Origin of the sequence: Microbacterium sp. SY138 (assembly GCF_039729145.1) — a bacterium.
Taxonomy (GTDB): Bacteria; Actinomycetota; Actinomycetes; order Actinomycetales; family Microbacteriaceae; genus Microbacterium; species Microbacterium maritypicum_A.
Genome location: NZ_CP155793.1, coordinates 1,871,490 through 1,982,864, shown reverse-complemented (window position 1 = coordinate 1,982,864; position 111,375 = coordinate 1,871,490). Strand labels below are relative to the sequence as shown.

The following is a 111,375-nucleotide window of genomic DNA, read 5'->3' as shown; positions in this document are numbered from 1 at the left end:
GTGCGCATCGACGTCCTCTCCATCTTCCCGTCCTACTTCGACGGCCTGACGCTGTCCCTGCTCGGCAAGGCGCAGAGCACGGGTCTCATCGACCTGCGTGTGCGAGACCTGCGCGACTGGACCTCGGACCGTCACCGGACGGTGGACGACACGCCGTACGGCGGCGGCGCCGGCATGGTCATGAAGCCGGAGCCCTGGGGGCTCGCGCTCGACGAGATCGCCGGTTCCTCCGACACCGAGGACGGGCAGCGACCGACCATCATCTTCCCGTCGCCGGCGGGGGAGGTCTTCACCCAGAAGACCGCGCGTGAGTTGGCGACCCGTGAGCATCTCGTCTTCGGCTGTGGTCGTTACGAGGGCATCGACGAGCGCGTGTTCGAGTTCGCCGCCGATCTCGGCGAGGTCCGGTTGATCAGCCTCGGCGACTACGTCCTCAATGGGGGCGAGGTCGCGACCATGGCGATGATCGAGGCGATCGGCCGACTCATCCCCGGTGTCGTCGGCAACCCCGAGAGCCTCGTCGAGGAGTCGCACGAGGACGGACTGCTGGAGTATCCGTCCTACACGAAGCCCGCGTCATGGCGTGAGCGTGCCGTGCCGGACGTTCTGCTCAGCGGCAATCATGCCGCGATCGCCGCCTGGCGTCGCGAGCAGCAGTTCGTGCGGACCCGAACCCGTCGACCCGACCTGCTTGCGGAGGGCGAAGCCGCGTCCTCGTGATCGACGGGCAGATCTGAATCCCGTCGGGCCCGGCGTCAACGTCCGCCTCAGAGAATCCGCTCGGACCGGCGTTCGATATCGAAGACCACACCGTGCGGATGCCGCAGACCGAGCGCACTCGATGCGTCCAGTCCTCGCAACTCCGCGCGCAGCATGCGTCCGATCATCTCGTGGCTCACGAGCAGGGGGACGCCCTCGGCCGCCCACCCACAGTTGCTGAGCGCCTTCCGCGCCCGAGACCTGGCCTGCGCGTAGCTCTCCCCGCCCGGGAATGCCCAGCCATAGCGGTTGGCGGCACGTTCCTCTCTGGCGGTCGGGTAGACCTCGTCGATCTCTTCCCATGTCATCCCGGCGAGCTCACCGTGGTCGAGCTCTGCGAGCTCCGGCACCTCGATCAGTTCCGCTCCGATCCGATCGGCGATGATGATCGCCGTCCGCATCGCTCTGCCGAGAGGGCTGGTGCACACGGTGAGCACGTGAGCGCCCACGAGTCTGTCCGCGATCGCGTGGGCGTGGGCGACACCGGCCTCTGTCAGTGGAGAGTCGAGCTGGCCTTGGAGTCGGTGCTCGACGTTCCACACGGTCTGCCCGTGCCGAGCGAGGAGCACACGCTCCGGCACATGACGGTCCTGCGGAATCATGGATTCAGAATGGCATACGCCGCAGTTCCCGGACCCGCGGGGTGTGAGATGAGCCTTGGTAACGTCGAGTCATGCCTGAACATGCGCTCGCAAGGTCGTTCGAGATCATCGGTGACGACTACGACAGATACCGCCCCGGATTCCCGGAGGCAGCGGCGGCCATGATCGTTCCGACAACCGTCGACGTCGGGCTGGACCTGGGTGCCGGGACCGGCAAGTTCACCGAACTGCTCGTCGATCGTGCGCGGCGCACGGTGGCCGTGGAGCCGTCGGAGCGCATGCTGCAGATGCTGCGAGTCAAACTCCCCGACGTGGAAGCTCAGATCGGAGCAGCGGAGCGGATTCCGCTCGGGGATGCGTCAGTGGACGTCGTCACGGTTGCCCAGGCCTTCCACTGGTTCGATCGTGACGCGGCCTGCGACGAGATCGCTCGCGTGCTGGTCCCCCGAGGGGCGCTCGGGCTGCTCTGGAATCGCTCCGATCCGACGTGCACCTGGGACCGGGCTTGTCACCGCATCGCTCATCCGGCGGTGTCCGAGGCCGACGCGACGACCGACGGTGCGGCTGAGGTGCTTCCCCATTTCGAACTCGTCCGCCGGGAGGAGATCCATTGGGCCGAGCGCATCTCGCGCGACCACTATCTTCGTCGATGGGCGACGGTGAGCAGCCTGCTCGTCGCCGAGGAGTCGACGCGTGCGCGGATGCTGGGGGAGATCGGGGCGGTGCTCGACAGTTCAGCGGGCACGCGTGGAAGAGAGATGCTCGACCTTCCGCAGGTCACGGACGTCTACGTCTACCGCCGCGCCTGAGAGACCGGCCGCACTCGATCAGTCGACGCCGAGGAACGACCGGTCCGTGAGGATGAGGGGTCCGTCCTCGGTGATGGCGATCGTGTGCTCCGAGTGCGCGCCGCGGGAGCCGTCGACGCTGCGCAGAGTCCATCCATCCGGGTCCGTGACCAGTTCGTCGGTTGTCGCAAGGAACCAGGGCTCCAGTGCGAGTACCAGGCCCGCACGCAGGGGGAAGCCCCGTCCGGCGCGGCCGTCGTTCGGGACATGCGGATCCCCGTGCATCGTGCGCCCCACGCCGTGTCCGCCGAAGTCGGTGTTGATCGAGTAGCCGTCTCCGTGGGCAACGGCAGCGACAGCTGAGGAGATGTCGCCGATGCGGTTACCGACCGTCGCGGCGTCGATCGCTGCCACCAAGGCGCGCTCGGTGGTGTCGATGAGTCGTAGGTCTTCTTCGCGCGCGGTCCCGACGACGAACGAGACTGCGGAGTCCGCGACCCATCCGTCGACGGAGACGGCGAAGTCGAGGGTGACGAGGTCACCGTCGCGCAACGTGTAGTCGTGGGGGAGCCCGTGCAGGACGGCGTCGTTGACCGAGGTGCAGATGACCTTGCCGAACGGGCTCGCACCGAACGAGGGGTGGTAGTCGATGTAGCAGGACTCGGCTCCGGCTTTGCGGATCAGGTCGTGTGCGCGTCGATCGATCGAGAGGAGATTGGTCCCGACCTTCGTCTCGTCGCGCAGCGTCGCCAGGGTCTCAGCCACGAAGCGCCCTGCGGCGCGCATCTCATCGATCTCGGCGGGGGTGCGCAGTTCGATCATCGGGTGTCCTCTCGTCATCTCCATTCTCCCTGATCCCGCACCGGCGGATCCCCGACCGCTCTCAGCGAACACCGGGACACGCGGGGACGCAGCGACGTACGATCTGAGCATGTGGTTGCGACAGGCCTTCTTCCGCTGGCTCCTTCCGGCGGCGTTCCTGCTGCCGCTCTGGCTGCTGATCGGGTGGGGAGTCTTCCAAGGCGGCTGGTCGATCCTCTGGGTGCTGCTCATTGCGATGCCGTCCGTCTTCCTGGGCCAGCTCCTGCTGACGCTGCTCACGCGTTCACGGCCGTCCGTCCGCATCGAGCGTGCCGTCTCCTGGTGGGATGTGGCGGGGTTCACCGTGTGGAACGGGCTCACGATCGCCGTCGGATTCTTCATCGACGGGGCGTTCCCCTGGTTGCTCACCGGTGCGATCGTGGCGGGGATCGCCCTGATCTGGTTGCAGCTGTGGCAGCTGTGGAACGAGGCGAAGGGAAGCGGTACCCGACTGCGCGAGACCATCACGTGGTCCACGATCCCGACGGTCGATGAGCCGGCACCGCCGACGCGCGCGCACGAGGTCATCGTGGTGCGGGAGACCGATTCCCGCGACTGACGTCGTCGTTTTGGCCGGGCGCCGTATCCGTGGCAGAATGAATGTTTGTGCTGTGACCGGCTCTGCCACAGGGGAGCCCGCGGACGCGTCTGCTCCGTACAGCTCACTCCTTTTCTTGTTCCTTTGAATACATGCATGCGACCTGTGGCGGGTGCAGAGAGAGACGATCATGCAGATCCTCGACGCCGTCGACGCGGCTTCCCTCCGTTCGGACATCCCGGACTTCTTCCCCGGTGACACCGTCAAGGTGCACGTCAACATCACCGAGGGCAGCCGCTCTCGTATCCAGGTCTTCCAGGGCGTCGTCATCGGTCGCCAGGGCGACAGCGTGCGCGAGACCTTCACGGTCCGCAAGATCAGCTTCCAGGTCGGCGTCGAGCGTACCTTCCCGGTGCACTCCCCGGTGATCGACCACATCGAGGTCGTCACCCGCGGTGACGTGCGTCGCGCGAAGCTCTACTACCTCCGCCAGCTGCGCGGCAAGAAGGCGAAGATCAAGGAGAAGCGCGACCGCTGAGTCGCAGCATCTCCAAAGCACCCCGGGACACGATGTCCCGGGGTGCTTTGTTCTCCCACCGGTGTGCGAACCTAGATACCGTCGCCGCACGACGGTGCATGATCGTGAAGGAACCTGATGACCGAATCCCCGTCCGCGCCCACGTCCAGACGTCGTCGCGGGTTCCTCGTATTCCTTCGCGACGTCCTCGTGATCGTCGTGATCGCCGCGCTGGTCTCGTTCGTGGTGAAGACCTTCGTCGTGCGTTCGTTCTACATCCCCTCCGCATCGATGGAACGTACCCTGTTGATCAACGACCGCATCCTGGTCGATGAGCTCACGCCGCGATGGACCGACTACGAGCGAGGTGACGTGGTCGTCTTCAAGGATCCGGGCGGGTGGCTCGACGGTCAGCCGCAGACCCCTGCACAGCCGCCGCTGGTCGAGGCCGTCGACTGGGTGCTGAACTTCGTGGGCATCTCCGCGACGGACTCGCAGGACCACCTCGTCAAGCGCGTGATCGGTCTGCCGGGCGATCATGTGGTGTGCTGCAACGCGCTCGGCCAGATCACGATCAACGGCGCGCCCATCGACGAGCTCAGCTACCTCAATCTGCCTCCCGGGGACACGGCCGCGTCCAACGAGCCCTTCGATGTCGTGGTCCCGGAGGATTCCGTCTGGCTGCTCGGAGACAACCGCGATCGCTCGCGTGACGCCCGTGCGCACCAGGATCTCCCCAGTGGCGGATTCGTGCCGATGGAGAACATCGTGGGAAAGGCGTTCCTCACGACGTGGCCGTTGAACAGGCTGGGACCGATCGACGGGCACCACGAGATCTTCAACGGCGTCCCGGATCCGGAATGACCGTCGTCGCACCGAAACTCACTCTCGAGAGGCGCCTCCTCGGTGAGTGCGAGGTGATCATCTCGCTCGATGAGGTCGGCCGAGGGGCACTCGCGGGTCCTGTCGCCGTGGGCGCGGCCGCGATGAATGCCGCAGGCGCGCGTCGGCGCGTGCCGGAAGGCCTCCGCGACTCCAAGCTCGTGACGGAGAAGCGCAGACCTGAAGTCGCAGCACGCGCCGCCGCATGGGTGCAGGCGTCGGCCGTCGGATGGGCGAGTGCGGAGGAGGTCGACGAGGTCGGCATCATGCGGGCGCTCGGTCTTGCCGCGTCGCGTGCGGTGCAGGCCGTCGCGGATCAGGGGGTCGCGCTCGACGACGCTCTCGTCCTGCTCGACGGCAACCATGACTATGTGTCGAGGGCGCACCCGGTGCCGCTCCACGTGCGCCCGGTGATCAAAGCCGACCGAGACTGCGCCTCCGTCTCCGCGGCGTCCGTGATCGCGAAGGTCGCGCGGGACCAGCACATGGCGGAGCTCCACGAGACGTATCCCGCGTATCAGTGGAACCGCAACAAGGGCTATGCCAGCCTCGAGCATCGCGACGCGATCCGCGCCATCGGGCTCTCCCGCTACCACCGCGCGTCGTGGGCGATCGCCGACGTTCCCACCCTTTTCTGAGCCGACCGCGGCGCGCACGGCCGACCGCTGGATGACGCGCCCCGGTGTCCGCGACTCTAGGATGGACACATCATGGATGAGGAAGCCTTCGACGACTACGACCGCGAGCTCGAGCTGGCACTGTTCCGGGAGTACCGGGATGTGGTGTCGCAGTTCCAGTACGTCGTCGAGACCGAGCGGCGGTTCTACCTGGCGAACGAGGTCAACGTCGTCCGTCGTGACACCGAGCATGATTTCTATTTCGAGATCTCGATGACCGACGTCTGGGTGTGGGACATCTACCGAGCCGACCGCTTCGTGAAGGCCGTGCGCGTGCTGACGTTCAAGGACGTCAACGTCGAGGAACTGCAGCGTCGGGAGTTCGAGCTCCCCCAGGAGCTCTCGCTCGACGGCGAGTGACGGCGCCTCTCGACGAAGCATCTCGGGGAGCTCTCTCGGCGCGTTGCGGATCTCGGTGTTCCTGCACCCCGCGCTGCGAGTTCGAGTTCTCCCCGACCACCGGGGTTGTGCGCCGGCGCCGGCCACGTGCGATCCGCATGCGCGTGAAGCTGGCCGTATGGCAGCGAAGGACGAGCTCGGAAGAGCAGGGGAAGAGCGGGCCGCTCAGCATCTGAGGCGTCGCGGGTACACCGTGCTCGCCAGGAACTGGCGGTGCGCGCAGGGAGAGATCGATATCGTCGCCGTGCGCGACCACCACCTCGCGGTGGTTGAGGTCAAGACGAGACGGACCGCCGTTTACGGGCACCCGTTCGAGGCCATCGACGCTCGCAAGCGACGTCGGCTCTGGCAGCTCGCTCAGGCATGGGCGACGGAGAATCCGGAGGAGGCGCGAGGGCGCGTCCTCCGGCTCGAAGCGATCGGCATCATCGGGTCCGATCCGGCCTCCGGCTCGCTCGAGCACCTCGTGGACATCGCGTGACGACCTCGCGCACCTGGGCGGTCGCGCTCACCGGCGTCGATGGGCATCTCGTCGAGGTCGAAGCCGACATGTCGAACCAGACACCGGAGTTCCGGATCATCGGGCTCCCCGACAAGTCCCTCGGCGAAGCCGTCCAGCGCGTGCACAACGCCTGCAAGAACGCCGGGCTGGATCTTCCACGGCGACGGCTCACGGTGAATCTGTCGCCGGCGAGCCTCCCCAAGCACGGCGCCGGGTTCGACCTGGGGATTGCCATGGCCTGCCTCGCTGCAGGCGGTGTCATCTCACCGCGGTCGATCTCGGCGACGGTCCACATCGGCGAGCTGGGTCTCGACGGCAGGATCCGGCCGGTGCTCGGGGTTCTGCCGGCGGTGTTCGCAGCGGCACGCGCCGGATTCGAATCGGTGATCGTGCCACGGGGAAACGAAGCCGAGGCACGTCTGGTACCGGGTGTCGATGTGCGCGCAGCCGCTTCACTCGCAGAGGTCGCGGTCTGGCACGGTGCCGATGTCGAAGTGCCCGATGTGGAGGCGGTCGTGCTGGCATCGACTCAGAGCGGACCACGTGACACGCTCGACCTCGCCGATGTCGTCGGTCAGGAGGATGCCGTGGAAGCGTTGGTCGTCGCCGCTGCCGGCGGTCATCATCTGCTGTTGAGCGGACCTCCAGGCGCGGGTAAGACGATGCTCGCGCGCAGGCTTCCGGGCATCATGCCGTCCCTCACGGAGCAGGAGGCACTAGAGGTCGCGTCGGTGCGATCACTCAGCGGAGAGCCCGTCGCAGCGCTCGATGTGCTCCCGCCGATCGAGGCGCCGCATCACAGCGCGTCTGTCGCATCGCTGGTCGGAGGGGGCTCGCGCACGGCGCGACCGGGAGCGATCGCACGTGCCCACCGCGGTGTGCTGTTCCTGGACGAGGCTGCCGAGTTCTCCCGGGTCGCACTCGATGCGCTCCGACAGCCGCTCGAATCCGGGGCGATCGAGGTGCATCGGGCGGGATTCACCGCCACGTTTCCCGCGAGATTCCAGCTGCTGCTCGCGATGAATCCCTGTCCGTGCGGGAACCACGGTGTCCGCGGCGCGGAGTGCGTCTGCCCACCCATGTCGATCAGGCGATACTCCACGCGCTTGTCCGGACCGCTTCGCGACCGTCTCGACATCGATCTGCAGGTGAGTCGTGTCGCGGCATCGCGAGCGATGGGCGATCATTCTCCATCGATGACGACGGCGCAGGCTCGAGAACGCGTCGCTGCGGCCCGAGAGCGAGCTGCCCATCGGTGGATGAGTATGCGGTGGCGACGCAATGCAGAAGCGCCGGGGACCAGTCTGCGTCAGGGGGCACTCCGACTGGCTCCTGCGGTGCGCGCTCCACTCGATCGAGCCCTCGAGCGCGGCGCCCTCACGCTCCGTGGGTACGATCGCGTTCTGCGTGTGGCTTGGACGATGGCAGATCTGGCGGAGCTCGATCGTCCCGGGATCGATGAGGTCGGACGGGCGCTGCATCTCCGAAGGGGGCTCCCGCGATGATGGATGTCCTCCTCGCTGATTCCGAGATCCTCGCCCTCGCCCGCACCCTCCATCCCGGTGATGAGCTGGCCGATTGCGTCGCGCGTGTCGCCTGGTCTGTGATCGCCGAGCCCGGCGATGCAGTGGCCGGATCGTTGATCGAATCGCTCGGTGCAGCGGATGCGCTTTCTCTCGCTGTGGGAGATTCGTCGTCGCTTCTCCCTCCGGGCGGTGCCAGCGCTACGGCAACGCGCGCACTGGTCGACGGTCGAGCCCGCTGGCGCCCCCGCGCCGATCCTCGGGCGGTCATGGCCGCGCTGCGCGGAGGTGTCGCCGTGCGAGCGCAGCTCGTGATCCCGGGAGACGCCGCATGGCCCCGCGGTCTCACGGATCTCGGCCCACACGCCCCGAGCGCGCTGTGGGTGCGCGGCCGCGTGGAGTTGCTCGGCCGCGAGCCCCGAGTCTCGATCGTCGGGGCTCGAGCCTGCAGCGGGTACGGCGAGCACGTGGCGACCGAACTGGCGGGTGATCTCGCGGCCACCGGCGCCGTGATCGTCTCCGGTGGTGCGTACGGGATCGATGGGGCCGCGCATCGTGCCGCACTCGGCGTTCAGGGCGCCACGATCGCGATCCTCGCCGGCGGCGTGGACCGCGCATATCCTGCCGGCCATCAGAGTCTCCTGCGTCAGATCGCGGAACGAGGGGCTCTCGTGAGTGAGCCGCCGTGTGGGGCGGCGCCCACCAAGTGGCGATTCCTCGCTCGAAACCGTTTGATCGCGGCGCTCGGCCATGCGACGGTCGTCGTCGAGGCGGGGTGGAGAAGTGGATCGCTGAACACCGCGGGCCACGCGGCCTCGCTCGGTCGGCCACTCGGCGCCGTGCCCGGTGCAGTGACGTCTGCGTCGTCGGCGGGGTGTCATCGTCTGCTCCGCGAGTACGACGCACACTGTGTGACCTCCGCGCAGGAGGTGAGGGAGTTGTACGGCGCGATCGACGAAAGAGTCGAGGAAGACGGGTCAGAGCGGGACTCGAGCCACAGCCGCGTGCTCGATGCGTTGGGTACCCGGACGCGTCTGTCCATAGAAGAGGTGGCGCGTCGCTCCGGCCTGTCTCCTGATCGGGTTCGGGCCGTACTCGGGCTCCTTCATCTCGAGGGCGACGTCGCGCATGACGACGGAGGGTGGCATCGTCAGCGCCCCGCGAGAGCATCGGCTTCCCGTGCACGATGAACGGCGAGGCTGCCGCGGACAGGGCATGCGCGGGGCAAGCTGGACTCATGGATCTCGCTGCCGCGACGGAGGCGTTCGCCGAACACCTGGAGAAGGTGCGCCGGCTGTCCGCCGCGACCGTCAAGGCCTATCGCTCAGACCTGCGAGACCTCGACGCCGCGGCGGGTGGTGTTCCCCTCGAGTCCGTCGACCTCGAGGTGCTTCGGGACTGGCTGTGGCGCGCCACTCAGCGTGGCGACGCCAGATCGACCCTCGCGCGCCGCGCCGCCACGGCCCGCTCATTCTTCAATTGGGCTCAGGAGCAGGCGCTCATCACGCATGATCCGAGCCTGCGCCTGGTCGCCCCGAAGAGGGGAAGGACGTTGCCGACGGTCGCCTCGCGGGACGCGATGTCGACACTTCTGGATTCTCACCGCGACGCCGCCGAAGAGGGCGACCCGATCGCGTTGAGAGACCACGCCATCCTCGAGCTGCTGTACGGCTCCGGTATCCGTGTCTCCGAGCTCTGCGGACTGGACATCGACGATCTCGATCTCGACCGCGGTACGGCGCGAGTGCTCGGCAAGGGCGCGAAGGAACGCATCGTGCCCTACGGCACTCCGGCGCGCGACGCATTGTCGGCGTACCTGAGGCGCGGTAGGCCGGTACTCGTCGCGCGCGCCCGAACCTTCACCCCTGCCGTGATCCTGGGCAGCCGCGGTGGCAGGGTAGGGCCGCGGACCGTGTACGAACTCGTCGCGCGGGTTCTCGCGCCGATCGTGGGTGCCGAGACGATCGGTCCTCACGCTCTGCGGCACACCGCGGCCACTCATCTGCTCGACGGGGGAGCCGATCTGAGGGCGGTCCAGGAGATCCTCGGACACGCCAGCCTCGGTACGACGCAGATATACACCCACGTCTCCACCGAGCGTCTGACGGCGACCTATCGACTGGCCCATCCGCGCGCATGATCTCTCGCTAAGCCCCCGTCGCTCAGCGTGCTTCGCAGCAGGGGAGCAGGACGGCTCTCGGAACGCCGTCGAAGAGCAGCAGGGGATTGATGTAGTCGCCGTCCAGCCGCACGCCGAGGTGGAGGGAACCCGCGGCGGTGTGCCCGCCGATATCCAAGACTCCGAGCGCCTGCCCGGCCGTGACGACATCACCCGCGACGAGCGTCGACCGAACGGGTTCGAGAGTCGTCACGAGGCCGCCGGTGTGCTCGATGGTGAGGAGCGGCCGATCCACCACGGTGCCGCGGAAGGCGACCACACCGTCCGCGGGGGCGGACACCTCTGCTCCCACCACTGCGGCCAGATCGACGCCGCGATGGCCGGCACCGTACTCGTGCGCGGGCGCGCGAAACGGAGCCGCGACAGCGCGAGGCCCGGCCACCGGCCAGCTCCAGCGAGGCCATTCGGTTGTCGAGGGAGCTTCCGCCGCCGCCACGGGAGCCGGCGCGGTGAGAGCGAGCAGCAGAGCGACGACGAGAAGGGAAAGGGCTCGGGGGACTGTGCGCATGGTGCGAGTCTGGTCGGGTGCACTCCGTCGCGGGCACCGGAATGGTCGGCCGCCGCGGGACACCGGAACAAGACCGGCGTGCGGCGTGAGGTGCAGGGTGAGTGCCCGCGCGATCCTGTATGCTGGGGGAGCACCTCGAAATCGAGGTGACTACGCGTGCCCAAAGCGATTCACTTCGCGGCATCCACTCCCACAGGTCCTTCTCCTCGATAAGGCGGGCGTGAGCCGGGCACCAGGAAGTCCGATCATCCGATCGGCTTGCAACCTCAACGGCGCAGAACCGCGCCAGAACCAGGAGACGACCATGGCTGTGGTCACCATCCGCCAGCTGCTCGACAGCGGCGTGCACTTCGGACACCAGACCCGTCGGTGGAACCCGAAGGTCAAGCGCTTCATCCTCACCGAGCGCAGCGGTATCCACATCATCGACCTGCAGCAGTCGCTGGGTTACATCGACAAGGCCTACGACTTCGTCAAGGAGACCGTCGCCCACGGTGGCACGATCCTCTTCGTCGGCACCAAGAAGCAGGCGCAGGAGATCCTCGCCGAGCAGGCGACCCGTGTGGGTCAGCCCTTCGTCAACCAGCGCTGGCTCGGTGGACTCCTCACCAACTTCCAGACGATCTCCAAGCGTCTCGCTCGTATGAAGGAGCTCGAGGAGCTCGACTACGAGGTCCCCGCGAACAGCGGCTTCACCAAGAAGGAGCTCCTGCTCAAGAAGCGCGAGCTCGACAAGCTGCACAAGTCGCTGGGCGGTATCCGCAACCTCACCAAGACGCCCTCGGCCATCTGGGTCGTCGACGCCAAGCGTGAGCACCTCGCGATCGATGAGGCCAAGAAGCTCGGCATCCCCGTGATCGGCATCCTCGACACGAACGCCGACCCGGATGACTTCCAGTACCCGATCCCCGGCAACGACGACGCGATCCGCTCCGTCTCGCTGCTGACGCGCATCATCGCCGACGCCGCGGCCGAGGGCCTGCAGCAGAAGCACAACCCGGAGACCGGCGACGCCGAGCCGCTGGCCGACTGGGAGAAGGAGCTCCTCGAGACTCCCGCACAGGAGGTTCAGGAGTCCGCTGACGCCGCCGAGGTCGTCACGGCAGACGACGCCGCTGCCGTCGTCGAGACGCCCGCCGCCGACGAGACCGCTGCCGACGAGGCCGGTGCTGAGGCGCACGACGAGGCGATCGCCGCCGCTTCCGGTGAGGAGACCGCTGAGGTCGCCGCCGCCGAGGCTGCTGACGCCAAGTAATCCCTCGTACACACACCTAACGAAGCAAGGAGCCACCACACATGGCCAACTTCACCATCGCTGACCTCAAGGCGCTGCGTGAGCAGCTCGGCACCGGAATGGTCGACACCAAGAAGGCGCTCGAGGAGGCTGACGGAGACGTCGCGAAGGCCACCGAGATCCTGCGTCTCAAGGGTGCGAAGGGCAACGCGAAGCGCGCTGACCGTTCCACGAGCGAGGGACTGATCGTCGCTCGCGAACAGGACGGCGCCGTGACGCTCATCGAGCTCGCCTGCGAGACCGACTTCGTCGCGAAGAACGAGCGCTTCATCGCGCTGGCCGACAAGGTCGCCGACGCTGCAGCAGCGGTCAAGGCTGACTCGGTCGACGCCGCCCTCGCCGCCTCTGCCGGCGACAAGAGCGTCGAGCAGGTCATCTCCGAAGAAGCCGCGATCATCGGCGAGAAGGTCGAGCTGCGCCGCGTGCGCACGATCACCGGCGACAAGGTCGAGGTCTACCTGCACCGCACGAGCAAGGACCTTCCGCCGCAGATCGGCGTCGTCGTCGCCTACTCGGGTGACGATGCCGAGACCGCGCGCAGCATTGCGCAGCACATCTCGTTCGCCAACCCGTCCTACCTGTCGCGTGAAGACGTGCCGGCTGACGCGGTCGAGAAGGAGCGCGAGATCGTCACTGAGATCTCCCGCAACGAGGGCAAGCCGGAAGCGGCTCTCCCGAAGATCGTCGAAGGCCGCGTCTCTGCGTTCATCAAGCAGGTCGCCCTGCTCGAGCAGGACTATGCCAAGGACAACAAGCTGTCGGTCGCCCAGGTGGCGAAGGACGCCGGTATCACCGTGACGGACTTCGCGCGCTTCAAGGTCGGCGCGTAGCACCGTCGAAGGGGTTCGGATCGCCAAGATCCGAACCCCTTCTTCATGCCCACGAGGCACTATCTTGAATCGGGACGAGAGGACACCCACCCATGACTGAACGCACCGGACGCCGACGCGTCCTTCTCAAGCTCTCCGGAGAGGCATTCGGAGCGGGACAGCTGGGTGTCAGCCCCGACGTGGTCTCGCAGATCGCCCGTGACATCGCTGCTGCGGTGGACCGTGTCGAGGTCGCGATCGTCGTCGGCGGGGGCAACTTCTTCCGCGGCGCAGAACTGAGCCAGCGAGGCATGGACCGCGGTCGCGCCGACTACATGGGCATGCTCGGCACGGTCATGAACGCGCTCGCCCTGCAGGATTTCCTCGAGCAGGCCGGGGCCGCCACCCGTGTGCAGTCCGCCATCTCGATGACCCAGGTCGCCGAGCCGTACATTCCGCGTCGGGCTGAGCGTCATCTCGAGAAGGGGCGGGTCGTCATCTTCGGTGCCGGGGCCGGCCTCCCGTACTTCTCCACTGACACCGTCGCGGCACAGCGTGCGCTCGAGATCGGCGCGGACGAGGTCCTCGTCGCCAAGAACGGCGTCGACGCCATCTACACCGCCGACCCCAACAAGCATGCCGACGCGGAGCGCATCGAGCGCGTCACCTATCGCGATGCGCTCCAGCGTGGTCTCAAGGTCGTCGACTCGACCGCCTTCAGCCTGTGCATGGACAACAGCATGGACATGCGCGTGTTCGGCATGGAGCCCGCCGGGAACGTGACCCGTGCGCTCCTCGGCGAGCCGATCGGAACCCTCGTCACCGCCTGAGCGTGTGACACGGCGGAGACGACTTCGCCCGATAGAATTTGCAGAACACCCCGACGATAGGAGTCACCGTGATCGCGGACGTCCTCGCTGAAACCACCACTCGCATGAACCGGGCGGTCGAAGCTGCCAAGGAGGACTTCTCCACGGTGCGCACCGGTCGTGCGAACCCGCAGATGTTCCAGAAGGTCCTCGTGGACTACTACGGCACTCCCACGCCGATCGCCCAGCTCGCCTCCCTGGCGAACCAGGAAGCTCGCACGCTCATCATCACGCCGTACGACAAGTCGGCGCTGAAGGCGATCGAACAGGCGATCCGTGACATGCCCAACCTCGGAGCCAACCCGACGAACGACGGCAACCTCGTTCGCGTGACGATGCCGGAGCTCACGGCCGAGCGCCGCAAGGAGTACGTCAAGCTCGTCAAGACCAAGGCCGAGGACGCGAAGGTCCACGTCCGTGGTATCCGTCGCAAGGCCAAGGACGAGCTTGATGCCCTCAAGAGCGAGCTCGGTGAGGACGAGATCGCGCGCGGAGAGAAGGAGCTCGACGTCCTGACACGTCAGCACGTCGAGCTCATCGATGACGCGCTGAAGCGCAAAGAGGCAGAACTCCTCGAGGTGTAGTCGGGATGTCTGACGAAACGCGAGATGCCGACGACGATGGGCCGTTCACGCGTCACGGCGGGAACGGGAAGACCCCATCCGACGGCGTCCCGCTCGTTGACGCCGCGTTCCCGTCTTTCGACGCGGCTGCCGTCCCTCCGCGCCCACCGCTTCCCGCAGCTTCGGAGGGCGCGCCCTCGGGCGGCGTCGGTCCGCTGGACACGGCGGATCACAACGCTATCCGGGAACAGTGGCGCGCGGCACGGGATGAACTCGGCAGCCATGTCTCCCATGCACGCGACCAGCTCGACCAGGCGAACGAACGTATCAAAGAGCGCACGGGTCGCGATCTCGTCCTCGCCATCCTGATCGGTCTCGCCTTCGGCGCCGCGCTCCTGGGATCGCTGCTCTTCCTCAAGGTGCTCTTCGTCCCGTTCGCTCTCGCGGCCGCCTTGCTCGGGGTCTACGAGCTCTCCCGAGCTCTGCGGAGCTCGGGTCGTCGCGTCGACGTGGTCCCCCAGCTGATCGCCGCCGCGTTCCTCGTGCTCTCGGCGTACTTCGCCGAGCCGTGGTTGTGCTGGGTGATGCTCTTCGTGTCCGTCGCGTTCGTCATCGTGTGGCGGCTCATCGCGCAGATGGTGGAGAAGGACGGCCGCACCTACGGGGACGTCCTCGCCGACGCCGTCACGAGCGGGTTCGTGCAGGTCTACGTCCCCTTCCTCGCGGGGATCGCGCTCATCCTCCTCAAGCAGGAGGGCGGTCAATGGTGGGTCCTCAGCTTCATCGCGATCGCCGTAGCGGCCGACACGGGCGCGTACGCCGCCGGTCTCGCCTTCGGCCGTCACCCGATGGCTCCGAAGATCAGCCCGAAGAAGACCTGGGAGGGTTTCGGCGGCGCCGTCATCGCCTCGCTCGCTGCGGGGGTGCTGCTCGCGATCTTCCTCCTGGAGCTGCCGTGGTGGTGCGGCGTGATCTTCGGCGCGTCGATCCTGCTCTCCGCGACACTGGGGGACCTTGGTGAATCGATGCTCAAGCGCGACCTCGGCATCAAGGACATGAGCTCCTGGCTCCCCGGGCACGGAGGGCTGCTCGATCGACTCGACAGCATTCTGCCCTCGACGATCCCGGCGCTCTGCCTGTATTTCCTCTTCTCTCCTTGGGTGGTTCTGTGATGAACGAAGATCAGCTCGACGAACAGGCGGAATCGACGCCGCCGGCATTCGCACTCACCTCAGGTCGGGTGCGTGGCTATCACCGGGCAGCCGTCGACACGTTCCTCGCATCTGCCCGCCGCGCGTTCGAGGCGGGCCGCGATGAACTCAGCGCGGACGATGTGCGGACGGCCTCCTTCCCGCTGGTGAAGAACGGATACGTCGTCGCGGATGTCGACGCGGCGCTCGGCCGTGTCGAAGACGCCTTCGCCGCTCGAGAACGCGAACGCGCGGTGCGATCCGCGGGAGCAGGTGCCTGGGTGGAGCAGGCCAGAGCAGACGCGCAGGTGATCCTGGATCACCTGGCGCGACCACGGCGCCACCGCTTCGCCCGTACCGGGGTGCTCACCTTCGGGTACCGTCTCGATGAGGTCGATCATGTGTCGACGCGTATCGTGCGGTATCTCCGTGACGGCGATGCGCTGACTGCCGAGCAGTTGCGCTCGGCGGCGTTTCGGATGCAGCGTGGGGGATACCGCGAGGAGCAGGTGGATGCCCTTCTGGACGCCACGATCGACGTGATTCTCGCCGTTCGCTGAGGTTCCTGATGGTCGATCCAGGCACTCTTGCGTAGACTGTCCCTCATCGTGAACTCCCGAAACGACATGAATCTCGAAAGAAACGACCTCTCGCCGGTGCCCGCGGTGAAGGCTCGTTTGGCGCGCACGGGCACACGACGCTGGTCTCGCAGCCGTGGTGTCGTCGGGGTCTTCAGTGCCCTCGCCGTCGTGGGTTTCGCCGGTGCATTGGTCGCACCGACCGGGGTGGCATTGGCCGCACCCGCCCCTGAGGAGTCGCCGGACTCCGCCTATTCGCTTGCGCTCGCGGACACTCAGAACCTCACCGTCACCGTCGAAGGTGCCGAGATCGCACCCGTCGTGCGCGGAGGATTCGAGGTCTATGTGAAGCCGAAGCCGGCTCCGGTCCCGACCGTGGCTGCAGCACCCCGTGGGGGATCCTCCGGAAAGTCTTCCGGAGGTAGCCTTCCTCCGTACACGGGAGGCGGTGCTCCTGCAGAGTGGATGGCGGCAGCCGGCATCGCGCAGAGCGACTGGCAGTACGTCGACTACGTCGTGTCCCGCGAGAGCGGTTGGAACCCGAACGCCACGAACAAGTCCTCCGGTGCCTGCGGTCTGGTGCAGGCGCTGCCATGCAGCAAGGTGCCCGGCAACGGCTACAACCCGGTCGACAACCTTCGCTGGGCGACCGGATACGCCACCGGCCGCTACGGCAGCTGGGCCGGTGCGTACAACTTCTGGGTCAACAACCACTGGTGGTGAGCAGGCAGTATGCCCCGCTCTCGCAGACGTCCTTCGGAGCGCCCTGACCCCGAGGACTCCTTCGATCGCCTCCTCGCGGGCTGGAAGCGTACCGAGACCCGCCGCGGCGGTGAGTGGACCGTGCAACCGGTTTCCGGGGCGCAGGCGCAGAAGGACTATCTCTGCCCGGGCTGCGGTCGATCGATCGTCGCCGGAACCGCTCATCTCGTCGCCTGGCGCGCGGACGGCGTGCTCGGCGACGCGGCTGACCTCGCCGCACGGCGACACTGGCACACACACTGTTGGAGGCTTGCATGAGCATCGAGATCCGAGGACCACTGGAGCTTCCGGCGCGACGCGAAGACATCGAGCTGAAGACCGCCGACGGTCTCACGTTGGTCGGAGAGCTCGCCGTGCCGGAGACCACGACTCCTGTCGCGACTCTCGTGACGCTTCATCCCCTGCCTACGGCCGGCGGGTTCATGGATTCGCACATCATCCGCAAAGCGGCTGCACGTCTGCCCGCTCTGGCGGATCTGGCCGTGCTGCGATTCAACACGAGGGGGACCGCATCACCTCGTGGGACCAGTGACGGATCTTTCGACGGCGGGGCGTCCGAACAGTTCGACGTCGCCGCGGCGATGGACTTCGTGCGTGAACGCGCTCTGCCTCGACCCTGGCTGCTGGGATGGTCCTTCGGCACGGAACTCGCGTTGAAGTACGGTCGGCAGCACGACATCGAGGGGATCATCCTCCTTTCGCCGCCCTTGCACCGCGCGACACCGGAAGAGGTCGCCGCGTGGGCGACGATCGACCGACGCGTGGTCGTCCTGGTACCGGAGCTGGATGACTACCTGCGCCCCGCCGAGGCCCGCGAGAGGTTCGCTGCGATCCCGCACGCACAACTGATCGCGGTGGACGGGGGTAAGCACCTCTGGGTGGGCGAGACCCAGACGCGACGCGTGCTGACGGAGATCGTGGCCGCGGTCAATCCTGCGGCACTGCCTCTCGCCACGCACTGGCCGACCGACGACTGACGCGCAGCGGGTTCAGAGCTCGTTCATCCGCGGGATGAGCACCTGCCGGTAGATGATCAGGATGCTCGCGGCGACCGGGATGGCGATCAGCGCGCCCAGCAGACCGAGAAGGCTTCCTCCGGCGAGTGCCGCGACCACGACGACCGCCCCCGGTACCGAGACCGCACGACTCATGATGCGCGGCGAGATGATGTAGGCCTCGATCTGCATGTAGATCAGGTAGTAGATCGCAGCGGCGATCGCGGTCGCCGGAGAGCCCAGTCCGGGGATGAGACACACCAGCACGATGATCGTGGAGCCGGTCAGGGTGCCGACGAGCGGGATCAGGGAGAAGAAGAACGCGATCACCGCGAGGACGGCGGGGAACGGCGCTTGGATGATCGACAGGAAGATCGCGCTGAGCACGCCGTTGATCACACCCTGCGTCACCTGCCCCATGACGTAATAGCCGACCGAATCCGTGATCTGTTCGGACAGGTCGATGAACCTGTCTCGTTTCGACGCCGGAGCCAACTGGTAGACCGCCCGTTTGAGGGACGGCGTGGAAGCCGTGAGATAGATCGTCAGGATGAGGACGATGAACGCACCGAACAGGCCGCTGAGCACGGCGCCACTCGCCACGAGGAACCCTTGGCCGATGGAGCCGCCGATCTCGGTCAGGTTCGTGGTGAGCCAGTCCTCGACGTAGGTGAAGACATCATCGACCCTCAGGTTGGGGAACGCGTCCGTCATCCACTGCTTGAGGTCGTCGATCGCGGTACCGCGTTGCACGATCGCCGTGATCTGGGCGATCAGCTGGGAGATCTGGTCGACCAGCACGGGAAGGACGATGAGCACGATGCCGACGAAGATGCCGAGCACCGCGAGGATCGTGACGATGACAGCGAGCCATCGGGGGAGACGCCGGCGCTCCAGGAACGAGACGAGCGGATCGAGTCCGAGACTGAGGAAGAGAGCCGTGCCGAGATAGAGCAGAACCGTGGAGAGGTTCTGCACGCTGTTGATCAGCAGGATGCCCAATCCCACGCCGAGCGTCGCCACCAGGGCGGTGCGGAAGGGATTGTGGATCTTCATTCGGAGGCTCCTCGAGGACGGATGCAGCAAGGCTATCCAGAGCGTCCGGCTCGGCACCGACGACGTGCCGGTCCGGCCCGCACTGAACCTGCTCGTGGGCAACACACAGCTGATTTCGCTAGTCTGAAATGTCGAGTGTTGCGTCGCTGGCAAGTGCCGGCGATGCGTGAGGAGACTATTCGTGCGTTTCGTATGGGCCGTGGTGGCCTTCGTGCTGGCTGCCGTGCTGATCGGCGCGGGGATTGCTCAGCGCACCATCTTCATGGGGCCGGACACTCAGCAGACCCAGGTCGAGATCGATGAACCGGCACCCTTCGTCCTCATCGACGGCGACGTGCTTCGGGCGAATCCAGGCGCGCAGACGCTGATCGTCCGGGGGGAGGGCGAGATCTTCGGCAGCTATGGTCGCACCGCCGACATGGAGGCCTGGCTCGCCGACTCCGACTACAACCAGGTCACGCTGAAGAAGAACGGCGATCTGGCGGTCGAGCACGTCACGGCGCCCTCCGCTGACGGCGAGACCGATGCTCCGAGCGACGGCGCTGAGGGCGACTCCGCCGACGCGGAGTCCGCGGGGCGTGATCCGCGGGGATCCGATCTCTGGCTCGACTCGTTCGTCAAGGACAACCGTCTCACGGCCGAGAACATGCAGTTGCCCGAGGGCACGAGCATGCTCGTCGCCTACGACGGCACAGCCGATGCGCCGGATGACATCGTGGTCTCCTGGCCGCTGGACAACTCGACGCCGTGGGCGGGACCTCTCATGGTCGCCGGGGGAATCGTGCTGCTGCTCGGCCTCATCCTCTACGTGCTCGCGATCCGCCATCAGCGCCGCGGTCGCGGCCCCCGGCGCAAGGGCCCGGGTCCGCTCCCGGCGACCGAACCGATCGACGTCGCGGTTCTTCCGCCGTCTGAGCGCGCGGCGATCGAGGAGTCCGGCACTCCGCGCAGCGAACCCTCCGCAGGAACGGCGGCGCCGACCGACGGAGACGTCGAGGAGGCGGAGATCGTGGACGAGAGCAAGGACCCCGACGCGAAGACCTCCATGCGCGCAGCGACGCGGCCTCGCCGTCGTCGCATGCTCGCGCTTCCGGCTCTCGGGCTCACGGCGCTTCTTGCCGCCGGGTGCTCGTCGGACTCGTGGCCGCAGCTGGGCGACGCCTCGCCGACTCCGTCTCCGAGTCCGACGGTGATCGCGCCGGAGAACCAGAAGCCCCCTGCGGTGACCGAAGCGCAGGCCAAGCGCATCTTGAAGACGCTCGCCGGCACGGTGAGCGAAGCCGACGCGGCACTCGACCTCGACCTGCTCGCTACCCGCTTCGAGGGGCCCGCTCTCGCAGCGCGGACCACTGAGTATGCTCTGCGCTCGAAGCTCCCGGACACCGTTCCGCCCGCGGCGATCCCGACCGATCAGGTCGAGGTCGTGCTGCCGGAAGCGACAGATCAGTGGCCGCGCACAGTACTGATGCTGTCGAAGACAGGGGATGACACGGTGCCGCCGGTGGTCCTCACGATGACGCAGGCCGACCCCTGGTCGAACTACAAGGTCTCGAACATCGCCGAGATGTCTGCTGACGCGGTCTTTCCCGAGGTCGCCGCATCCTGGCTCGGGACCTCGCTCGTTCCGTCCGATTCCGCGTTCCTGACGATCCCACCGGCGAACCTCGCCTCGACCTTCGCCGATGTGGTGGACCAGGGGGAGCAGAGCGAGTTCTACGACATGTTCGACGATCTGGCGCTGACCTACGCCAAGTCGATCACCGACAGCCGTCAGGCCGTGATCCAGGCTCTCGCCGACAAGGGCGCCGCCGACACGTCGAAGGCCGCCTTCGACATGGCTCCGACGACGGATGCCCCCATCTCGATGACGACTCTGGACAGCGGCGCGATCGTCGCCGTCACCCTCACCGACACCGAGACGGTGACGCCGACGGGAGACGACGTCTCCATCCGTTTCGGCGACAATGCACAAGCAAAGGCCCTCACCGACGCGACCGAGTCCGCGAAGGGCGTCGAGACGACCTACGAGTTCCAGCTGTTCTTCTCGGTCCCGGCAAAGGGCTCGACGGAGCAGATCCGGCTCCTGGCAGCCCACCAGGACCTCCTGTCCGTGAAGGTGATCAAATGAGTGAGATCTCTCCTGCCGCCCTGCGCGGTGCCGTCGACCTGTCGAGTCTCCGCAACCGGCCCGCATCTCCCGCAGAGGGCGCCCCCGCCCCGGGACTGCCCGATGTCGTCGTGGATGCGACCGACGAGACGTTCGGGCAGATCCTCGAGCTCTCGCGCACCGTTCCCGTCGTCGTCGACCTCTGGGCGGAGTGGTGCGGGCCCTGCAAGCAACTGAGCCCGATCATCGAGAAGGTGACGCGCGAGCTCGGCGGACGCGTGCTGCTCGCCAAGGTCGATGTGGATGCGAATCCGCAGCTCGCGCAGAGCTTCCGTGCCCAGTCCATCCCGATGGTGGTGGCCCTGATCGCCGGTCAGCCGGTGCCGATGTTCACCGGGGCCGTGCCGGAGCAGCAGGTTCGCGACGTCTTCGCGCAGCTGCTGCAGGTGGCGGCGCAGAACGGTGTCACCGGATCGCTCTCGGTCGGCGAGGAGGGCGCGGACCCGGAACCTCCCGTGGAGCCGGAGCTCCCCCCGCTGCACGCTGAGGCGTTCGCGGCGATCGAGGTCGGCGACTACGCGGCAGCGATCACGGCGTACGAGAAGGCGCTCGCGGAGAACCCGCGGGACGCGGACGCGCTCGCGGGTCTCGGCCAGGTGCGGCTGCTCGACCGCGTTCAGGGCCTCGATCTGCAGGCGGCACGGGCCGCAGCGGCCGACGGCCCGCTCGACGTCCAGGCGCAGTTCGATGTGGCCGACCTCGACCTCGCCGGCGGGCATGTCGATGACGCCTTCGGTCGCCTGCTCGATCTGTTCGCGCAGCTCCCGTCCGACCAGCGCACGCCCGTTCGAGAGCGTCTGGTCGAGCTCTTCGGGCTCATCGGTGCGGAGGATCCGCGGGTCGTGTCGGCGCGCAATCGGCTTTCGTCGCTGCTGTTCTAGGGAGGCACGCGCCGAGTCCCCGGCGCGCTCAGCCGTGGTTGACCGTCGGCACGTGAGGGTCGGACTGGTAGCGCAGCCACAGCGTCGAGAGCGCGGGCAACGTCAGGGTCGCGAGCGGTGCTCCTCCTTCAGAGGGCTTCGCATAGACCAACCCGAGGTTGCCCGATCCTCGACCCCCGTAGTCCGCCGCGTCCGTGTTGAGCACCTCCTGCCACACTCCTTCTCGAGGAAGGGTGAGCTGATACCCGGTGCGTTCCACCCCGGCGAAGTTGCTCACGACGACCAGGCGTCCGCCGTGCGCGTCACGCCGCTCGAACGCGATCACCGTAGATTCCCAACTCGGTGCACCGAGGCGGCTGAACGACGAACCGTCGTTGTCGCGTTCCCAGAGAGGGGACTGCGCCCGGTAAGTACGGTTCATCTCGCCGATGAAGTCCTGCAGTTGGGCGTGCGAGGGCTGCTCGAGGAGCCACCAATCCAGCTCGCGCCCTTCCGACCACTCCGCGAGCTGGCCGAACTCCTGCCCCATGAACAGCAGCTTCTTGCCGGGGTGCCCCCACATGTAGGCGAGGTACGCACGCACGTTCGCCAGCTTGTGCCAATGGTCTCCCGGCATCTTTGCGACCAGGCTGCCCTTGCCGTGGACGACTTCGTCGTGGCTGATGGGAAGCAGATAGTTCTCACCGAAGGCGTAGACGAAGGAGAAGGTCATCTCGCCCTCGTGATGCCCGCGGTACATCGGGTCGCGTGAGATGTACTGCAGGGAGTCGTTCATCCAGCCCATGTTCCACTTGAACCCGAAACCCAGGCCTGCGTGGTCGGTGGGAGCGGTGACGCCGGGGAAGCTGGTGGACTCCTCCGCGATCATCAGGATCCCCGGGTGCAGCCGGTAGGCGGTGGCATTCACCTCCTGCAGGAAACGGATCGCCTCGAGGTTCTCGCGCCCGCCATGGATGTTCGGCTCCCATTCGCCCGGTTGACGGGAGTAGTCGAGGTAGAGCATCGAGGCGACGGCGTCGACACGGAGCCCATCGACATGGAACTCCTGGAGCCAGTACAGGGCGTTGGCGACCAGGAATCCGCGGACCTCCGGGCGGCCGTAATCGAAGATGAGTGTTCCCCAGTCCTGATGCTCTCCGCGTCGTGGGTCCGGGTGCTCGTAGAGAGGCTGACCGTCGAAGCGTGCGAGTGCGAAGGCATCCTTGGGGAAGTGGCCCGGAACCCAGTCCATGATCACGCCGATGCCGGCCTGGTGGAGACGGTCGATGAGGTAGCGCAAGTCGTCGGGCGTGCCGAACCTGCTCGTGGGGGCGTAGTATCCGCTGACCTGATAGCCCCACGATCCACCGAACGGATGCTCCGCCAGCGGCATGAACTCGACGTGGGAGAAGCCCGATTCCGTCACATGCTGGATCAGCGGGTCGGCGATCTCGCGGTATCCGAGGCCCGCCCGCCATGAGCCGACGTGGACCTCGTAGATCGACAACGGCTGCGCCACGGCGTGGGTGGCCGCCCGGCGCGTCATCCACGCGCCATCCGACCAGCTGTGCGTCGATGCCGTCACGATCGATGCCGTGTCGGGCGGAACCTCGGCAGCGAGCGCCATCGGGTCGGCCTTGAGGATCCACGCCCCCTCGCGGGTGCGGATCTGGTACTTGTATCTGGTGCCGATCGGCAGCCCTGGAACGAAGAGCTCCCAGACGCCGCTGACGCCCATCGAGCGCATGGCGTGGGGCTCGCCGTTCCAGTCGTTGTGGTCGCCGACCACCCGCACGGCAGTGGCGTTGGGCGCCCAGACCGCGAACGAGACGCCGATCTCTCCGTCGAACGTGCGCACATGAGCACCCAACGCCTCCCAGAGGCGTTCGTGACGCCCCTCGGCGATCAGGTGCAGGTCGAGGTCGCCGAGCGTCGGCGGATGCCGATACGGGTCGCCCGACACTGTCTCATCGTGATCTGCGTACCTCGTGGCGATGCGGTAAGGGACCGGGGGACCGCTGTGCTGGCCCTCCCAGATGCCGTGGGCGACGTGGGCGAGCTCCTGCCTGCTGCCGTCGTCGAAGACGGCTGCGACTGCTTCTGCGAGCGGGCGTCTGGCACGGATCACGGTGACGGTGCGATCGGCCGCATCCTTGTGGGCATGCGCGCCGAGAACGGAGTGAGGATCGTGGTACGTGGCTGATGAGACCGCCTCCCATTCGGTGGATGCGGCGACGTCTTCCGTGTAGCTCATGATCGCTCCCTCACCTTCAGGATGTGCACCGGCTCGGCGAAGGCGTCGAGCCGCACGTAGTTGTGATCGGTCCAGGTCCAGACGGCCCCCGTGAGGAGGTCCTCCACCTCGAAGGCCTCGCCCCGGGGGATGCCCCACTGGGTCGTGTCGAGGTGCACGGTGGTCTCCCGCACCGAGTGCGGGTCGACGTTGGCGACGACGATGACGGTGTCTCCGCGACCGGTGCCGGTGAACGGCGCCGCCAGATGCTTGCTGTAGACGAGCACCGCGTCGTCGTCGCTCCAGTGCGCGCGGAAGTTGCGGAGCTGCTGCAGCGCGGGATGAGCGCCCCGGATCTCGTTGAGTCGGCGCAGCAGGGGAGCGAGCGATTCGCCGCGGGCCTCGGCGCCGACCCAGTCTCGGAACTTGTACTCGTACTTCTCGTTGTCGATGTTCTCTTCGGACCCGGGACGGGCGACGTTCTCGAAGAGTTCGTAGCCCGCGTAAACGCCCCATACGGGACCTGCCGTCGCGGCGATGCAGGCGCGGATCCTATAGGCCGCTCTGCCACCGAACTGCAGGTACTCGGTGAGGATGTCGTGGGTGTTCACGAAGAGGTTGGGCCTCATGTAGTCGGAGGTCTCGTGGGATACCGAGCCGAGGAACTCCTCGAGCTCGGCCTTCGTGTTGCGCCAGGTGAAGTAGCTGTAGCTCTGCTGGAAACCGACCGCGGCGAGCGCGCGCATGACGGCCGGTCGGGTGAACGCCTCCGCGAGGAAGATCACGTCGGGGTCGACGGCGTTCACCTCTGCGATGAGCCATTCCCAGAACTGGAGCGGTTTCGTGTGCGGGTTGTCGACGCGGAAGATCTTCACGCCCTGCGCCACCCAGTGCTGCACGACCCGCAGCATCTCCGCGTAGATGCCGTCCGGATCGTTGTCGAAGTTCAGAGGGTAGATGTCCTGGTACTTCTTCGGCGGGTTCTCGGCGTAGGCGATCGTGCCGTCCGGGAGGGTCGTGAACCACTCCGGATGCTCGCGCACCCATGGATGGTCGGGCGAGGCCTGGAGTGCGAGGTCGAGCGCGACCTCGAGCCCTTCCCTCCGTGCCGCGCGCACGAACGCCCGGAAATCCTGCGAGGTGCCCAGTTCGGGATGGATCGCATCGTGCCCGCCTTCCGTGGCGCCGATCGCGTACGGCGAACCCGGGTCTCCGGCCTCGGCGGTGAGGGTGTTGTTGCGTCCCTTGCGATTGGTGGAACCGATCGGATGGATCGGCACCAGATACACCACGTCGAAACCCATCGCCGCGACGTCGGGCAGACGACGCGTCGCGGTGCGGAACGTGCCGCTCTTGACAGTTCCGTCCTTCAGACGCCGCGCGCCTTCGGAGCGGGGGAAGAACTCGTACCAGGCGCCGACACCTGCCGCGCGCCGGTCGGCATGCAGCGTGTGTGTCGGCGTCGCGGAGCGCAGAGTCGTCACGGGACGGTCGCGGAAGATCTGAACCAATCCCGCATCCGTCGCCAGCGCCATGGTTGTCGCGGCATCGCCGTCCTGCAGGGATACCGCGTCTGCGCCGAGCCGTTTCCGCTGCGGTGCCGGGCGGTCCTTCTCCGCGGCGGCCCGCGCCAGCAGATCTGCCCCCAGCGCTGCCATCACCGGGACGTCGACCCCGGCGGCGACCTTCAGCTCCGCGGCGTGCGCCCAGGTCGCGAAGTCATCGGAGAAGGCCTCGAACCGGAAGAGCCATTCGCCCTGTTCGTCGAGCGCGATCGGCGTCGACCAGGTGTCGGTGCCGTCGTCGCGGGGAGAGAGGCGATGCAGGGTCTCTTCTCCGGAAGGGGACGTGAGCCGGACGTGCACGCCGATGACGTCGTGGCCCTCGCGGAACGCGACCACGCTGAAGGGCACCACTTCGCCGACGAAGGCCTTCGGCCTGAAGCCACCGGGTACCGATGGCGACGGGTCGAGCAGCGGGATGCGGGTCGTCCGCAGTGCACCGGGAGAATCCGCAACGCCCAGGGCGCGCGTCGGGATCTGAGCGGGGCTCCGAAGAGCCGAGGACCGAGTACCAGCACGTGCAGCCACCTCCCGAATGTACCGCGCGGACGTGGCCACGGGTAGCGCGCCGGAGGGTGCGTCGTCGGCCGGCTTCATTCGATGCGGAACAGCCTCATCGACGTGCCCGAGACCGGCAGCACATCGCCAGGCGCGAAGACCTCTTCGTCATCGGAAGGGCGCTCCTGAGCACTCGACCACAGCGAGACGAAGCGGGTCGCGTCTTCGATCTCGACCGGCAGGCGTACATCGATGGGCGACTCGGTACCGTGCACGATCAGGAGGATGCGGTTGTAGGCCTCGGTGTCGGGAGTGGAGGCGGCGACGTACTGCAGCGTCCGGTTCCCTGGGTCGGCCCATTGGTCCTGCTCCATCGTCTCCCCGTTCTGGTCGTACCAGTCCATCACCGAGGCGTTGGGGATGTGCTCGCCGAGTCGCGCGTAGCGGCTCGGTCGCAAGGCGGGGTTCTCCTGGCGCAGCCGGATGAGCCGGGAGACGTGGGCGCGCAGATCGTCCTGCCAGGGCTCGAACTCCCAACCGAGCCAGGTCAGGACGGAGTCCTGGGCATAGGCGTTGTTGTTGCCTCGCTGGGTGCGACCGACCTCGTCGCCGGCGGTGAGCATGGGAATGCCCGCGGACAGCAGGAGCGTTCCGAGCAGGTTGCGCATGGCTTTGCGCCGCGAGGCGAGGATGGTCGGGTCGTCTGTCGGACCCTCGACTCCGTGGTTGAACGCGCGGTTCATGTCCGCACCGTCGCGATTCTGTTCGCCGTTGGCCTCATTGTGCTTGACGTCGTAGGAGACGAGGTCGTGCAGGGTGAAGCCGTCGTGCGCCGTGACGAAGTTCACGCTGGCGAGCGGACCGCGGTCCTCGCTGAAGGTGTTCGACGATCCGGCGAGACGGGTCGCGAATCCACCGATGCCCACCGGGGCAGATGCTCGCCGGGCGTAGTCGATGTCGCTCAGCCAGAAGTTGCGCACCCGATCGCGATAGCGGTCGTTCCACTCATGCCAGCCGGCCGGGAAGTTGCCCGTCTGCCAGCCGCCGAGACCGACGTCCCATGGCTCGGCGATGAGCTTGGTGTCGGCGAGGATCGGATCGTCCGCGATGGCGGTGAGAAGCGGATGCTCCGGGGTGTAGGTGTGGGCGGCGTCGCGGGCGATGGCCGTGGCGAGGTCGAAGCGGAAGCCGTCGATCTGCATCTCCTGCGCCCAGTAGCGCAGGGAGTCCAGAACGAGTCGGGCACCGGCATCGGTCGCCGTGTTCAGGGTGTTGCCGCACCCGGTGGTGTCGACGTAGACGCCGGACTCATCCTGCCGGTAGTAGTTCGCGTTGTCGATGCCGCGCAGGCTCGAGCGCGGACCGCCGATGCCCTCTTCGGACGTGTGGTTGTACACGACGTCGAGGATGACCTCGAGTCCTGCCTCGTGCAGCAGCCGCACCATGCCCTTGAACTCGGCCAGCACTGCCTCCGGCCCCTCCTTGCGGGCCTCCTCGGTGGCGTAGGCGGTGTGCGGGGTGAAGAAGTTCAGCGTGTTGTAGCCCCAGTAGTTGGTGAGACCGCGCTCGAGGAGGCGAGGTTCCGGCACGAAGGCATGAACCGGGAGCAGCTCGATCGAGGTGATCCCCAGGGAGTGGAAGTACGCGATCATCGCGGGGTGGGCGAGCCCGGCGTAGGTACCGTGCAGTGCGGGAGGAACATCGGGATGACGCTTGGTGAGGCCCTTGAGATGCCCCTCGTAGATGACCGTGCGGTCCAACGGCACCCGAGGCTTCTGCGACTCGCCCCAATCGAAGCCGTCGACGATCACCACGGAGCGCCATTCCTCGTACCCGTCTCCCTGCGCGAGGCCGCGGGCGTAGGGGTCGAGGAGCAGCGTCTCCGGGTTGAACGTGTTCCCGGGGCCGTGCGGACCCCCGACACGGATGGCATACCGCACACCGGGTTGGAGCAGTTCGGTGGTGACCTCCCAGACGCCCCCGGCGAGTCGCTCGAGCGGCACTTCGTCCGTCGCCCAGTCGAGGTCGGTGGCGTCGAAGACGACCAACTCGATGGAGGAGGCGTTCTGCGACCAGACGCGCAGGGTACCGACGCCGTCGTGCAGACGAACGCCGAGGTTGTCGAGGGCAGGTCCGCCGGGCACGGTGAGGTCTCGGGACTCGGGCATGAGTACACACTAGGCGCGATGTGTTGCCGTCTCATGTCAGCGCGCACCCGGTACCTGGAGGCAGCACCCTTCCGCCCTCGTTTCGGGAGAGAATCGAAGGATGCGGCACTATCTGGACCACGCGGCGACCACGCCACTGCGCCCCGAAGCACGGGAGGCCTGGCTCGCCGCTTCCCAGATGGTCGGCAATGCGTCGTCGACGCACGGGGCGGGTCAGGATGCGCGTCGGCTGCTCGAGGAGTCGCGCGAACGGGTCGCCGCGGTGCTGGAGGCCGACCCGATCGAGATCGTGTTCACCTCCGGGGGCACGGAGTCCATCAACCTCGCTCTTCAGGGGTTGTGGCACGGCCGCGCGGGCGGAACGTCGGCGATCGTGATGCCCGACGCCGAGCATCACGCGACCATGGACACGGTCGCCGCGCTCGTGGATGAAGGGGCAGCACTGCGACGAGTGCCCGTCGCGCCCGACGCGCGGATCGATCCCGAGCAGTTCGCCGCCGAGCTTCCCGGTGCCGCTCTGGCGACGGCGCTCGCGGCGAACAACGAGGCCGGAACCATCAACGACACCCGCTCCCTCGCAGCCGTGGCGGCGGGAGCGGGAGTTCCCCTGCACATCGACGCCGTCGCGGCTCTCGGGCACGTGCCCCTGTCGTTCCGCACCCTGCGAGGTGATGCCGACGGTGGGGTCGGCCTGGTCGCCATGAGCTTCGCCGGCCACAAGATCGGCGCGCCGGTCGGCGTGGGAGTCCTCGTCACGGCGCGTACGGCCCGCCTCACTGCGCTGCTGCGTGGCGGAGCGCAGCAGCGCGGGTTGCGCGCGGGCACGCAAGATGTCCCCGGAGCTGCCGCTTTCGCGACGGCGCTAGAGCTCGCAGAGCGCGAACGATCGGACGAGACCGCACGACTCAGCGCGCTGCGTGACCGTCTCGTGTCCGGCATCAGGGCGGCCGTGCCGAGAGCAGAACTGCTGGGGGATCCGACCGTGCGCCTCCCGGGGAACGCGCACGTGCTGTTCCCCGGCGCGGTGGGGGAGAGCCTGCTTTTCCTCCTCGATGTCGCCGGCGTCGCCGCCTCGACGGGATCCGCCTGCCAGGCGGGCGTCGCCGAGCCGTCGCACGTCGTGATGGCGATGGGGCGCAGCGAACGGGATGCGCGCAGCGTGCTGCGGTTCTCGCTCGGTCGAACCTCGACCGATACCGACGTCGATGCGGTGCTCGCCACGATCGCTGACGCGTATGCCCGCGCATCCGGCGCCGGCACAGCCGCGCGCTCGTAGACTGGTCTCATGCGGATCCTTGCGGCTATGAGCGGTGGTGTCGACTCCGCCGTCGCGGCCGCCAGGGCCGTGGAGGCGGGGCACGACGTGGTCGGCGTGCATCTGGCACTGTCCCGTGCCGGCGGCACCCTGCGCACCGGCAGCCGCGGCTGCTGCACGATCGAGGATGCCCTCGACGCCCGTCGCGCCGCCGACGTGCTCGGCATCCCGTTCTACGTCTGGGACTTCTCGGAGCGGTTCCGCGACGACGTGATCGCAGATTTCATCTCCGAGTACCAGGCCGGTCGCACCCCCAATCCCTGCATGCGATGCAACGAGAAGATCAAGTTCGCCGCACTGCTGGAGCGAGCGATCGAGCTCGGGTTCGACGCCGTGTGCACGGGGCACTACGCGACGTTGATCCACGGCGACGGGGGTCTCGAGCTGCACCGCGCCTCCGACAACGCCAAAGACCAGTCGTACGTCCTGGGCGTCCTCAACGCCGAGCAGCTCGCGCACACCTACTTCCCGCTCGGCACCACGCCCTCGAAGGCGATCGTGCGTGCAGAAGCCGAGGCACGCGGTCTGAGCGTCGCGCAGAAACCGGACAGCCACGACATCTGCTTCATCCCCGATGGTGACACCCGCGGTTGGCTCGCCGAGAAGGTCGGCACGGCGACCGGCGAGATCGTCGACCGCAGCGGAGAGGTCGTCGGATCCCACGAGGGTGCTCACGCCTTCACCGTCGGGCAGCGCCGCGGTCTCAAGCTCGGTGTGCCCGCCGCCGACGGCAAGCCGAGGTTCGTCCTCGAAGTGCGCCCGGTCTCCAACACCGTCGTCGTCGGCCCGAAGGAGGCCCTCGCCATCGCCGAGATCGCGGGGGAGCGGTTCAGCTGGGCGGGCGCTGCACCGACCGAATCGTCCTTCTCCTGCCATGTGCAGATCCGTGCGCATTCCGAGCCCGTGGCCGCACACGCCGAGGTCTCCGACGGGGGTGTACGCGTCACACCGGAGGTTCCCCTCGACGGCGTCGCACCGGGGCAGACCGCTGTGCTCTACGTCGGAACGCGCGTGCTCGGACAGTTCACGATCGATACGACGGTCTCGGCGGTTCCCGTCGGCGCGTAGACGTTTCCGGTGTCGGTACCCGCTCGTAGACTGGCGGGGTGCCGGAGAACATCTCGCTGGAAGACGCCCGAACCGAAGCTGAAGAGCTGACCACTCGCATCCTCGACGCCAAAGAGGCCTACTACGGCCGCGACACCTCGGTCGTCGATGACTTCACCTATGACGGATGGATGCACCGGCTCGAAGAGCTCGAGCGTCTGCACCCCGAGCTCCAGGGACAGGACTCGCCCACCCAGATGGTCGGCGCGGCCGAGGCGACGGGTCTTGCGACCATCGAGCACGCCGAGCGGATGCTCAGCCTCGACAACGTCTTCTCGGTCGACGAGCTGAAGGAGTGGGCAGCGAAGACGAAGGCCGCAGCGGGCCGCGAGGTCGCCTGGCTCACCGAGCTCAAGATCGACGGACTGGCGATCAACCTCCGCTACGAGAACGGTGTGCTGACCTCCGCGGCCACCAGAGGCGACGGACGCGTCGGAGAGATCGTCACCGAGAACGCTCTGCGTCTCCCCGAGATCCCGTATCGGCTCAGCGGCGACGGGCATCCCCCGATCGTTGAGGTGCGCGGCGAGGTCTTCATCCCCGTGGCGGCGTTCGAACGACTCAATGCGGCGCAGGCGGCCTTCCGCGACCGGGCCTACGCCGACGCGCTCGAGCGGTGGGAATCGCGCGGCGGGGTGAAGAAGCCCTTCGACGAGGAGAAGGCGCGCACCGCGGCCGCCCGGCGATTCCCGGCCTTCGCGAACCCCCGCAATGCGGCGAGCGGTGGACTCCGCCAGCAGATCGACAAGAAGAACGGCCTCGAGCTCGAAGCAGGACTGTTGCGGATCGAGTCGCTCGCGCTGTACGTGCACGGAGTCGGCGCATGGTCGAACCCTCCGGTCGCCGCGCAGAGCGAGGTGTACGACCTGCTCGCGGAGTGGGGGCTGCCCACGAGCCCGCACACGAAGGTCTGCCGCACGATCGACGAGGTCGTCACGTTCGTCGAGTACTTCGGCGAGCATCGGCATGATGTCGAGCATGAGCTCGACGGCATCGTGGTCAAGGTCGACGAGCTCGAGCTGCACGACGAGCTCGGCGCGACGAGCCGGGCCCCGCGCTGGGCGATCGCCTACAAGTACCCGCCGGAAGAGGTGCAGACGAAGCTGCTCGACATCGTCGTGTCGGTCGGTCGCACCGGTCGCGCGACTCCGTTCGCCGTCATGGCCCCCGCACATGTCGCCGGATCGGTGGTCCGCCAGGCGACGCTGCACAACAAGGACGTCGTGAAGGCGAAAGGCGTGCTGATCGGTGACACGGTCGTGCTGCGCAAAGCCGGCGACGTGATCCCCGAGGTCCTCGGGCCGGTCGTCGAGAAGCGCGACGGCACCGAGCGCGAGTTCGTGATGCCCGTCGAGTGCCCGGAGTGCGGCACGCCCCTGCGAGCCATGAAGGAAGGCGATATCGATCTGCGCTGTCCGAACGCACGCTCGTGCCCGGCGCAGGTGCGCGGACGCGTGGAGCACATCGGTTCACGAGGCGCCCTCGACGTCGAGGCACTGGGCGAGGTCACCGCTGCGGCCCTGACGCAGCCGACGTCTCCTGCAGTGCCACCGCTCGAGACCGAGGCGGGCCTGTTCGCGCTCAGCCTCGAACAGCTGGTCCCCATCGAGCTGTTCGTTCGCGACGCCGAGACGGGTCTCCCCAAGGAAGACGAGGACGGGGTCGTCAAAACTCGCGCTCCTTTCCGACGCAACCCCACTGCGGCTGAGAAGAAGTCCGGTCTCGACGGACCCCAGCCCTCCGCACAGGCGCTCACCCTGCTCGTAGAACTGGAGAAGGCCAAGACGAAGGACCTGTGGCGACTGCTCGTCTCACTGAACATCCGCCATGTCGGCCCTGTCGCCGCGAGGGCGCTCGCTCAGTGGTTCGGGTCGCTCGACGCGATCCGCGCGGCGTCACGCGACGAGCTCGCCGCGGTCGAGGGCGTCGGTGGGATCATCGCCGATTCGCTTCTCGCCTGGTTCGAGGTGGACTGGCACCAGGAGATCGTTCAGCAGTGGAAGGACGCGGGAGTGCAGTGGGCGACGCCTGGGCATCCCGGTCCCGGCGCGGCTGTGGCCGCGGGCGGAGTCCTGGAGGGGCTGACCGTCGTCGCCACCGGATCCCTCGACGGTTACACACGAGACGGCGCACAGGAGGCCATCATCAACGCGGGCGGCAAGGCCGCGTCGAGCGTGTCGAAGAAGACCGACTTCGTCGCCGCCGGCCCCGGCGCGGGATCCAAGCTGGCGAAGGCGGAGGACCTCGGCCTTCGAATCCTCGACGCGGCGCAGTTCCATATCCTGGTGACCCAGGGGCCGGATGCCCTCCCTCCCACGGGCGAAGGGGTGTGAAGCGCTTCGGGCCACTGATCGTCGTCCCGGAGGCTCTCGCCGTCGGAGATCCCGGTCGCCATCATCTGCGGTTGACCCCTGATGCCGTGATCATTCGCGAGGGCGTCGATAGTCGCGGGATCGTGAGCTGGAGCGAGCTCGACACGATCGTCATGGACGTCCCCACGACGAGGTTCCGTCTTCCCGGGCTCGTCAGCACGATTCTGCTCGGCGCTTTGACCGCCGCCATGCTGACCGATCCCGGAGTCGATCCCGACGACGGTTCCGTGACTCTGACGGTCGACGGAGAATCTCGAGTCCTGCCCCTGAGCAGACACCACGTCGGCGGATACTGGGAGCCTGCGGTCATGGGCGCGCATCGGCTGATCGCCCATCTCATCGCGCACCCCGAGCAGCGTGCGCTGCTCACACATCCGGAGCCGCTGATCGATGTCGCCGCGCGACTCGCGCGCGGAACGGGATAGTCCGTTCCGCGCGCGAGGGTGGTCAGCTCTTGTGGCGCGGCTTGCGGTACGGCTTCTCGTCACGCGTGTCGCGCGCCGGCCGATCATCGCGGTCCCGACGCTCGAAACGGTCACCCCGGCCGCCGGCCTCCCGAGGGCCGCCGGTGCGGCGTGCGCCCCCGGGACCGCGGTCGGGCTTGATCTCGATCAGGCGTCCCGAGATGCGCGTGTCGCGCAGCTTCTCGAGGACAGACGGATCCAGGTTCGATGGCAGCTCGACCGTCGAGAAGTCCGGACGGATGTTGATCGCACCGAAGTCGTCGCGTCCCAGACCGCCCTCGTTGGCGAGGGCCCCGACGATCTGGCGGGGTTCGACACGGTGACGTCGTCCGACCTCGATGCGGTAGGCGGTGTAGTCGCCACGCCCGCGTCGTTCCGTACGCGGCTCACGAGCATCGCGTCCCGTGCGCTCGCGCGGGGGACGGTTGTCTGCTTCTACCGCCTTGGTGAGCGGATCGTTGGCGGGGTCGAGCAGCAGCGGCTTGTCACCCTGCGCCACGACAGCCAGAGCGGCGGCCACGTCACCCTCAGGGACATCATGGTGACGCACGTAGTGCGCCACGATGTCGCGGAACGCCTCGATGCGCCCGGTCTCCGACAGCGCCGTGGTGATCGCATCGTCGAAGCGGTTCAGACGCGTGGTGTTCACATCTTCCGTGCTCGGGAGCTGCATCTGGGCCGGCTGCTGACGCGTCGCTTTCTCGATGTGCTTCAGGAGGTAGCGCTCGCGCGGGGTGATGAAGCTGATCGCGTCGCCCGATCGTCCGGCGCGGCCCGTGCGACCGATGCGGTGCACATAGGACTCGGTGTCGGTGGGGATGTCGAAGTTGACGACGTGGCTGATGCGCTCGACGTCGAGTCCTCGCGCGGCCACATCGGTCGCGACCAGGATGTCGAGCTTGCCGTCCTTGAGCTGGTTCACGCTGCGCTCACGCTGCACCTGAGGCACGTCGCCGTTGATGGCTGCGGCCGAGTAGCCACGGGCGCGCAGCTTCTCCGCCAGGGTCTCGGTCTCGTTCTTCGTACGGACGAAGACGATCATTCCGTCGAAGTTCTCGACCTCGAGGATCCGGGTGAGCGCATCGACCTTCTGCGCGTACGACACGACGAGGTAGCGCTGCGTGATGTTGGTGCCGGTCGCGGTCTTGGACTTGATGCTGATCTCTTCGGGGTCTCGCAGGTACTTCTGGGCGAGACGGCGGATCTGCGGCGGCATCGTCGCGGAGAACAGCGCGACCTGCTTCTCCTCGGGTGTCTGCGCGAGGATCTGCTCCACGTCTTCGGCGAAGCCCATCTTCAGCATCTCGTCGGCCTCGTCGAGCACGAGGTACTGCAGCTGAGACAGGTCGAGCGTGCCCTTGGCGAGGTGGTCCATGATGCGGCCCGGCGTGCCGACGATCACGTGGACGCCGCGGCGCAGGGCCGACAGCTGCACGCCGTAGCCCTGCCCGCCGTAGACGGGGAGCACGTGCACGCCCTTCATCTTGGAGGCGTACGACTCGAACGCCTCGCAGACCTGGAGCGCGAGCTCACGGGTGGGTGCGAGCACGAGAGCTTGCGGGGTCTTCTGGGAGACATCGAGGCGCTCGAGCACGGGGAGGGCGAAGGCCGCGGTCTTCCCGGTACCGGTCTGCGCCATGCCGACGACATCGCGCCCAGCCAGGAGCGTCGGGATGGTGGCCGCCTGGATGGGCGACGGCGTCTCATAGCCGAGGTCTTTGATGGCTTTGAGGACGGGCCCGGTGATGCCGAGCTCCTCGAATCCAGGGGTCGCGGGAGATTCGTCGGGGGCGTCGGTCAGCACTGCATCTTCAGGGGTCACTTCCCAAGGGTAGCGCGCTGCGGCGTCCGCCGCCTGTGAGGGCGTCCTCAGGCACCGGTGTTCAGCGCCACGAGCTTCTCCTTGACCTGGCGCCGGAGCACCTTACCGATCAGCGACTTCGGGAGTTCGTCCACCACGAAGATGCGGCGGGGGACCTTGTAGGGGGTGAGGATGCTGCGCGCGAACTCACGAACGGCCTCGACGTCCACGTCGGTTCCCTGATCGATGACGATCGCGGCGACGACCTCTTCACCGGAGTGCTCGCTCGGCAGACCGATGACCGCGGCATCCGCGACCTGCGGGTGCTGGCGCAGGGCGTTCTCCACTTCGGTGGGTGCGACGTTGAAGCCGCCCGTGATGATGAGCTCCTTGATGCGATCGACGATGCGAACGAAGCCGGCCTCGTCGATCGTGACGATGTCGCCGGTACGGTACCAGCCGTCGACGAAGACCGCCTCCGTCTCCTCCGGCTTGCCGTAGTACCCCGAGAACACCTGCGGCCCGCGCACGACGAGCTCCCCGGCAGAGCCCGACGGCATATCCTCACCAGGGTTCTCCGGATCCACCACGCGGCATTCGGTTCCGGGCAGGGGAAGCCCGACGGTTCCGGGAACGCGGTTGTCCGCCACCGGGTTCGCCATCAGGACAGGGGAGCACTCGCTCAGCCCGTAGCCTTCGACGAGATATCCGTGGGTGGCCTCCTCGAAGGGGACGACCAGTTCATGTGGCAGCGCCATCGCGCCGGAGATCGCGACCTCGATGCCCTCGAGCGACACGCCCTTCGCCTCGGCCGCGGCGAGAAGGCGGTCGGCTATGGGCGGTACCAGCGGCAGGAACGTGGCGGGGTGCTTTTTGACGACATCGAGCACGAGGTCCGGATCGAACTTGGGGAAGAGCACGAGTCGAGCCCCCATCGACATCGCGAACGTCAGACAGAGCGTGAGTCCGTATGCGTGGAACATGGGAAGGACCGCGTACACGACGCAACCGTTGCCGCGTCGGATCGACGGCACCCAGGCCTGCGACTGGGCAGCGTTCGCCAGCAGGTTGCGGTGTGTGAGCGCCGCCCCCTTCGGCGTTCCGGTCGTTCCGGAGGTGTATTGGATGATCGCCAGATCGTCGGTTCCCGGCTTCGGGTGCGTCTCCGGCAGAGGGTCGGAAGCGACCAGCGAGTCCCAGACGACCGTGCCGCGCACCTTGGCCGTGAGGGCCGCGCGGGAGTCGCGAGCCTTCGCGACGGGGAGACGCAGGGCGAAGCGCGTGAGGAACGGCATGGCGCGCGTCACGTCGACGGAGATGAGGTTCGTCACTGCGAGGTCCGCCGGGAACTCCTGCACCGTGGAGACGACCTTGTTCCACACGATCGCGTGTTTCGCTCCATGGTCCTCGAACTGCTTGCGCAGCTCACGAGGCGTGTAGAGCGGGTTGTGCTCGACGACGACGGCGCCGAGTCGCAGCACCGCGTAGAAGGCCACGATGTGCTGCGGGCAGTTCGGCAGCACGATGGCCACAGGGTCGCCGGCGCGGACGCCGAGATCCCGCAGCCCCGTCGCCGCGCGGTCGATCGCTGATTGCAGCTGTGCGTATGTCGTCTCACGCCCGAAGAACTGCAGCGCGGGGGCATCGGGGTAGTCCCGCGCCGACGCGGCGACGATGTCGACGAGTGATCCGTCGACCGGGGCGAGGTCTTCCGGGACGCCTGCGGCGTAGCTGGCGACCCACGGGCGAGGGGGCTGGAACGTGCTCACCCGCCCAGCATATGTCGAGCTGCTCGTGGGGCATGGGACCGGGGAGCGCGCCAACTAGACTGGGGGAGTGTCTGAAATCACCCCTGAACTCGTGCGCCATCTCGGTGTGCTCGCACGCATCCAGCTGAACGACGACGAGGTGTCGCGGCTCACGGGCCAGCTCGACGCCATCGTCGACAACATCGCGAAGATGTCGGAGGTCGCGACCGCCGACGTCGTGGCGACGAGCCACCCGATCCCACTGAGCAATGTGTTCCGTCCCGATGTGGTCGGCCAGACGCTCACGCACGAGCAGGTGCTCCAGAACGCCCCGGATGCCGCCGACGGCCGCTTCCGCGTGACCGCGATCCTGGGAGAAGAGCAGTGAGCGACATCATCCGACTCGATGCGGCGGATCTGGCAGCGAAGCTGGCCTCTCGCGAGGTCTCCAGCGTCGAGGCGACCCAGGCGCACCTCGATCGCATCGCCGCCGTGGACGGCGACGTCCACGCCTTCCTCCACATCAACGATGGAGCGCTCGAGGCCGCCGCGGCCATCGACGCCCGTCGCGCCGCCGGCGAGGCCCTCGGACCGCTCGCCGGCGTTCCTCTCGCGATCAAGGACGTCCTCGTCACGACCGACCAGCCGACCACCAGCGGCTCGCGCATCCTCGAGGGCTATCGCTCTCCCTACGACGCCACGGTCGTCGCGCGTTCACGCGCCGCGGGACTCGTCCCGCTCGGCAAGACCAACATGGACGAGTTCGCCATGGGGTCCTCCACCGAGCACTCCGCATACGGCCCCACGCACAACCCCTGGGACCTCGACCGCATCCCCGGCGGTTCCGGTGGCGGTTCGGCTGCCGCTGTCGCCGCATTCGAGGCACCGCTCGCTCTCGGCTCCGACACGGGCGGCTCGATCCGTCAGCCCGCGCACGTGACCGGCACGGTCGGCGTCAAGCCGACGTATGGCGGCGTGAGCCGCTACGGCGCGATCGCCCTGGCCTCCAGCCTCGACCAGGTCGGCCCCGTCTCGCGGACGGTCCTCGACTCGGGGCTGCTGCATGACGCGATCGGCGGCCACGACCCGAAGGACTCGACGTCGTTGCGCGACGCGTGGCCCTCGTTCGCCGAGGCGGCTCGCGAGGGTGCGCGCGGAGACGTGCTCAAGGGTCTCAAGGTCGGCGTGATCCGCGAACTGCCGGACAGCGGCTTCCAGCCCGGCGTCGCCGCATCCTTCCGCAATGCTCTCGCGCTCATGGAGGCTCAGGGCGCGGAGATCGTCGAGATCGGTGCTCCGCATTTCGAGTACGGCGTGGCTGCGTACTACCTGATCCTCCCCGCGGAGGCCTCGAGCAACCTCGCGAAGTTCGACTCGGTGCGCTTCGGTCTGCGGGTGACGCCCGACGGAAACCCGACGGTCGAGGACGTCATGTCCGCAACCCGTGACGCCGGCTTCGGTGACGAGGTCAAGCGCCGCATCATCCTCGGCACGTACGCACTGTCGGCCGGTTACTACGACGCCTACTATGGCAGCGCGCAGAAGGTCCGCACACTCATCCAGCAGGACTTCGCCAATGCGTTCGCCGAGGTCGACGTCATCGCGACGCCGTCGGCCCCCACCACCGCCTTCAAGCTCGGCGAGAAGATCGACGACCCGCTGCAGATGTATCTCAACGACATCACCACGATTCCGGTGAACCTCGCCGGCGTTCCCGGCATCTCCGTCCCCAGCGGTCTGGCCGATGACGACGGACTCCCCGTCGGCATCCAGTTCATCGCCCCGGCACGGGAGGATGCACGTCTCTACAAGGTCGGCGCCGCGCTCGAGACGCTGCTCGTCGACTCCTGGGGTGCGCCGCTGCTCACCCGCGCACCGCAGCTCGCAGGAGGGAAGCGCTGATGGCCGCCGCCAAGCTCATGGACTTCGACAAGGCGCTCGAGCTGTTCGAGCCGGTCCTCGGATTCGAGGTGCACGTCGAGCTCAACACCAACACGAAGATGTTCTCCGATGCGCCGAACCCGGCCAACGAGGCCTTCCACGCCGCTGAGCCGAACACGCTGATCGCGCCCGTCGACCTCGGTCTGCCGGGGTCACTTCCGGTCGTGAACGAGACGGCGATCCGTTCGTCGATCAGCCTGGGTCTCGCTCTCGGTTGCTCGATCGCGGAATCGAGCCGGTTCGCGCGGAAGAACTATTTCTACCCGGATCTCGGCAAGAACTACCAGATCTCGCAGTACGACGAGCCGATCGCCTATGACGGTTCGGTCGAGGTCGAGCTCGAGGACGGGACACTCATCACGATCCCGATCGAGCGCGCTCACATGGAGGAGGACGCCGGAAAGCTCACCCACATGGGTGGGGCGACCGGACGCATCCAGGGTGCCGAGTACTCGCTCGTCGACTACAACCGTGCGGGCGTGCCACTGGTGGAGATCGTGACGAACATCATCTACGGCACCGAGCACCGCGCACCGGAGGTCGCCAAGGCCTACGTGCAGGCGATCCGTGACATCGTCCGTGGTCTCGGAATCTCCGAGGCCCGGTTGGAACGCGGAAACCTGCGCTGCGACGCCAACGTCTCTCTGCGTCCGCGTGGCACCGACAAGCTCGGCACCCGCACCGAGACGAAGAACGTCAACTCCATGCGTTCGGTCGAGCGGGCCGTGAAGTACGAGATCCAGCGCCAGGCGCAGATCCTCGCCGATGGCGGCACGATCACGCAGGAGACGCGGCACTGGCACGAGGACACCGGTACGACATCGCCGGGTCGTCCGAAGTCGGACGCCGACGACTACCGCTACTTCCCGGAGCCCGACCTGCTGCCCGTGGAGCCGGCCGCCGAGCTGATCGAGGAGCTGCGCGCGGCTCTTCCCGAGCAGCCTGTCGCCCGCCGTCGTCGCCTGATGACGGAGTGGGGCTTCACCGACCTGGAGTTCCAGGACGTGCGCAACGGAGGCCTGCTCGAAGTGGTCGAGGCGACCATCGCCGCCGGTGCGGCACCTGCGACCGCCCGCAAGTGGTGGACGGGGGAGATCTCCCGTCTCGCGAACGCGCAGGAGAAGGAAGCCACCGAGCTGATCAGCCCGGAGAACGTCGCCGCACTGCAGCAGCTGGTCGACGCGGGCACGCTCACCGACAAGCTCGCCCGCCAGGTGCTCGAAGGCGTCATCGCGGGGGAAGGCACTCCGCAGGAGGTCGTCGACGCCCGTGGCCTCGCCGTGGTGTCGGACGACGGCGCGCTGATCGCTGCGATCGACGAGGCTCTCGCGGCCCAGCCGGATGTGATGGCGAAGATCAAGGACGGCAAGGTCCAGGCCGCCGGCGCTGTCATCGGCGCCGTCATGAAGGCCATGAAGGGCCAGGCGGACGCGGCGCGCGTCCGTGAACTCATCCTCGAGCGCGCTGCCCAGTAGCGCGTGGCCCCGGGCCTCCTGTCGGAGGCCCGGGGGAGAATGGTCGTATGGGACACGGTGACGGCACGGGACGGATCGTCTCCGCCTCCGACGCCGACGACACCGGGACGCGCATCCTCCATGTCGACATGGACGCGTTCTACGCGGCTGTCGAGGTCCTCGACGATCCCACGCTCCGGGGGCTTCCGCTGATCATCGGCGCACCGGACGGCCGCTCGGTCGTCTCGAGTGCGTCTTACGAGGCCCGCCGATACGGCGTACGCGCAGCGATGCCGGTATCGCAGGCGCTGCGCCTGTGTCCCTCCGCGCGCATCGTGCCGCCGCACTTCCATCGATATCAGGAGGTCTCCCGGCAGGTGATGGCGATCTTCGAATCGTTCACCCCGCTCGTCGAGCCGTTGTCGGTCGACGAGGCGTTCCTCGATGTGCAGGGCGTGCGACGGCTCTGGGGCAGCCCTGCGCACATCGCAGAGCTCATCCGGGGGCGTGTGCTCAATGAGGTCGGCATCACCTGCAGCGTCGGAGTCGCGGCCACCAAGCACGTCGCCAAGATGGCATCGACGATCTCCAAGCCCGACGGCATGCTCGTCGTCGCCGCGAAGGACACGCTCGAGTTCCTCGCGCCACGTCCGGTCCGCGCGATGTGGGGCGTCGGGCCGAAGGCTGCCGAGGCGCTGGAGGCACGCGGTATCCGTACCGTCAGAGATGTGCGCGAGGCTCCGCGCGAGATGATCGAGCGTGCGGTCGGCCCCGCCCTGGGCGCGCGCCTCGCTCAGCTCGCGATGGGTGAGGATGCGCGCGCCGTCGACACGGTGCGCGTGGAGAAGAGCATCGGTCATGAGGAGACCTTCGATACGGACATCCTCGATCGTCCGTTCCTCCGCGCGGAGCTCCTGCGGCTCGCTGACCGTGTCGCCGCACGTCTCCGCCGCGCCGAGTGGGAGACGTCGACCGTCGCCATCAAGATCCGTTTCGACGACTTCCGCACCCTGAGTCGCTCTCAGACGCTGAGCGAGCCCACCGCGGTCGGGCAGCGCATCGGCGAGGCTGCGCAGGCTCTGTTCGAGCAGATCGACCGACGCGATCCCGTGCGTCTCGTCGGCGTCAGAGCCGAGAACCTGCGTCCGGCCGGCGGCGGCGGTCTCGGGCTGTGGGACGACGACGAGGACTGGCGCAGAGTCGAGGGGGCAGTCGACGAGGCCGTGGCCAGGTTCGGAACAGCGACGATCAGCCGCGCGCGACACATCGGCCGCGGGGACGGCCGCGGTGCCGCCCAACATCCGAAGGCCCACGGCCTGGATTGATCGCACGCGCGCGCGGTTCCTCGACTAGCGTGGGGGTATGCCGAACATTGCACTGGAACTCGGAAAGCAAGCTGCGTCCTTCGGCGTGAAGAGCGCGTACGGGGAGCCGCAGGATGTCGACGGTGTGAGCATCACTCCGGTGGCATTCACCTACTCGGGCTTCGGCGGAGGCAGCGGAGACGGTGGCGAGGGTGGTGGCGGTGGCGGTGTCTCCGTCCCGGTCGGGGTCTACGTGCGTCGCGAGGAAGGTCTGCGCTTCGAGCCGAACATCGTCACGTTGCTCGTCGTCGCCGTGCCGTTCGTCTGGGTCGCCGGACGGGCGCTCACTCGCATCATCCGTGCCCTCAAGAAGTGACGATCCGGTCGCTGCCGCGCTGGAGCTGGCCGCGACGCTGATCGAGCGGGATGTCCGTGCCGTCGCCGCCGCGAACCCCGTCGTGCTCATCGATGGCGGCAGCGGTGCGGGAAAGTCGTCCCTCGCCTCCCTGTTGGTGCGTCGCTGGCCCGTGGTCGGTCACGTACAGCTCATCGCGTTGGATTCCATCTACCCGGGCTGGGACGGACTCGATGAAGGCGCTGAGCGCGCCCTCGACTGGATCCTCCGTCCGCACGGCCGCGGGTATCTCGGCACCTGGCGGCGATGGGACTGGGAGGACCGCACCGAGGCGGAGAGCCACGCCGTCGACCCGGCCCTCGGAGTCATCATCGAGGGCAGCGGGATCCTCCGCCCCTCGACCGCCGCCCTCGCCGATGTCAGGGTATGGGTGGAGTCGGCGGAGGCATCGAGGAAGGCGCGTGCCCTGGCACGCGATGGGGACGCCTATCGGCCGCACTGGGACCGTTGGGCGGCACAGGAACGCCGACACATCGAGCGGGACGACCCTCGATCCCTCGCTACGAGAATCGTCGAGGTTCCTTAGACCTTCCGGCCCTCATCCGCTTCGTCTGCAGCCTGGATGAGAAGTTCCAAACGGTATCCGAGCCAGTCGTACACATCGTGACGCCCATCCGTGGCGGTCTGTTCGTCGGTCGTGATCCCGAGCCGCGTGGCTATGACGAGGCGAATAGCCGTGAGCGTTCGGAGCCAGGCGTCGACGTCCTCCACGGGCACGGTCATCTCCCGCGTCCGCAGCGCTTCTGCCTCGGCGAGGTCGTCACCGGTGACGTCTCCGAGAGACCCACGTGTCCGGCGCGCATCGGCGAGCCGTCGATCGAGGAGATCATCCCTCGTGCTTTCGGCGAACTCGGCGGCGGAGTCCGCATCGTCGGGGTAGGGAGTCGGCGTCAATCGGTCGATGGCGGGGTCCCCGACCTCCCGCGAAGTCGCGAGGAGCTCGATGAAATCGTCCACGAGCTTCGCGAGGTGGAGCTCCTCGATCCCGGTGATCGTGACGATGACGGCGTCCCTGGTCACTGTGAGGCCTTCCTGACCGTGGCCCACAGGCCGTAGTCGTGCATGGCCTGCGCGTGGACCTCCATGGTCTCGCGCGGCCCCGTCGCCACGATGGCGTGTCCGTCGTGGTGCACGGCGAGCATCAGCGTCGTCGCGTGGTCGAGCGAGTATCCGAAATACGTGCGGAAGACGCGGACCACGTAGCTCATCAGATTGACGGGGTCGTTCCAGACGACCACCTGCCACGGCTCCAGGGGAGCGGCGCTCAGATCGGTCGCCTCATCGAGATCGGGAACTGCGGCGGGGATCGTCATGCCCAACCCATCTCATGCAGCTGCTCGTCGTCGATGCCATAGAAATGCGCGATCTCATGCACCAACGTGGTGTGGATCTCGTCGCGGAGCTCTTGCTCGTTCTCGCATTGGGCCAGGTGCGGCTCGCGATAGACCACGATGCGATCGGGCAACTCGCCCATCCCGTACTGGGTCCGATCGGTCAGCGCCAGCCCGTCGTAGAGGCCGAGCAGATCGAGGCTGCCGTCCTCCGGCCGATCCTCCACCACGAACACGACGTTCTCCAACCCTTCGACCATGTCGTCGGGCAACTGGTCGAGCTCATCGATCACGAGCTCTTCGAAGGCGGCGGCATCCATGTCCATCCCCCTCAGCCTAGGGCCCGAGGGAGGTCAGTGCAGGAGAACGAGGATCGCGGCCACCGCGATGAACAGGGCGCCGAACACGGTGTTGAGGATGCGCTGTCCACGTGCGGTTCGCGTGAGTCGACGGAACGGACGTGCGGCTGCAGCGAAGAATCCCCACATCACGATCACGTCGACGACGATCACGGTGACGATGAGCGTGAGGTATTGGGGGAGCGGAGGCTCGTCCAACCTGACGAACTGCGGAATGAACGCGAGGAAGAACACGATCGCCTTCGGGTTCAGGAGATTGACCCAGAAACCGCGGCGGATCATCGACCAGTGGCTCTCGCGGCTGTCTACCGGCAGGGGATCGTCGTCGACCACGACCGCGGGCTTCGCGAGGATGAGGCGGATCCCGAGGAACACCAGGTAGGCGGCCCCGGCATAGCGGATGCCGTTGAACAGCACTTCCGAACGCGACACCAGGAGCCCGACACCGGCAGCCACGATCGCGACGTGGACGATCAACGCGATCTGCTGGCCGATGATGCCCCAGATCGAGCGCCGCCAGCCCTGGTTCATCGCATTCGACATCGTGTTGATCGCCCCAGCCCCAGGCGTGAAGCTGATCACGACGGACGCGGTCAGCAACGAGAACCAGACCGCGAGTGACACGTCGTCAGTCTAGGGCGTCGGGGGAGGGGTACCAGCCGCGCGTAGACGCGAAGAAGGCCCGAATCTCGCGATTCGGGCCTTCTTCAGTGGGGTGAGTAACGGGACTCGAACCCGCGACATCCGGCACCACAAGCCAGCGCTCTACCAGCTGAGCTATACCCACCATGTGCCTGCCGGAGCAGGCAACCATACGAGTCTATTACATGTTCGGAGTGAACTCGGACACCGTACGTGCAGCGATCTCGCGAGCTTCGTCGCTGGACGGTCCCGGCTCATCGACGAACACCGCCTCGCGGTAGTACCGGAGCTCTCGGATCGACTCCAGGATGTCGGCGAGGGCGCGGTGCCCTCCGTCCTTGGGCGGAGCCTGGAAGAAGACCCGCGGGTACCAGCGTCGCGACAGTTCCTTGATGCTGGAGACGTCGACATTGCGGTAATGCAGCCACTGATCCACCTGCGGCATGTATTTGGCCAGGAACATGCGGTCCGTCCCGATCGTGTTACCGGCCAATGGAGCCTTGCGCTCGAGGGGCACGAAGCGCTTGATGTACGCCAGTGTCTGGGACTCCGCCTCCTCCAGCGACACGCCACCGGGGATCTCCTCGATCAGGCCCGATGTCTCATGCATCTTCGTGACGAAATCGTTCATGTGCGCGAGCGCGGCTTCGGTGGGGCGTATCACCACCTGGAATCCGGGGTCGATCGGGTTGAGCTCGAAGTCGGTGATGACGACGGCGATCTCGACGAGTTCGTCGACCGCGAGATCGAGTCCCGTCATCTCGCAGTCGATCCATACGAGACGATCATTCTCGGACGCAGATACCATCTCGCCATACTATCGACGCCCCCGACATCACCGGCCGGAGTGTGACTCGTGAATCGTCTGCGCGACCGCGATACTCTAGAGTCGTGCGCCTCCGTAGCTCAGGGGATAGAGCAGGAGCCTTCTAATCTCTTGGTCGCAGGTTCGAATCCTGCCGGGGGCACTTCACGGTGTCGGCGTTCGAGAATGTTCGCTCCGACGGATGATCGATCCGACGAGAGACGATCTCATGTGCGGAGCGCGACCTCTCCCGGATCGACGCCATGCGTCGCGGCGGCGACCACCGTCAGGAATAGCGCAGCACCGCGACAGCGTCATCGACACGCCAGAACTCGCCGACCACACGGAACACGCCGGTTGCGAGATGCAGCCTCTCCGCCCGGTACCGGACACCGAGCGGGTCCGGGACGATGCGCAGATGTCCGAGGACATGCTCTCTCTGGTCCTGGACCCTCCAGAGATGATCGGCTGCGCGGACGAGATGCTCTCGCGGAGACGAGAGTCGAGGCGTGGCGAAGGGGACTTCGGGAAGAGAGGTGATCATGCTGTCGGACATCGGTGCTCCTTTCGTGATTCGAAGATATGACCGACCACCGACATTCCCTCGCGCGCAGTCCTCTCGTCCTCATCGGGGGTTTCTCTCCACAGAGGTCAATTGCCTCGGTCTCTCCACCGACTTCGCGTTTCGGGCTCCCCGCCTCCGTCGTGGCCGCGCACGCTGGAAAGACCGGAAGGGATCCGGAGACGAGAGGACGAGCAACATGATCGACACGCTGACCATCGTGGGAAGAGTCGCCACCGACCCGACACAGGTGCAGACCGCAGGAGGTGTGGCGGTCACCAACTTCCGTCTCGCCAGCACCCACCGACGATTCGACCCCGCCGCCCAGGCTTGGACAGACTCGGGGACCAACTGGTACTCGGTGGCGGCGTTCCGGCAGCTCGGCGAGAACGCCAAGGCGTCCCTGCGGACGGGTGACGCGGTGATCGTGACAGGTCGGCTGAAGATCCGGAATTGGGAGAGCAACGGCAAACATGGCACAAGTGTCGATGTCGAAGCAGAGGCGATCGGTCACGATCTGCGGTGGGGGACCACGGCGTATCGACCGCAGCCGCGGCCGCAGACCGGGATCGCGGAGGCAAGCTCCGACGCGCCGAGCGCTCACTCTGCAGAGGAAGGAGCCCCTGTACACGCCGCAGAGTCGGAGTCTGCGGCATTCGACCTCTCGTGGGCGGATCCGGCGTCGAGGATAGCGGCGAGCGACTGACGCGCACCGGATTCCGAGAGCGTCGGGTGTCGGCCGTCGGCCGGTTCACGCTGAGGCGGGAGGAAGGCGACGTAGACTCGGCACGTGCTTCGTCGATCGGTCTCCTCACCGGCGCGTGCAGCCGGCGTTCTGGCGGTCACGGCCGTCTCTGCTCTTCTGCTCTCGGGCTGCGTTCCGGAACCTGCACCGACGGCGTCTCCGTCGAGTTCGGCAACTCCCGATGCGGACTCGACGGCGCCGTCTGCTCCCGTGCTCGTTCCCGACGGCAGCGCAGAGGACAACCTGCCGGTGTTCACCGCGACTGCGGAGGGCATCTGGGCGACAGATCAGCGCGGTTCCGGCCGTGCCTACATCGACGCGCTGATCGGCGCAGGGTTCGATCGCGAGTCGATGCAGGTGACCCAGGATCAGACCACCGTCGGCAACCCGGCGGAGAGCCTGCAGTTCTCGGTGCGGTGGGGTCAAGACGAGTGCTTGGTCGGCCAGGTCGGCCCGTCCACCGGGCAGGTCGTCACCGCGGTCCTCCCGCAACTCGCCGAAGGGCGATGCCTGGTCGGCACCACACGTCCGATCGACTGGTGACACGCCAGGGGGCCGGTAGGCTGGAGTGTCGATCTTCGACGCCAACAGAAGGAGCGGTTTTCGGTGGCTGAGTACATCTACTCGATGGTTCGTGCGCGCAAGGCAGTGGGCGAGAAGCTCATCCTCGACGACGTGACCATGGCGTTCCTCCCCGGGGCCAAGATCGGCATGGTCGGTCCCAACGGCGCGGGCAAGTCGACGATCCTCAAGATCATGGCGGGTCTCGACACTCCGTCGAACGGTGAGGCGAAGCTCTCCCCGGGGTTCACTGTCGGCATCCTGATGCAGGAGCCGGAGCTCGACGAGACGAAGACCGTGCTCGAGAACATCCAGGACGGCATCGCGATCAAGGCGAAGCTCGACCGTTTCAACGAGATCTCGGCGCTGATGGCCGATCCCGATGCCGACTTCGACGCACTCCTCGCCGAGATGGGTTCGCTCCAGGAAGAGATCGACGCGGCCGACGGCTGGGACCTCGACTCGCAGCTCGACCAGGCCATGGATGCGCTCCGCACCCCGCCGGGAGACGCCGCGATCGCGCCTCTCTCCGGTGGCGAGAAGCGTCGAGTGGCGCTGGCGAAGCTGCTCCTGCAGAAGCCCGATCTCCTGCTTCTCGACGAGCCGACCAACCACCTCGACGCCGAGAGCGTGCTGTGGCTCGAGCAGCACCTGCAGGCGTACAAGGGTGCCGTCATCGCGATCACCCACGACCGGTACTTCCTCGACCACGTGGCCGAGTGGATCGCCGAGGTCGACCGCGGTCGCCTGATCGGCTACGAGGGCAACTACTCGACGTACCTGGAGAAGAAGGGCGAGCGCCTCGAGATCCAGGGCAAGAAGGACGCCAAGCTCGCCAAGCGCCTCAAGGAGGAGCTGGAGTGGGTGCGCTCCAGCGCGAAGGGTCGCCAGACGAAGTCGAAGGCACGTCTCGCCCGCTACGAGGAGATGGCATCCGAGGCCGAGCGCACCAGGAAGCTGGATTTCGAGGAGATCCAGATTCCCGCCGGTCCTCGACTCGGAAGCGTCGTCATCGAGGCCAAGAACCTGAAGAAGGGCTTCGACGGGCGCTCGCTCATCGACGGCCTGAGCTTCAGCCTGCCGCCGAACGGTATCGTCGGCGTCATCGGTCCGAACGGCGTGGGAAAGACGACGTTGTTCAAGACCATCGTGGGCCTCGAGCCTCTGGACGGCGGAGATCTGAAGATCGGTGAGACGGTCAAGATCAGCTACGTCGACCAGTCGCGCTCCAACATCGACCCGAACAAGACGCTGTGGGAAGTCGTCTCCGACGGCCTCGACTACATCACCGTCGGCAAGACCGAGATCCCGTCCAGGGCGTACGTCTCGAAGTTCGGCTTCAAGGGGCCGGACCAGCAGAAGAAGGCCGGGGTGCTCTCCGGTGGAGAACGCAACCGCCTGAACCTCGCGCTGACGCTCAAGGAGGGCGGTAACCTGCTGCTCCTCGACGAGCCGACGAACGACCTGGATGTCGAGACCCTCAGCTCGCTCGAGAACGCTCTGCTCGAATTCCCCGGATGCGCCGTGGTCATCACCCACGACCGGTGGTTCCTCGACCGCATCGCCACGCACATCCTCGCCTACGAGGGCACCGACGAGAAGCCGGACCAGTGGTACTGGTTCGAGGGCAACTTCGAGGCGTACGAGGAGAACAAGATCGAACGCCTCGGAGCCGATGCGGCAAAGCCGCACCGTTCGACGCACCGCAAGCTGACGCGCGACTGAGCACCTCGTGACTGCGACGCCGGGGCCCCGCCTGCACATCCCGATCCAGCTCCGCTGGGGCGATCTGGATGCGTTCAACCACGTCAACAACACCTCGATGCTGAAGCTGCTCGAGGAAGCTCGTGTGCGAGCGTTCTGGCGTGCAGGCCCCGGCGAAGAGGCACCATCCACCGCGGTGCTCGACTCGGGTATCGATGAGGGGATCCTCACCCTCATCGCGCGACAGGAGATCGAGTACCTCGCGCCGGTGCCCTACCAGCGGCGACCGCTCGAAGTGCAGATGTGGTTCGGCAAGCTCGGCGGATCCAGCGTCGAGGTCTGCTACGAGGTGCACAACGATCCCACGGCGGCGCCGCGTCAGATCTACGCCCGCTCCACGGCGATCATCGTGCTCGTCGATGCGAAGACCGGACGTCCCACCCGTCTCACCCAGGAGATGCGCGACGCGTGGGATCCGTACGTCGGCGAATCGATCGAGTACAGCCACCGCTGACCGCCACACGTACCGCCGGCGTGCACCAGAGCACGGCCCCCCGGGCAGACCCGCAGCACGACGAGCGTCTGAGCGGATAAATCAGTCCTGGCCGTCGGGAACCCTGATCATGATCTCCTGGGCGACACTCGCCACCAGGGTGCCGTCGCGTGTGAAGATCCGTCCGGTGGCGAGTCCGCGGCCTCCGCGGGCGTTGGGGGACTCCTGTACGTAGAGCAGCCACTCATCCACGCGAGCAGGGCGGTGCCACCACATCGCGTGATCGAGACTCGCGACCTTGAGGCCGGGGAGCGCCCAATAGACCCCGTGGGCGCGAAGAATCGACTCCTGGATCGTCATGTCGCTGAGGTAGGCGAGCGCTGCGCGGTGCAGACGCTGGTCGTCCGGAAGCGGCGCGCGAAGGCGCATCCACACGGCCTGCTGCGGTGTGCGGGCATCGTCGCTCGGCAGATACATCGGCGAGTCGACATGGCGGACATCAGCCGCTCGGTCGCTCAGCATCCGCGCCGTGCCGCCGGGGAGTCCCTGTACACGGTCCTCGTCCGGCTGGAGGGCCTCAGGCTCGGGGATGCCCTCGGGCATCGACGACGCATGCTCGACGCCGGGATCCGCATCCTGGAACGAGGCGATCATCGAGAAGATGGGTACGCCGTTCTGGTATGCCTGGGCACGGCGTGTCGAGAATGAGCGCCCGTCATGAATACGGTCGACCGAGATCGTGATGCCCTGACTCGCATCGCCGGGGCGCAGGAAGTATCCATGCATCGAGTGCACCGCCCGATCTTCGGGAAGAGTGCGTTCCGCAGCGAGGAGCGCCTGGGCGAGAACCTGTCCACCGTAGATCCGCCCGCTGGGCATCGGGTGCGACGAACCGGTAAAGATGTCCTCGGTGGTCCGTGCCTGGGTCGAATCGAGATCGAGGACCTCGAGCAGTCGCTCGACGGTCTGGATGGCGTGTTCTTCCGCGCTCATGGATTCCTCTCCGCGCCCCGGGACGCCGCTCCGTTGGTAGTTTAGAACGCGTGCCGCATCACCTTCTCCTCGCCGACGCCGACACGGCGAAAGACGTTCTGACATTCGTGGGGCGAGCCGCCAGAATCAGCGACGAGGGCGTACGACTGCAGGCGACGGGGGGAGTCCTCGCGCTCACGACGGCGGCCCTGGCACCACACGGTCTGTTCGATCAGACGCCGACGATCCTCGCGATGCGCATCGTCCATGCCGACCCCGAACTCGAGTGCGATGTCGTCGTCGACCAACTCACGCAGACCGACGGACTCGATCGCCTGACCCTCCCGGATACGGGCCTCTCTCCGGCCTGGGCCGGCATCGCTCCGCCTCGCGGTGCATGGGAACGGTCAGTCGTCCTCGACGCCTCGACGCTGGCCCGACGAGCACAGTGGGGCATTTCCGCCGTCGCCCGAGGCGCGACGCCGGGCGCCGGAGAAGAAGCCGTGCGGGCGCTGCGTGCCGCGATCTGGGGTGAGCCGGACGAGGAGCTCGAGGGTCTGCCGAGAGGGGTCGCCTTCGCCGCGGACGCGATGGGTTTCATCTCCGGCGAGGAGCAGGTACCGGTGACTCGATCCGGGCGATGGACGCGACTCGCCTTCCGGCGCGGGCATGTGCTCTCTCGGGGACCGGTCGCCTCTGGCCTCACGAGCGTGCGTCAGACCGGCGTGCTCGACTGACGCGAAGCGCGCAGGCGTCCCCGTAACGCGACCGGCACGACTCGGAGCGCGACGATCCTGCTCACCAGAGCACTGATTCCCCCCAGCACGAGCACGATCCCGAGAACGTCGAGGAGCGGGAACAGCCAGAGGTCGAATACCCAGTACTGCCATTCGACCGATCCTCCGAGCAATGCCGGTGCGAGCGGGACGAACAGGCCCACCACGATGACGAGCGTCAGCGGGACCAGACGAAGCCAGACGCGTGGTCTTCGCGCTGCGCGTCTCCGCGCCGCCCACCGCGGAGCACGAAGTGCGGTCACCAGGAGAAGGATCAGAGCGATCACAGCGAGAGCCGACAGGATCCCGTTGACGATGTTCAGCGGATTCTCATACGGCTTCGTCGCCACCCCGCCGGCACCGTCGATCAGGTTCTGCACCAGCTCGCCGGGGGAGCCGACGCCGTTCGTCAGCACCACTGCCGCTCGGCCCGTCTCGGGAGCGAATGCCATCGAACCGGTGAACGTGGCCAATGTGCCGCCGTGGGAGACGAAGCCGGGGGCGTCGCCTCCGCCCGGAGCGGCGCGTTGCCAGCCGAGGGCGTAGGACTCCGCGCCCCGCTGAGAGGCATGGAGCTCCTCGAGCAGTATGCGATCCAGGACGCCCGCTCCGACATCGCCCTGCTGGAACCGAAGCCACCGCACCATGTCGGCGAGCGTAGACACCACACCTCCGTTCCCCCCGCAGCGTCCGGGCATCTCCGGCATGACGTAGGCGAGTCCGAGTACGACGGAGAAGCCGGGGGCGAGTCGGTCGACCGCCTGATCGCAGGCAACGACGCTCCGTGTGTCGAGCATGCCGAGCGGGACGAAGAGGCGCTGCCGGAGGAAGTCGTCCAGCGACTGGCCGGAGACGACTTCGACGACGCGCGCCGCGATCGAGTAATTGGTGTTGTGATACTCGAATCGGGCGCCGGGCTCGGCCACCAGCCGCCGATCGCGGAGCTCGGCCACGACCGCCTCGGTCGTCCGTGGTGCGGGGAGCGCGAACTCGGGGTTGGTTCGCAGCGAGAGTCCGGAGGTGTGCGACAGCAGCTGCCGTATCGTGACCTCCTCATAGCGCTCGTCGGCCATGGTGAACTCCGGCAGTGTGTCGATCACCCGGTCGTCGAGCGCGATCTTGCTGTCCTGAACGAGCAGCATGACCGCCGTGGCCGTCATCGACTTGCTCATCGAAGCGATCCGAAACAGCGTGTGCGGGGTGATCGTGCGCCCGTCCCCATCCCGACCGCGCACGATCAGCTCGACGCCTCCGTCGGAGACCACCGCCGCAGCTATGCCCGGTGTCGCGAACGCATCCACGTAGGCCTGCACGGTGGCGTCGGAGGAGAGTGGGGCGGAAGTCGCGGCGGCGGGAACCGCGGTGCCCGGGATCAGAACGGACAGGAGACCGAGAACGGGGAGGAGGCGCACGAGCCCACAGTAGGGACGAACATCGAGCGATTCGAGTGACGCACACACTTCTTCGGGGTAGCCCGAACAGGCAGGAGGGAGCCCCGGAACGGCATCATCCGGAAAGCTGGAACCGGCGCTCTCGGAACGTGCCTCAGCCCGCGAGTGCCGCTGCCCGCCCCGCCGTCCGTCCCGAGAACAGGCAACCGCCGAGGAACGTGCCTTCGAGGGCCCGGTAGCCGTGCACGCCCCCGCCACCGAAGCCGCTCGCCTCGCCTGCCGCATAGAGCCCCGGGATCGGCTCTCCGGCCGGGTTCAGAGCGCGGCCCTCGAGGTCGGTGTTGATTCCGCCCAGAGACTTCCGCGTGAGCACGTGCAGCTTCACGGCGACGAGCGGTCCGGCCGCAGGATCCTGGAGACGATGCGGTGCAGCGGTACGGATCAGCTTGTCGCCCCGGTAGCTGCGCATCGATCGGAGCATCCCGATCTGCGCATCCTTCGTGAAATCGTTCTGCATCTCGCGGTCGCGGGCGAGCACCTCGCGCCGGACGTTGTCGATGTCGAGGAGCTCCCCGCCCGGATGCCGCTGCATCTGTTCGAGCAGCGTTTCCAGGTCGTTCTCCACGATGAAGTCCTCGCCCTCGTCGAGAAACGACTGCACAGGCCCGGTCGGTCCCTTGGCCAGGCGCGATCTCACCAGGAGACCGACGTCCTTGCCGGTGAGATCGGGATTCTGCTCGCTGCCGGAAAGTGCGAATTCCTTCTCGACGATCTGGCGTGACGTGACGAACCAGGAATGGTCGTGACCGGTCGTGCGCAGGTGCTCCAGCGTTCCGAGGGTGTCGAATCCGGGAAACAGGGGGACAGGGAGTCGTTTACCCGTCGCGTCGAGCCAGAGCGAGGAGGGGCCGGGGAGGATACGGATGCCGTGTGACGGCCACACCGGGTCCCAGTTCGTGATGCCTTCGACGTAGTGCCACATCCGGTCGCCGTTGATCAGCCGGGCGCCGGCAGCTTCGCTCACACCGTGCATCGATCCGTCGACGTATGCCGGTACCCCGGTGAGCATGTGCTCCGGCGCGGTACCGAGGCGCGCCGGCCAGGCTGCGCGGACGAGGTCGTGGTTTCCTCCGATGCCGCCCGACGAGACGATGGTCGCCGTCGCCGTGATCTCGAACTCGCCGATGACGTCGCGGGAGGACGGCACACCGCGGCTGGATCCGCTCGTCGCGAGGACGTCGCCTCGCGCTCCGGTGACGGTCCCGTCCACCGCGAGCAGTTCCGTCACGCGGTGTCGGGGGAGGACCGTGAGCCGTCCCTCCCGCTCGCCCTGTTCGACAGCCGCCGCGAAAGGGGCCACGATCCCCGGACCGGTACCCCAGGTGATGTGGAACCGCGGGACGGAGTTGCCGGGACCGATGGCGCCGTAGCCTCCTCGCTCAGCCCAGCCCACCACCGGGAAGAAACCGACGCCGCGCTCTCGCAACCAGGCGCGCTTCTCGCCGGCAGCGAACTGCAGGTAGGCCTCGGCCCAACGGCGAGGCCACTCGTCCTCCGGCCGGTCGAAGCCGGCGTTTCCGAACCAGTCCTGAGTGGCGAGTTCCAGGGAGTCCTTGATGCCGAAGCGCCGCTGCTCGGGGGAGTCGATGAAGAACAGACCGCCGAAGGACCACCACGCCTGTCCACCGAGGTTCGTGCGTGGCTCCTGGTCGACGACGATCACGCGTCTCCCACCCGCGAGCGCTTCTGCGGCGGCCACCAGGCCGGCCAACCCCCATCCGATCACCAGGACGTCTGTGGACAGGGGCGTTGTCGTCATGAGTTCTCCGTTGATTCCTGACGTGAGCGGGTCTCGAGCGTGGGACGGCCGCCGGGACCGGCGCCGATGCCGGAAGGCTCGAGTGTGTTCACCATGGCATAGGCGGCGCGCTCCAGGTAGTCCCACAGCGTCGTTTCGTGCAGAGGAGACAACTGCGCCTCGTCCACCGCGGTCCTCATGTGACGAAGCCAACGATCGCGGGCATCGGCGTCGATGTGGAAGGGCATGTGTCGCATGCGGAGTCGCGGGTGCCCTCGCGTCTCGCCATAGGTCGTCGGCCCTCCCCAGTACTGCTCGAGGAACATCCGGAGCCGATCCTCCGCCGGTCCGAGATCCTCCTCGGGGTACATCGGCTTCATCACGGGGTCGAGCGCGACCTCGCGGTAGAACACCGAGACGATCTTCCGAAAGGTCTCATGCCCGCCGATCTCGTCGTAGAACGTCACTTCTGAGGGCTCCCGTCATCATTCGGCTTCTTGCGGCGCCAGATCCCACGATCGGGGATGATCGGCACGCCCGTGACCGCGTTCGGACGGGTCCTGGGTGGGTTCGCTCCTCGTACCCGACGGGCGCCGTCGAGCCCCGTCGGCACCACATCGACCATCCGGGGCACGCCGATCTCCTTCTCGAGGAGCGCGGCACGCAAGCGACGACGCAGCTCTTGGGCCACGTCGTCCTTCGCGTTCGCACGGGCCTTGATGACGATGCGGACGACGAGCGCATCGCCGTCGATGGATTCGAGCCCCCACAGCTCCGGTTTCTCGATGATGCGGGTGCGCCACTTCGGATCTTTCGACAGCCCTTGCGCGGTCTCGAGCATGATGTGCTCGACCTGTTCGAGGTCCGAGTCCGCCGGCACCCCGATGTCGATGATGGAGCGTGCCCATCCCTGTGACATGTTGCCGATGCGGGTGACCTCGCCGTTGCGCACGTACCAGAGGGTTCCGTTGACGTCGCGCACCTGCGTGATGCGCACGCTGACGTACTCGACCACACCGCTCGCGAGACCGAGGTCGACCACATCGCCGATACCGATCTGGTCCTCCGCGACGATGAAGATCCCGTTGAGCACATCCTTGACGATGTTCTGGGCGCCGAAACCGAGGCCGGCACCGACGGCGGCGGTGAGGAGGGTGAGCGAACCGAGCAGGCTGTTGTCGATGGCGTTCACGATGAGCACGATCGCGATCACGACCAGCATCACGTTGACGATGTTCTGCAGGATCGTACCGAGGGTGCGGGTGCGCTGCACCAGTCGCATGTCGGCAAGTGGCGAGCGCTCGAGCGCCTGTGTGTCGTCGACGGACGCCTTGTTCTTGGCGCTGTCGACGATGCGGTGCACCACGCGCCGGATGACGACGCGAAGCACGAGGCCGATCACCACGCACGACACGATGATGATCGCGACGGCGAGCACCTTCATGCCGGCCGCTCCGAGCCAGCCGAGCAGCGCCGTCACCCAGTCGGGAAGCGGCACGGGGTCGGGGGGAGTGTCTGTCGTGGAGGGGATCATCATCACCACCGATCCTAGCGATCGGGCCTCTGTGCGGGCTGGGTGGTGGATGCCGCACGCGAAAACGGAGACCATCTGCCTCAGCCGGGGCGTGTCGTGGTGTGGACACTCCCAGGGCGAGACAGATGGTCTCCGTTTCGGATGTACTCCGGTATCAGTCCTCGGCGTCGCGCGCCTGCGCAGCGAGCGCCCGTTCGACATCGGCCAGATTCTCGAGCACGAGTCGGCGCAGTGCCGGTGCAGCGTCCTGGTGGGCGGCCAGCCAGCCGCGGGTCGCGTCGCGGAGGGCGATGTCGGCCAGAGCCGTCGGGAAGAGCCCGACGATCAGGTACTGCGCGATCTGATAGGTGCGCGACTCCCAGACGGGGAGCAGCATGTCGAAGTACGCGGGGACGAACTCGCTCAGCACCGCTGCTCCGGACGGGTGCGTGAAGCCGAGTGCCGCCGAGCGGACGATCGTGTTCGGGGCGTCATCGCGCTCGATGAGCGACGCCCATGCGGCCTTCTTCGACGCCGAGTCCGGGAGAGAGGCGCGGGCCTGTGCCGCGAACTCCCCGCCCTTGGCGGTGTTGTCCGCGGCGAGAGCGGCATCGATGGTCGCGGCATCCGTCGCGCCGATCGTGGCGAGGCCCACGAGGAGCTGCCAGTTCAGGTCGGCATCGATCTCGAGCCCGGGCAGAGTGTCCTCGCCGGAGCGCAGACGCCCGATGATGCCGGCATGCTCCGGGGTGACCAGCGCGTTGGCGAAGGCGGTGACGAACTGCAGCTGGCTGTCGCTGCCCGGCTCGGCGGACTCCGCGAGACTCCACAGGCCGTCGGCGATCTTCAGCCGCGCCGCCTCGCGGTCGGCCGGCGTGACGTACAGCGTCGCCGCAGTGCGCAGCTGGGCGAGCGTGGTGCGCACCGTCGTCGACTCGGTCTCGCGACCGATGTTCCCCAGCACGAGGTCGAGGTACTCCGAGGCGCCGGTCTCGGCGTCGCGGGTCTGATCCCACGCGGCACCCCAGACGAGCGAGCGGGCGAGCGGGTCGTGGATGTCGGCGAGGTGCGCGATCGCGGTGGCGAGCGACTTCTCGTCGAGGCGGATCTTCGCGTAGGCGAGATCGTTGTCGTTGAGCAGCACGAGGTCGGGCCGGGCGAGACCCTGCAGCTCGGGCACCTCGGTGCGGTCGCCGTCGACGTCGACCTCGAGGTAGTGCGTGCGCGTGAGCGAACCGTCGGTCAGCGTGTAGAAGCCGATTCCGAGCCGGTGCGGACGAATCGTCGGGTAGTCCGCCGGCGCGGTCTGCGTGATCGCGAAGCGCGAGATCTTTCCATCGTGGTCCTCTGCGATGACCGGCTCGAGCGTGTTCACGCCGGCGGTCTCCAGCCACTTCTTCGACCAGGAACCGAGGTCACGGCCGCTGGTGGCTTCCAGCTCGGAGAGCAGGTCGCTCAGCTCGGTGTTGCCCCAGGAGTGCTTCTGGAAGTACTGCGACACGCCCGCGAAGAACGCCTCGATGCCGACCCAGGCGGCGAGCTGCTTCAGGACGGAACCGCCCTTGGCGTATGTGATGCCGTCGAAGTTCACCTGCACGTCTTCGAGGTCGTTGATCTCGGCGACGATCGGGTGAGTGGATGGGAGCTGGTCCTGGCGGTAGGCCCAGGTCTTCTCCATGGCGTTGAACGTGGTCCACGCCTCGGTCCACTCGGTGGCCTCGGCGGTGGCGATGGTCGACGCCCACTCAGCGAACGACTCGTTCAGCCAGAGGTCGTTCCACCACTTCATGGTGACGAGGTCACCGAACCACATGTGGGCGAGCTCGTGCAGGATCGTGACGACGCGGCGCTCCTTGACAGCATCCGTCACCTTGCTGCGGAAGACGTAGGTCTCGGTGAAGGTGACCGCTCCCGCGTTCTCCATGGCGCCGGCGTTGAACTCCGGCACGAAGAGCTGGTCGTACTTGGCGAACGGGTACGGCACGCCGAACTTCGACTCGAAGTAGGCGAAGCCCTCGCGCGTCTTGTCGAAGATGTAGTCGGCGTCGAGGTGCTGCCACAGGCTCTTGCGGCCGTACACGCCCAGCGGGATGACACGGCCGGAGGCGCTCGTCAGCTCCGAGAAGGTCGATTCATACGGTCCGGCGACGAGTGCGGTGATGTACGACGAGATGCGCGGGGTCGGCTCGAAGCCCCAGGTGGCGGTGACGTCGTCGTCGTGCACGATGGGCTCGGGCGTGGGGGAGTTGGAGACGACCTTCCACGCGGCCGGTGCCGTCACGGTGAACTGGAACGTCGCCTTGAGGTCGGGCTGCTCGAAGACCGCGAACACGCGGCGCGTGTCGGGCACCTCGAACTGGGAGTAGAGGTAGACCTCCCCGTCGACGGGGTCGACGAAGCGGTGCAGTCCTTCTCCCGTGTTGGTGTATTCGCAGTCGGCGTCCACGACGAGGACGTTCTCGGCCTGCAGCCCGGTGAGCGCGATGCGCGAGTCGGCGAAGACCTCGTTCGGGTCCAACTGCTCGCCGTTGAGCGAGATCTCGCGCACCTCGCGGGCGATGAGGTCGATGAAGGTGAAGCCCTCCGGTGTCGCGGTGAAGCGCACCACGCTGCGGGAGCCGAACACTTCGGCGCCCTTGGTCAGATCGAGGGCGACTTCATAGGACTGAGTGTCGACGACGTCGCGGCGCTCCTGCGCTTCGATGCGGGTGAGGTTCTCTCCAGGCACAGCTGTACTCCCAGGGGTGAGGGGATGTCACCGGGGCTGGGCGCAGTTGGCGCCGACGGCAACCCTGACAGCCTACGCCAGTGCGACGGATGCCCTCTCGCAGCGGCGCAGGAACGGAAACGGATAGAAACGGTGAATGCGCGCACTCCCGCACTCCGCCGAGGTGGGAGGATGGAGGGGTGACTGCGATCGAGCCGAATGTCGTTCCCTTTGCTTCGCCTGCTGCCTCCGGCGGTGCGCCCTTCGTGACCACGCCGGTCGCCTACGACGCGATCCTTCTCGCCGGATTCGGCGGGCCGGAGGGTCAGGAAGACGTGATCCCGTTCCTCCGGAATGTGACGCGCGGGCGCGGCATCCCCGACGAACGACTCGAAGAGGTTGCACACCACTATCGTCACTTCGGCGGAGTGAGCCCGATCAACGGGCAGAACCGTGTGCTCAAGCAGGCGCTCGAGAACGCCCTGGTCGAGCGAGGCATCACGCTCCCTGTCTACTGGGGGAACCGCAACTGGGCCCCGTACCTGGAAGAGGTCGTCACCGAGGCGTCGGGCAACGGTCACAACACCCTCCTGGCTTTCGCCACCAGTGCATACAGCTCGTTCTCCAGTTGCCGTCAGTATCGCGAGGACTTCGCCCGCATCCTCGAGGAGACGGGCCTGGGCGAGACCGTGACGATCGACAAGATCCGTCCCTTCTACGATCACCCGGGGTTCGTCGAAGCGTTCGAGACCGGCGTGCGGGAGGCTGTCGAAGGCTTCCTCGCCGAGGGTGTCGCCGCAGCCGACATCCAGATCCTCTTCTCGACGCACAGCATCCCGACGGCCGATGCCGAGCGCTCCGGTGCACGGGACATCGACTGGGGCGAAGGCGGTGCGTACGCCGCACAGCATCTCGCCGTCGCCGCCTGGGTGATGGACCGCGTGCGGCAGACCGTTCCGGCATCCGCCGATGTGTCCTGGGAACTCGTCTACCAGTCCCGTTCCGGCCCCGCCTCGCAGCCGTGGCTCGAGCCCGATGTGTGCGACGTGATCGGCGAGCTGCCCGAGCGCGGTCGCAAGGCCGTCGCCGTCGTACCAGTGGGCTTCATGAGCGATCACATGGAGGTCCTGTGGGATCTCGACACCGAGGCGGCGGAGGCGGCGGAGGAAGCAGGTCTCTCCTTCACGCGCACTCCCACCCCGGGCGTGTCGCCCGCGTTCGTGACGGGCATCGTCGACCTGATCGAGGAACGTCTCCAGGGCCGTCCCAACGAGGAGCGCGCGCATGTCACCTCTCTTCCTGGCGGTTTCGACGTGTGCCGTCCCGGGTGCTGCGAGAACATCCGCGCGGGCTTCAAGCCGGCCGCGGCCGGTGTCGCCCCGTGACCTCTCGGTGATGCACGCGCACTTCTAGGATGGGAGTCATGCGCATCCACATCGCCACCGACCACGCGGGCCTCGACTTCTCCACCCAGCTGCAGGGACATCTGCGCGCAGCCGGACACGAGGTCGTCGATCACGGTCCGATCGAGTACGACGCGGTCGACGACTACCCCGCGTTCTGCATCCGCGCGGCTCAGGCGGTCATCGCCGATCAGCGGGCGGGCGTCGAAGCTCTGGGTGTGGTCTTCGGAGGTTCCGGAAACGGCGAGCAGATCGCTGCGAACAAGGTGGAAGGCGTCCGTGCCGCACTCGTGTGGAACCTCTCGACGGCAGAACTGGCCCGCGAGCACAACGACGCCAACGTGATCTCCATCGGCGCACGACAGCACACCTACGACGAGGTCACCTCGTTCATCGACCGTTTCATCGAGACGCCGTTCTCCGGAGACGAGCGTCACGTGCGGCGCATCGGCCAGATCGCGGACTTCGAACGCGACGGCTCCCTGCTCCCGGACCCGCGGGCCTGAGATGCCCGAGGGTCATTCCGTCCACCGGATCGCTCGTCAGTTCGACCGCAACTTCGTCGGCAAGACGCTGAGCGCCTCCAGCCCGCAGGGCCGGTTCGCCGAAGGTGCCGCTGTCCTCGACGGGCGCGCGGCGGTGAGCGTGCAGGCCGTCGGCAAGCAGATGTTCCTCGAGACGGAAGGCGATCTGTGGCTCCGCGTGCACCTCGGTCTGTACGGGGCGTGGGATTTCGCGGGCGAGATCCTCGTCGACCCGACCATCGCCTCGGCGAACGGGCGGATGGGCCAGACCAACCAGCGGGGTACCGTCCTCGACGAGCCGATCCTCGATGATGCGGGGGAGAACTCGCTGGCGTCGATCGGAGCCCCTCGACGCACCAGGGTGCATGTGCGCATGTCGGAGCAGACGAAGGGCCTCGCCGACGAGGGGATGGAGTGGCCTCCTCCTGTCGTCGGGCAGGTGCGCCTTCGCCTGATGACCGACATCACCGCAGCCGACCTCCGAGGACCGACCGCCTGTGTGCTGCAGACGCCCGAAGAGATGCTCGCCACCGTCGCCAAGCTGGGGCCCGATCCGCTCGTCGGCGATCCGGTCGAGAACGAAGAACGGTTCGTCCGGGCGGTCCGGAAGAAGCCGACGGTCATCGCACTCCTGCTCATGGACCAGTCGGTCGTGAGCGGCATCGGGAACGTGTACCGGGCCGAGATGCTGTTCCGGCAGCGGCTGAATCCGCACACACCTGGTCGGGATGTGCCCGAAGACGTCGTGCGTGCGCTCTGGAACGATTGGGTGCGGCTGCTCGCCGTCGGTGTGGAGACCGGGCAGATGATGACGATGGACGGTCTCACCGGTGCGGACTATCGAGCGGCGATGGCAAACCGCGACGACCGCCACTGGGTGTATCACCGCGCGGGGCTTCCGTGCCGCATCTGCGGGACGGAGATCGCCCTCGAGGAGATCGGCGCGCGCAAGCTCTACTGGTGCCCCCGTTGTCAGGCCTGACCACGCACCTGCCACCGCCATCCGTTCTAGGCTGATCGAATGCGACAGAATCCCAGCTTCACGCTGGCCGACGTGACCGAGATCCGCCGAGTGATCGAGGCGAATCCGTGGGCGACGATCATGAGCGCGGGCGATGACGGACTCGTCGCCTCTCACTACGCCGTTCTCCTCGACGAATCGCGCGACGACCTGACCGTCGTCGGGCACGTCGGCCGTCCGGACGATCTCATCCACGGCATGGGCCGGCGAGAGATGCTCGCGGTGTTCCAGGGTCCACACGGTTACGTGTCTCCGGGCTGGTACGGCGATGTCGCCGCCGTGCCGACGTGGAACTACACCGCCGTGCATCTGGCCGGCGTGCCCGAGATCCTCACGGACGAAGAGAACCTCGTCGTCCTCGACCGGCTGGTGGAGCGATTCGAATCGCGGATGCCCGAACCGAGGCGTATGTGGGAGCGTCCGAATGACCCGGGATACATCGAGCGGCTCGCTTCGGGGACTGTCGGCTTCCGGTTGACGCCGACCCGCGTCGTCGCCAAGAGGAAACTCAGTCAGAACAAGCCGCCGGAGACGATCGAGACGGTGATCGCCGCGCTGTCGACCGACGGACCGTATTCCAACCCGGCTCTCGCCGCGGAGATGCGGCGCGCACAGGACGCGCGCCGAGGAGGACGACAGCAGTGACAGAACGCGGAGCGGCGATCGACACCATCACGGCCGTGCGGATCGCGGGCCCCGGGCGTGAATTCCTGATGGATGACGAGCCCGTGGACATCTTCATCGCCGACGGGCGCATCGTCGACATCGCGCCGACCGGTGCATTGCCGGCGCGGGGCGAGGTCATCCGCGGTGATGGCGCCTGGGCCGTTCCGGGGCTCTGGGACAACCACGTGCACACGGTGCAATGGGCTCTGGCATCGGAACGAGCGCCGCTCGGTCACCTGGAATCCGCCGCCGCTGCCGCCGCGGCGATGAGCGGTGTGGCCCCGTTGCCGGATGGACGTCGTGTCGGCACCGGTTTCCGTGACGCCATGTGGTCGGATCGGCCCTCACTCGACCTCCTGGACGCGGCGACCGGGGATATCCCGACCTACCTCATCAATGCCGACGTCCACAGCGTCTGGCTCAACACCGCGGCGCTCGCTCGTGAGGGGTTCCGGAGCGACGATGGTGTGCTCCGCGAGACCGACGCCTTCGAGATCTCGCGGCGCCTCAACGCGGTCGACGCCGCCCATGGCGACCGCGCCATGATGCGCGCTGGAGAGCAGGCCGCCGCGCGCGGCATCACCGGCCTGGTCGACTTCGACATGGCGTGGAGTGCGGAAGCCTGGCCGCGACGGGTCCAGGCCGGCTTCGCCTGGCACCGTGTCGAGTTCGCGGTCTACCCCTTCGACCTCGACCGTGCGATCGGCGCCGGGTTGCGCACGGGAGAACTCCGCGAGGAGCACGACGTTCCGACACCGGGTAGAGGCCTGGTCCACGTCGGGCCGCTGAAGATCATCACCGACGGTTCGCTGGGCACGCGAACCGCCGCCTGCTCGCACTCCTATCCCGGTGACCCCGACAACTTCGGGATGCTCACCGTGCCTTCCGATGAACTCGTCGCGCTCCTGACCCGGGCGACAGGCGCTGGTCTGGGCGTGGCCGTGCATGCGATCGGCGACCGGGCGATCACCTCGGCGCTCGACGCCTTCACCACCACGGGCGCCGTCGGGTCGATCGAACATGTGCAACTCGTCCGACACAGCGATCTCGCGCGGTTCGCGCGCCTCGGGGTGGTCGCCAGCGTCCAGCCGCAGCACGCCGTGGACGACCGTGATCTGGTGGATCGCCACTGGGCGGAGCAGACCGCGATCGGCTATCCGCTGGCATCGCTGCGCGATGCCGGCGTGCACCTGCGTTTCGGATCCGATGCACCCGTCGCCGAGCTCGACCCGTGGCAGGCCATCGCGGCTGCGGTATCGCGCACGGACGACGCGCGGGAACCCTGGCATCCGGAAGAACGGATCACGATCGACCAGGCGCTCGAGGCGAGCGTGCGTTCGTCGGTGCGTCCGGGCGAGCCCGCCGACATCGCCCTCTGCGCTGCAGATCCTCGCACGGCGACAGGGGCGGACCTGCGATCCATGCCCATTCGCTCCACGATTCTGGCCGGATACGTCACCCACATCGGCTGATCTTCCGCACGCACGAAGCGCGCACGAAGAATGGGCGATCCTCGGAGAACCGAGGATCGCCCCTTGCTGTGCCGATCAGATCAGGCGGCGATGTGCGAGACCAGGAACCAGCGGTCCTTCTCGAGGCCGCGCTGGATCTCGATCGCGACGTCCTGGCTGGTGAGGTCGACCTCGTCGAGGCCGTCGACGGCGGCCTTGACGTCGATGAGGATCGCGTCGATGTCAGAGATGACGGCGCGGATCAGTTCGTCCGACTGGGCGAAGCCGGCGGCGACGGAGGTGGTTCCCGCCTTGTCGGCGACTGCGTTGACGCGAGCGTCGATCGGCAGACCGAGCGCGACGATCCGCTCTGCGGCGGTGTCTGCGAAGTCACCGGCGTGGGCGACGATCGTGTCGAGCAACTCGTGGACGCCGATGAAGTTGGCGCCGCGGACATGCCAGTGTGCCTGCTTGCCGTTGATCGTCAGCGCCTGGAGGCCGAGCACGACAGGGGAGAGGAACTGGGCCGCCCCTGCAGCCACGGTCGGGTCGATGGCGGTGGTGGAAACGGTCTGTGCCTTGCTCATCTTGTGCTCCTCTGGAACGGGTTCTCGTATCTGATGAAGACAACGCTACTCAGCCTCATACATTCCGCAAGCAAGCTGAGGCTCGGCTCACTTCCGCGTGATTCCGGGGAAGTGAGGGTAGTCTCGCCTCATGAGCATCGCGTCCGGAGCCTCTGTCCTCGCCCTGCCGAACAGCACACCGTCGATCGACGCGACGGCTTTCGTCGCAGACGGGGCGCGCATCATCGGTGAAGTCTCCCTCGCCGCCGGTTCCAGCGTCTGGTACAACGCCGTGCTTCGTGGCGACTCGGCCGGGATCGTCATCGGTCCCGGCTCGAACGTGCAGGACAACGTCTCGGTGCATGTGGATGCCGGACACCCGGTCGTGATCGGTGCCAAGGTATCGGTCGGACACAATGCGGTCGTCCATGGCTGCACGATCGGCGACGGCACGCTGGTCGGCATGGGATCGGTGATCCTCAGCGGTGCGGTGATCGGTGAAGGCTGCCTCGTCGCCGGAGGCGCCGTCGTACTCGGCGGGACGGAGATCCCCGCCGGTTCCCTCGTCGCCGGTGTTCCCGCGAAGGTGCGTCGGGCACTCAGTGACGAGGAGCGTGCGGGACTCATCGCCAACGCCGACATCTATCTGGGGCACTCGCAGACGCACTCATCGGCTACCTCGGCCTGACGGCCCCGGCCGCTAGGCTGGGAGGAGTACGGGGCGGTGGCCAAGCTGGTTAAGGCAGTGGGCTCATAACCCAACGATCGCGGGTTCAAGTCCCGCCCGCCCTACTCCTCAGCCACGACCGCTCCCGGGTTCCCTCCGCCCGAGCAACAGCCGGCATTGCCGCGGCGAGACGAACGGATCCAACCGCTGCATCTCGAGCGGCCCGTCGCTGAGCTGGAGCACGTCGCGGACGAGCTGGGCGTGAACGTCGCAGACGAGCGCCTGATCTTCCGCCAACAGCCCTTGATAGCGGCACGGAGCCAAGTCGAAGCGCAGCGCCGCTTCATCGACGACGGGGTCCAGACCGGCGTCGTCGAGGTGTTCGTAGAGGACGTCGACCTGACGCAGGGCGTCCTCCTCGAGCGCAGTCGGGGCATCGTCCGTCACGGCTCGGAGCATCCGCCCCCGCTCGCTCGCCCCGTCGACGCGCGAGCGCGTGACGGTGTTCGATGTCACGTCGCGCACAGGATGGAAGACGACGGACGGACGCCCTCGACCGCCGGACCTTCGTGTCTCACTGCGGATCAGCCCCTCGTCCTCCAACACCCGCAGATGATCCCGGACGGTGTTCAGCGGGATGCCGCTCTCCTCGGCGAGCGCGCCGGCGCGCCGGCCGGGCGCCTGTTGTATGGCGTGCAGCAGCTGGAGTCGACGCGGCTGAGTGAGTCCTCGGAAGTCATGGGCGCGACGGGGCATGTGGCGAGGATAGGCGGGCGCGAACAGTCCTGGACTCCTTTCCACCGGAAATAACCCGGTGAAAGACCCGGCGCGTACCCTCGCCGCGGGAAAGGGTGGGAGAACCATGACGATGAAGAGAAGGGAAGTCATGAAACTCTCAACGGAGTCCGAGGCGGTCGTGCGTGCGACCGCGGGAGTCGTCGCGCAGCATGCGGACGAGATCACGACGCTGTTCTACCGCGAGATGTTCGCCGCACATCCGGAACTGCTCCGTGTGTTCAATCGTGCAAACCAGGCGATAGGCGAGCAGCCCAAGGCGCTGGCCGCATCGGTGGTTGCGTTCGCCGTCCACCTCATCGACCCCGAGGCCCCCGATTTCACGCCCGTCATGCGCCGGATCGCTCACAAGCACGTCTCCCTGGGCATACAGGCACGCCAGTACACGATCGTCGGGCACCACCTCCTCGACGCTGTCCAGACGGTCCTGGGCGATGCCGTCACCCCCGAGGTCAGAGCCGCCTGGGACGAGGTCTACTGGCTCTTCGGCTGCTCGCTCATCGCGGAGGAGGCGAAGCTCTATGCGCAGGGCGGAACCGATCCCGAGCAGCCGTGGCGCACATACCGCGTCGTGGAGCGCGTGGTGGAGTCCGACGACGTCATCTCCCTGCTCCTCGCTCCCGTGGAGGGGGCAGTGGCCTCGCACCGCACCGGCCAGTACGTCGCCATCGCCGTCGACCTGCCGGATGGCTCCCGACAGCCGCGCCAATGCACGATCTCCTCCGGGCCGCGAGGCGATTCGCTGCGGGTGACGGTGAAGCGGGTACGCGGTGAGGGCGGCCTGCCCGACGGCCTGGTGTCGACCTGGCTGCATGAGCACGCGCATCCCGGAACAGTGCTCGACGTATCGCAGCCGGCAGGCGATGTCGTGCTCGACGACGACGAGCACCCGCTGATCCTGGTGTCGGCGGGTATCGGCATCACTCCGATCGCTGCGATCGTCGAGGACCTGTCGCGACGTTCTCCCGGCCGCACTGTGCGGCTCTTCCATGCGGACCGCGCCCACGACACGCACGCGCTGTATCCCTCACTTCGTCGTCAGGTGCTCGCGATGGACGACGCCAGGGCACAGAACTGGTACGCGAAGGACGCAGACGGGGCCCCGACCCTGCATCCCGCTCTTCCGGGCAGGATGGACCTCACCGATGTGGAGCTGCCGGAAGACGCGGTCGTGTTCATGTGCGGACCCCTCGAGTTCATGCGGAACGCGAGAGCGACCCTTCTGCGCCGAGGAGTGCCCGCTGAGCGGATCGCCTACGAGGTCTTCGGCCCCGATCTCTGGCTGCAGCAGCCCGCGACCGACGCCGCCTGAGGTCTCCGCACACAGGGGAGGAGGGGAACGGGCGCGCGGATGTCAAGCCCCTCCTCGGCGGTGCCGCACCACGCCATGCTTTCGATGTGCGGCACCGCGCCGCAGAACGGGAGGCACCATGAGCATCGGCAGCGGAATCGCGCTCTTCGTGATCGGGGCGATCCTCGTCTTCGCAATCAACGTCGACGTTCCCTGGGTCGACCTCGACATGGTCGGCTACATCCTGATGGGGGCCGGCGTCGTCGTCTTCCTCATCGGCATCGTGCTGCTCGCACGTCGGCGTCGCACCGAGACGGTGTCGCGCACCTTCGTCGATCCCGCCACCGGAGAGCCGACGACGCGTCGCTCCGTGAGCACCAGCGGCGACGAAGCGGTGTGAGCCCAGCCGCTGACGGCGTCCAGCTCGGAGGGTGTCGGGCGCCGTCAGTCGGCGGTGACGCTCTCGAGATGTTCCTCGACGAGCGTGATGCCACCGCTCGAACTCGCGGAATGAGCCAGCTCTTCGATCCACCTTCTGCTCAGCTCCGGCGTCTGTGCGTCCTGGAAGACGAAGCGGAGCGGGATCGAGGGATGCAGCCACAGGGTGGAACGTCCGGGCGCATCGCCGTCCGGGTGCCGCCACGAGAGGGTGAAGCTCTCGTTACGACGGAGCTTGGTGGCGATGACCACTTTGAGATGCGCGAGCGCGCGGTCATCGATGTGGATGGGAGTCTTCGCGTCGCCGTAGTAGAGGCTTCCCATCAGCGTGGGGACGATTCGTGGGGGTGGCGCGCGTGGACCATGGTTCTCCTCGGGGGCGTGCTCGCAGGACCGAGGTCCGGGACACTCGAACTCTAACCGCAGATCGCTCCGACGCCCCGCGCTCGCCCCCGACCCGCCGAGCGACGCGAAGAGAATATTCGTTCCCTGTCAGGTCGATGGCAGTGCAGGCGCCATCCCGTACGCCTCGCGGTAGGCCGAAGCGAACCGCGAGGAGTTGCTGAAGCCCCAGCGTCGAGCGACCTCGCCGACCGAGCGACCCCGACCGTTGCGGAGATCACGATGGGCGCCGTCGAGGCGCGCCCGACGCAGAGCATCCGCAGGCGTGATATCGAGCGCGCGCCGGAACGCGTATTGCAGACCGCGAGTGGAGATGTAGGACGCGGCCGCGACGTCGTCGATGGTGATCGCCAGATGCGCGTTCGCATCGATGTAGGCGAGCGCTCGGCGAACGGCCGCCGGTGCACCGGCGCGCTGCGCCGGGCGCCGCAGCGATTCGGAGAATGTGGTCGGGAACGCCGAAAGCGTGATCATCAGGGCATGGCGTTCGAGCTCGGCGACGAGCAGATCGTCTGCGATCCCGTCCCGCAGGGACCGGTCGAGGTAGGCGAACATCCGCTCCCACCGTTGGGAATCCATGACGGAGTGCGGCGCGAGTCCGGTCGTGCGAAGCTCTCGCCGATCGTCGCCCGTGATCTGCCGCGCTCTGCTCTGCGCGGCCTGATGGTCGAAAACGATGGCGCGAACGCGAGCCGACCGGTCCCATCTGGCCTCGACCTCAGTGCCGTCCGACATCCAGACGGCCTCGGCGTCCAAGGAAGCGCGCCCCGACCAGACGCGCGCGTCCGGGGCGTCCACACGGCACACGAGCAACTGATCCTGCGGCTCGGCCCGCGAATGCACCTGAGCGGAAAGGCGATAGTCGACGAACGACGCGGTCTCGAGTTCCTCGGATCGCCAGTCGAATCGAAAGCTCCGCGGATCAGCATTCTGCAGAGAGGCCGAGGGAACGAACTGCTGCCACGTGGACTCGACCCGTTCGAGATCGACGGACGTGAACTGCATGGGCTGCTCCTCGTGCTTCGCGCCCTGATCCCACTCGAGGGCGCACCATCTGGAGCGTATCCCACGACACCTGATTCCGAGCCGAGGAGCAGCGACGCACGTCACTCCACGATGGGGCCGGCGTGCCGCACCGGCCAGCGTCCATCGAGCATGTCATCGGGTTCCAGACGTCCGATGCTCACGAAGTACTCGGTGAGGTTGGCTGCCTGCGAGCGGGCCCAGCCGATCTGGTGCGTGTGGAGCTGTACCGGATTCTCGGGGAGACGGAACTGACGGGCGAGCGCCTGCGCCACGCGCCCGGCGGCGATCGCATCCGCAGACGCTTCGTGGGCGCCCTCCAACGGGACGGCGTAGTGCGCCGCGACCACCTCGAGCGTGCGTCGACCGCGCCGGTAGCGGTCATACGCCTTGTCGATGACGAGCGGATCGATCACCGGTGCGGGGTCGGTGAGCGGGTCGACCCCGTGCCGAGCGGCTTCGCAGGCGAGCAGCGAGAAGTCGAACGACGCGTTGTATGCGACGACCGGCACACCCTGCCGGAACAGGGACCGCAGGGCAGCAGTCACTTCGGCGACCACCTCAGGGACGGGCCGCCCGTGGGCGCGCGCGTGCGCTGTCGTGATCCCGTGCACCGCGGTTGCGCCGTCGGGGATCGGCACACCGGGGTCCGCAAGCCACGAACGGGCCGCGACCTGTCTGCCATCGGCGTCGAGGATGCCGACGTAGGCGGTCACCACGCGGTCCGACTCGACGTCGACTCCGGTCGTTTCCAGATCGAACACCCCGACACGGGTGAGCCAGGCAGGAAGCGGGGGACCGACTGGCATGGCTTCACGCTATGGTCGGCCGCGGACATTCAGGAGAAGGCGCACGGCGACTCGTAGACTCTGAGGATGACCGTGCCTTCCCCGTATGCGGACCGTCTTCGTCGTCTGCCCGTGCAACGCCACGAGGTCGAGGTGCGCGGGGCGACCACGGCGTACTGGGCGTATGGACCCGAAGACGCCGGGACGACCGTCGTCGCGGTGCACGGCTTCCGGGGCGAGCACCATGGCCTCGAACCGGTGCTCGCATACCTCCCCGAGGTGCGGGTGATCGCGCCCGACCTTCCGGGCTTCGGCGAGTCGGCCCCGCTGCCGGGACGCCGTCACGATCTCGACGAGTACGCCGGATGGCTCACCGACTTCGCCACCGAGGTCGCACCCGGCGCGGTCATCCTCGGCCACTCCTTCGGGTCGATCGTGACGGCCGCGGCGGTGGCCCGCGGATTGCAGACTCCGCGCCTGATCCTCGTGAACCCCATCGGTGCCCCCGCGCTCGAGGGACCCAAGGGGCTCATGACGCGCCTGGCCGTGTTCTACTACGCCCTCGGCGCCCGGCTCCCGGAGAATCTCGGAACCGCGCTGCTGCGCAATCGGATCATCGTGCGGGTCATGAGCATCACGATGGCCAAGACGAAGGACCCCGAGCTCCGGCGGTTCATCCACGACCAGCATGACACCTACTTCTCCCGGTTCTCCGATCGTGATGTGCTCCGCGATGCCTTCGTCGCGAGCGTCTCGCACGACGTCCGCGAGTTCGCGCCCGACATCGACGTTCCGACGCTCTTGGTGGCAGCTGAACGCGACGACATCACGCCGATCGAAGCGGAGCGGAAGCTGGCGACGCTCTTCCCGGACGCCGGGTTGGTCGAGATCGCCCACGTCGGGCATCTGATCCACTACGAGACGCCGGCGGAGGCCGCAGGGGCGATCCGGCGCTTCCTCAGGATTCCCGTCGTGCGAGGCCGATGAGGCCGGCCACACGGAACGGGATCACCTCGCCCATGGCGAGTGAGGTCTCGGTGCGTTCCACTCCCTCGATCGACAGGATGCGCGCGTCGGTGTCGAAGAGGTGACGCGCGTCGCGACAGGCCACGCGTGCGAGCAGATCGATCGATCCGCTGAGCCCATGCGCCTGCACGACTTCGGGAATCCGGGCGAGTTCGTTGATGATGCGAGGAAGCTCCGTCTGGCGGACGCCGATGCTCACGAACGCCTGCAACGGGAATCCGAGCACGTCAGGCGAGAACGACCTCTCGTAGGACAGGAAGATCCCGCTCTGCTCGAGACGTGCCATCCGCGCCTGGATCGTGTTGCGGGACAGGCCCAGGCTCTCCGCGAGCGCGACGATCGTGGTCCTCGGGTCGTCAGCGAGTGCGGCGAGAAGCTCGAGATCGATGCGGTCCAGTCCTGGCATAGTGCCAAACCTTAGCAGGAGCCTTCCGTGCCAAATTGAGCAACATGCTCAAGCCCTTTCAGAATGCTTGAGCGAGGTGTTGAGCAGACGTACTCTCAGACCATGCCGGTGATGACGCTGGCATCAGTGCGCGGAGCCTCACGAGGGCCGCCGAGGACGAGGAGGACGACGATGTCACCGCAGATCACCCCCATCGCAGACACCGCCCAGGATCTGGAGCTCTCGGAGCGCATCCTGAATCCGGACGGCAGTCGCATCGCGAACCCTCGGCTGGATCCTTTCGTCGCCGACGTCGACAGTGCGCAACTGCGTTCGCTGCTGCGGGACATGGTCATCCTCCGGCGGATCGACGCCGAAGGCGTCGCCCTGCAGCGCCAGGGACAGCTCGGCCTCTGGGCCCCCTGCCAGGGGCAGGAGGCGACCCAGATCGGCACGGCACGCGCCATCGCGCCGGAGGACTACGTGTTCCCGAGCTACCGGGAGACCGGGGTCATCTACGCGCGCGGCGCCCAGCCGGGCGACTATGTGCGCATGTGGCGCGGCGAGGAGGGCGCCGCGTACGATCCGGCCGCACTCGGGGTCGCGCCCTTGCAGATCATCATCGGTGCCCAGACACTGCACGCCGTCGGCTATGCCTTGGGCATCCAGCACGATGGCGCCAAGGAAGTCGCGGTCACGTACTTCGGCGACGGTGCCACCAGTCAGGGCGATGTCAACGAGGCGATGATCTTCGCCGCCTCGTACCAGGCCCCCGTGGTCTTCGTCTGCCAGAACAACCACTGGGCGATCTCGGAGCCCGTCTCCGTGCAGTCGCAGTATCCGATCGCCGGGCGGGCTCCGGGGTTCGGTATCCCCAGCGTCCGCGTCGACGGCAACGATGTGCTCGCCTGCATGGCTGCCATGCGCTGGGCCCTCGATCATGCACGTGCCGGCAAGGGGCCCGCCTACATCGAGGCGGTCACGTATCGAATGGGGCCGCACACCACGGCCGATGACCCGACGCGCTACCGTGACCAGGACGAACTCGAATCCTGGCGCCGACGCGATCCGATCGCACGGCTGGAAGCCCATCTGCGCGCCACGGGAGATCTGACCGACGAGCACCTCGCCGAGACCCAGGCGGCAGCAGACGCGGTGGCGAAGGAGATGCGCGCCGCATGCCTCGGCATGGTCACGCGCCCGCCCCTCGCGGTCTTCGACGGCGTCTACGCCGAACCGCACACCGGGCTCGAGCGTCAGCGTGGTGAGTACGCCGCGTACCTCGCCTCCTTCGAGGGCGAGGCCGGCGCATGACCGAACTGACCCTCGGAAAGGCGCTCGGCGCGGGACTGCGTCAGGCGATGCGCGACGACGACAAGGTGGTGCTGCTCGGAGAGGACATCGGGAAACTCGGTGGCGTCTTCCGCATCACCGACGGGCTGCTCGACGAGTTCGGCGCAGCGCGGGTGATCGACACTCCGCTCGCGGAGTCGGGCATCGTCGGAACAGCCGTGGGCCTGGCGTTCCGCGGTTATCGGCCGGTGGTCGAGATCCAGTTCGACGGCTTCGTGTACCCCGCGTTCGACCAGATCGTCGCTCAGGTCGCGAAGCTGCACTACCGCACCCAGGGCCGGGTGAAGATGCCGATCACCATCCGCATCCCGTGGGCAGGAGGCATCGGCGCCGCCGAGCATCACTCGGAGTCCCCGGAGGCCTACTTCGTGCACACGGCCGGTCTGCGCGTGATCGCGGTCTCGAACCCGGAGGACGCGTACCGCAGCCTGCGACAGGCGATCGCCTCCGACGATCCGGTGATCTTCTTCGAACCGAAACGCCTGTACCACCACAAGGGCGATGTCGACCTGGAGGCGCCGCTCGCGGACGCAGCGCCCATGGGACTCGCGCGCGTCGTGCGAACCGGGAACGACGCGACCCTGATCACCTACGGGGCGATGGTCTCCACGGCGCTTCAGGCGGCCGACGCTGCAGCGGACGAGGGCGTCTCTCTCGAGGTCATCGACCTCCGCTCGCTCTCACCGGTGGACTACGACTCGGTCGCCGCCTCGGTGCGCAAGACGGGACGCGTGGTCGTCGCCCACGAGGCCTCTCGCGAGGCCGGCGTCGCAGCCGAGGTGATCGCGAGCATCACGGAGCGCTGCTTCGAGTACCTCGAGTCGGCGCCGTTGCGCGTCACCGGACACGACGTCCCCTACCCGCCCGCAAAGCTCGAGAAGTATCACCTTCCCGATCTCGATCGGCTGCTCGATGCCGTCGACCGGGTGCTGGACCGGCCGAACAGTCTGACGGGAGCAGGGGCATGATCGCGGAGTTCCGTCTTCCGGACCTCGGAGAGGGACTGACCGAAGCCGAGGTGGTGACCTGGCTCGTCGCCCCCGGCGACGCGGTCTCGCTCAACCAGACTCTCGCGGAGGTGGAGACGGCGAAAGCGGTCGTCGAGCTGCCCTCGCCCTATGAGGGCACGGTATCGGCCCTGCACGCCGAGGCCGGCCAGACGGTCGCCGTCGGTGCTCCGCTGATCGCCTTCGATGTGGTGGGGGAGGACGAGGATGGGCCCGCGCCCGCGTCGGATTCCGAGGAGAAGGCGCAGCCGAACCTCGTCGGCTACGGTGCCGCCCCCACGACCGCCGGCCGCCCTGCGCGACGGGCACGGCGCATCGGAGCCACCCCGGCACCGGTCGACACAGCCGTTCTCGAGGCCGCACCGCATGACGCCACCCCCTCGGCAGCCGTGGATGCGGTCATCGAACGGCCGCGCTCCACCCCGCCCGTGCGCGCTCACGCCAAGCGTCTCGGCATCGATCTCGTGCTGGTCGCCGCCGACGTGGGGGATCGAGTCATCACCCGCCGCGACGTCGACGAATACGCAGAGCGGATCGCCCACCGCACGCCGCGTGCCGACGACCTGTCGTCGACGCCCACCCCGTCGAACGCGTCAGTGCTCACAGACGCGGAGCGAGAGACCCGCATCCCCATCCGCGGCGTGCGCAAGCACACGGCGGCGGCGATGGTGCAGAGCGCGTTCACGGCCCCCCATGTCACGGTCTTCCACACGGTCGACGTGACCGCGACGATGGACCTGTTGTCGAGTCTTCGCGACGATCGCGCCCTCAGCGCACACCGGATCGGCCCGCTCGCGGTGGTCGCGAAGGCCGTCTGTCTCGCTCTGAGCCGCACGCCCGGGCTCAACTCGCGTTGGGACGAGGCCGCCGGGGAGATCGTCCAGCACAACTACGTCGACCTGGGGATCGCCGCCGCGACGGATCGGGGCCTCATCGTCCCGATGATCCGTGATGCGGAGCAGTTGACCCTCGTCGGTCTCGCGGATGCCGTGAAGTCGCTGGCCGAGGTGGCCCGTGCGGGGAAGACCTCGCCGGCGGAACTCGCAGGCGGCACGTTCTCGATCTCGAACATCGGAGTCTTCGGCGTCGATGCCGGCACACCCATCCTGCCCCCGGGGCAATCCGGGATCCTGGCCGTCGGAGCAGTGCGGCGTCAGCCGTGGGAGCACCACGGCGAGATCGCCCTGCGGCAGATGATGACCCTCAGCCTCTCGTTCGATCACCGTCTGGTCGACGGAGCCGAGGGGGCGAGCTTCCTCAAGGATGTCGCCGACATCCTCGAAGAGCCCGGACGGGCGATGCTGCTCAGGTAGTCGCGCGCAGAGCCGCGTCCGCCATCGCGATCAGTACGGTCGCGGTGGCGGAATGCCGCCTGGCGGCGGCACGGGTGCTGTGCGGAGTCGAGTTGATGAGCCCGAAGCATGCCTGCACGCGCAACCGCAGCTCATCCTGATCCGCGCCGCCGCCCGGCGTCCCATGCAACGGCGACAAGGCTGCCATCCACAACTCGATGTACGCGCGCTGGAGGCGGCGGACCTCGGCCCGGTCCGTCTCGGAGAGGAACGCGACATCACGGTCCTGCACCTGGATGACCTCGGCATTGCCCAGCGCGAACTCGACATGGAAGCCGATCAGCGCACGCATCCGCTCGTCGGGGGTCGGAGTTTCCTCGGAGACCTGCCGTCCACCGCGGATCAGATCCTGACTCACCTTGACGAGCACGGCCCCGAGCAGTGCCTGCTTGCCGGCGAAGTGACGGTAGACGGCCGGTCCGGATACGCCGACGGCAGCCCCGATGTCCTCCAGGCTCACGCCGCTGTATCCACGCGCGGCGAAGAGACGCGCGGCAGCGTGCAGGATCGCATCCGACCGTTCAGCCTTGGCGCGGTCTCGGGCGGTGACCGGGCTTGTCATCTCAGTTAATCCTCGCTAACCTGAATCAACGGGTTAGTGAACACTAACCGAAAGTGCATGCACCGCGCCAGGGCCCGCCCTCGCGGACGTGGGTCGAGGAGGACATCACGATGCCGGCAACCCAGGAGTCTCTCGCGCAAGACCTGCGAGACCGCCTCGCGACCGCGGCTCGCGGCGGACCGGAGGCGTCCCGCGAACGCCACGTCGCGCGCGGCAAACTGCTCCCGCGGGACCGCGTCGCTCGGGTGCTCGATGAAGGCAGCCCGTTCCTGGAAGTCGCCCCCCTCGCGGCCGACGGCCTGTACGGGGGAGAGGCGCCCGGTGCCGGGGTGATCGCCGGGATCGGACTCGTCCACGGTCGCCACGTCATGGTGGTCTGCAACGACGCGACGGTGAAGGGCGGCACGTACTACCCCCTCACGGTCAAGAAGCATCTGCGTGCGCAGGAGATCGCCCTCGAGAATCGCCTGCCTTGTCTGTACCTGGTCGACTCGGGAGGCGCCTTCCTCCCGAAGCAGGACGAGGTCTTCCCGGATCGGGAGCATTTCGGCCGGATCTTCTTCAACCAGGCGCGTATGTCCGCCGAAGGGATCCCTCAGCTCGCCGCAGTTCTCGGTTCCTGCACGGCGGGTGGCGCCTACGTCCCCGCCATGAGCGACGAGACCGTGATCGTCCGCGGCCAGGGAACGATCTTCCTCGGGGGGCCGCCCCTGGTGAAGGCCGCGATCGGCGAGATCGTGACCGCAGAGGAACTGGGCGGGGGAGAACTGCACGCACGACGCAGCGGTGTGGTCGACCATCTCGCGGAAGACGACGAGCACGCCCTCGAGATCCTGCGCGATATCGTCGCCACGCTCCCCGCACCCGCAGCTCCGGCCTGGGACGTGGCGCCCAGCCGACCGCCGTCCGAGTCCTCCAGCCTCTACGACGCGGTTCCCGTCGACGTGAATGCCGCGTACGACGTGCACGAGGTCATCTCACGCCTCGTCGACGGCGACACGTTCCTCGAGTTCAAGCCCGAGTACGGCACGACCCTGGTCACCGGTTTCGCCCGACTCCATGGTCATCCCATCGGCATCGTCGCGAACAACGGCGTGCTGTTCAGCGAGTCCGCGCTCAAGGGCGCCCACTTCATCGAGCTGTGCGATCAGCGCGGGATCCCGTTGTTGTTCCTGCAGAACATCACCGGGTTCATGGTCGGCTCCGACGCCGAGGCCGGAGGCATCGCGAAGGACGGCGCGAAGATGGTCACTGCGGTCGCAAGCACACGGGTGCCGAAGCTCACGGTCATCATCGGCGGTTCTTTCGGGGCCGGCAACTACTCCATGTGCGGCCGTGCCTACTCGCCCCGCTTTCTGTGGACGTGGCCTGCGAGCCGCATCTCCGTGATGGGCGGCGCGCAGGCGGCGTCGGTGCTCGCCACCGTCAAGGAGGATCAGCTGACCGCGCGCGGCGATGCCTGGAGCGGCGAGGACCGTGCGGCGTTCGAGGCTCCGATCCGTGAGCAGTACGAACACCAGGGCGAGCCCTATTACGCCACAGCCCGACTCTGGGACGACGGGATCGTCGACCCTGCACAGACCCGCGACCTCCTGGGGCTCTCCCTCGACGTCATCTCCCGCAGCCCGCTGCCCGAACCGCGCTTCGGCGTCTTCCGGATGTGAGTGTCTTGTCCATGACCACGACGTCGTCGTCGAACACCGTCTCCTTCCACACCGTTCTCGTCGCCAACCGCGGGGAGATCGCCCGACGGGTGATCCGCACCCTGCGCACGCTCGGCATCCGCAGCGTCGCCGTCTACAGCGACGCCGACGTCGCGGCACCCCACGTGCGAGAGGCCGATGTCGCCGTGAGAATCGGCCCGGCACCGGCTGCGGAGTCGTACCTCGACATCGATGCCGTCATCGCGGCGGCTCGGCGCAGCGGCGCGCAAGCCATCCACCCCGGCTACGGATTCCTCTCCGAGAGCGTCGGACTCGCCGAGGCCTGCGCTGAGAGCGGCATCGTCTTCATCGGCCCGTCGGTGGAGGCCCTGCAGATCATGGGCGACAAGGCACGCGCTCGCGAGCACGTCCTGCGTTTCGGCGTTCCGGTCGTCCCCGGTTTCGACGCCAAAGGCCTGTCCGACGTCGAGATCGCCGAAGAGGCGGAGAACGTCGGATACCCACTGCTGGTCAAGCCCAGCGCCGGCGGAGGCGGCAAGGGCATGGAGGTCGTCGCCGACTCGACGGGGCTGCGCTCTGCGCTCGCCTCGGCCCGGCGCGTGGCGGCCGCGGCGTTCGGCGATGATGCGCTCATCCTCGAACGCCTGATCAGACGTCCGCGGCACATCGAGGTGCAGGTCTTCGGAGACGCGCACGGTACGGTCATCGCGCTCGGGGAGCGGGAGTGCACGCTGCAGCGACGGCACCAGAAGGTCGTCGAGGAGGCGCCGTCGGCAGGCATCCCCCCGCACACCCGGGAGCGACTGCTCGCAGCCGCCGTGCTGGCGGCTGAGAGCGTCGAATACATCGGGGCCGGCACGGTCGAGTTCCTCATCGACGCCGATGCGCCGGACGAGGTGTTCTTCATCGAGATGAACACCCGCCTCCAGGTGGAGCATCCGGTCACCGAGGAGGTCACCGGACTCGATCTCGTCGCCCTTCAACTCCGCGCGGCCGATGGGCTTCCGCTGGATGTCTCGCCGCGTCTGCGCGGTCACGCTGTGGAGGCGCGCGTGTATGCGGAATCGCCCGAGCGCGGCTTCCTCCCCTCCACCGGGAAGGTGCTGTTGTTCGAACCGCCCGTCGGTGTGCGCGTCGACGCGGCGATCGAGACCGGAAGCGAGGTGACCGGGTTCTACGATCCGATGATCGCGAAGGTGATCGCCTTCGCGGACGACCGTGCCACGGCACTCGCGCGGCTCGACGAGGCGCTCGCACGCACGGTCGTGCTGGGCGTCGAGACCAACATCGCGTTCCTGCGAACTCTCTGCCGGGACGCGCGCGTGATCGCGGGGGATCTCGACACGGGACTCATCGAGACCCTGCTTCCCCTCGACGCGCAGACGCCGTCGACCGCACAGCTCGCTGCCGCGAAGGATGCCATCTCGGAGCTCCGCGCGCCGGTGCGGACCAGCCCTCTGTGGCGAGAGCTGCCGGGATGGCGCCTGGGAGCGGAGAACACGGTGGTCGCCCCGTTCGTGGCGCTCACGGATGACGATGAAGAGGTCGAGCTCCACGAGGCCCCGTCCGCACGATCTCGAGTCTCCGTGCGTGCCGCTGTCGACGGCGACGGCGCGGTCTGGGTGGCCGAGGACGGACACACGGTCCGCCTGCGTCCCCTCGACAGAAGGCAGCGGATGCGGCGTCGGCTGTCGGCGCGCGAGGCGGGATCCGGGGCGACGGAACCGGAGGGACGGGCCCCGATGCCGGGCAGCGTCGTGGCGGTTCACGCCGCGGACGGGGAGAGGGTCTCCGCCGGCGACCCTCTCGTCTCGATCGAGGCGATGAAGATGGAGCACCCGGTGCTCGCACCGCACGACGGTGTGGTGCACCTGCTGGTCGCGGTGGGCGATCAGGTGCGGCGCGACCAACCGGTCGCCCGTGTGATGACGGAGGAGAGCTGAGCATGGAAGATCTGACCGAGGAGGAGCGCGAGCTCGCCGCCATGGTGCGGGAGTTCGCAGACACGGTCGTCGCGCCGCAGGCCTATGAGGCCGACCGCACCCATACGCTCTCGATGGACGTCGTGGCGCAGATGGGCGATCTCGGTCTGTTCGGCCTGCCGTTTCCCGAGGAGTACGGCGGACAGGGCGGCGACTACATGGCGCTCGGCATCGCGATCGAGGCGCTCGGCCGCGTGGATCAGTCCATCGCGATCACGCTCGAAGCAGGGGTCAGCCTCGGCGCCATGCCGATCTTCCGCTTCGGCACCGAGGAGCAGCGCCAGGAACTGCTGCCCGATCTGCTCGCCGGACGGGCGCTGGCGGGCTTCGGCCTCACCGAGCCGGAGGCGGGCAGCGACGCCGGCGCGACCAGGACCACGGCCCGACTCGACGGCGACGAGTGGGTGATCGACGGCTCCAAGCAGTTCATCACCAACTCCGGTACCCCGATCACGCGCTTCGTCACGGTCACCGCGGTGACCGGGAACGAGGACGGTCGCAAGGAGATCTCGACGATCATCGTGCCCAACGGCACCCCGGGATTCACGGTCGAGGCCCCCTACGACAAGGTGGGCTGGAACGCCTCCGACACGCATCCGCTGACTTTCGACGGGGCGCGGGTGCCCGCCTCGAACCTGCTCGGCACACGGGGGAGCGGCTTCCGCAGCTTCCTGAGCATCCTCGACGAAGGCCGCATCGCGATCGCAGCTCTCTCGACGGGGGCGGCGGAGGGCTGCCTGGAGGCGGCGGTGGACTACGCGAAGAGCCGCACGATCTTCGGCGCTGCGTTGAGCACGCGCCAGAATGCCCAGTTCACGCTGGCACGGATGCGCGCGCGGGTTCACACCGCTCGGCTCGCCTGGCATCACGCCGCGCGGTTGCGGGATGCCGGCAAGCCGTTCGCCGAAGCGGCGGCCATCGCGAAACTCGTCGGCGGAGAGGCCGCGATGGACAACGCCAGGGATGCGACGCAGATCTTCGGGGGAAACGGGTTCATGAACGAGTTCCCCGTCGGCCGTCATTACCGTGACTCCAAGATCCTCGAGATCGGCGAGGGCACCACCGAGGTGCAGCTCCTCGTCATCGCACGCGGACTCGGACTCGCCGGGTAGCGTGACGGTATGACCACGCACGACATCCTGCAGCGGGGGCTGTACTACGAGGAGTTCGCGGTCGACGGCCGCTACCTGCATCGCCCTGGGCGCACGGCGACCGAGGCCGACAACGTTCTCTTCACGACGCTCACGATGAATACGCAGGCGCTGCATCTCGACGCGGCCTTCGCCGAGGCCCAGGATCCGTTCCACGCGCGGCTGATGAACTCGATGTGGACGCTGTCGACGATGGTGGGATCATCGGTCGCGCAGCTGACCCAGGGAACTCTCGTCGCGCAGCTCGGTTTCGGCGAAGTGGCTTTCCCGCATCCGCTGTTCGCCGGCGACACGCTCTACACCGAGAGCGTCGTCGTGGAGAAACGGCTCTCCTCGTCCCGACCGGGGCAGGGAATCGTGAAGATCGCGCACACCGGACGCAATCAGGACGGAACGGTGGTCGCCACTGCCGTGCGCTCGGTGTTGGTGCACTGCCTTCCGGAGGGTCCCGCCGCATGAGCTTCGACCTCGGCCCTGCTCTGCTGTTCTGCCCCGCCGATCGACCCGAGCGTTTCCAGAAGGCCGCCGAGCGCGCCGATGCGATCATCCTCGACCTCGAGGATGCGGTGCTCCCGGATGCGAAGGACGCCGCGCGCAGGAATGTCGTCGAAGCCGACCTCGACCCCGGCCGCGTCGTCGTGCGCGTGAATGCCGCGGACAGCGACGCCTTCACCGCCGACCTCGCGATGCTGGCGAAGACGGACTTCCGCACCGTGATGGTGGCGAAGACGGAGAGCGCGGAGAGCCTCTCAGCGTTCGACGACCGTTACTCGCTGATCGCTCTGTGCGAGACCGCCCGTGGCGTGCACGCCGCAGACCGCATCGCCGCGCACCCACGGGTCACAGCGATGATGTGGGGGGCCGAGGATCTCGTGGCCTCCCTCGGTGGCACGTCGTCCCGGAATGCCGATGGGGGCTATCGCGACATCGCCCGCTATGCCCGCGCGCGCATCCTCCTCGAGGCTGGGGCCCGGGGCAAAGCCGCCATCGATGCCGTGCACATCGCCCTCGACGACGCCGAGGGCCTCGATCGCGAGGCGCGCGATGCCGCCGCGTCGGGCTTTCGCGCGACGGCATGCATCCATCCCAACCAGGTGGCGGCGATCCGGGCCGCCTACCGACCGGACGAGAGGACCGTGGCATGGGCGCGTGCGGTCCTCCTCGCCGCGGCGGCAGAGCGCGGTGTGTTCCGGTTCGAGGGACGGATGATCGACGAACCAGTGCTCCGTCACGCGCGCTCCGTCGTCTCTCGTGCCGGCTGATCGCCGCCTCGGCTGATCAGGGCAGCAGCTGATCAGGGCAGCAGCTGATCAGAGCAGCAGCTGATCAGAGCAGCAGCTGATCAGAGGACCGGAGATTCCTCGAGCAGCCGAAGGTATCCGGGAGCTGCCACGAAGCGATGCGCCGAGCCGTTCTGAAGGACCTGGCCGTCCCGGGGGAGGGTTCCGCCGGAGACGTGGTCGATCACGGCCCGGATCACTCCGCCATGGGCGACCACGATGACCGACTCCGCGCGAGGAGCGGACCGCCGGCGTGCGTCTCGGGCGATCTCGTGCAGCGCCGCGATGGCCCGTTCGCCGACCTCGTGCAGGGACTCGGCCCCGGGAACCTCCGCATGCCAATCCCCGTAGGTCCTGATGTAGTCCGGCACGAGCATGCCTTCGCCCTCGCCGAACTCGCGCTCACGGATGTCGGGGACGACTCCGGTGATCTCCAGCCCCAGCCGATCCGCGATGATCTCCGCCGTCTCCCTCGCTCTCAGCAGGGGGCTGGTGTAGACGGCATGATGCGTACCGGCAGCGAGCCTCTCCGCCGCCCACCGCGCGTCGTCGCGCCCCGTCTCGTTCAGCGGGATGTCGGTGGAGCCTTGGATGCGCTTGGCGAGGTTCCAGTCGGTCTGACCGTGGCGGACGAGGGTGAGGTGGGTCACGAGAGGAGTTCCTGGAGTGCGGGGAGCACGTCGCTGGTGCCGGCGGCGATGGTGAGGTGCGCCCAGGCATCCGCGCGCGTCGGCTCACGGTTGACGATGATCAAGGGGATGTTGCGGCGACGGGCGCGCTCGACGAGACGCACGCCGGAGTTGACGACCAGCGAGGAACCCGCGACGATCAGTGCGGTGCTCGAGCGCAGCAGCGACTCGGCGGCACGGAAGCGGTCCTGGGGAACGTATTCGCCGAAGAAGACCACATCCGGCTTGAGCGTCCCTGCGCACACCGTGCACACCGGGACGATGAACCCCTCCGTGGTCTCAGGCAGGACGTCGCCGTCGGGAGCGAGCGCGATGTTCTCCGGCACCGTGATCCAGGGGTTGAGCTCCTCGATCTGCACGGCGACATCGCGGCGGTCGAACACCTGACCGCACTTGAGGCAGAGCACGCGGCGCATCGTCCCGTGCACCTCGATCACGTGCGAGCTCCCGGCTCGCAGATGCAGACCGTCGACGTTCTGCGTGATGACTCCGGATACGGTGCCCACGGTTTCGAGTTGCGCCAGCGCGATATGTCCCGGGTTCGGCTCAGCTCGGGCGAACGCGCGCCAACCGAGATGGCTCCCGACCCAGTACCGACGCCGCGCGGCCTCATCGCCCAAGAATGTCTGGATCGTCATGGGATCGCTGCGGGTCCTGGCGCCTTCACCGCGATAGGCGGGGATACCGGAATCGGTCGAGATACCGGCGCCGGTGAGAAGTGCGATGCGCTTCTCGCGCAGCAACTCGGCGGCGTGGGCGATGGTGGCCGACAGCTCGGCGGGATTCGACACGCTCACGGGACCTCCTCGAGCGAGTCTACGGTGCGGGGACGGACACGGCGCCCGCCGACGGGGCGTCAGCGCGCGCCGACGCCGTGCGAGGCCTGCCCACGGACGATGGCAGAGTGGACATCGTGGAACTACTGCCTGTGACCGATGCCGACGACCCGCGTCTCGACGACTACCGCGGACTCACCGACACCGCGCTTCGTGCCCTGTCTGAGCCGTCGGGTGGTCTCTACATCGCGGAATCGACGAAGGTGATCGCCCGCGCGGTGGCGGCTGGACATCGTCCGCGTTCCGTACTGGTCCAGGAGCGCCGGGTGGAGGACATCCGGAGGATCGTCGGCGATCTCGATGTGCCCGTGTACGTGGTGCCGGACGAGATCGCCGAGACGGTGACCGGCTTCGCGGTGCACAGGGGGACGATCGCCTCGATGCACCGCCCCGAGCTGCCGTCGGTTCACGACGTGATCCAGGGGGCGACCCTCGTGCTCATCCTCGAGAACATCGGCGACCACACCAACGTCGGAGCGGCCTTCCGTGCGGCTGCCGGGCTGGGGGCCGACGCGGTGCTGGTGTCGCCAGGGGGCGCCGACCCGCTGTACCGTCGCAGTGTCCGCGTGAGCATGGGGACCGTGTTCCAGGTGCCGTGGACGCGTATCCCCGACTGGGATTCCGCCATCGCAGACCTTCACGCCGCGGGCTTCGACATCGCCGCCCTCGCGCTGCGTGACGACGCGGTGACGCTCGACACCTACGCCGCCGATCGTCCGGAACGCGTCGCACTCGTCATGGGCTCGGAGGGCGACGGCCTCTCGCGCGAGGCGATGGAGGGTGCAGACACCATCGTCACCATCCCGATGTCCGGCGGGGTCGACTCGCTCAACGTGGCATCCGCCGCCGCGGTCGCGCTCTGGTCGATGAAAGCCTGACCTCTCAGTCCCTCTCCGGAGGGGTCTGCTCGAATCGGAACACCGGCGAGGGCTCCGGACGCTTCGCCGCGAGGTTGTCTCCGGATGACTGGTGCCGCAACCTCCGGAGCACCCATGGCACCAGGTGCTCGCGTGCCCAGCCGAGGTCCTCGGCGCGCGCCTCTCGCCACGTCCGCAGCGGGAACGGCTCGGGCTGCATGGCCTCGAGGTCGTTCGGCACGTTCAGCGCGCGCAGCGCCATCCGTGCCACCTCGTGGTGACCGAGGGCGTTGTAGTGCAGGCGGTCGTCGTCGAAGAACCGCATGTCCTGCACGACCTTGAGCGCCCACTGATCGGCGACGATGCAGTCATGACGCTCGGCGATCGCGCGGACGTTCTCGTTGTAGATCGCGACCTTGCCGCGGAACGCCCGGAAAACCGGCGTGAAGGCGGTGTCGATCCCGGTGAAGAGGAGCACGGCCGCTCCCGTCGAGGCCAGTCGGGCCACGGCGTCTTCGAGCTGACTCGCGATGGCGTCCGGATCGGTCCCGGGGCGGATCACGTCGTTGCCGCCCGCACAGATCGACACCAGATCAGGGTGGAGCGCCACGGCCGGCTCGATCTGATCGGCGACGATCTGTGCGATGAGTTTTCCGCGGACGGCGAGATTCGCGTAGGCGAAGTCGTCCACCTGCGAGGCGAGCACCTCCGCGACGCGGTCGGCCCAGCCGCGGTGGCTGCCGGGATGTGCGGGATCCGGGTCGCCGATGCCCTCCGTGAACGAATCGCCGATCGCGACGAAACGACGCCACGGATGTGCGGTCTCGTTCGGAACGTAGGGGGTCCGAGTCGAATCCTGGTCGGTCATCCCGCTCTCCTTCACGAACATTCTGCCCGGCGGAGGTGACCGCTGCGCAGTGACAGAGCCTACTGCAGGCGCACGTCCGGGGGAGGGGCACGCGCGGGAACCGCGGCGAGTGATCCCGTGTCCCCGGCAGCGATTATCGTGGAGTCGATGCTCTCTCCGTCCTTTCCACAGCGTGCTCCTTGGGGCACCGCGAACAAGCTGCGCGCGTGGCAGCAGGAGGCCCTCGAACAGTACTTCGCCGCGGATCAGCGCGACTTCCTCGTGGCCGCCACCCCCGGTGCAGGGAAGACCACGTTCGCTCTCACCCTGGCGGTCGAACTCATGCGCATGGGCGAGGTCAACCGCATCATCGTGGTGGCTCCGACCGAGCATCTCAAGACGCAGTGGGCCGATGCCGCCGCGCGCGTGCACATCCGCCTCGACCCCCGCTTCCGCAACAGCGACTGGGCACCCGCCCGCCACTATCACGGCGCCGTCGTGACGTACGCGCAGGTCGCGGCGAAGTCCTCCGTGCACCGGCATCTCACGGAAGACGCGAAGACGCTGGTGATCCTCGACGAGGTCCACCACGGCGGTGATGCACTGAGCTGGGGCGACGCCATCCGCGATGCGTACGGTCCCGCCAAGCGGCGTCTCCTGCTCTCCGGAACCCCGTTCCGCAGCGACACGGCACCGATCCCGTTCGTCGAATACCACCCCGACGAATCCGGCGCGCGCATCTCTCGCACCGACTACAACTACGGCTACGGTCGTGCGCTGGCCGACGGCGTCGTCCGACCTGTCCTGTTCCACATGTATGCGGGCAAGATGCGGTGGCGCACGACGACGGGCGACGAACTCGAGACGCACCTGGGCCAGGACAACACGAAAGACGTGACTTCGCAGGCCTGGCGCACCGCGCTCGACCCCGAGGGCGACTGGATGCCGGCCGTGCTGTCGGCCGCAGACCGCCGCCTCACCGAGATCCGCCACCACGTCCCCGACGCCGGCGGTCTGGTGCTGGCGACCGATCAGACCGTCGCCCGGGCATACGCCAAGATCCTGCACAGCATCACGGGCCAGCAGGCCACGGTCGTGCTCTCCGACGACGCGACCGCATCGGAACGCATCGAGAAGTTCAGCGCGAACGACTCCCGGTGGATGGTGGCCGTGCGCATGGTGTCGGAGGGTGTCGACGTGCCGCGCCTCGCGGTGGGCGTGTACGCGACCTCCTCGTCGACTCCGCTGTTCTTCGCCCAAGCCATCGGTCGTTTCGTGCGGGCCCGACGCCGCGGTGAGGCCGCCAGCGTGTTCCTTCCGCAGGTCCCCGTGCTCATGGGGCTCGCGAACGAGATGGACAAGCAGCGTGACCACGCACTCGACCGGCAGTCGAAGGAGGACGACGGGCTGGAAGACTCCCTGCTCGAGAGCGCGAATCGCGAGGAGGAGACCTCGGACGCGCTGACGCAGGAGTTCAGCTATCAGGCGCTCTCGTCCGTCGCGCACTTCGATCGCGTGGTGTTCGAAGGTCAGGAGTTCGGACAGCTCGCAGAACCCGGCACACCGGAAGAGGAGGAGTTCATCGGATTCCCCGGTCTCCTCGAACCGGAACACGTCCACGAACTGCTCATGCAGCGTCAGTCCCGTCAATCGCGTCTGCGTGAAGCGCGAGAAGCCTCGACCGCACCGACCGAGACGACGACGCTGCCCCCGCCCCTGCATCGCACGCTCAAAGAGCAGCGACAGCTTCTGAACAGTCTCGTCGGACTCTACGCCCGGCAGAAGGGCGAGCCCCACGGCGCGGTGCATGCCGAGCTCCGACGGATCTGCGGAGGTCCGGCCGTCGCTCAGGCGACGGTGACCCAGCTGCAGTCGCGCATCGAGGTTCTCCGCAAACGCGTGCGTTCCTGAGGACCACAGGACCGCATGACGTCCGGCCGGTGCTTCGGATCCCCGAAATGCTGTCAATCCGCGCCTGAGCAGGGTTCCTGCGCGCCTTCAGAGCTAGCGTTGAACGGTTGCCCGCGCACCGGGCACCGTCTTTCCTGGAGGATCCATGACAGCCCCCGCCGCAGTCGAACCGACGCCAGCCGACCGCCGGCGCTGGGCGCGCTATCTCGTCGAGGAGCGTGCCGAAGGCGCCGTTTATCAGAAGCTCGCTGCACGACGAGAGGGGGAGGAGCGCGACATCCTGCTGAGTCTCGCTGACGCCGAACGCCGCCATGAGCAGCATTGGCTCGATCTTCTCGGCAGCGAGCCGAAGCGACTTCCCCGCGCCGGAGTGCGTTCGCGACTCCTCGGCTGGATGGCCGGTCGTTTCGGGTCCATCTTCGTCCTGGCTCTCGCCCAGAGCGCGGAGGCGCGTTCCCCCTACGATGCGGAGCAGTACGCCACCCCCGCGATGCGGGCCGACGAGAAGGTTCACTTCGAGGTCGTGCGCGGGCTCGCGGCACGCGGCCGCAGGCGCCTCTCCGGATCCTTCCGTGCAGCCGTCTTCGGAGCGAACGACGGCCTCGTGAGCAACCTGGCGCTCGTCCTCGGCATCGGCGCGACAGGGGTGAGCTCCGGTTTCGTGCTCTTCAGCGGCATCGCTGGTCTTCTGGCCGGAGCGCTGTCCATGGGGGCGGGGGAGTTCGTCTCCGTACGATCCCAGCGCGAGCTGCTCGCAGCCACCGAGGCGAACGAAGACGCCCATGCGTCGGCCGGCGATCTCGACATCGACGAGAACGAGCTCGCGCTCGTCTACCGCGCACGGGGCATGGAGCAGGAGGAATCGCTGGCGCGCGCCCGGCGCATCGTGAGCGCAGCCCAGGCCGGGGCGCGCCGGGCCGCGACCGGTCCGGTCGACATCCAGGGCGGCGACGCACACGAGATCGTCGGCAGCGATTGGACGGCCGCGATCTCGAGCTTCCTCCTCTTCGCCTCCGGGGCGATCATTCCGGTGCTGCCCTGGATATTCGGCCTGGAGGGAACGACGGCCGTCGTCGTCGCACTCGTGCTCGTCGGCATCGCGCTCCTGAGCACCGGCGCGATGGTGGGCGTGCTCTCGGGCGGCCCGCCCCTGCGCCGCGCCCTGCGCCAACTCGCCATCGGCTTCGGCGCAGCCGCCATCACCTACCTGCTGGGCCTTCTCTTCGGAGTCAGCGCGGCGTGACCGGCAGCGACTCCTGTTCCTGCGATCGCGTGATCGCCGGAACAGGATAGCGGCCCTCGACGACGACGGAGGCGGGCTCGTACATCCGCATCACCGGACGGAGTTCTCCCGATGGAGCGGAGCCCGGTAGCTCCGGATCAAGGCGCGGCGTGTATCTCCGCTCTCCGGTGAGCTGTTCCCCGCGTCGTCGACGCACACGACGTCGGTCGTCCACACGACAACAAAGAAGGCCCCGGATCCAGGGATCCGGGGCCTTCTTCTTCCTGTGCGCGGAGGGGGACTTGAACCCCCACGCCCTTACGGGCACTACGACCTCAACGTAGCGCGTCTACCATTCCGCCACCCGCGCAGGTGTTGGATAATCGTTGCCGACCGAAGAATGACATTACCACGTCCCCAGCGGCCTCTCGAACCGAGGCGCACGCCCGGGCGTGGCGCGCGCTTTCGATAGCCTGGACCCATGACCGATCCGTCTCTTCCGGAGGTCGTCCGCATCGCGAGCGACCTGATCCGCTTCGACACCTCCAACTTCGGCGGGGGCAACGCGAAGGGCGAGCGCGAGGCCGCGCAATATGTCGGTGCCTACCTGGAGGGGCTCGGGCTCGCGGTCGAGTACTACGAGCCGATCCCGCGCCGCACGAACGTGATGGCGAGGGTGCCGGGGCGTGACAGGGACAAGCCCGCGCTCGTCGTGCACGGCCATCTCGACGTCGTTCCCGCCATGGCGGAGGACTGGAGCGTCGACCCGTTCGCCGGCCTCGTGCGGGACGGAATGCTGTGGGGCCGTGGAGCCGTCGACATGAAGAACATGAATGCCATGATCCTCACGTCGGTGGCCGAGATCCTGCGCGCAGGCGAGCAACCGGAACGCGATCTCGTGCTGGCCTTCTTCGCCGACGAGGAGAACGGCGGTGTCGAGGGGTCAGCGCTCGTCGTGCAGAACCGCCCGGAGTGGTTCGAGGGCGCGACGGCCGCCATCAGCGAGGTCGGCGGCTACTCGATCACCGTCGATGACCGACGGGCCTATCTGCTGCAGGTGGGGGAGAAGGCCCTGATCTGGATACGGCTCGTCGCGAAGGGCCGCGCGGGCCACGGAAGCCGCCTGCACGACGACAACGCCGTCACGAAGCTCGCTGAAGCGGTCGCGGCGATCGGGCGCACCCGGTGGCCGATCCGTCTGACGTCGACGACCAGGGCCCTGCTGGAGGGCCTGAGCGACCTGACCGGGCGCAGCGTCGACGACCCCGATGCCCTCGCCGCAGCCGCGGGACCGGCCGAGGCCTTCCTGCGGTCCTCGTTCCGCACGACGACGAACCCGACAGCGCTGGCAGCGGGCTACAAGCACAATGTGATCCCGGAGCGCGCCGAGGCGCTGATCGACGTACGGGTGATCCCCGGGACCGAGGACGACGTCCTCGCCGAGCTGCAGCAGATCGTCGGAGACGAGATCGTCATCGAGACGGTCGTCCGCGACATCGGGATGGAGACGCCGTTCGAGGGCGAGCTCGTGGAGGCGATGGTCGCCAGCATCGGCCGCCACGACCCGGGGGTTCCGGTCATCCCGTATCTGCTCGGTGCCGGCACGGACAACAAGGCACTGGCATACCTGGGCATCACCGGCTACGGCTTCGCGCCGCTCAGGCTGCCTGCCGACCTCGACTTCACAGGCATGTTCCACGGAGTCGATGAGCGAGTACCCGTAGAATCGCTTGTCTTCGGCCAGCAGGTTCTGACCGATCTGCTGCGCACGTACTGAGCGCCGCGCGCTCCGTGCCTCCCTGAACTGAAAGCTCTCCATGCACCTGCTCGAAGCACTGATCCTCGGCATCGTCCAGGGACTCACCGAATTCCTTCCGATCTCCTCCAGCGCTCACCTGCGCATCCTCGGAACGTTCCTCCCCTCGGGTGAGGACCCGGGGGCCGCGTTCACCGCGATCACACAGATCGGTACCGAGGCCGCCGTCGTGGTGTTCTTCTGGCGCGACATCGTGCGCATCGTCACGCAGTGGTTCCGGTCTCTCGTCGGCAAGGCGCCGCGCAACGATCCGGACGCCAGGATGGGCTGGTTGATCATCATCGGCAGCATCCCGATCGTGGTCCTCGGGCTCCTTTTCCAGGATCAGATCGAGACCGTGCTCCGATCGATGTGGATCGTCGCCGTCATGCTGATCGTGTTCGGCATCCTGCTCGGCGTCGCCGACTACGTGGGAGCGAAGCGCCGAAAGCTCGATGACCTCACCTACCCGCACGGCATCGCCTTCGGTTTCGCGCAGGCGCTGGCGTTGATCCCCGGGGTCTCCCGCTCGGGCGGCACGATCACGATGGGCCTGTTCCTCGGATACGAGCGTGCGGCTGCAGCGCGCTACGCCTTCCTGCTGGCGATCCCCGCCGTCTTCGGCAGCGGCTTCTACCAGGTGTTCAAGAGCTGGGACGAGCCGTCGTTCTTCTCGTTCGGCGACACCCTCGCCGCGACGGGAATCGCCTTCGTGGTGGCACTGGGCGTGATCGCGTTCTTCATGAACTGGATCTCGAAGCGCAGCTTCCTGCCATTCGTCATCTACCGCATCCTGCTCGGCACCGTCCTGCTGGTCCTTCTCGGCACCGGCGTGATCGCCGCCTGACCCGCGCTCAGCGCTTGCGGTCGCCCGGACCGTCGTCGCGGCGGCGCAGGTAGCGCTCGAATGCCTGGGCGATCGCATCGCCCGACGCCTCGGGGGAGTCCCACGTGTCACGGGTGCGCTCGAGCTGGCGGATGTACTCCGCCATGTCCTCGTCCTCCGATGCGGCGGCATCGATCGACGCCTCCCAGGCGGCGGCCTCCGTGCGCAACGCCGTGCGATCCACATCCACTCCGGTGAGCTCCTCGAGACGGTCGAGGAGGGCGAGCGTGACCTTCGGCGAGGGTGTCGCCGAAGCGACGTAGTGTGGCACGCTCGCCCAGAGGCTCGCGGTGGGGATGCCGGCGTTCTCCGCGAAGTGCTCGAAGACGGTGAGGATGCCCACGGGGCCCTCGTACAGCGAGCGTTCCAGACCATGTGCCTCGCGCACCTGCTCGTTCTGGCTGGAGGCGAAGATCGAGATCGGCCGTGTGTGCGGAACGTCGGACAGCATGGCGCCGAGGGTGACGAGACCGGTGATGTCGTCGCGCAGAGCGATGTCGATGAACTCGGAGGCGAACGCCTGCCAGGTGCGCGCCGGCTCGGCTCCGGTGAGAAGCCAGAACTCCGGGCCCGGGCCGGGGTTCCGAGGACGCCACAGACCTGCTTCCGGCCAGGTGAGCTGACGACGGCCTTCCGCATCCATCCGCGTCGACGGACGCGTGTACTGGTAGTCGAAGTACAGCTCGGGGTCGACGGAATGCACGAGATCGTATTCCGACGAGGAGCGCAGCGCATCGATGGCACTGCTCGCCGCTTCACCCGCGTCATTCCAGCCGTCGAAGGCGGCGATGACGATGCGCGGACCGAGAACATCCATCGAGGGCTCCCTTCGAGATCGCGGTCGTGATCCTTCCAGGCTAGTCCGCGAAGGCGGGGAGCGGGCGGCACCACGGCTAGCATGGGTTCAGTGAGCAGAAAGCCCAGCGCGGTCCTATGGGACATGGACGGAACACTCGTCGACACCGAACCGTATTGGATGGCGGCCGAGACAGCACTGGTCGAGTCCTTCGGCGGATCCTGGACCCACGAAGACGCTCTGCAGCTCGTCGGCAGCGGATTGATCGACAGCGCGGTGATCCTTCAGAATGCCGGAGTCGCCATGGAAGCCGAGGCGATCGTCTCCCACCTGACCGACGTCGTGCAGGAATCGCTCCGCACGCAGGGCGTCCCGTTCCGTCCCGGCGCGCGCGAACTGCTCCGGGATCTCCGGGCGGCGGGCATCCCGACCGGGCTCGTGACGATGTCGCTGCGTCGGATGGCTCTGAACGTCGTGGATCTGATCGATTTCGAGGCCTTCGACATCGTCGTCGCGGGGGATGACGTCGACAACCCCAAGCCGCACCCCGAGCCGTATCTGCAGGCCGCAGCCCTCCTCGATGTCGACATCGCCGAGGTGATCGTCATCGAGGACTCGCCCACCGGTGTCCGTGCCGGCCTCGCCTCCGGAGCGCTGACGCTCGCCGTTCCGCACATCGTCCCGCTGGATCACCTCGGGGCGCACGAACTGTGGCCGACGCTCGCCGGCCGGGGAGCCGCCGACCTCACCGATCTCTATGACAGCAGCACCGCCTCGACAGGAGCGACCCGATGACCGACTCCCGAGCTCCGCGGCCCAGCGGGCCGTTCCGCGCCGGCGATCGCGTGCAGCTGACCGGTCCGAAAGGCCGTCTGCACACCGTGACGCTCCGCGAGGACGGCGAGCTCCACACGCACCAGGGCGTGCTCCGTCATCGCGACCTGATCGGGCTGCCCGACGGCTCCGTCGTCGCCAACAGCTCGGGACACGACTACCTGGCGTTGCGTCCGCTGCTGCGCGACTTCGCGATGTCGATGCCCCGCGGCGCCGCGATCGTATACCCCAAGGACGCGGCGCAGATCGTGATGCAGGCAGACATCTTCCCTGGGTCGGTGGTCGTAGAGGCCGGGGTCGGTTCCGGCGCGCTCTCGCTCTCGCTCCTGCGTGCGGTGGGTCCGGCGGGAAGGCTCATCTCGTTCGAGCGCCGTGAAGATTTCGCCGATGTGGCGCGCGGCAACGTCGAGACGTTCTTCGGCGAGCACCCGGACACCTGGCGGGTCGTCGTCGGCGATCTCGTCAAGGCGTTGCCGACGGAGACCGCTCCGGCCTCCGTCGACCGCGTCGTGCTCGACATGCTGGCGCCGTGGGAGTGCATGGATGCCGTCGCTGAGGCCCTCACCCCTGGCGGGGTCGTGCTCTGCTACGTGGCGACCGCGACGCAGCTCTCCCGGGTGGCCGAGTACATCCGTGGCACGGGGCTCTTCACCGATCCCGATGCCTCCGAAACGATGGTCCGCGGCTGGCACGTCGAGGGTCTCGCCGTGCGGCCGGATCACCGGATGGTCGCGCACACGGGATTCCTCCTCACCGCACGTCGACTCGCACCGGGCGCCATCGCGCCCTCGGTGAAGCGGCGGGCGTCCAAGAGCAGCTACGGCGACGAAGACGTGGAGGCGTGGACCCCCGGCGCCGTCGGCGACCGCGAGATCAGCGACAAGAACCTGCGCAAGCGCGCGCGGGAGGCGGAGAAGGCCGCCGAGGGGGCGCGCCTGGCCGCCGCATCGCGCGATTCCGGGCACGTGACGGAATAGACTGGAGCGCGTGCGTAAAACGTCCGCCGTTCTGGCCTCTCTCAGCCTTGCCGTCCTCGCCCTCACAGGGTGCACCGCGACCGCATCCGACGGTGTCGCCGCTTGCGATCGCGGGGGCAACGACAAGATCCTGAACGTCGCCGACGTGAGTGGTGACCTCGGCTCTGTCCCAGACGTCACCGTCTTCGGGCCGGTGAAGAGCGACAAGACCTCGTTCGCCGACGTCACGGTCGGCGACGGGCTCGCGCTGGGCTCGGACTTCCAGCCGGTGGTGCTGGACATCGCCTTCTACGGCGGCGACAGCGGCAAGAAGCTCTATCAGTCCGAGTTCAACGGCGACCAGAGCCGCGTCCACAGCATCGACTACTGGGCGCAGCGTTCCGCGGGGCTCTCGGACGTGCTCGAATGCGCGACCGAGGGCAGCCGCGTCCTCGCCGTCCTGACCCCCGAGGACTTCGGCGAGCAGAACGTCCAGGCGTTCGGCCTCGACAAGGGCGAGAACATCGTGGCCGTGATCGATGTGCTCGACGTCATGCCGTCGAAGGCCACGGGAGCGCTCCAGTTCAACGACGCACGCGGCATGCCGACGGTGGTGCGCGCTCCTGACGGAACTCCCGGCATCATCATCCCCGACGTTCCGGCGCCCACCGAGATCACCACCCAGACGCTCATCAAGGGGGACGGCCCGAAGGTGAAGAAGGGCGACATCGTCGTCTCGAACGTCATGGGCGTCGGCTGGGACGACAAGAAGGTCACGACGAGTTCCTGGGGCAAGGATGCCAGCGTCAGCGTTGCTGCAGAGCAACTCGTCGGCGCCACTGTCGGCTCTCAGCTCCTCGTCGTGTTCCCCGCGGCCGAAAACACTCCCGCGACCGCGATCGTCGTCGACATCCTGGGCGCAGTGACGGCGCCTGCGCCGTGATGGCCGCCCGGATCCCCGCGGAGGAGCGCCTGACGAATCTCGTCGTGGCGTTGATGGCCACGGAGATCGGGTTGACCAAGCAGCAGATCCTCGACAACGTCTCCGGCTATCGGCAACGCGCCGAAGCGGGCACCCGCTCGGACGCCCTGGAGAAGATGTTCGAGCGCGATAAGGACGAGCTGCGCTCGCTCGGCGTGCCCATCGAGACCATCGGGGACGCCGCGGACCCGAACGATCTCCGCGAAGCGCGGTACCGCATTCCGCAGGCGGAATACGATCTCCCCAGCGACATCGAGTTCTCGCCCGCCGAGCTGGCGGTGCTGCAACTCGCCGGCAGCGTGTGGAGCGCGGAGTCGGTCTCGGGCGACGCGCAGTCCGGCGTCCGCAAGATCCGAGCCCTCGGCATCGACGGCGACGAACCGATCATCGGGTTCGCGCCGCGCATCACGGCACGAGACGCCGCCTTCTCGCCGCTGCAGGATGCGATCGAGCGGTGCAAGGTGGTGACGTTCGAGTATCTGAAGCCCGGCGAGGACACGCCTCGTCGTCGGCGTATCCGCCCCTTGGCGCTGGTCGACTACGAGGCACGCTGGCATGTCTTCGGCATCGACGTCGACGTCGAAGAAGATCGCACGTTCCTCCTCAGCCGGGTCGTCGGCGACGTGCGCGTGAGCACGCAGAGCTTCGACCCCGCGCTGCGTGACGGGGCGGGGGATCGCGCCCTCGCCGGGTTGGAACGCGTCGCATCCGAGAACTCCGCGCTCCTGGAGGTCACGCCAGGGACTGAGGCCGCTCTGCGCCTGGGACGACGGGCCACATCCGCAGCACAGGGGATCAACGTCCCCTTCGTCGACCTGCACATCCTCGCGGATGAACTCGCCTCGTACGGTCCGGAAGTCAGAGTGGTCGAACCCGCCCTGCTCCGGGAAGCGGTGATCTCGCGCCTTCGTGCCGTCGTGCGAGCCCACACCGACGTCGAGGAGGCGAAATGAGCGCGAAGGCGAAGCCCCTGCTCGCGGCTGATCGCGTGCGGGTCTATCTGACCCTCGTCCCCTACCTCCTCGAGCACGGGCAGGTCTCTCTCCAGGAGGCGGCGTCAGAGTTCGGCGTGACTCCGCAGGAGATGCGGAGCATGGTCGAGAAGCTCACCGTCATCGGTCTGCCCGGGGAATCGGGCTACTGGCAGCAACCTCAGGAGATGTTCGACATCAACTGGGACCTGCTCGATCTGGACGACGTCATCGAGATCACCAACGACGTCGCTCTGCGTCGTGTCCCACGGTTCACCGCGCGTGAGGCTGCCGCGCTCCTGGCGGGTCTGCAGATGGTGGCTGCGGTGCCCGCCGTCTCCGATTCGGGCCTCGTCGCCGGCCTGATCTCCAAACTCTCTCGAGGCGCCGCGGATGCGCCCGCCGATGTGGTCGTCGCTCCGAGCGCCGTCGACGAGGTTCGCGAGGCGGTCGCCCGCGGGCTTCATGAGGGGGTCGCGATCTCCTTCACCTATCAGGCTCCCGACGCAGCCCCGACGACGCGCACGGTCGACCCGATGCAGATCCTCATCACCAACGGACAGTGGTACCTGCAGGGGTGGTGTCACCTCCGACAGGCGATGCGCACCTTCCATCTCGATCGGGTGAGCGCCCCGACGCTGACCGACATCCCGATCACCCATGCGGGCGATCAGGTTCCCGAGGCATTCGCAGGACTCGACGATGAGCGCGAGGTCACGGTTCGTGTCGCCGAGCGGTTGGCTCCGCTCCTGAACGGATTCCTTCCCCCCGGTGAGACCGAGGTGATCGGCGGGGCCGTGACAGCGCGCCTCCATCTCGCCGACCCACGGGGCATCAAGCGGCTGGCTGCGCGCTTCGGCGGAGCGATGGAAGTCCTGGAACCCGGTGTCGCCCGCGCAGCGGCGAGGGACTGGGCTGCCTCGGGACTCGCCCTGTATCGCCAACCCGAAGCAAAGGTTTGATCTGTAGACTGGAGCGAACGCTCACCGACGACGGGAATCCTGACATGTTCGCTGGAATGCAAGGCTGGCACCTGCTTATCGTGCTCGCCGTGATCCTCCTCCTGTTCGGTGCTGCCAAGTTGCCGGCTCTCGCGAAGAGCATGGGACAGTCCGCGCGCGTGTTCAAGGGCGAGATGAAGGCGATGAAGGACGACGACGCCGCTCGCACCGATTCCGCAGCCGCCGAGCCGACCACGGTGAAGGACTCGGGCATCGACCCTGAGACCCCGCCCCGCGCCTGACCGGCCGTGGCAGCCATCGAACCGACCGTGATGCCGAAGGCGGATCGGGATCGACGGATGTCGCTGGGCGCGCATCTCGTCGAACTGCGCAAGCGCCTGATGTTCGCTGCGCTTGCGCTGCTGGTCGGCATGGTCGTCGCGTTCCTCATCGCCGACCCGATCATCAACTTCATCACCGAGCCGGTACGGATCATCGCCGAGAAGCGCGGAGACGACTTCAGCGCACTCAATTTCGGCACGGTGACGGCCGCGTTCGACATGCGCATGCGCATCGCCTTCTCCATCGGCATCTTCCTGTCGGCTCCGGTATGGCTGTGGCAGATCTGGGCGTTCATCATGCCCGGTCTCACCCGCAAGGAGGTCAGGTACACGATCGGTTTCGTCGTGGCCGCCGTTCCGCTGTTCTTCGCCGGCTGCTACCTCGGCGTTATGATCATGCCCCACATCATCGAACTGATGTGGAGCTTCACGCCCGCCGGGGCGACGAACCTCTACTCCGCCCAGGAGTACTACGACTTCATCTTCAAACTGATGATCGTGATCGGCATCTCGTTCGTATTGCCCGTGTTCCTGGTGGCACTCAACCTCGCAGGCGTCATGTCCGGACGGGCGATCCTCAAGGGATGGCGTGTCGCGATCATCATCGCCACGGTGTTCGCCGCGCTCGCGACGCCGGCGGCTGACGTCGTCAGCATGCTGATGCTCGCGGGCATCCTGATCGTCCTCTTCTTCGCCGCCGCAGGTCTCTCACTGATCTTCGACCGACGAAAGCGCAAACGCGACGAGGCATCAGGGCTTCTGCCGGATCCGGCATGAGTTCGCCTTCCGAGAGGTACGCCCGCGCGCAGGAAGCAGTGGAGCACCCGCAGTCGACGGCGTTCGCCGCACTGCAGAAGTTCCAGCTCGATCCCTTCCAGGTCGCCGGCTGTCACGCGCTCGAGAGCGGCCGGAGCGTGTTGGTCGCGGCGCCGACGGGCGCCGGGAAGACGATCGTCGGCGAATTCGCTATCCACCTCGCGATGCAGACCCCGAGTGACAAGGCGTTCTACACGACGCCGATGAAGGCCCTCTCGAACCAGAAGTTCCGAGAACTGGTCGACGTCTATGGTGCCGACGACGTGGGACTCCTTACGGGCGACACGAACATCAACGGCAACGCACGGATCGTCGTGATGACGACCGAGGTCCTTCGCAACATGATCTACGCCGATTCCTCGGCCCTCCGCGACCTCCGCTACGTCATCATGGACGAAGTCCACTACCTCGCCGATCGGTTCCGGGGCGCGGTGTGGGAGGAGGTCATTATCCACCTCCCCGCACGTGTCCGCCTCGTGTCGTTGAGTGCCACGGTGTCGAACGCGGAGGAGTTCGGCGACTGGCTCGACACCGTGCGCGGCGACACCGAGGTGATCGTCTCCGAGATCCGTCCCGTGCCACTCGAGCAGCACGTGCTCGTCCGCGACGACCTCCTGCCGCTGTTCGACGACCGCGCTGGTCTGGCCACGGCGCAGGTGAACCAGGAGTTGATGCGGATCCGCTCGTCGACGGGCACGACCTACGAGAACAACCGCCAGGCGCAGTCCTATCGCAGCGACCGTCATGCCGGCCGTCAGGCGAAGCGGCCTCCGCGGGGAGGACGTCGTCCGGTGCGTGCCGCCAATGCCCGCCGGATCGAGCGGATGGACCGCCCCGACGTCGTGCGGCTTCTGGAGCGGGCGAATCTGCTGCCGGCGATCTTCTTCATCTTCAGCCGCGTGGGGTGTGATGCCGCGGTGCAACAGGTGCGCCGCTCGGGGATCCGGCTCACCTCGAATGAGGAACGTGCCGAGATCCGGGCCATCGTCGAAGAGCGCACGCGTACGCTCCAGGAGGAGGACCTCGGCGTCCTCGGCTACTGGGAATGGCTCGACAATCTGGAGCGCGGCGTGGCGTCGCATCACGCGGGGCTGCTGCCTGCTTTCAAAGAGGTCGTCGAAGAGCTCTATCAGCGCAAGCTGGTCAAGGTCGTCTTCGCCACCGAGACGCTCGCGCTCGGGATCAACATGCCGGCACGCACCGTTGTGCTCGAGAAGATGGAGAAGTTCAACGGCGAGGCCCGGGTGGCCATCACCTCGGGGGAGTACACCCAGCTCACCGGGCGCGCAGGACGCAGAGGGATCGATGTCGAGGGTCACGCCGTCGTGCAGTGGACCGAGGGCATGGATCCACAGGCGGTCGCTGCACTCGCCTCCCGCCGCACCTACCCGTTGAACTCCAGCTTCCGGCCGACGTACAACATGGCCGTCAACCTGATCGACCTGTTCGGCAAGCCCAGTGCCCGTGAGATCCTGGAATCGTCGTTCGCCCAGTTCCAGGCCGACCGTGCCGTCGTCGGGCTGGCGCGGCAGGTGCGTGAGGCCGAGGAATCGCTGGCCGGCTATCAGAGCGCAATGGCGTGCGAACACGGCGACTTCCCCGAGTACGCGGCGATCCGACGCGAGCTGAGCGACCTCGAGAAGAAGAACCGTCAGGACTCGAACGCCCCGCGCGCGTCGCGCGACAAGCGCATGAAGCGCATCCAGACCCTGCGGACGCAGATGCAGCGTCACCCGTGCCATCGCTGTCCCGACCGCGAAGCGCACGCACGCTGGGCGGAGCGCTACTGGAAGTTGAAGCGTCAGACGGATCGCATCCGTCGCCAGATCGAGACACGCACCGGGACCGTCGCGCGGGTCTTCGACCGCGTCGTCGAGGTCCTGGAGACGCTCGACTATCTACGTGATGAGGACGGGGAGACCACGCTGACCGAGGCCGGACGGACCATGCGTCGCATCTACGGCGAACGTGACCTGCTCGTCGCGGAGTCCTTGCGTCAAGGCCTCTGGGCCGGCCTCGATGCTCCGTCCCTTGCAGCCATGGCGTGCTGTCTGGTGTACGAACCCCGCCGCGACGAGGCGAACACGGGGGAGAGGGGTCTACCGCGAGGGCCCTTCCGCGCGGCGTATGAGAAGACGACCACGCTCTGGGCCGAGCTCGACGACCTCGAGCAGGACCATCACCTCCCCGGAAGCGAGCCCCTGGCCGCAGGCCTGGCCGGCGCGATGCACTCCTGGGCGCGGGGCGGGATGCTCGACCGAGTGCTGGTCGATGCGGATATGGCGGCCGGGGACTTCGTGCGCTGGGCCAAGCAGACGATCGACCTGCTCGACCAGCTGTCGATCGTGGCCGAGGATGCGGCTCTCGCGCGTACGGCTCGTGCCGCGCTCGACGGGGTGCGTCGCGGCATCGTCGCCTACTCGTCGATGTGAGATGGACGGAATGACCGAGAAACCAGCGCCGCAGCGCGCCCTCCTGCCACTCTGGGCCGCTGTGCTCGCTGCCGCACTCGCCGCCCTGATGATGGACCTGGCCTATCCTGAGGCCGCGATCTGGATTCTCGCCTTTCCCGCGACCGCGCTTCTGCTCGTCGCGCTGATCGGGCGCCGGTTCGGTGGGGCTCTGCTCGTCGGTCTCGTCTACGGCATCCTGTTCTTCGGGCTTCTCGTCTCCTGGACGTCGCGATACCTGGGGCCTGTTCCCTGGGCCGCCCTCAGCGTGGTGGAAGGCGTGCTGACCGCCGTCGCCCTGGTTCCGATCGCCCTCGCGTACCGTTGGATGCCGAAGGCCTTCCCCGGGACCGCAGCACGTCTCCTGGGGCTTCCCACGGTCATCGCCGCCCTTTGGGTCGGTCGGGAGCTCTTCATCGGCTCCTGGCCCTACGGGGGCTTCCCCTGGGCACGGATCGGCATGAGTCAGGCGGAGAGCCCTCTGGCATCCGTCACATCATGGGTCGGCGTCAGCGGTCTCAGTTTCCTGATGGTGCTCGTCGTCGCGATGCTGATCGAAGTCTTCCGACTGCGTGCATGGCGTGGTCCGCTCCTTCTGATCGCGCCCGCCGCCGTCCTCGCGGTGCTGCTGTTCACCCCGCTCTTCCCGACGTCCCCGAGCGGTTCCCTGCGCATCGCGGCGGTGCAGGGGAACGGTCCCACCGGGTACTTCGATGACCGCGAAGCGTTCGCCGTCATCCAGGCGCAGACCGAAGCCACGGCGCCTCTCTACGGCGAGGACGTCGATCTCCTCGTCTGGCCCGAAGGCTCACTGGACGGCGACCCCTTCCAGATCGACGCCCTCGCTCGACGGATGACGCTCGTCGCCAATCGGATCGATGCCCCGTTGCTGGCGAATGCGGCCACCGGGCGCGACGACCGCTTCTTCAACACCTCCATGCTCTGGAACGCCGATGGCACCGCGACGCAGCTGCACGACAAGCGTCACCCTGTCCCTTTCGGGGAGTATGTACCCGACCGCGCCTTCTTCAACGCGCTCGCGCCCGATCTGATCGGGCTCATCCAGAGGGAGTACACGCCGGGGTCGAACCCCCCGATCATGGATGTGGGCGACGTGCGCGTCGGTCTCGCCATCTGTTTCGACGTGATCTACGACGACGTGATCTGGCAGGGGCTGAACTCCGGCGCCGAGGTGCTGGTGTTCCAGACCAACAACGCCGACTTCCGCGGTACGGACGAGAACCTCCAGCAGCTCGCCTTCGCGCGGATGCGGGCGATCGAGACGGGCCGCAGCGTGGTGAACGTCTCCACGGTCGGCACCAGCCAGGTCATCCGCGCGGACGGCTCGACGGTCACCAGCCTGGAGGCAGATGAGGCCGGAGCGATGCTCGAAGATGTCGAGCTACGGTCCGGCCTCACGGCGGGTGTCGTACTGGGCCCCTGGGTGCAGGCGATCCTGCTGTGGGGCGGTCTCGGCGCGCTCCTCGTCGGGTGGTGGCGCGCCAGGAGGCGCTAGGCGCCGATCTTCTCGCGGGTCGGGTCTTCGCCGGCACCGCGCCGGGCGCGGATGAAGGCGAGGCGCTCTTCGAGGAGCTCTTCGAGCTCGGCGCGGGTACGGCGCTCCAGGAGCATGTCCCAATGGGTGCGGGCGGCCTTCTCGTCGCTGGCCTCGAGCGTGACGGCCTGACCGTCGACGTTCAAGCGCGCCTCGGCGCCGCACGCGCGGCACTCCCAGGTCTGGGGCGGCTCTGCATCCGCCGCGAACATCAGGTTCGTGACGTGGCCGCAAGTGTCACAGGTGTAGGTGGTCTCACGGCGCTCCATGAAAACGACGCCCTCTTCGCTCTGTAGGCTCTGGGCGCCGAGTCGGATGCCGCGCAGGCTGCGATCTGCCATTGTGTGGTCCTCTCGTCGCTGTCAGGTATAACGCTCCAGCCTGTGCGCTTCATCCACGCGCCCGCCTTCTCGGCGGAACTCACAGGTTAATCCCAGCGCCGGAGGTTATGGGGCGAGTCGTCAGTCAGCGGGGAGAGAGCGTCTTGAGAGCGAGATCCGCGCGATCGGAGACGATGCCGTCAGCCCCGAGGCCGACGAGTCGCCGCATGTCCTCGGGGTCGTTGACGGTCCACACATGAACCTCGACGCCGTGCCGGTGCGCCGCACCCAGGAGCGCGGGGGTCAGGACCTTCAGCGCGCCGTAGCGCTCGGGAATCTGCAACACGTCGATCTCGCGGAGCAGGCGGGCGGGGGAGAGGTGGAGTGCCGAGGCTCCCCGCAGGGAGGCGATCGTCCGGCTCCCTCCCGACGTCGCGGGACGGAGAGCGGCGCCGGCGCGCAGCACCGAGGCGAGGGCGGCACGGCGGTTCGCGTCGGAGAAGCTGGTCAGGAGGACGCGGTGGGTGTGATCGACCAGGATCGGGCCGAGGGGCTCGACGGCTGCGGCCGTCTTCACATCGATGTTGAAACGCACGTCCGGGAACGAAGCCAGCGCCTCCGACACCGTCAGGAGTCCGCCGTGGTCGGAGAAGAGCGTCCGCAGTTCGCGTGTGCGCACATCCTGGACCCTTCGGCTGTCGCCGCTCAGGCGGGTCAGAGTCGTGTCGTGGAACAGCACCACATCGCCGTCCGCGGTGACCTGGCAGTCGGTCTCGATATAGTCGACGCCCGCCGCGTGCGCGGCGGCGAAAGCCGCGGCAGAGTTCTCCCAGACGCCGGAGTCCTCGCCTGCCGCGGTGATCAGACCGCGGTGGGCGAGGACTCGGGGATGCCGCGTCTTCGAGAAGTACGGGTGCGTCACGCGCCCGGAAGCGTGTTCGTCGGGCCCTGGCCCGGCTTCGGGGTGAACGCACTGCCGATGCCCTTGAGCGCCTCGGTGAGTTCGCTCGGGATGATCCACAGCTTGTTGGACTGCCCCTCGCTGATCTTCGGCAGCATCTGCAGGTACTGGTAGGCGAGCAGCTTGTCATCCGGCTCGCCCTGGTGGATGGCGCTGAAGACGTTCTGAATCGCCTCGGCCTCACCCTGTGCGCGGAGCACAGCGGCCTGCTTGTCACCCTCTGCCCGGAGGATCTCGGCCTGACGGGCACCCTCGGCCTCGAGGATCGCCGACTGCTTGGTTCCCTCGGCCGTGAGGATCGCGGCGCGTCGGTCACGCTCGGCGCGCATCTGCTTCTCCATGGAGTCCTGGATCGAGATGGGCGGGTCGATCGCCTTCAGCTCGACGCGGCCGACGCGGATTCCCCATTTGCCGGTGGCCTCGTCGAGCACGACGCGCAGCTGCCCGTTGATGTTGTCGCGGCTCGTGAGTGCCTCTTCGAGGTTGAGGCCACCGACGACGTTGCGAAGAGTGGTGGTGGTCAGCTGTTCGACCGCACCGAGGTAGTTCGCGATCTCATAGGTGGCTGCGCGCGCGTCGGTGACCTGGAAGTAGACGACCGTGTCGATCGACACGACGAGGTTGTCCTCGGTGATGACCGGCTGCGGCGGGAAGGAGACGACCTGCTCGCGCATGTCGATCAGGGGGCGCAGGCGATCGATGAACGGGACGAGGACGTTCAGACCGGGGGTCAGCGTCTTGTGATAGCGCCCGAGGCGCTCGACGACCCCGGCCGTCGCCTGGGGGATGATGCGGATCGCACGGGCGACGGTGACCACCACGAAGATGATCACCGCGATCACGAGGATCCACAGGATCGCTGTAGGGATGAACGATGCGTCGTTCACGGGTTCTCCTAGTCGTTGACGGGACGGACGATGGCGGTCGCACCGTTGATCGCGGTCACGGCGATCGGAGCGCCCTGCGGGATCGGCACGGGCGTGGCGGTGCGAGCGGTCCAGGTGTCGCCGTTGGCGAGCTTGACCTGGCCGGAGATCTGAGTGATGTCGTGCAGCGCGATACCGCGCAGGTCGACGAGGGCGTCGACATTCGACTTGGTCGGATCTTCTCCGCGGCGCAGTCGCTTGAGGAGCGGGGGACGCAGGAAGAGGATGAACAGCGCGGCGGCGGCCGCGGCGATGATGACCTGCAGCCAGACCGGAACACCGATCAGATCCGTGACCAGCCCCACGACGCTGCCGAAGCTCAGCATCAGGAAGGTGAAGTCCAGCGACAGCATCTCGATGACGAGGAAGACGGCGATCAGGACCAGCCAGCCGATCCACGCCCATTGGTCGATGAACGTGACGAATGTCGTGAAGTTGTCCATGCGGCCTCCTTTGTGGTCAACGTATCACGCGGGCACCGACGGATCAGGGTGCCACAGCGCGCGCTTGATAGTGTGAGAGGGCCGTGCGATCACGGCTTTTTCACGCATCATGAGGAGTCACCGTGACCGACGTTCTTCCCGCAGGATCCCTTGACGGCAAGGTCGCTCTTGTCACCGGTTCATCGCGGGGCATCGGCGCCGACACCGTGCGCTACCTCGCCGAGGCAGGCGCCGACGTCGTCATCAACTTCCGCAACAAGGCACCGCGTGCAGAGAAGCTCGCCGCCCAGCTCCGCGAGCTCGGCCGTCGCGCTCTCGTCGTCGGCGCGGACCTGACCGACCAGGCATCCGTCGCCGAGATGTTCGAGGCGATCCGCGCCGAATACGGGCGGCTCGACGTCCTCGTGCTCAACGCCTCCGGCGGCATGGAATCCGGCATGGCCGAGGACTACGCCCTCGCGCTGAACCGTGACGCGCAGCTCAACGTCCTGAACGCGGCGACGCCCCTGCTCGGAGACGGCGCGCGCGTCGTGTTCGTCACCAGCCACCAGGCGCACTTCATCCGGACCACGCCGACCATGCCGGAGTACGAACCGGTGGCACTCTCGAAGCGGGCGGGGGAAGACGCGCTCCGCGAGCTCATCCCCGGACTGGCCGAGAAGGGGATCGGCTTCACCGTCGTCTCGGGCGACATGATCGAAGGAACGATCACGGCGACTCTGCTCGAGCGCGCGAACCCGGGCGCCATCGCCGAGCGCCGGGAATCGGCCGGCAGGCTCTACAACGTCTCGGAGTTCGCAGCCGAGGTCGCCAAGGCCGTCATCGACCCGGTACCGGCGGACAACACGCGCCTCGTCGGTGATGTGAGCGCCTTCGCCGCCGAGTAGCCAGGGCGCACAGATCGGCCCCGTCCTGCACGCTGCGGGACGGGGCCGATCTGTTTTCAGACCGACAGGATCAGCTCGTCGCTCCACCCTGCACGGCGGAGACGTATTCCTTCTCGTCTCGACCGAGCGTGATGGCGCGCACGATCTGGATGATTCCGAGCACGACCAGCGAGATGCCCAGCAGCAGCCAGAACGCGAAGCCGGCGATGAGCGGCGAGAACAACACGATGATTCCCGCGACGATGCTCAGGATCGCGTAGAGGACGGTCCAGACGCGCGAGCCGTCGCTGCCCAGCAGTGTGAGCGCGACGATCCCATCGACGATCCAGCTGACGCCGATGAAGATCACGACCACGAAGGCGAGCGTGGCGGCGGCGGCATTCAGGTTGAAGTACGCGATGACACCGGCAGCGATGTAGAGCAGGCCGAGGACGATGTGACCGACGCGCGCCCACCCGCCCTTCGCGCTCGAGAAGATGCCGAGTCCGACGTAGACGAGACCGGCGATGATGAGGTAGGTGGCGAAGATCGCCGTCACGATGACCGCGGACTTCACCGGCCAGACGAGGAGGACGATTCCGGCGAGCAGCGCCAGCACACCGGCGACGGCCAGCGTGACGCGGATCGACTTGAACAACGACTTGGCCTCCGTGAGTGGTTCAGACATGGTGGGGACCCCTTTCTGAGAAGATCCTGTGAGGATGCGCCCTCAGGATAGCGCTCCGCCGGGCCGGAGCGGGGGAGAAGCCGTCTTCCGCGTTTCGTTCCGTCATGCCGCGACTTCCGGGGACATGGCAAGATCAAGTCGTGACCGACGTCGACGAAGTTCGCCTCCGCGAACTCACCGTGATGAGGAGAGTCCGAGACCGCATCGACCGGGAGTACGCACGACCACTCGATGTCGAGGCGCTCGCCCGCGGTGTGCATATGTCGGCGGGGCACCTGAGCCGGCAGTTCAGAGAGGCCTACGGCGAGTCTCCCTACTCGTATCTGATGACCCGACGTATCGAGCGGGCGATGGCACTCCTGCGACGCGGAGACCTGACGGTGACGGAGGTGTGCTTCGAAGTGGGCTGCTCCTCGCTCGGCACATTCAGCACGAGATTCTCCGAGCTGGTCGGTGTCGCACCCAGCGTGTACCGTGAACGCGCTGCCAGCGTCGAGGGAATCCCCTCGTTCCAGGCCAAGCACGTGACCAGACCGATCAGGAATCGAGAAGCGCCGCGCACCGATGCGCACCTAACGTGAACACCATGAACATCAGCATCCACTACGCATTCCTCCCGCACACCGATGCCGAAGCGGCCCTCGCGTTCTATCGCGACGCCCTCGGCTTCGAGGTGCGCAACGATGTCGGGTACGACGGCCTGCGGTGGCTCACCGTCGGGCCCGAGGGTCAGCCGCAGACATCGATCGTGCTGCACCCGCCGGCAACCGATCCGGGCATCACGGACGCCGAGCGTCAGACGATCCTCGAGCTGATCGCCAAGGGCAGCTTCGCGGCCCTCACGCTGGCCAGCGATGACGTCGACGCCCTCTTCGAGCGTCTCGTCGAACGTGGAGCCGATGTCGTGCAGGAGCCCATCGATCAGCCCTACGGTGTGCGCGACTGCGCGTTCCGCGATCCTGCAGGCAACCTGCTGCGTATCAACCAGGCCGCCTGACCTTCTCCACCGATCCCACGAAAGACGCCGATGACCACGGACGAGCACCCCGCAGACACCCACGACCTGATCCGCGTACAGGGTGCGCGCGAGAACAATCTCAAGGACGTCAGCGTCGATATCCCGAAGCGCCGTCTGACCGTGTTCACCGGCGTGTCTGGTTCGGGGAAGAGCTCGCTCGTCTTCGACACGATCGCGGCGGAGTCGCGGCGCATGATCGACGAGACCTACAGCGCCTTCGTCCAGGGGTTCATGCCGTCGGTGCCCCGTCCAGATGTCGACATCCTCGAGGGTCTGACCACGGCGATCATCGTCGACCAGGAGCGTCTGGGAGCGAACCCCCGATCGACCGTCGGCACCGTCACCGACGCCAACGCGATGCTCCGCATCCTGTTCAGCAAGCTGGGGCAGCCCTATATCGGCGGACCGACCGCCTTCTCGTTCAACATTCCGACGCAGAAGGCAAGCGGTGTCATGACAGGCCCGGGTGGAGAGAAGAAGATCGTGAAGGATGCGATCTACCTCGGCGGCATGTGTCCGCGATGCGAGGGCAGGGGAGCGGTGTCCGACCTCGATCTCGCCCAGATCGTCGACGAGTCGAAGTCTCTCGACGACGGTGCCATCATGGTGCCCGGCTACACGGCCGACGGATGGATGGTGAAGGGGTTCTCCCAGTCGGGCTTCTATCCCGCGGATAAGCCGATCTCCCAGTTCACCGACAAGCAGCGACACCTCTTCCTCTACGGCGAGGTCACGAAGGTGAAGATCTCCGGGATCAACATGACGTACGAGGGTCTCATCCCGAAGATCACGAAGTCGATGCTCTCGAAGGACCTCGACGCGCTGCAGCCGCACATCCGGGCCTTCGTGGAGCGCGTGGCCACGTTCGCCGTCTGCCCGGAGTGCGATGGGACGCGGCTCACCGAGGGGGCGCGGTCATCGAAGATCGAGGGTGTGAGCATCGCCGATGCGTGCCGCATGCAGGTGACAGACCTGGCCGATTGGGTCCGGGGACTCGATCTCCCTGGAGCCGGTCCGCTGCTGCAGGCGCTCAGCGCCAATCTCGACGCCTTCGTGACGCTCGGCCTCGGATACCTCAGTCTGGAGCGTCCGTCGGGCACGTTGTCCGGGGGAGAGGCGCAGCGCATCAAGATGCTGCGGCACCTCGGCTCATCCCTCACCGACATCACCTACGTGTTCGACGAGCCGACGATCGGTCTGCACCCGCACGACATCCAGCGCATGAACGGCCTGCTGCTGAAGCTGCGGGACAAAGGCAACACCGTGCTGGTCGTCGAGCACAAACCCGAGACCATCGCGATCGGCGACCACGTCGTCGACCTGGGGCCTGGTGCGGGCAGCGCCGGTGGTGAGATCTGCTTCGAGGGCACGGTCGAGGGGCTGAAGGCCAGTGGTACCAAGACCGGTGACCACCTCGAGGATCGGGCCCAGCTCAAGGAGGCAGTGCGCTCCGGAACCGGATCGATCGAAGTGCGCGGGGCCACGGCGAACAACCTCCAGGACGTCGATGTCGACATCCCGACGGGGGTCCTCACCGTCGTGACGGGCGTGGCGGGCTCGGGCAAGAGCTCGCTCATCCACGGGTCGGTGTCCAAGCGCGACGGAGTCGTGGCGATCGACCAGGCCGCGATCAAGGGCTCCCGGCGAAGCAACCCGGCGACGTACACGGGACTCCTCGAGCCGATCCGCAAGGCTTTCGCGAAGGCGAACGGCGTGAAGCCGGCTCTGTTCAGCGCGAACTCCGAAGGCGCCTGCCCCTCGTGCAAGGGCGCGGGTGTGATCATCACGGAGCTCGGCTTCATGGACACGATCGAGACTCCCTGCGAGGACTGCGGAGGCAAGCGCTTCCAGGCCGGGGTACTGGAGTACAAGCTCGCAGGCAAGGACATCACCGAGGTGCTCGATCTGCCGGTCTCCGAGGCCCGGGTGTTCTTCAGCGACGGGGAGGCCAAGCTGCCCGCCGCCACGGCGATCCTCGGGCGGATGGAAGACGTGGGACTCGGCTACCTGTCACTCGGGCAGCCGCTGTCGACGCTGTCCGGTGGCGAACGCCAACGCATCAAGCTCGCGATCCAGATGGGGGAGAAGGGCGACGTCTATGTGCTGGACGAGCCCACGACCGGCCTTCACCTCGCCGATGTGGACAAGATCCTGGGACTGCTGGATCGACTCGTGGATGCCGGCAAGACCGTGATCGTGATCGAGCACCATCAGGCAGTCATGGCGCACGCGGACTGGATCATCGACATCGGGCCGGGAGCCGGACACGACGGTGGCAGGATCGTCTTCGAGGGGACGCCGAGGGATTTGGTATCCCAAAAATCGACACTCACGGGGGAGCACCTCGCGCAGTACGTCGGAGCGTGAGAATGGTCGGAGCGCGTGCCCGCGCCCGCACTCCGACCATCACGCGTCTCCGGCGGCTCCGCCTTCGTCGACGCGCGCGATGATCGTGTACGTGCAGGGGATCAGATCCCGCTCGGCTTCGGGCCAGGCGTAGCCGCCGGACACCTCGACCATGCGATCGCTGAATCGCCACGGCAGCGTACGACCTTCATCGAAGTGGACGAGCCTGAGCCCTGCACGCAGCAGCGCACCGAGGATCTCGGACAACGGGTGCGGCCACTCGTAAGTGCGGGCGTGGTCGATACGACCGTCGCCGGCATATGTGCTGTCGTCGTCCCATTGCTGCGCGCGACCGGTCGCGAAGTAGGAATAGCGCGTGGCCAAGGTGTCCGCGTCCTCATCCAGCGCGTACAGGGCGGGATGACCGTCGCGGATGAAGAACATCCCGCCCGGACGCAGCAGCTGCACGATCTGCGCCGCCCACCGATCCAGGTCGTCGAGCCAGCTGATCGTCCCGATACTCGTGTACACGACATCGAAGTCACCGGTGACTGCAGCCCGTGCATCGAGCACATCGGTCTGCACCCACGTCGCATCGATACCCAGACGCGCGGCGAGGTCGGTCGCCGCACGGAGCGCAGACGGCGAGAAATCGACGCCGGTCACCGTCGCACCGGCGCGAGCCAGGGAGACCGTGTCGGTGCCGATGTGGCATTGCAGGTGACAGAGATCGAGGCCGGACAGACCGTCCGCAGGAAGGAACGAGGTCATCGTCGCGAGGTCGTCGCGAACGACGTCGCTGAGATGCGCGGGATCGTCGAACGCAGCGAGCCCATAGGCTTCCGTGTGCACCGGGACGCGATCCTCCCAGTTCTCCTGATTCGCGCGTCGCGCAGATTCCCAGTCGATGTCGACGTTGCTTCCGTTCACGAGGCGAGCCTATCGATCACCGCTCTCGGATCGTGAAAGATAGCCGATAATGCACATTATGTCAGCTAAGAAGATCGTCAGCGCCACCGGTGACAGATGCAGCTCCCGGTACCAGCACTCCCCCGTGCGATGATCGGTGCGTGCACCCAGCCACCCACGAGCCGCCCGGATATGCGTGTCCGTTCTGCAAAATCCAACAGGGTCTGTACGACCAACTCAGCATGCCGTCCGACGTGGTCGCCGTCACCGACCGTGCATTCGCTCGGATCGCGCCGAAGTGGTGGCCGGGGAACTCCGGAGCGGTCCTCGTCATCCCGCGGACGCACGTGGAGAACATCTACGACCTGTCACCGGAGGACGGCTTCGCGGTGTGGGATCTGACGCAGAGGGTGGCGATCGGCATCCGGTCATCCTACGGATGCGAGGGGACCTCCATCCGGCAGCACAATGAGCCCGCAGGAGACCAGGACGTCTGGCACCTGCATGTGCATGTGTTCCCCCGCTTTCCGGACGATCGGCTGTACCAACGACACGGAGACGCGGAGTGGGTGGATCCCGGCCGTCGCGAGACATTCGCGTCGAGACTCAGGGCCGTGCTGGGAATGCCGTTCGCGCTCGATTGATCGCCGGACTCGACCCGCCTGGCGGGCGCTGCAAGGATGGTTCGATGACTCTCACGGGCAGTGGCTCCACGCGTCTCGTCATCCTGCGCGGCGATGCCGCATCGGGGAAGACGACGACGGCGAGGGCACTGCGACCGGCACTAGGTCAACGGGTCGCCATCATTTCTCAAGACCACTTCCGCCGTGAGCTGCTGCACGACCCCAACCGGTTGAGACGCTCTCGAGCGGCGAGCATCCTGATCGTCGGCGCCGCCCGGCAGGCGCTGGACCTCGGTTACGACGTCATCCTCGACGGGATCTTCAATCTGCGCGACTACGCCGAAGCCTTCGAGAGCTTGTACCTCGACCATCGCGGAACGACAGGAATCTATCAGTTCGACGTCGGCCTCGAAGAGACGATTCGGCGCCATGCCGGAAGGCCTCTCGCGAACACTTTCGGGGAGGACGAGATCCGCCGATGGCACGACGGGTGGCAACCACTCCCCTGGTTCGATGAGCGACGGGTCGGCCCGGAGACGACCACCGATCAACTCGTGACGATGATCCTCGAAGATCTCGGCCACCGCATCGTCGACTAAGCCGGTTCCTCAGCCGCCGGATCAGCAATCGGCCACGGTGACCGGAGTCGGCTGTACACGAGCATGTCCCGGCGCTCATCGCCGATCTTCTGCCACGAATGAAGCAACCCTTCGCGCGCATAGCCCGCCTTCTCAGCAGTCCGGAGTGAGGGCCCGTTCGTCGGATCGATGTGCAGCTGCAGACGATGCAGATCGGCGAGGTGCCACGCCCATTCCGTGAGGGTTTGCAGCGCGCTGTAGGCGTATCCCTCGCCGCGTCGCGTGGGTCGGATCCAGTAGCCGACGGTCGCTCGACCCTGGTCCCGGTCACGAAGCCACAGCCCGATCTGCCCCACGCATTCTTCGTTCGCCTCGATCGCGAACGAGTAGCCGATACCCTTCGCTGCCCGCTCGTGCTGCCGGACCAGCCACGCGCCGGCGAGCCCGGGATCAGCGACGATGGGAACGGTGGTGACGTCGGTGATCGAACGATCGAAGGACGCCTCCAACACGGCATCGATGTCAGATTCCTCGAAAGGTCGGAGAACGATCTCGGGACCCTGTACCCGCGGAACGCTGAGTCCTGAGGTACCCGC

113 protein-coding genes and 4 tRNA genes (1 of these 117 cut by a window edge) are annotated in these 111,375 nt (G+C 67.3%); 76 read left to right on the top strand and 41 right to left on the bottom strand.

Annotation, left to right across the window (positions count from 1 at the left end):
• Nucleotides 1-720 (top strand): tRNA (guanosine(37)-N1)-methyltransferase TrmD, encoded by a 720-nt coding sequence (gene trmD / locus ABDC25_RS09460; protein WP_021200462.1) that lies wholly within the window; start codon nt 1-3, stop codon nt 718-720.
• Between the two features lie 47 nt (nt 721-767).
• Here trmD and ABDC25_RS09455 read toward each other — a convergent pair whose 3' ends face one another.
• Complete coding sequence (locus ABDC25_RS09455; RefSeq protein ID WP_021200463.1) at nt 768-1,361, bottom strand: histidine phosphatase family protein; 594 nt, start codon at nt 1,359-1,361, stop codon at nt 768-770.
• Nucleotides 1,362-1,432: 71 nt separating this feature from the next.
• Here ABDC25_RS09455 and ABDC25_RS09450 point away from each other — a divergent pair, with 71 nt between their 5' ends.
• Entirely contained in the window at nt 1,433-2,170 is a 738-nt protein-coding gene (locus tag ABDC25_RS09450; protein ID WP_347122721.1) for a class I SAM-dependent methyltransferase, read from the top strand.
• A gap of 18 nt (nt 2,171-2,188) precedes the next feature.
• On the opposite strand, the gene map is transcribed toward ABDC25_RS09450, so the two are convergent.
• Complete coding sequence (gene map / locus ABDC25_RS09445) at nt 2,189-2,971, bottom strand: type I methionyl aminopeptidase (protein WP_029259112.1); 783 nt, start codon at nt 2,969-2,971, stop codon at nt 2,189-2,191.
• A 109-nt stretch (nt 2,972-3,080) separates the two neighbouring features.
• Here map and ABDC25_RS09440 point away from each other — a divergent pair, with 109 nt between their 5' ends.
• The 9 genes from ABDC25_RS09440 (at nt 3,081) to ABDC25_RS09400 (ending at nt 10,188) form a co-directional block, all read left to right on the top strand.
• Nucleotides 3,081-3,569, top strand: a complete 489-nt coding sequence (locus tag ABDC25_RS09440; protein ID WP_167254211.1) for an MFS transporter permease — start codon at nt 3,081-3,083, stop codon at nt 3,567-3,569.
• A gap of 169 nt (nt 3,570-3,738) precedes the next feature.
• Entirely contained in the window at nt 3,739-4,086 is a 348-nt protein-coding gene (gene rplS, locus ABDC25_RS09435; RefSeq protein ID WP_017830722.1) for a 50S ribosomal protein L19, read from the top strand.
• A gap of 117 nt (nt 4,087-4,203) precedes the next feature.
• Entirely contained in the window at nt 4,204-4,929 is a 726-nt protein-coding gene (gene lepB / locus ABDC25_RS09430; protein WP_021200473.1) for a signal peptidase I, read from the top strand.
• Nucleotides 4,926-5,585 (top strand): ribonuclease HII, encoded by a 660-nt coding sequence (locus tag ABDC25_RS09425; protein ID WP_021200474.1) that lies wholly within the window; start codon nt 4,926-4,928, stop codon nt 5,583-5,585. The genes lepB and ABDC25_RS09425 overlap by 4 nt, the downstream gene beginning before the upstream one ends.
• A gap of 72 nt (nt 5,586-5,657) precedes the next feature.
• Nucleotides 5,658-5,984: a DUF2469 family protein gene (locus tag ABDC25_RS09420; RefSeq protein WP_017830719.1), complete on the top strand. Its 327-nt coding sequence runs from the start codon at nt 5,658-5,660 to the stop codon at nt 5,982-5,984.
• A 157-nt stretch (nt 5,985-6,141) separates the two neighbouring features.
• On the top strand, nt 6,142-6,504 hold the full coding sequence (locus ABDC25_RS09415; RefSeq protein WP_021200475.1) for a YraN family protein: 363 nt from the start codon (nt 6,142-6,144) through the stop codon (nt 6,502-6,504).
• Nucleotides 6,501-8,030, top strand: coding sequence for a YifB family Mg chelatase-like AAA ATPase (locus tag ABDC25_RS09410; protein WP_021200476.1), 1,530 nt, complete (start codon nt 6,501-6,503; stop codon nt 8,028-8,030). The genes ABDC25_RS09415 and ABDC25_RS09410 overlap by 4 nt, the downstream gene beginning before the upstream one ends.
• Complete coding sequence (gene dprA, locus ABDC25_RS09405; protein ID WP_347122717.1) at nt 8,027-9,238, top strand: DNA-processing protein DprA; 1,212 nt, start codon at nt 8,027-8,029, stop codon at nt 9,236-9,238. The genes ABDC25_RS09410 and dprA overlap by 4 nt, the downstream gene beginning before the upstream one ends.
• A gap of 47 nt (nt 9,239-9,285) precedes the next feature.
• Nucleotides 9,286-10,188, top strand: a complete 903-nt coding sequence (locus ABDC25_RS09400) for a tyrosine recombinase XerC (RefSeq protein ID WP_322953497.1) — start codon at nt 9,286-9,288, stop codon at nt 10,186-10,188.
• A 22-nt stretch (nt 10,189-10,210) separates the two neighbouring features.
• Here ABDC25_RS09400 and ABDC25_RS09395 read toward each other — a convergent pair whose 3' ends face one another.
• The gene (locus ABDC25_RS09395; RefSeq protein WP_347122714.1) at nt 10,211-10,735 is read right to left on the bottom strand and encodes a M23 family metallopeptidase; all 525 of its coding nucleotides are present in this window, start codon (nt 10,733-10,735) and stop codon (nt 10,211-10,213) included.
• 304 nt (nt 10,736-11,039) lie between these two features.
• Between ABDC25_RS09395 and rpsB the strand changes: the two genes are divergently transcribed.
• From rpsB to ABDC25_RS09350, 9 genes are all read left to right on the top strand, one after another.
• The gene (gene rpsB / locus ABDC25_RS09390) at nt 11,040-11,990 is read left to right on the top strand and encodes a 30S ribosomal protein S2 (RefSeq protein ID WP_029265446.1); all 951 of its coding nucleotides are present in this window, start codon (nt 11,040-11,042) and stop codon (nt 11,988-11,990) included.
• Nucleotides 11,991-12,031: 41 nt separating this feature from the next.
• Entirely contained in the window at nt 12,032-12,859 is an 828-nt protein-coding gene (tsf, locus tag ABDC25_RS09385; protein ID WP_029259163.1) for a translation elongation factor Ts, read from the top strand.
• A gap of 92 nt (nt 12,860-12,951) precedes the next feature.
• Entirely contained in the window at nt 12,952-13,668 is a 717-nt protein-coding gene (gene pyrH / locus ABDC25_RS09380) for a UMP kinase (RefSeq protein ID WP_017830711.1), read from the top strand.
• 68 nt (nt 13,669-13,736) lie between these two features.
• Nucleotides 13,737-14,291: a ribosome recycling factor gene (gene frr / locus ABDC25_RS09375; RefSeq protein ID WP_021200482.1), complete on the top strand. Its 555-nt coding sequence runs from the start codon at nt 13,737-13,739 to the stop codon at nt 14,289-14,291.
• A gap of 5 nt (nt 14,292-14,296) precedes the next feature.
• The gene (locus ABDC25_RS09370; RefSeq protein WP_021200483.1) at nt 14,297-15,442 is read left to right on the top strand and encodes a phosphatidate cytidylyltransferase; all 1,146 of its coding nucleotides are present in this window, start codon (nt 14,297-14,299) and stop codon (nt 15,440-15,442) included.
• Nucleotides 15,442-16,020, top strand: a complete 579-nt coding sequence (locus ABDC25_RS09365; protein ID WP_347122711.1) for a DivIVA domain-containing protein — start codon at nt 15,442-15,444, stop codon at nt 16,018-16,020. Before ABDC25_RS09370 ends, ABDC25_RS09365 begins: the two co-directional genes overlap by 1 nt.
• A 66-nt stretch (nt 16,021-16,086) precedes the next feature.
• Nucleotides 16,087-16,761 (top strand): transglycosylase SLT domain-containing protein, encoded by a 675-nt coding sequence (locus ABDC25_RS09360; RefSeq protein WP_347122709.1) that lies wholly within the window; start codon nt 16,087-16,089, stop codon nt 16,759-16,761.
• Between the two features lie 9 nt (nt 16,762-16,770).
• On the top strand, nt 16,771-17,058 hold the full coding sequence (locus ABDC25_RS09355; protein ID WP_084487375.1) for a hypothetical protein: 288 nt from the start codon (nt 16,771-16,773) through the stop codon (nt 17,056-17,058).
• Nucleotides 17,055-17,777 carry an alpha/beta fold hydrolase gene (locus ABDC25_RS09350; RefSeq protein WP_347122706.1) on the top strand — a complete coding sequence of 241 codons (723 nt, stop codon included), beginning with the start codon at nt 17,055-17,057 and terminating at the stop codon, nt 17,775-17,777. Before ABDC25_RS09355 ends, ABDC25_RS09350 begins: the two co-directional genes overlap by 4 nt.
• A 12-nt stretch (nt 17,778-17,789) precedes the next feature.
• On the opposite strand, the gene ABDC25_RS09345 is transcribed toward ABDC25_RS09350, so the two are convergent.
• A complete protein-coding gene (locus ABDC25_RS09345; RefSeq protein WP_021200487.1) occupies nt 17,790-18,851 on the bottom strand; it encodes an AI-2E family transporter in 1,062 nt (353 codons plus the stop codon).
• Between the two features lie 181 nt (nt 18,852-19,032).
• On the opposite strand from ABDC25_RS09345, the gene ABDC25_RS09340 reads away from it, so the two are divergent.
• Together ABDC25_RS09340 and ABDC25_RS09335 are read left to right on the top strand one after the other, a co-directional pair.
• Nucleotides 19,033-20,979: a glycosyl transferase gene (locus ABDC25_RS09340; protein ID WP_347122704.1), complete on the top strand. Its 1,947-nt coding sequence runs from the start codon at nt 19,033-19,035 to the stop codon at nt 20,977-20,979.
• The gene (locus tag ABDC25_RS09335; protein ID WP_021200490.1) at nt 20,976-21,899 is read left to right on the top strand and encodes a tetratricopeptide repeat protein; all 924 of its coding nucleotides are present in this window, start codon (nt 20,976-20,978) and stop codon (nt 21,897-21,899) included. Before ABDC25_RS09340 ends, ABDC25_RS09335 begins: the two co-directional genes overlap by 4 nt.
• Before the next feature lie 28 nt (nt 21,900-21,927).
• Here the strand turns inward: ABDC25_RS09335 and glgB are convergent, their stop codons facing one another.
• From glgB to glgX, 3 genes are all read right to left on the bottom strand, one after another.
• Nucleotides 21,928-24,132, bottom strand: a complete 2,205-nt coding sequence (glgB, locus tag ABDC25_RS09330; RefSeq protein WP_347125917.1) for a 1,4-alpha-glucan branching protein GlgB — start codon at nt 24,130-24,132, stop codon at nt 21,928-21,930.
• Nucleotides 24,129-26,087 carry a maltotransferase domain-containing protein gene (locus ABDC25_RS09325; RefSeq protein ID WP_347125973.1) on the bottom strand — a complete coding sequence of 653 codons (1,959 nt, stop codon included), beginning with the start codon at nt 26,085-26,087 and terminating at the stop codon, nt 24,129-24,131. Before ABDC25_RS09325 ends, glgB begins: the two co-directional genes overlap by 4 nt.
• A gap of 179 nt (nt 26,088-26,266) precedes the next feature.
• On the bottom strand, nt 26,267-28,339 hold the full coding sequence (gene glgX, locus ABDC25_RS09320) for a glycogen debranching protein GlgX (protein WP_021200493.1): 2,073 nt from the start codon (nt 28,337-28,339) through the stop codon (nt 26,267-26,269).
• Nucleotides 28,340-28,439: 100 nt separating this feature from the next.
• Here glgX and ABDC25_RS09315 point away from each other — a divergent pair, with 100 nt between their 5' ends.
• The 4 genes from ABDC25_RS09315 to ABDC25_RS09300 are packed head-to-tail and all read left to right on the top strand — an operon-like array spanning nt 28,440 to nt 33,558.
• Nucleotides 28,440-29,615: a cysteine desulfurase family protein gene (locus tag ABDC25_RS09315; protein ID WP_347125915.1), complete on the top strand. Its 1,176-nt coding sequence runs from the start codon at nt 28,440-28,442 to the stop codon at nt 29,613-29,615.
• Nucleotides 29,616-29,624: 9 nt separating this feature from the next.
• Nucleotides 29,625-30,722, top strand: a complete 1,098-nt coding sequence (gene mnmA / locus ABDC25_RS09310) for a tRNA 2-thiouridine(34) synthase MnmA (protein ID WP_167254189.1) — start codon at nt 29,625-29,627, stop codon at nt 30,720-30,722.
• A 38-nt stretch (nt 30,723-30,760) separates the two neighbouring features.
• Nucleotides 30,761-33,094 carry an NAD-dependent DNA ligase LigA gene (ligA, locus tag ABDC25_RS09305; protein WP_167254187.1) on the top strand — a complete coding sequence of 778 codons (2,334 nt, stop codon included), beginning with the start codon at nt 30,761-30,763 and terminating at the stop codon, nt 33,092-33,094.
• Entirely contained in the window at nt 33,091-33,558 is a 468-nt protein-coding gene (locus ABDC25_RS09300) for a hypothetical protein (RefSeq protein ID WP_347125912.1), read from the top strand. Before ligA ends, ABDC25_RS09300 begins: the two co-directional genes overlap by 4 nt.
• Nucleotides 33,559-33,580: 22 nt before the next feature.
• Here ABDC25_RS09300 and ABDC25_RS09295 read toward each other — a convergent pair whose 3' ends face one another.
• Complete coding sequence (locus ABDC25_RS09295; protein ID WP_021200498.1) at nt 33,581-35,401, bottom strand: DEAD/DEAH box helicase; 1,821 nt, start codon at nt 35,399-35,401, stop codon at nt 33,581-33,583.
• Nucleotides 35,402-35,466: 65 nt separating this feature from the next.
• Nucleotides 35,467-37,167, bottom strand: a complete 1,701-nt coding sequence (locus tag ABDC25_RS09290; RefSeq protein WP_347125910.1) for a long-chain-fatty-acid--CoA ligase — start codon at nt 37,165-37,167, stop codon at nt 35,467-35,469.
• Nucleotides 37,168-37,234: 67 nt separating this feature from the next.
• On the opposite strand from ABDC25_RS09290, the gene gatC reads away from it, so the two are divergent.
• Genes gatC through ABDC25_RS09260 form a run of 6 tightly spaced genes read left to right on the top strand, consistent with a single transcriptional unit; the run spans nt 37,235 to nt 42,786 of the window.
• Complete coding sequence (gene gatC, locus ABDC25_RS09285; protein WP_347125908.1) at nt 37,235-37,534, top strand: Asp-tRNA(Asn)/Glu-tRNA(Gln) amidotransferase subunit GatC; 300 nt, start codon at nt 37,235-37,237, stop codon at nt 37,532-37,534.
• Nucleotides 37,531-39,048, top strand: a complete 1,518-nt coding sequence (gene gatA, locus ABDC25_RS09280; protein WP_021200501.1) for an Asp-tRNA(Asn)/Glu-tRNA(Gln) amidotransferase subunit GatA — start codon at nt 37,531-37,533, stop codon at nt 39,046-39,048. The genes gatC and gatA overlap by 4 nt, the downstream gene beginning before the upstream one ends.
• Nucleotides 39,048-40,562 carry an Asp-tRNA(Asn)/Glu-tRNA(Gln) amidotransferase subunit GatB gene (gatB, locus tag ABDC25_RS09275; RefSeq protein ID WP_167254179.1) on the top strand — a complete coding sequence of 505 codons (1,515 nt, stop codon included), beginning with the start codon at nt 39,048-39,050 and terminating at the stop codon, nt 40,560-40,562. Before gatA ends, gatB begins: the two co-directional genes overlap by 1 nt.
• Nucleotides 40,563-40,609: 47 nt before the next feature.
• Nucleotides 40,610-41,866, top strand: a complete 1,257-nt coding sequence (dinB, locus tag ABDC25_RS09270; protein WP_347125905.1) for a DNA polymerase IV — start codon at nt 40,610-40,612, stop codon at nt 41,864-41,866.
• 37 nt (nt 41,867-41,903) lie between these two features.
• On the top strand, nt 41,904-42,221 hold the full coding sequence (locus ABDC25_RS09265; RefSeq protein WP_021200504.1) for a hypothetical protein: 318 nt from the start codon (nt 41,904-41,906) through the stop codon (nt 42,219-42,221).
• Nucleotides 42,205-42,786 carry a hypothetical protein gene (locus tag ABDC25_RS09260; RefSeq protein WP_347125902.1) on the top strand — a complete coding sequence of 194 codons (582 nt, stop codon included), beginning with the start codon at nt 42,205-42,207 and terminating at the stop codon, nt 42,784-42,786. Before ABDC25_RS09265 ends, ABDC25_RS09260 begins: the two co-directional genes overlap by 17 nt.
• Here the strand turns inward: ABDC25_RS09260 and ABDC25_RS09255 are convergent.
• From ABDC25_RS09255 to orn, 6 genes are all read right to left on the bottom strand, one after another.
• Nucleotides 42,783-43,280: a DUF2017 family protein gene (locus ABDC25_RS09255; protein WP_297554034.1), complete on the bottom strand. Its 498-nt coding sequence runs from the start codon at nt 43,278-43,280 to the stop codon at nt 42,783-42,785. The two genes, ABDC25_RS09260 and ABDC25_RS09255, sit on opposite strands and share 4 nt — an antisense overlap.
• Complete coding sequence (gene clpS, locus ABDC25_RS09250; RefSeq protein WP_021200507.1) at nt 43,277-43,573, bottom strand: ATP-dependent Clp protease adapter ClpS; 297 nt, start codon at nt 43,571-43,573, stop codon at nt 43,277-43,279. The genes ABDC25_RS09255 and clpS overlap by 4 nt, the downstream gene beginning before the upstream one ends.
• The gene (locus ABDC25_RS09245; RefSeq protein ID WP_029265421.1) at nt 43,570-43,917 is read right to left on the bottom strand and encodes a metallopeptidase family protein; all 348 of its coding nucleotides are present in this window, start codon (nt 43,915-43,917) and stop codon (nt 43,570-43,572) included. Before ABDC25_RS09245 ends, clpS begins: the two co-directional genes overlap by 4 nt.
• Nucleotides 43,918-43,944: 27 nt before the next feature.
• The gene (locus ABDC25_RS09240) at nt 43,945-44,574 is read right to left on the bottom strand and encodes a LysE family transporter (protein WP_029259183.1); all 630 of its coding nucleotides are present in this window, start codon (nt 44,572-44,574) and stop codon (nt 43,945-43,947) included.
• An 87-nt stretch (nt 44,575-44,661) separates the two neighbouring features.
• Nucleotides 44,662-44,737 (bottom strand) — tRNA-His (locus ABDC25_RS09235).
• A 36-nt stretch (nt 44,738-44,773) separates the two neighbouring features.
• Nucleotides 44,774-45,400 (bottom strand): oligoribonuclease, encoded by a 627-nt coding sequence (gene orn / locus ABDC25_RS09230; protein ID WP_021200510.1) that lies wholly within the window; start codon nt 45,398-45,400, stop codon nt 44,774-44,776.
• 87 nt (nt 45,401-45,487) lie between these two features.
• On the opposite strand from orn, the gene ABDC25_RS09225 reads away from it, so the two are divergent.
• Nucleotides 45,488-45,560 (top strand) — tRNA-Arg (locus tag ABDC25_RS09225).
• A 123-nt stretch (nt 45,561-45,683) separates the two neighbouring features.
• Here ABDC25_RS09225 and ABDC25_RS09220 read toward each other — a convergent pair.
• On the bottom strand, nt 45,684-45,953 hold the full coding sequence (locus ABDC25_RS09220) for a hypothetical protein (protein ID WP_029259185.1): 270 nt from the start codon (nt 45,951-45,953) through the stop codon (nt 45,684-45,686).
• Nucleotides 45,954-46,158: 205 nt separating this feature from the next.
• Here ABDC25_RS09220 and ABDC25_RS09215 point away from each other — a divergent pair, with 205 nt between their 5' ends.
• From ABDC25_RS09215 to ABDC25_RS09200, 4 genes are all read left to right on the top strand, one after another.
• A complete protein-coding gene (locus tag ABDC25_RS09215) occupies nt 46,159-46,665 on the top strand; it encodes a single-stranded DNA-binding protein (RefSeq protein WP_347125898.1) in 507 nt (168 codons plus the stop codon).
• 84 nt (nt 46,666-46,749) lie between these two features.
• Nucleotides 46,750-47,247: a hypothetical protein gene (locus ABDC25_RS09210; protein WP_029265415.1), complete on the top strand. Its 498-nt coding sequence runs from the start codon at nt 46,750-46,752 to the stop codon at nt 47,245-47,247.
• A 63-nt stretch (nt 47,248-47,310) separates the two neighbouring features.
• Nucleotides 47,311-48,990: an energy-dependent translational throttle protein EttA gene (gene ettA / locus ABDC25_RS09205; protein WP_017830677.1), complete on the top strand. Its 1,680-nt coding sequence runs from the start codon at nt 47,311-47,313 to the stop codon at nt 48,988-48,990.
• A gap of 7 nt (nt 48,991-48,997) precedes the next feature.
• On the top strand, nt 48,998-49,483 hold the full coding sequence (locus ABDC25_RS09200) for a thioesterase family protein (protein WP_021200514.1): 486 nt from the start codon (nt 48,998-49,000) through the stop codon (nt 49,481-49,483).
• An 81-nt stretch (nt 49,484-49,564) separates the two neighbouring features.
• On the opposite strand, the gene ABDC25_RS09195 is transcribed toward ABDC25_RS09200, so the two are convergent.
• Nucleotides 49,565-50,455: an acyl-CoA thioesterase II gene (locus tag ABDC25_RS09195; RefSeq protein ID WP_021200515.1), complete on the bottom strand. Its 891-nt coding sequence runs from the start codon at nt 50,453-50,455 to the stop codon at nt 49,565-49,567.
• A gap of 50 nt (nt 50,456-50,505) precedes the next feature.
• Here ABDC25_RS09195 and ABDC25_RS09190 point away from each other — a divergent pair, with 50 nt between their 5' ends.
• Nucleotides 50,506-51,171, top strand: a complete 666-nt coding sequence (locus tag ABDC25_RS09190; protein ID WP_347125895.1) for a hypothetical protein — start codon at nt 50,506-50,508, stop codon at nt 51,169-51,171.
• On the opposite strand, the gene ABDC25_RS09185 is transcribed toward ABDC25_RS09190, so the two are convergent.
• The 5 genes from ABDC25_RS09185 to pepN form a co-directional block, all read right to left on the bottom strand.
• Nucleotides 51,150-52,622: a serine hydrolase domain-containing protein gene (locus tag ABDC25_RS09185; RefSeq protein ID WP_347125893.1), complete on the bottom strand. Its 1,473-nt coding sequence runs from the start codon at nt 52,620-52,622 to the stop codon at nt 51,150-51,152. The genes ABDC25_RS09190 and ABDC25_RS09185 overlap by 22 nt on opposite strands.
• Before the next feature lie 133 nt (nt 52,623-52,755).
• Entirely contained in the window at nt 52,756-54,420 is a 1,665-nt protein-coding gene (locus ABDC25_RS09180) for an FAD-binding dehydrogenase (protein WP_347125891.1), read from the bottom strand.
• Nucleotides 54,417-54,866: a globin gene (locus tag ABDC25_RS09175; protein WP_021200519.1), complete on the bottom strand. Its 450-nt coding sequence runs from the start codon at nt 54,864-54,866 to the stop codon at nt 54,417-54,419. The genes ABDC25_RS09180 and ABDC25_RS09175 overlap by 4 nt, the downstream gene beginning before the upstream one ends.
• On the bottom strand, nt 54,863-55,936 hold the full coding sequence (locus tag ABDC25_RS09170; RefSeq protein WP_167254162.1) for a mechanosensitive ion channel domain-containing protein: 1,074 nt from the start codon (nt 55,934-55,936) through the stop codon (nt 54,863-54,865). The genes ABDC25_RS09175 and ABDC25_RS09170 overlap by 4 nt, the downstream gene beginning before the upstream one ends.
• Nucleotides 55,937-56,087: 151 nt before the next feature.
• Complete coding sequence (pepN, locus tag ABDC25_RS09165; protein ID WP_347125888.1) at nt 56,088-58,640, bottom strand: aminopeptidase N; 2,553 nt, start codon at nt 58,638-58,640, stop codon at nt 56,088-56,090.
• A 179-nt stretch (nt 58,641-58,819) separates the two neighbouring features.
• On the opposite strand from pepN, the gene ABDC25_RS09160 reads away from it, so the two are divergent.
• The 5 genes from ABDC25_RS09160 to ABDC25_RS09140 are packed head-to-tail and all read left to right on the top strand — an operon-like array spanning nt 58,820 to nt 63,705.
• Nucleotides 58,820-60,004: a ferrochelatase gene (locus ABDC25_RS09160; protein ID WP_021200522.1), complete on the top strand. Its 1,185-nt coding sequence runs from the start codon at nt 58,820-58,822 to the stop codon at nt 60,002-60,004.
• A 38-nt stretch (nt 60,005-60,042) separates the two neighbouring features.
• Complete coding sequence (locus ABDC25_RS09155) at nt 60,043-60,528, top strand: ribose-5-phosphate isomerase (protein ID WP_021200523.1); 486 nt, start codon at nt 60,043-60,045, stop codon at nt 60,526-60,528.
• 1 nt (nt 60,529) lies between these two features.
• Nucleotides 60,530-61,528: a DNA-formamidopyrimidine glycosylase family protein gene (locus ABDC25_RS09150; protein WP_021200524.1), complete on the top strand. Its 999-nt coding sequence runs from the start codon at nt 60,530-60,532 to the stop codon at nt 61,526-61,528.
• A gap of 39 nt (nt 61,529-61,567) precedes the next feature.
• Complete coding sequence (locus ABDC25_RS09145; protein WP_029259196.1) at nt 61,568-62,212, top strand: FMN-binding negative transcriptional regulator; 645 nt, start codon at nt 61,568-61,570, stop codon at nt 62,210-62,212.
• Nucleotides 62,209-63,705: an amidohydrolase family protein gene (locus ABDC25_RS09140; protein WP_347125885.1), complete on the top strand. Its 1,497-nt coding sequence runs from the start codon at nt 62,209-62,211 to the stop codon at nt 63,703-63,705. Before ABDC25_RS09145 ends, ABDC25_RS09140 begins: the two co-directional genes overlap by 4 nt.
• Nucleotides 63,706-63,785: 80 nt before the next feature.
• Here ABDC25_RS09140 and ABDC25_RS09135 read toward each other — a convergent pair whose 3' ends face one another.
• Nucleotides 63,786-64,271 carry a DNA starvation/stationary phase protection protein gene (locus ABDC25_RS09135; RefSeq protein ID WP_347125883.1) on the bottom strand — a complete coding sequence of 162 codons (486 nt, stop codon included), beginning with the start codon at nt 64,269-64,271 and terminating at the stop codon, nt 63,786-63,788.
• A 130-nt stretch (nt 64,272-64,401) separates the two neighbouring features.
• On the opposite strand from ABDC25_RS09135, the gene ABDC25_RS09130 reads away from it, so the two are divergent.
• Together ABDC25_RS09130 and ABDC25_RS09125 are read left to right on the top strand one after the other, a co-directional pair.
• Nucleotides 64,402-64,938: a gamma carbonic anhydrase family protein gene (locus ABDC25_RS09130; protein ID WP_021200528.1), complete on the top strand. Its 537-nt coding sequence runs from the start codon at nt 64,402-64,404 to the stop codon at nt 64,936-64,938.
• A gap of 30 nt (nt 64,939-64,968) precedes the next feature.
• Nucleotides 64,969-65,042, top strand: a tRNA-Ile gene (locus ABDC25_RS09125).
• Nucleotides 65,043-65,046: 4 nt separating this feature from the next.
• On the opposite strand, the gene ABDC25_RS09120 is transcribed toward ABDC25_RS09125, so the two are convergent.
• Nucleotides 65,047-65,805, bottom strand: a complete 759-nt coding sequence (locus ABDC25_RS09120) for a helix-turn-helix domain-containing protein (protein ID WP_084487379.1) — start codon at nt 65,803-65,805, stop codon at nt 65,047-65,049.
• On the opposite strand from ABDC25_RS09120, the gene ABDC25_RS09115 reads away from it, so the two are divergent.
• On the top strand, nt 65,804-67,024 hold the full coding sequence (locus ABDC25_RS09115; protein WP_347125880.1) for a globin domain-containing protein: 1,221 nt from the start codon (nt 65,804-65,806) through the stop codon (nt 67,022-67,024). The two genes, ABDC25_RS09120 and ABDC25_RS09115, sit on opposite strands and share 2 nt — an antisense overlap.
• Nucleotides 67,025-67,142: 118 nt before the next feature.
• Nucleotides 67,143-67,403: a DUF6458 family protein gene (locus ABDC25_RS09110; RefSeq protein WP_021200531.1), complete on the top strand. Its 261-nt coding sequence runs from the start codon at nt 67,143-67,145 to the stop codon at nt 67,401-67,403.
• 44 nt (nt 67,404-67,447) lie between these two features.
• Here ABDC25_RS09110 and ABDC25_RS09105 read toward each other — a convergent pair whose 3' ends face one another.
• The 3 genes from ABDC25_RS09105 to ABDC25_RS09095 form a co-directional block, all read right to left on the bottom strand.
• Complete coding sequence (locus ABDC25_RS09105; protein ID WP_021200532.1) at nt 67,448-67,765, bottom strand: hypothetical protein; 318 nt, start codon at nt 67,763-67,765, stop codon at nt 67,448-67,450.
• A 168-nt stretch (nt 67,766-67,933) separates the two neighbouring features.
• On the bottom strand, nt 67,934-68,848 hold the full coding sequence (locus ABDC25_RS09100; protein ID WP_347125877.1) for a helix-turn-helix transcriptional regulator: 915 nt from the start codon (nt 68,846-68,848) through the stop codon (nt 67,934-67,936).
• A 101-nt stretch (nt 68,849-68,949) separates the two neighbouring features.
• A complete protein-coding gene (locus tag ABDC25_RS09095; RefSeq protein WP_021200534.1) occupies nt 68,950-69,675 on the bottom strand; it encodes a 3'-5' exonuclease in 726 nt (241 codons plus the stop codon).
• Between the two features lie 66 nt (nt 69,676-69,741).
• Between ABDC25_RS09095 and ABDC25_RS09090 the strand changes: the two genes are divergently transcribed.
• A complete protein-coding gene (locus tag ABDC25_RS09090) occupies nt 69,742-70,641 on the top strand; it encodes an alpha/beta hydrolase (RefSeq protein WP_021200535.1) in 900 nt (299 codons plus the stop codon).
• Here the strand turns inward: ABDC25_RS09090 and ABDC25_RS09085 are convergent.
• The gene (locus ABDC25_RS09085; RefSeq protein WP_021200536.1) at nt 70,613-71,086 is read right to left on the bottom strand and encodes an Lrp/AsnC family transcriptional regulator; all 474 of its coding nucleotides are present in this window, start codon (nt 71,084-71,086) and stop codon (nt 70,613-70,615) included. The two genes, ABDC25_RS09090 and ABDC25_RS09085, sit on opposite strands and share 29 nt — an antisense overlap.
• A gap of 171 nt (nt 71,087-71,257) precedes the next feature.
• Between ABDC25_RS09085 and pdhA the strand changes: the two genes are divergently transcribed.
• Genes pdhA through ABDC25_RS09070 form a run of 3 tightly spaced genes read left to right on the top strand, consistent with a single transcriptional unit; the run spans nt 71,258 to nt 74,738 of the window.
• Nucleotides 71,258-72,379 carry a pyruvate dehydrogenase (acetyl-transferring) E1 component subunit alpha gene (gene pdhA, locus ABDC25_RS09080; RefSeq protein ID WP_029265400.1) on the top strand — a complete coding sequence of 374 codons (1,122 nt, stop codon included), beginning with the start codon at nt 71,258-71,260 and terminating at the stop codon, nt 72,377-72,379.
• On the top strand, nt 72,376-73,386 hold the full coding sequence (locus ABDC25_RS09075) for an alpha-ketoacid dehydrogenase subunit beta (RefSeq protein ID WP_021200538.1): 1,011 nt from the start codon (nt 72,376-72,378) through the stop codon (nt 73,384-73,386). The genes pdhA and ABDC25_RS09075 overlap by 4 nt, the downstream gene beginning before the upstream one ends.
• Nucleotides 73,383-74,738: a dihydrolipoamide acetyltransferase family protein gene (locus tag ABDC25_RS09070; protein ID WP_021200539.1), complete on the top strand. Its 1,356-nt coding sequence runs from the start codon at nt 73,383-73,385 to the stop codon at nt 74,736-74,738. Before ABDC25_RS09075 ends, ABDC25_RS09070 begins: the two co-directional genes overlap by 4 nt.
• Here the strand turns inward: ABDC25_RS09070 and ABDC25_RS09065 are convergent.
• A complete protein-coding gene (locus ABDC25_RS09065) occupies nt 74,731-75,339 on the bottom strand; it encodes a TetR/AcrR family transcriptional regulator (RefSeq protein ID WP_021200540.1) in 609 nt (202 codons plus the stop codon). The two genes, ABDC25_RS09070 and ABDC25_RS09065, sit on opposite strands and share 8 nt — an antisense overlap.
• 110 nt (nt 75,340-75,449) lie before the next feature.
• On the opposite strand from ABDC25_RS09065, the gene ABDC25_RS09060 reads away from it, so the two are divergent.
• The 5 genes from ABDC25_RS09060 to ABDC25_RS09040 are packed head-to-tail and all read left to right on the top strand — an operon-like array spanning nt 75,450 to nt 81,398.
• Nucleotides 75,450-77,003, top strand: a complete 1,554-nt coding sequence (locus ABDC25_RS09060; RefSeq protein ID WP_021200541.1) for a carboxyl transferase domain-containing protein — start codon at nt 75,450-75,452, stop codon at nt 77,001-77,003.
• Between the two features lie 11 nt (nt 77,004-77,014).
• Entirely contained in the window at nt 77,015-78,946 is a 1,932-nt protein-coding gene (locus ABDC25_RS09055) for a biotin carboxylase N-terminal domain-containing protein (protein WP_021200542.1), read from the top strand.
• 2 nt (nt 78,947-78,948) lie between these two features.
• On the top strand, nt 78,949-80,097 hold the full coding sequence (locus ABDC25_RS09050) for an acyl-CoA dehydrogenase family protein (RefSeq protein WP_136024879.1): 1,149 nt from the start codon (nt 78,949-78,951) through the stop codon (nt 80,095-80,097).
• Between the two features lie 9 nt (nt 80,098-80,106).
• On the top strand, nt 80,107-80,595 hold the full coding sequence (locus ABDC25_RS09045; protein WP_136024880.1) for a MaoC family dehydratase: 489 nt from the start codon (nt 80,107-80,109) through the stop codon (nt 80,593-80,595).
• The gene (locus tag ABDC25_RS09040) at nt 80,592-81,398 is read left to right on the top strand and encodes a CoA ester lyase (protein ID WP_347125872.1); all 807 of its coding nucleotides are present in this window, start codon (nt 80,592-80,594) and stop codon (nt 81,396-81,398) included. Before ABDC25_RS09045 ends, ABDC25_RS09040 begins: the two co-directional genes overlap by 4 nt.
• 80 nt (nt 81,399-81,478) lie before the next feature.
• Here the strand turns inward: ABDC25_RS09040 and ABDC25_RS09035 are convergent, their stop codons facing one another.
• Nucleotides 81,479-82,066, bottom strand: a complete 588-nt coding sequence (locus ABDC25_RS09035; RefSeq protein WP_021200546.1) for a histidine phosphatase family protein — start codon at nt 82,064-82,066, stop codon at nt 81,479-81,481.
• On the bottom strand, nt 82,063-82,902 hold the full coding sequence (locus tag ABDC25_RS09030; RefSeq protein WP_292763441.1) for a Sir2 family NAD-dependent protein deacetylase: 840 nt from the start codon (nt 82,900-82,902) through the stop codon (nt 82,063-82,065). Before ABDC25_RS09030 ends, ABDC25_RS09035 begins: the two co-directional genes overlap by 4 nt.
• A 116-nt stretch (nt 82,903-83,018) precedes the next feature.
• On the opposite strand from ABDC25_RS09030, the gene ABDC25_RS09025 reads away from it, so the two are divergent.
• Nucleotides 83,019-83,819, top strand: a complete 801-nt coding sequence (locus tag ABDC25_RS09025; RefSeq protein ID WP_029259212.1) for an RNA methyltransferase — start codon at nt 83,019-83,021, stop codon at nt 83,817-83,819.
• 4 nt (nt 83,820-83,823) lie between these two features.
• On the opposite strand, the gene ABDC25_RS09020 is transcribed toward ABDC25_RS09025, so the two are convergent.
• Entirely contained in the window at nt 83,824-84,666 is an 843-nt protein-coding gene (locus ABDC25_RS09020) for an SGNH/GDSL hydrolase family protein (protein ID WP_021200549.1), read from the bottom strand.
• A 147-nt stretch (nt 84,667-84,813) separates the two neighbouring features.
• Here ABDC25_RS09020 and ABDC25_RS09015 point away from each other — a divergent pair, with 147 nt between their 5' ends.
• Together ABDC25_RS09015 and ABDC25_RS09010 are read left to right on the top strand one after the other, a co-directional pair.
• Nucleotides 84,814-86,556: a DEAD/DEAH box helicase gene (locus ABDC25_RS09015; protein WP_021200550.1), complete on the top strand. Its 1,743-nt coding sequence runs from the start codon at nt 84,814-84,816 to the stop codon at nt 86,554-86,556.
• 145 nt (nt 86,557-86,701) lie between these two features.
• A complete protein-coding gene (locus ABDC25_RS09010; protein WP_347125869.1) occupies nt 86,702-87,799 on the top strand; it encodes a VIT1/CCC1 family protein in 1,098 nt (365 codons plus the stop codon).
• Between the two features lie 266 nt (nt 87,800-88,065).
• On the opposite strand, the gene ABDC25_RS09005 is transcribed toward ABDC25_RS09010, so the two are convergent.
• Nucleotides 88,066-88,148: transfer RNA gene (locus ABDC25_RS09005), tRNA-Leu, on the bottom strand.
• Nucleotides 88,149-88,259: 111 nt separating this feature from the next.
• On the opposite strand from ABDC25_RS09005, the gene ABDC25_RS09000 reads away from it, so the two are divergent.
• Together ABDC25_RS09000 and ABDC25_RS08995 are read left to right on the top strand one after the other, a co-directional pair.
• The gene (locus tag ABDC25_RS09000; RefSeq protein WP_029259215.1) at nt 88,260-89,555 is read left to right on the top strand and encodes a M20/M25/M40 family metallo-hydrolase; all 1,296 of its coding nucleotides are present in this window, start codon (nt 88,260-88,262) and stop codon (nt 89,553-89,555) included.
• Nucleotides 89,556-89,595: 40 nt separating this feature from the next.
• A complete protein-coding gene (locus ABDC25_RS08995; RefSeq protein ID WP_021200554.1) occupies nt 89,596-90,420 on the top strand; it encodes an undecaprenyl-diphosphate phosphatase in 825 nt (274 codons plus the stop codon).
• A 7-nt stretch (nt 90,421-90,427) separates the two neighbouring features.
• Here ABDC25_RS08995 and ABDC25_RS08990 read toward each other — a convergent pair whose 3' ends face one another.
• A complete protein-coding gene (locus ABDC25_RS08990) occupies nt 90,428-91,276 on the bottom strand; it encodes a PAC2 family protein (RefSeq protein WP_021200555.1) in 849 nt (282 codons plus the stop codon).
• Between the two features lie 90 nt (nt 91,277-91,366).
• Here ABDC25_RS08990 and ABDC25_RS08985 point away from each other — a divergent pair, with 90 nt between their 5' ends.
• From ABDC25_RS08985 to lnt, 9 genes are read left to right on the top strand one after another with little or no spacing between them, the layout of a single operon-like run.
• A complete protein-coding gene (locus ABDC25_RS08985) occupies nt 91,367-92,050 on the top strand; it encodes an HAD family phosphatase (protein WP_268741826.1) in 684 nt (227 codons plus the stop codon).
• Nucleotides 92,047-93,066 carry a tRNA (adenine-N1)-methyltransferase gene (locus ABDC25_RS08980; RefSeq protein WP_347125865.1) on the top strand — a complete coding sequence of 340 codons (1,020 nt, stop codon included), beginning with the start codon at nt 92,047-92,049 and terminating at the stop codon, nt 93,064-93,066. Before ABDC25_RS08985 ends, ABDC25_RS08980 begins: the two co-directional genes overlap by 4 nt.
• A gap of 10 nt (nt 93,067-93,076) precedes the next feature.
• On the top strand, nt 93,077-93,988 hold the full coding sequence (locus ABDC25_RS08975; RefSeq protein WP_136024885.1) for a hypothetical protein: 912 nt from the start codon (nt 93,077-93,079) through the stop codon (nt 93,986-93,988).
• Nucleotides 93,988-94,980, top strand: a complete 993-nt coding sequence (locus ABDC25_RS08970) for a WYL domain-containing protein (RefSeq protein WP_136024886.1) — start codon at nt 93,988-93,990, stop codon at nt 94,978-94,980. Before ABDC25_RS08975 ends, ABDC25_RS08970 begins: the two co-directional genes overlap by 1 nt.
• The gene (locus ABDC25_RS08965) at nt 94,977-95,960 is read left to right on the top strand and encodes a WYL domain-containing protein (RefSeq protein WP_029259221.1); all 984 of its coding nucleotides are present in this window, start codon (nt 94,977-94,979) and stop codon (nt 95,958-95,960) included. Before ABDC25_RS08970 ends, ABDC25_RS08965 begins: the two co-directional genes overlap by 4 nt.
• A 44-nt stretch (nt 95,961-96,004) precedes the next feature.
• Entirely contained in the window at nt 96,005-96,241 is a 237-nt protein-coding gene (gene tatA / locus ABDC25_RS08960) for a Sec-independent protein translocase subunit TatA (protein WP_021200561.1), read from the top strand.
• A 57-nt stretch (nt 96,242-96,298) separates the two neighbouring features.
• Nucleotides 96,299-97,057 carry a twin-arginine translocase subunit TatC gene (gene tatC / locus ABDC25_RS08955; protein ID WP_029259222.1) on the top strand — a complete coding sequence of 253 codons (759 nt, stop codon included), beginning with the start codon at nt 96,299-96,301 and terminating at the stop codon, nt 97,055-97,057.
• The gene (locus ABDC25_RS08950) at nt 97,054-99,528 is read left to right on the top strand and encodes a DEAD/DEAH box helicase (protein ID WP_347125862.1); all 2,475 of its coding nucleotides are present in this window, start codon (nt 97,054-97,056) and stop codon (nt 99,526-99,528) included. The genes tatC and ABDC25_RS08950 overlap by 4 nt, the downstream gene beginning before the upstream one ends.
• Before the next feature lie 10 nt (nt 99,529-99,538).
• The gene (gene lnt, locus ABDC25_RS08945; RefSeq protein WP_347125860.1) at nt 99,539-101,062 is read left to right on the top strand and encodes an apolipoprotein N-acyltransferase; all 1,524 of its coding nucleotides are present in this window, start codon (nt 99,539-99,541) and stop codon (nt 101,060-101,062) included.
• On the opposite strand, the gene ABDC25_RS08940 is transcribed toward lnt, so the two are convergent.
• From ABDC25_RS08940 to ABDC25_RS08925, 4 genes are all read right to left on the bottom strand, one after another.
• Nucleotides 101,059-101,442 (bottom strand): RNA polymerase-binding protein RbpA, encoded by a 384-nt coding sequence (locus tag ABDC25_RS08940; protein WP_021200565.1) that lies wholly within the window; start codon nt 101,440-101,442, stop codon nt 101,059-101,061. The two genes, lnt and ABDC25_RS08940, sit on opposite strands and share 4 nt — an antisense overlap.
• 124 nt (nt 101,443-101,566) lie before the next feature.
• Nucleotides 101,567-102,343 (bottom strand): glycerophosphodiester phosphodiesterase family protein, encoded by a 777-nt coding sequence (locus ABDC25_RS08935; protein ID WP_167254120.1) that lies wholly within the window; start codon nt 102,341-102,343, stop codon nt 101,567-101,569.
• Nucleotides 102,340-103,269, bottom strand: coding sequence for an SPFH domain-containing protein (locus tag ABDC25_RS08930; protein WP_021200567.1), 930 nt, complete (start codon nt 103,267-103,269; stop codon nt 102,340-102,342). The genes ABDC25_RS08935 and ABDC25_RS08930 overlap by 4 nt, the downstream gene beginning before the upstream one ends.
• A gap of 8 nt (nt 103,270-103,277) precedes the next feature.
• Complete coding sequence (locus ABDC25_RS08925) at nt 103,278-103,751, bottom strand: NfeD family protein (protein WP_021200568.1); 474 nt, start codon at nt 103,749-103,751, stop codon at nt 103,278-103,280.
• Between the two features lie 122 nt (nt 103,752-103,873).
• On the opposite strand from ABDC25_RS08925, the gene ABDC25_RS08920 reads away from it, so the two are divergent.
• Entirely contained in the window at nt 103,874-104,638 is a 765-nt protein-coding gene (locus tag ABDC25_RS08920) for an SDR family oxidoreductase (RefSeq protein ID WP_167254118.1), read from the top strand.
• Nucleotides 104,639-104,708: 70 nt separating this feature from the next.
• On the opposite strand, the gene ABDC25_RS08915 is transcribed toward ABDC25_RS08920, so the two are convergent.
• Nucleotides 104,709-105,305, bottom strand: a complete 597-nt coding sequence (locus tag ABDC25_RS08915; protein WP_021200570.1) for a DUF308 domain-containing protein — start codon at nt 105,303-105,305, stop codon at nt 104,709-104,711.
• Nucleotides 105,306-105,487: 182 nt separating this feature from the next.
• Between ABDC25_RS08915 and ABDC25_RS08910 the strand changes: the two genes are divergently transcribed.
• From ABDC25_RS08910 to ABDC25_RS08900, 3 genes are read left to right on the top strand one after another with little or no spacing between them, the layout of a single operon-like run.
• Nucleotides 105,488-105,886: a helix-turn-helix transcriptional regulator gene (locus tag ABDC25_RS08910; RefSeq protein ID WP_231924918.1), complete on the top strand. Its 399-nt coding sequence runs from the start codon at nt 105,488-105,490 to the stop codon at nt 105,884-105,886.
• Between the two features lie 5 nt (nt 105,887-105,891).
• On the top strand, nt 105,892-106,302 hold the full coding sequence (locus tag ABDC25_RS08905; protein ID WP_347125856.1) for a VOC family protein: 411 nt from the start codon (nt 105,892-105,894) through the stop codon (nt 106,300-106,302).
• Between the two features lie 30 nt (nt 106,303-106,332).
• Nucleotides 106,333-108,690: an excinuclease ABC subunit UvrA gene (locus tag ABDC25_RS08900; RefSeq protein ID WP_021200573.1), complete on the top strand. Its 2,358-nt coding sequence runs from the start codon at nt 106,333-106,335 to the stop codon at nt 108,688-108,690.
• A 39-nt stretch (nt 108,691-108,729) separates the two neighbouring features.
• Here ABDC25_RS08900 and ABDC25_RS08895 read toward each other — a convergent pair whose 3' ends face one another.
• The gene (locus ABDC25_RS08895) at nt 108,730-109,599 is read right to left on the bottom strand and encodes a class I SAM-dependent methyltransferase (RefSeq protein ID WP_347125854.1); all 870 of its coding nucleotides are present in this window, start codon (nt 109,597-109,599) and stop codon (nt 108,730-108,732) included.
• A gap of 221 nt (nt 109,600-109,820) precedes the next feature.
• Between ABDC25_RS08895 and ABDC25_RS08890 the strand changes: the two genes are divergently transcribed.
• Both ABDC25_RS08890 and ABDC25_RS08885 read left to right on the top strand, forming a co-directional pair.
• Nucleotides 109,821-110,222: an HIT domain-containing protein gene (locus tag ABDC25_RS08890; protein WP_021200575.1), complete on the top strand. Its 402-nt coding sequence runs from the start codon at nt 109,821-109,823 to the stop codon at nt 110,220-110,222.
• Nucleotides 110,223-110,266: 44 nt separating this feature from the next.
• The gene (locus ABDC25_RS08885) at nt 110,267-110,800 is read left to right on the top strand and encodes an AAA family ATPase (RefSeq protein ID WP_021200576.1); all 534 of its coding nucleotides are present in this window, start codon (nt 110,267-110,269) and stop codon (nt 110,798-110,800) included.
• On the opposite strand, the gene ABDC25_RS08880 is transcribed toward ABDC25_RS08885, so the two are convergent.
• Nucleotides 110,797-111,375, bottom strand: the 3' portion of a protein-coding gene (locus ABDC25_RS08880; protein WP_021200577.1) for a GNAT family N-acetyltransferase. The gene runs 480 nt beyond the window's last position; the window shows 579 of its 1,059 coding nt (coding positions 481-1,059); its start codon lies off the right edge, out of view — the gene reads right to left on this strand; it ends in the stop codon at nt 110,797-110,799. The genes ABDC25_RS08885 and ABDC25_RS08880 overlap by 4 nt on opposite strands.

What these genes read in the sequence shown, in the direction of transcription:
- ABDC25_RS08925 (WP_021200568.1), bottom strand. Translation starts at nt 103,751, where the DNA reads ATGGACAACTTCACGACATTCGTCACGTTCATCGACCAATGGGCGTGG.
- ABDC25_RS09095 (WP_021200534.1), bottom strand. Translation starts at nt 69,675, where the DNA reads ATGCCAGTCGGTCCCCCGCTTCCTGCCTGGCTCACCCGTGTCGGGGTG.
- ABDC25_RS09090 (WP_021200535.1), top strand. Translation starts at nt 69,742, where the DNA reads ATGACCGTGCCTTCCCCGTATGCGGACCGTCTTCGTCGTCTGCCCGTG.
- tatC (WP_029259222.1), top strand. Translation starts at nt 96,299, where the DNA reads ATGTCGCTGGGCGCGCATCTCGTCGAACTGCGCAAGCGCCTGATGTTC.
- ABDC25_RS09000 (WP_029259215.1), top strand. Translation starts at nt 88,260, where the DNA reads ATGACCGATCCGTCTCTTCCGGAGGTCGTCCGCATCGCGAGCGACCTG.
- ABDC25_RS09400 (WP_322953497.1), top strand. Translation starts at nt 9,286, where the DNA reads ATGGATCTCGCTGCCGCGACGGAGGCGTTCGCCGAACACCTGGAGAAG.
- tsf (WP_029259163.1), top strand. Translation starts at nt 12,032, where the DNA reads ATGGCCAACTTCACCATCGCTGACCTCAAGGCGCTGCGTGAGCAGCTC.
- ABDC25_RS09315 (WP_347125915.1), top strand. Translation starts at nt 28,440, where the DNA reads ATGCGGCACTATCTGGACCACGCGGCGACCACGCCACTGCGCCCCGAA.
- ABDC25_RS09350 (WP_347122706.1), top strand. Translation starts at nt 17,055, where the DNA reads ATGAGCATCGAGATCCGAGGACCACTGGAGCTTCCGGCGCGACGCGAA.
- ABDC25_RS09010 (WP_347125869.1), top strand. Translation starts at nt 86,702, where the DNA reads ATGACAGCCCCCGCCGCAGTCGAACCGACGCCAGCCGACCGCCGGCGC.
- ABDC25_RS09020 (WP_021200549.1), bottom strand. Translation starts at nt 84,666, where the DNA reads ATGACCGACCAGGATTCGACTCGGACCCCCTACGTTCCGAACGAGACC.
- ABDC25_RS08885 (WP_021200576.1), top strand. Translation starts at nt 110,267, where the DNA reads ATGACTCTCACGGGCAGTGGCTCCACGCGTCTCGTCATCCTGCGCGGC.
- ABDC25_RS09135 (WP_347125883.1), bottom strand. Translation starts at nt 64,271, where the DNA reads ATGAGCAAGGCACAGACCGTTTCCACCACCGCCATCGACCCGACCGTG.
- ABDC25_RS09055 (WP_021200542.1), top strand. Translation starts at nt 77,015, where the DNA reads ATGACCACGACGTCGTCGTCGAACACCGTCTCCTTCCACACCGTTCTC.
- ABDC25_RS08990 (WP_021200555.1), bottom strand. Translation starts at nt 91,276, where the DNA reads ATGGATGTTCTCGGTCCGCGCATCGTCATCGCCGCCTTCGACGGCTGG.
- ABDC25_RS09050 (WP_136024879.1), top strand. Translation starts at nt 78,949, where the DNA reads ATGGAAGATCTGACCGAGGAGGAGCGCGAGCTCGCCGCCATGGTGCGG.
- gatB (WP_167254179.1), top strand. Translation starts at nt 39,048, where the DNA reads ATGGCCGCCGCCAAGCTCATGGACTTCGACAAGGCGCTCGAGCTGTTC.
- ABDC25_RS09370 (WP_021200483.1), top strand. Translation starts at nt 14,297, where the DNA reads ATGTCTGACGAAACGCGAGATGCCGACGACGATGGGCCGTTCACGCGT.
- glgX (WP_021200493.1), bottom strand. Translation starts at nt 28,339, where the DNA reads ATGCCCGAGTCCCGAGACCTCACCGTGCCCGGCGGACCTGCCCTCGAC.
- ABDC25_RS09245 (WP_029265421.1), bottom strand. Translation starts at nt 43,917, where the DNA reads ATGGACATGGATGCCGCCGCCTTCGAAGAGCTCGTGATCGATGAGCTC.
- ABDC25_RS09180 (WP_347125891.1), bottom strand. Translation starts at nt 54,420, where the DNA reads ATGACGACAACGCCCCTGTCCACAGACGTCCTGGTGATCGGATGGGGG.
- ABDC25_RS08980 (WP_347125865.1), top strand. Translation starts at nt 92,047, where the DNA reads ATGACCGACTCCCGAGCTCCGCGGCCCAGCGGGCCGTTCCGCGCCGGC.
- ABDC25_RS09360 (WP_347122709.1), top strand. Translation starts at nt 16,087, where the DNA reads ATGAATCTCGAAAGAAACGACCTCTCGCCGGTGCCCGCGGTGAAGGCT.
- ABDC25_RS09220 (WP_029259185.1), bottom strand. Translation starts at nt 45,953, where the DNA reads ATGTCCGACAGCATGATCACCTCTCTTCCCGAAGTCCCCTTCGCCACG.
- dprA (WP_347122717.1), top strand. Translation starts at nt 8,027, where the DNA reads ATGATGGATGTCCTCCTCGCTGATTCCGAGATCCTCGCCCTCGCCCGC.
- ABDC25_RS09130 (WP_021200528.1), top strand. Translation starts at nt 64,402, where the DNA reads ATGAGCATCGCGTCCGGAGCCTCTGTCCTCGCCCTGCCGAACAGCACA.
- ABDC25_RS08965 (WP_029259221.1), top strand. Translation starts at nt 94,977, where the DNA reads ATGAGCGCGAAGGCGAAGCCCCTGCTCGCGGCTGATCGCGTGCGGGTC.
- ABDC25_RS09100 (WP_347125877.1), bottom strand. Translation starts at nt 68,848, where the DNA reads ATGCAGTTCACGTCCGTCGATCTCGAACGGGTCGAGTCCACGTGGCAG.
- ABDC25_RS09395 (WP_347122714.1), bottom strand. Translation starts at nt 10,735, where the DNA reads ATGCGCACAGTCCCCCGAGCCCTTTCCCTTCTCGTCGTCGCTCTGCTG.
- dinB (WP_347125905.1), top strand. Translation starts at nt 40,610, where the DNA reads ATGGGACACGGTGACGGCACGGGACGGATCGTCTCCGCCTCCGACGCC.
- rpsB (WP_029265446.1), top strand. Translation starts at nt 11,040, where the DNA reads ATGGCTGTGGTCACCATCCGCCAGCTGCTCGACAGCGGCGTGCACTTC.
- ABDC25_RS08910 (WP_231924918.1), top strand. Translation starts at nt 105,488, where the DNA reads ATGAGGAGAGTCCGAGACCGCATCGACCGGGAGTACGCACGACCACTC.
- ABDC25_RS09425 (WP_021200474.1), top strand. Translation starts at nt 4,926, where the DNA reads ATGACCGTCGTCGCACCGAAACTCACTCTCGAGAGGCGCCTCCTCGGT.
- glgB (WP_347125917.1), bottom strand. Translation starts at nt 24,132, where the DNA reads ATGAGCTACACGGAAGACGTCGCCGCATCCACCGAATGGGAGGCGGTC.
- ABDC25_RS09450 (WP_347122721.1), top strand. Translation starts at nt 1,433, where the DNA reads ATGCCTGAACATGCGCTCGCAAGGTCGTTCGAGATCATCGGTGACGAC.
- ABDC25_RS08950 (WP_347125862.1), top strand. Translation starts at nt 97,054, where the DNA reads ATGAGTTCGCCTTCCGAGAGGTACGCCCGCGCGCAGGAAGCAGTGGAG.
- ABDC25_RS09085 (WP_021200536.1), bottom strand. Translation starts at nt 71,086, where the DNA reads ATGCCAGGACTGGACCGCATCGATCTCGAGCTTCTCGCCGCACTCGCT.
- ABDC25_RS08905 (WP_347125856.1), top strand. Translation starts at nt 105,892, where the DNA reads ATGAACATCAGCATCCACTACGCATTCCTCCCGCACACCGATGCCGAA.
- ABDC25_RS09355 (WP_084487375.1), top strand. Translation starts at nt 16,771, where the DNA reads ATGCCCCGCTCTCGCAGACGTCCTTCGGAGCGCCCTGACCCCGAGGAC.
- ABDC25_RS09105 (WP_021200532.1), bottom strand. Translation starts at nt 67,765, where the DNA reads ATGGGAAGCCTCTACTACGGCGACGCGAAGACTCCCATCCACATCGAT.
- ABDC25_RS08890 (WP_021200575.1), top strand. Translation starts at nt 109,821, where the DNA reads ATGCCGTCCGACGTGGTCGCCGTCACCGACCGTGCATTCGCTCGGATC.
- ABDC25_RS09040 (WP_347125872.1), top strand. Translation starts at nt 80,592, where the DNA reads ATGAGCTTCGACCTCGGCCCTGCTCTGCTGTTCTGCCCCGCCGATCGA.
- ABDC25_RS09440 (WP_167254211.1), top strand. Translation starts at nt 3,081, where the DNA reads ATGTGGTTGCGACAGGCCTTCTTCCGCTGGCTCCTTCCGGCGGCGTTC.
- pdhA (WP_029265400.1), top strand. Translation starts at nt 71,258, where the DNA reads ATGTCACCGCAGATCACCCCCATCGCAGACACCGCCCAGGATCTGGAG.
- ABDC25_RS08915 (WP_021200570.1), bottom strand. Translation starts at nt 105,305, where the DNA reads ATGTCTGAACCACTCACGGAGGCCAAGTCGTTGTTCAAGTCGATCCGC.
- lepB (WP_021200473.1), top strand. Translation starts at nt 4,204, where the DNA reads ATGACCGAATCCCCGTCCGCGCCCACGTCCAGACGTCGTCGCGGGTTC.
- ABDC25_RS09455 (WP_021200463.1), bottom strand. Translation starts at nt 1,361, where the DNA reads ATGATTCCGCAGGACCGTCATGTGCCGGAGCGTGTGCTCCTCGCTCGG.
- ABDC25_RS09070 (WP_021200539.1), top strand. Translation starts at nt 73,383, where the DNA reads ATGATCGCGGAGTTCCGTCTTCCGGACCTCGGAGAGGGACTGACCGAA.
- ABDC25_RS09065 (WP_021200540.1), bottom strand. Translation starts at nt 75,339, where the DNA reads ATGACAAGCCCGGTCACCGCCCGAGACCGCGCCAAGGCTGAACGGTCG.
- tatA (WP_021200561.1), top strand. Translation starts at nt 96,005, where the DNA reads ATGTTCGCTGGAATGCAAGGCTGGCACCTGCTTATCGTGCTCGCCGTG.
- ABDC25_RS08940 (WP_021200565.1), bottom strand. Translation starts at nt 101,442, where the DNA reads ATGGCAGATCGCAGCCTGCGCGGCATCCGACTCGGCGCCCAGAGCCTA.
- ABDC25_RS09265 (WP_021200504.1), top strand. Translation starts at nt 41,904, where the DNA reads ATGCCGAACATTGCACTGGAACTCGGAAAGCAAGCTGCGTCCTTCGGC.
- ABDC25_RS09045 (WP_136024880.1), top strand. Translation starts at nt 80,107, where the DNA reads ATGACCACGCACGACATCCTGCAGCGGGGGCTGTACTACGAGGAGTTC.
- ABDC25_RS09060 (WP_021200541.1), top strand. Translation starts at nt 75,450, where the DNA reads ATGCCGGCAACCCAGGAGTCTCTCGCGCAAGACCTGCGAGACCGCCTC.
- ABDC25_RS09415 (WP_021200475.1), top strand. Translation starts at nt 6,142, where the DNA reads ATGGCAGCGAAGGACGAGCTCGGAAGAGCAGGGGAAGAGCGGGCCGCT.
- mnmA (WP_167254189.1), top strand. Translation starts at nt 29,625, where the DNA reads ATGCGGATCCTTGCGGCTATGAGCGGTGGTGTCGACTCCGCCGTCGCG.
- ABDC25_RS09420 (WP_017830719.1), top strand. Translation starts at nt 5,658, where the DNA reads ATGGATGAGGAAGCCTTCGACGACTACGACCGCGAGCTCGAGCTGGCA.
- orn (WP_021200510.1), bottom strand. Translation starts at nt 45,400, where the DNA reads ATGGTATCTGCGTCCGAGAATGATCGTCTCGTATGGATCGACTGCGAG.
- map (WP_029259112.1), bottom strand. Translation starts at nt 2,971, where the DNA reads ATGATCGAACTGCGCACCCCCGCCGAGATCGATGAGATGCGCGCCGCA.
- ABDC25_RS09145 (WP_029259196.1), top strand. Translation starts at nt 61,568, where the DNA reads ATGCGACAGAATCCCAGCTTCACGCTGGCCGACGTGACCGAGATCCGC.
- ABDC25_RS09345 (WP_021200487.1), bottom strand. Translation starts at nt 18,851, where the DNA reads ATGAAGATCCACAATCCCTTCCGCACCGCCCTGGTGGCGACGCTCGGC.
- ABDC25_RS09110 (WP_021200531.1), top strand. Translation starts at nt 67,143, where the DNA reads ATGAGCATCGGCAGCGGAATCGCGCTCTTCGTGATCGGGGCGATCCTC.
- clpS (WP_021200507.1), bottom strand. Translation starts at nt 43,573, where the DNA reads ATGACGATCCCCGCCGCAGTTCCCGATCTCGATGAGGCGACCGATCTG.
- ABDC25_RS09155 (WP_021200523.1), top strand. Translation starts at nt 60,043, where the DNA reads ATGCGCATCCACATCGCCACCGACCACGCGGGCCTCGACTTCTCCACC.
- ABDC25_RS09335 (WP_021200490.1), top strand. Translation starts at nt 20,976, where the DNA reads ATGAGTGAGATCTCTCCTGCCGCCCTGCGCGGTGCCGTCGACCTGTCG.
- rplS (WP_017830722.1), top strand. Translation starts at nt 3,739, where the DNA reads ATGCAGATCCTCGACGCCGTCGACGCGGCTTCCCTCCGTTCGGACATC.
- ABDC25_RS08900 (WP_021200573.1), top strand. Translation starts at nt 106,333, where the DNA reads ATGACCACGGACGAGCACCCCGCAGACACCCACGACCTGATCCGCGTA.
- ABDC25_RS09215 (WP_347125898.1), top strand. Translation starts at nt 46,159, where the DNA reads ATGATCGACACGCTGACCATCGTGGGAAGAGTCGCCACCGACCCGACA.
- lnt (WP_347125860.1), top strand. Translation starts at nt 99,539, where the DNA reads ATGACCGAGAAACCAGCGCCGCAGCGCGCCCTCCTGCCACTCTGGGCC.
- ABDC25_RS09365 (WP_347122711.1), top strand. Translation starts at nt 15,442, where the DNA reads ATGAACGAAGATCAGCTCGACGAACAGGCGGAATCGACGCCGCCGGCA.
- ABDC25_RS08995 (WP_021200554.1), top strand. Translation starts at nt 89,596, where the DNA reads ATGCACCTGCTCGAAGCACTGATCCTCGGCATCGTCCAGGGACTCACC.
- ABDC25_RS09150 (WP_021200524.1), top strand. Translation starts at nt 60,530, where the DNA reads ATGCCCGAGGGTCATTCCGTCCACCGGATCGCTCGTCAGTTCGACCGC.
- pyrH (WP_017830711.1), top strand. Translation starts at nt 12,952, where the DNA reads ATGACTGAACGCACCGGACGCCGACGCGTCCTTCTCAAGCTCTCCGGA.
- ABDC25_RS09015 (WP_021200550.1), top strand. Translation starts at nt 84,814, where the DNA reads ATGCTCTCTCCGTCCTTTCCACAGCGTGCTCCTTGGGGCACCGCGAAC.
- ABDC25_RS09120 (WP_084487379.1), bottom strand. Translation starts at nt 65,805, where the DNA reads ATGACTTCCCTTCTCTTCATCGTCATGGTTCTCCCACCCTTTCCCGCG.
- ABDC25_RS09115 (WP_347125880.1), top strand. Translation starts at nt 65,804, where the DNA reads ATGAAACTCTCAACGGAGTCCGAGGCGGTCGTGCGTGCGACCGCGGGA.
- ABDC25_RS09075 (WP_021200538.1), top strand. Translation starts at nt 72,376, where the DNA reads ATGACCGAACTGACCCTCGGAAAGGCGCTCGGCGCGGGACTGCGTCAG.
- ABDC25_RS09195 (WP_021200515.1), bottom strand. Translation starts at nt 50,455, where the DNA reads ATGAGCGCGGAAGAACACGCCATCCAGACCGTCGAGCGACTGCTCGAG.
- ABDC25_RS08970 (WP_136024886.1), top strand. Translation starts at nt 93,988, where the DNA reads ATGGCCGCCCGGATCCCCGCGGAGGAGCGCCTGACGAATCTCGTCGTG.
- ABDC25_RS09170 (WP_167254162.1), bottom strand. Translation starts at nt 55,936, where the DNA reads ATGATGATCCCCTCCACGACAGACACTCCCCCCGACCCCGTGCCGCTT.